Genomic DNA, 115,343 nt, shown 5'->3' on the forward strand with positions numbered 1-115,343 from the left:
GCTGTGGTAAAAAAGTGCCAGATCACCTTCTTTCATCGCCATCATGTTGTTGCGTGCTTCGTAACTGCGCACACCATCCCACATGGATTTTCCTTCCTCAACGAAGTGGTCCCAGGAATATTTGAAAGGTTCAGATTTTATAAGCCAGTAGTTCATTTTTTTGTAGTTGAGAATGGAAAGTTGATAGCGGCCGCCGCGCGGTTGAAAGTTGTTGCAAAAGCACAATTATGGAGAGTTGAAAATTTATGGTAAGGCAGAATATTTAAATTGCCGGAATCCACATTTTCAACCGCGCGGCGGCCGCTTTCCACTTTCAACTTTCAACTAAAATAAATCAAGGGAATTTCGGGTATTTACTGAAATCAGGTTCGCGTTTTTCAAGGAAAGACTTTTGTCCTTCTTTTGCTTCTTCGCTCAGATAATACAAGAGTGTAGCGTTTCCGGCAAGCTCCTGGATTCCGGCCTGTCCGTCAAGCTCCGCGTTGAATGAGCTTTTCAGCATACGAATTGACAACGGACTTTTTTGCTGGATTTTTTTACACCATGCAACTGTTGTTGTTTCAAGATCTTCCAAAGGAACAACTTTGTTCACCAATCCCATTTGTAATGCTTCCTGCGCGTCGTACTGGTCGCAAAGGAACCAGATTTCACGTGCTTTTTTCTGACCAACCACACGTGCAAGATAGGAAGCACCGAAACCGCCGTCGAAACTTCCAACTTTTGGGCCGGTTTGTCCGAAACGTGCATTGTCAGCCGCTATGGACAGATCGCAAATAACATGCAAAACGTGGCCGCCGCCGATAGCCCAGCCTGCCACCATCGCAATGACCGCCTTAGGGATAGAGCGGATCATTCTTTGCAGGTCAAGGACGTTCAGACGCGGAACGTGATCTTCGCCAATGTAGCCGCCGTGGCCGCGAACGGACTGGTCCCCGCCTGAGCAGAATGCTTTGCCGCCTTCGCCTGTCAAGATGATCACGTCGATACGTGTATCCTCACGGCAAATGTGCATCGCATCGATCATTTCGGTGACAGTTTGCGGTGTGAAAGCGTTATGTTTATGCGGGCGGTTGATACTGATTTTTGCAATTCCTTCGTGCAGCGTAAAAAGAATTTCTTCGTATTCTTTAATGGTTTCCCATTTTATTGAACTTGACATATAAGCAATCTATGAATGAGTGAATATAAATGTACGGCTCTGGGACCGCAACATTTGAATTAATTGGCGAAATTACGGATTGTTTATCTTTCCGTCAAAAACAAAATGATAACTTTCGGTGCTGAAAAATCACCGAAACGGGCAGATTTGAATTATTTTAAAGGATAATGGAAATAACGGTGCAGACTAACAGTCATTTGCTGTTTGTTTTATGATTAATTTGATTGAAAAATGATTTGGAATACCAATGCCATTTTAATAAAAACACAGGCCGCTCCCGATCATCCTTATTTTTTCGGGGCGTATAACTTTATGCTTTCATGGCTAAACGGACAAACGGAATTCACGCTCCACACTTCCGGATCAACGGGAACGCCCAAAGCTATTCTTATCACCAGGGCCCAGCTCAGCAGCAGTGCTTTCATGACGGGGACTGCGCTGGATTTGCCGGCTGGAACAAAAGCGCTTGTTTGCCTGAATATTGACTACATCGCCGGTGTGATGATGCTGGTAAGAGGTATGGAACTGGGGTGGGAGCTGAGCATCATAGCACCGGTATCCAACCCATTGATTGATATGGATTGGGATGTTTCCTTTGATTTTGTTTCAATGGTTCCTATGCAACTGGCCGCTTGTTTGTCTGACGAAAAAACGAAAAGCCATGTGAATAACCTGGGTAAAATTCTGCTTGGAGGTGCACCCGTAGGTGTCAGTTTGCAAAAACAGATCGATGAGCTGAATGTGCCGGTCTACCAGAGTTATGGGATGACTGAAACCGTTTCTCATGTCGCGCTTAAAAAACTCAATTTTCCTGTGAAAGAAGATGATTATGTTGTGCTCCCGGGTGTTGCATTTGGGGTGGATGAACGTGGCTGCCTTTTTTTGAATGGAACGGTAACCTACAGCGAAAAAATCCAGACCAACGACCTTGTCGACATTACCTCCGATACGACTTTTAACTGGCTTGGCAGGGTTGATAACGTCATTAATTCGGGTGGTGTAAAAATTGTGCTGGATAAAGTCGATGAGGTAGTTGCCGAGGTTTTTTATGAGCTGCGGTATGACAGCGATTTTTTTTCATGGTATGAAACGGACGAAAAATTAGGGCAAAAACTGATTCTGATCGTGCGGGAAACCGATCATCCTGTTTCCGTAACTGTTATTCTGGACGAAATAAGAAAACGGATTTCGGCCTATGAAACACCAAAACATGTTTACTTTGCAGCTGAATTTATAAAAACACCGACTGATAAAATTGACAAGCGGAAAACAGCTTCATTGGTTTTGGAAAATTAATCGTCAAAACTTTGAACTATGAAACCCACATATTGTTAGTCTCTTACCAATACCAGACTTATTATTTTTATGGATAAAAATCTTCAGATACCCGGTTTATACATCATTCGCTTTCAGACCGCACCGGTTGTTCCAGCGCCTTATGCCAACTTTCAGACGATCAAATTACACGTGCGTTCAGAGGATGATCTGACCGTTGATTTTTCTATTAAATATACGGATCGTGAAGATCTGGAGGAAGAGGAAATCCTGGAAGAAGGTTTTACTGCGGATGATGATTTTACCTGGAAAGGCACTATGCCGGTAAACTGGCTTAATGAATTTAATGCAATTTACGGTTCTTCAAAAATAATTCGTCAGCGGGAAGAAAAGGAATTTGAAGATTTTATTGAGATAGAAATTGAGGAAAACGATAAACGGGTAACGGTTTATCCTGTTGACAAAGAGCGCTGGGTTTATTTCCTTCAGGAATTTATGCAGGCGATTTTGGAAACTGCCGGGCGTGAACTTCCATTTGAATTGACCTATCTGGATTATGATGCGGAACCCCAAAGTGAAGTTGCCCTTAAAGCATCTTTTGCCACCAAAATCTTTACAATGAGCGAAAATAACGGTCCGTTGAAAAAACTGGACTGGGGATTTTTGCAAAAGGTCATGGACACGGTTTACCGCGCAGAATTCATCTACGACAATGCTGCCGACAAGAAACCAACCAAAAAAGGTAAATATCTTTACATCGGTGATCAGTCATGGTATCAGCTTGGTGTTGCCGTTGTGGAAACCACAGCAAAAAGCAAAGATCTCCCAATGATCGAGTCTTTGTTCTCTAAATTAGTAAGGTAATCCGCCGAAAGGTTTGTTGCGGGTTATCTCATTTTGAAGCTCATCAACCAGTTGTCCGATCCGATCCATCGATGGAGAAGGATTGGGCAACTGAAGGCTTATAAAAGCCTTTACTTCCCAAACTTCCAGGACATCGTGCAAGGCCGCTTCCAGATTCGGAATGCCTGAGATATCGGAACTTAACAGCACCACACCCTTGGTTTTGACCTGATTGAAAGCCTTTCGGTAAAGAAATCCCTGGTTTTTCAAGACAAACAGGTAATGAGCACTGTCTTTTATTTCGTACCAGTTTCTAATGAAGCTGCCAACCAGCAATGCACCCGGATATTCAAAATCGGTTCCACTTTCAAAGGCCCGGTAATAACCCGACGGTAAATTGGGTAGCTGAAAAGAAGGTAAATGCGTCAGAAATGCAGGATTCTGATAATTGGCAATGTACTCGATCCACTGATTTTTCGCTACCCACTGAATGGTTGGGTAGTGCTGCGGCCTTTCTTCCCGGTGCGCGGGAGCAATTTCCTGTCCAATACCATACTGGTTATTAAAAACCGGCATCCGATGATCGACAACAGCGGGTTGCGGTGTCAGGATCGGGGCATGGTTTTGGTGTGGATGTTGCATGGATTGTGTTGGCTGGTATTCGTTTCCGTTCACAGGCTTTAACGTCACTTGCCTGGAAACCATGCGTATCGATGGCTCTGGCTGCTGATAATGATCCATAACCTTGGATAACGGCTGCGGTTCAGCATAAGTCGGCATGCGTGCAGGAGTTGTGGAAGATCCCGAGTGAGATACGGTCATGGGGCGCGGCCCGTTCATGGGTAAAGACAACTCCGGGGTTTCACGAATTCTCCGCAGATCATTTTTTAGCAAATTGTCTACGGTGATGCCAAATGCCGCCGCCATATTCTTAAGATTGGTAAGATTGGGGTTGGCACGTGCTTCTTCGTAGGCGCCCAAAAGAGACCTCTTGATAGCAATTTTTCGCGCAAATTGCTCTTGTGTAAGGCCATTTAGCCTCCTGAGATATTTTATATTGTTGCTGACGATGCTCATGAAATAACCTTTGCGAGAAAGTTACAAAGAAATGACAAAATTTTTAGCAAAATTTGATTTGAGCACATTGAAATAAGAAGTTTTTTGAGAAATAAGAAGATATTTTGGCGCTTTTCTGTCACCCTTTCAGGGTTGAAATTACAGCGTTGGCATGGTCTGCTATAATACTGTCATCCTTTCAGGATTATAAAAAGGGAATCATTTTACGAAATTTCAACCCTGAAAGGGTGACAGTATTATAGAAAATGAACCATGATCCGCGATTCTAACCCTGAAAGGGTGACAGAATTGTATCCACGAAATTTTCATATCTTATCAAAAAACAAAAATGCGGGAAATCAAAATATACATTTCAATTTCCCGCACTATATTTTATAATCCCGTTGATACCTAACCGGATACTATTACTTGTAAATCTCTTTCCTCGCTGCTTTCAACGTATTGGTCAACAAGCCACAAATCGTCATCAGACCAACACCGCCTGGAACTGGCGTTATGAAGCTGCTTTTCGGCGCAACGTCTGCAAAATTTACGTCACCTTTGATCGCAAATCCACTTTTCTTGGTGGCGTCTTCAACGCGTGTGATACCTACGTCTATCACCACCGCACCTTCTTTTATGTAATCAGCTGTCACAAATTCCGGGCGACCTAATGCCACAATCAGAATATCCGCGGTCTGGCAGATTTCTTTCAGGTTTTTGGTTTTGCTGTGCGTAATCGTTACGGTGCAGTTTCCAGGATATTCGTTACGCTGCATTAAAATGCTCATCGGTAAACCTACGATCTGACTGCGGCCAATGACTACACAATTTTTTCCAGCTGTTTCAATACCAGCACGGATCAGCATTTCAAGAATACCAAAAGGCGTTGCGGAAATGTAGGCTGGAAGCCCTTTGCACATTCTGCCTACGTTGATCGGGTGAAAACCGTCCACATCCTTTGAAGGATCAACAGCTTCCATCACCGTATTTTCGGAAATATGTTTTGGTAAAGGCAGCTGCACAATGAATCCGTCCACATCAGGATTCTTATTCAATGAATCAACGGCCGCCAAAAGTTCTGCTTCGGTGGTTTCTGCACCGAAACGTAACAGGGTAGAAGTAAAACCAATTTCTTCGCAGCTGCGAATTTTGGACGCTACATAGGTTTCACTCGCGCCGTCCTGTCCTACCAGAATCGCCGCTAAATGTGGTTTTTTACCACCCGTTGAAACCCAGTTTTCAACTTCTAGTTTTATCTCTGACTTAATTTGGGCTGAAATCGCCTTTCCGTCAAGTAGTTGCATTTTATATTAAAGTATAATGGTAAACGTAAAGAGGATGATGGTCAGGTAATTACCTGTTCTCATACATCATTCGTGATTCTTAACTCATTTTTTAACTTTTCCATTCCAACCGACGCTTTTTCCTGAATAAAAGTCATGTTTTTTCGGAAAGTGATGTCCGGTTTTACCGGATCTATGATGTAAATTGGCTTATAAGCATTTACATAATGAACAAGGCCCGCTGCCGGATACACGGCCAGAGAGGTGCCTACGACAACAAAAATATCGGCTTGGGCCGTGATGTCCATGGCTACATCCATCATCGGAACCGCTTCGCCAAACCATACAATATGCGGACGAAGTTGGCTTCCCAATTCGCATAAATCTCCTTTTTTTAATTCCCAGGACGGTATATCGTATACCAGTTCCGGGTTTTTAGTGCTTTCCGACTTGAAAAGCTCACCATGCAAATGGACAACGTTTGTAGAGCCGGCTATTTCGTGCAGATTGTCCACGTTTTGCGTGATAATCTGCACGTCGTAATGTTTTTCGAGTTCAACCAAAGCATAATGCGCCGGGTTGGGTTTTACTGAAAGCGCCTGTTTTCTCCTTTCATTATAAAAATTCAGAACAAGATCCGGATTTTTACGCCAGGCCTCAGGCGTCGCCACATCTTCAATCCGATGATTTTCCCACAAACCACCGCTGTCACGGAAGGTACTGATTCCGCTTTCAGCGCTAATTCCTGCACCGGAAAGAACAACGAGCTTTTTCATAGTTTTTAGCTGTTGGCAATTAGCTTTGGATAATTTAGATGCTTTTAACTCTTAGTCGTTTTTTTAGCAGCTGTTTTTTTTGCAGCAGGCTTCTTGGCTGCTGGCTTTTTAATTGCCGGAGCTTTTTCAGCCGCGACTGCTTTTGGTGCTGCTTTTTTAAATCCACCTCTTCCTGCCGGTTTATCCGGCGTGTCGGCTGCGATTTGTAAAATTGCCGCGTAAGTCAGGTCAGCTGGTTCGGTTCCTTTTGGTATTTTTAAGTTACGTTTTTCGAACGCTACATAAGGTCCGTATCTTCCGTTAAGTACTTTAACGTCAGGATTTTCTGAGAACTCCTTGATCGTTTTGTTGCTGTCGGACAAGCGTTTTGCCTCGATGATCTCAACCAGACGATCTTCGGTAACGGCCATCGGATCATCTGTTTTGGCAAGAGAGTAATACTTGCCGCCGTGTTTCACATAAGGGCCAAATTTACCGACACTTACGATCATATCTGAATCCTCAAAAAGGCCAACGGTACGTGGCAATTTAAACAATTCGAATGCTTCATCGAGCGTGATGTTTTCCATCAGCTGGCCTTTTTTCAGGCTGGCAAATTTCGGTTTGTCTTCGTCTTCCGCATCACCGATCTGCACGTAAGGGCCATATTTCCCAATACGAACCGTTACTTTCTTTCCCGTCGCAGGGTCCTCGCCCAATTCACGGGAAGTCAGGCTGCGGTCGATTGCTTCCTCCTCTGCTTCACCCACTTTTTTGTGGAAAGGCGTGTAAAAATCAGTGATCATTTTTTGCCATGGAAGTTGTCCTTCGGCAATGTGGTCAAAGTCTTTTTCAACACTCGCGGTAAACGAATAGTCAATAATATCTTCAAAGTGATTTACCAGGAAGTCATTCACGACCATACCCGTGCTTGTCGGGAAAAGTTTTGACTTTTCCGTACCATACGTTTCTTTAAGCACTACGCTTTTGATCTCGTCTTTGGCAAGCGTCATTTCTTTATAAGCACGCTCAATCCCTTCGCGATCTTCCTTGATAACGTATTCTCTTCTTATAATCGTAGAAATCGTCGGCGCATAGGTAGATGGACGACCGATCCCCATTTCTTCCAGTTTCTTTACAAGGCTCGCTTCCGTATAACGGGGTGGGTTACGGGTAAAGCGCTCCGTTGCTTTCATATCGGCAAGGTTCAGAATCTGGCTGATGTTTAACGGAGGAAGCATACCTTTTTGCTCTTCATCCTCTTCATCACTCGATTCAAGGTAAACCTTTAAGAATCCTTCGAATTTAATCACTTCACCTTGTGCCACCAGTTCTTCCGGTGTTGTGGAAATGCCGATGGTTGCGGTGGTTCTTTCAAGCTGGGCATCCGCCATTTGAGAGGCGATGGCACGTTTCCAGATCAGCTCATACAAGCGCTGCTCATTTCTGTCGCCGCTTCCCTGTAAAGTTGAAAAGTCAGTTGGGCGAATAGCTTCGTGCGCTTCCTGGGCTGATTCATTTTTGGTTTTGAAAACCCTTTTGTTGTAAAACTCGGGGCCATATTCTTTGGTAATCTGTAATCTTGCTTTTTCCAGCGCTTCTTCCGACAAATTGGTCGAATCGGTACGCATGTAGGATATTTTACCAGCTTCATATAACCTTTGTGCGACAGTCATGGTCTGAAGCACTGAAAAGCTAAGTTTGCGGGAAGCTTCCTGTTGTAAAGTAGAAGTTGTAAAAGGTGGTGCAGGAGATTTTTTTGCAGGTTTTACTTCAAGATTTTTTATTGAAAAGGTAGCTTTAATACATTTTTCCAGGAATGTAAGTGCATCCGTTTCCTCAGCAAAGTTTTTCGGCAGCTCTGCGTTTAAAACTTTTCCGTTTCCTAAATCAAAACGGGCAGTAACTTTGAAACTTCCTTTTGTTTTGAAAGCATCAATTTCACGCTCACGTTCTACTACAATACGTACAGCCACGGATTGCACACGTCCTGCGGAAAGGTTTGATTTTCCGATGCGTATTTTCTTCCAGAGAATTGGCGAAAGTTCATAACCTACCAAACGATCCAATATACGACGGGCCTGCTGCGCGTTCACCAGATCTACATCGATGACACGCGGTGTGGCAATCGCATTCTGCAAGGCGGATTTGGTAATTTCACGAAAGACAATCCTTTTGGTGTCGTCAGGCAAACCCAATGCCTCTTTGAGGTGCCACGATATGGCTTCCCCTTCGCGGTCGGAGTCAGTTGCGAGCCATACTTCGGCATCCTTCGCTAATTTCTTTAACTCATTAATGACTTTCACCTTGTCACCTGAGACTTCGTAAGACGGCTGAAAACCATTGTCTATATCGACACCCATATCATGTTCGGGAAGGTCACGTACATGCCCAAAACTGGATTTAACGATAAAGTCTGTCCCTAAATAATTTTCTATGGTTTTGGCCTTCGCCGGTGACTCTACGATCACCAGATTTTTTGACATAATTTTGGAATTAAGATACTAGGTGGCTCTTTGGAGCTCAAATATAGGGCAGAAAGAAGCAAAAAATCAAAGCTATAGGCAAAAGGAGTGTGAGAAACTTCTTTTGGGCTTCACAAAAAACGTGCCATTTTACCGATTTTATGTCCGTAAATAAGCCGTGAAAAGAACAAAAGCGGAGGTTTGCCGGTTATACTTAGGTAGCCTTAGTTCATAATCATTGTAAATAAATGCAAAAAAAGAACCTGTCAAGGCTACGTTGTAAGTAATTTTGTACTTTTATGCGTTTTATTGATAACAGATAATTAGAATCGTTGAATTACTATGGCTTTTGACTTAGACATGATTAAGGGTGCTTATGCCCGCATGCAAGAAAGAGTGAAAGCTGCTCGTAAAATAGAAGGGCGGCTGTTGACTTTAGCAGAAAAAATGTTGTATTCTCACGTATGGGAAGGAACACCTTCTCAGGTTTATGAGAGCGATAAATCTTATTTTGCTCTGGTCTGTGTTACGCGTCAGGATACGAGAGCTCATAGGACATTATTATAATTTTTACAGACTGGTATAGTAAAAGGGGCAGTACTAAGGCTGTTTTATAAATCTGCCTTTAACATTGAAAAGATTTCAAAAAAGAATTCCAATATGACTATTTATAAGGAGTATATCAAAGAGATTGAAGAAAGAAAAAACCAGGGGCTTAATCCGAAGCCAATTGATGGTGCTGAATTGCTAAGCGAAATTATTGCGCAAATTAAGGATTCAGAAAATGAATATCGGGAAGACTCTCTTAACTTTTTTATTTACAACACTTTACCCGGAACCACAAGTGCTGCTGGTGCGAAAGCCAGGTTTTTAAAAGAAATCATTCTGGGAGAATCCGTAGTAGCAGAAATATCACCTGCTTTTGCGTTTGAGTTATTATCGCACATGAAGGGTGGTCCTTCCATTGAGGTATTGCTTGATCTTGCCCTTGGCGAGGATGCAAATATTGCCAAAGAAGCTGCAAAGGTTCTTAAAACACAGGTTTTCCTCTATGATGCGGATGTAGACCGTCTTAAGGTGGCCTACAAAAACGATAATCAAATCGCCAGAGAAATTCTTGAAAGCTACGCGCAGGCTGAGTTCTTTACAAAATTGCCAGAGGTAGCTGAAGAAATTAAGATTGTTACGTTTATCGCCGGTGAAGGTGATATTTCTACGGATTTGCTTTCTCCGGGTAACCAGGCGCATTCCAGATCAGACCGTGAGCTTCACGGGTTATGTATGATCACGCCTAAGGCGCAGCAGGAAATCAAAGCATTGCAAGCTGAACATCCTGATAAGAGCGTGATGCTGATTGCTGAAAAAGGTACTATGGGCGTGGGTTCATCAAGGATGTCAGGTGTGAACAACGTGGCGCTTTGGACCGGAAAACAAGCAAGTCCTTATATTCCATTTGTTAATATCGCTCCGATTGTTGGAGGTACAAACGGTATTTCTCCTATTTTCCTTACCACAGTTGACGTTACCGGCGGTATTGGTATCGATCTTAAAAACTGGGTTAAAAAGGTTGATGCGGATGGTCAGATTATCCGCAATGAAAGTGGTGATCCTATTTTGGAGGAAGTGTACTCTGTTGAAACGGGCACTGTTCTTACGATCAATACGAAGACGAAGAAACTTTATAATGGCGATCAGGAACTGATTGACATTTCGAAGGCATTCACGCCTCAGAAAGTAGAATTTATTAAGGCTGGTGGATCCTATGCGATTGTATTCGGTAAAAAGATCCAGACCGTTGCAGCGAAGATTTTGGGCATCGATATCCCCGCTGTATTTGCGCCGTCCAAGGAGATTTCTCACAAGGGGCAAGGTCTTACAGCAGTAGAAAAAATATTTAACAAAAACGCCGTTGGCACAACGCCGGGCAAAGTATTACACGCCGGTTCGGATGTTCGTGTAGAGGTTAATATCGTAGGTTCACAAGATACCACGGGTCTGATGACTTCTCAGGAATTGGAGTCAATGGCTGCAACAGTGATTTCACCAATTGTGGACGGTGCCTACCAATCGGGTTGTCACACGGCTTCTGTATGGGATAAAAAAGCGCAGGCTAACATTCCTAAGCTGATGAAGTTCATGAATGATTTCGGTCTGATCACGGCCCGTGACCCGAAGGGCGAATATCACGCCATGACAGATGTGATTCACAAAGTGCTTAACGATATCGTTGTGGATGAGTGGGCGATCATTATTGGAGGTGACTCGCACACAAGAATGTCTAAGGGTGTTGCTTTTGGTGCTGACTCAGGAACCGTTGCGCTTGCATTGGCTACGGGTGAGGCGTCCATGCCAATTCCGGAATCGGTGAAGGTAACCTTCAAAGGAGATATGAAGGATCACATGGATTTCCGTGATGTGGTTCATGCTACGCAGGCGCAGATGCTTCAGAAGTTTGGCGGAGAGAACGTATTCCAGGGCAGAATCATCGAGGTTCATCTTGGAACACTTCCTGCGGATCAGGCATTCACGTTTACAGACTGGACGGCGGAGATGAAGGCAAAAGCTTCCATCTGTATTTCTGAAGATGATACCCTGATCGAATCACTGGAGATTGCAAAAGGCAGAATCCAGATCATGATTGATAAGGGCATGGACAATAGCAAACAGGTTCTTCAGGGGTTGATCAATAAAGCGGATAAGAGAATCGCAGAGATTAGATCAGGTGAGAAACCAGGTCTTATTCCGGATGCGAATGCAAAATATTACGCTGAGGTGGTGATTGATCTTGATATAATCGTAGAGCCAATGATCGCAGATCCTGATGTCAACAATAAGGATGTTTCCAAGCGTTATACGCACGATACGATTCGACCAATCTCTTACTATGGAGAAGATAAAAAAGTAGATCTTGGTTTTGTCGGTTCCTGCATGGTCCACAAGGGAGATTTGAAAATTGTTTCTCAGATGCTTAAAAACCTAGAGGAACAACAAGGTAAAGTTGAGTTCCACGCTCCGCTGGTAGTGGCAGCGCCTACATATAACATCATCGAGGAGCTTAAAAATGAAGGCGACTGGGATGTATTGCAGAAGTACTCTGGTTTCGAATTTGACGATAATGCACCGAAAGGCGCGGCACGTACTGAATACGAAAATATGATGTATCTGGAACGTCCTGGCTGTAACCTTTGCATGGGTAACCAGGAAAAAGCAGCGAAAGGGGATACTGTTATGGCAACTTCGACGCGTCTTTTCCAGGGAAGAGTTGTTGAAGATTCAGAACGCAAAAAAGGAGAATCGTTACTTGCTTCGACACCAGTCGTTGTGCTGTCGGCAATCCTTGGACGCATTCCAAATATAGCAGAATATAAAGCTGCGGTGGTTGGGATTGACCTAACGAAGTTTGCACCTCCAGTTAAGCAGTTAAGCAGATAAAATCTGTTTAGCATGTTCGCCCGCCTGGTCACTCGGCGGCGAACATGCTAAACGGAAATACACGAAATAGTCGCTGGTGGTTCGGTTTTTGATAGGTGTGAATGTGTAGACATTAATATTAATTACTATGGCTTTTGACTTAGAGATGATCAAGGGTGTTTACGCCCGCATGCAGGAAAGAGTGGAAGCTGCCCGTAAAATAGAGGGGCGGCCATTGACTTTAGCAGAAAAGATATTGTACGCTCACTTGTGGGAGGGAACACCTTCTCAGGTTTATGAGCGAGGTAAATCTTACGTAGATTTTGCTCCTGACCGGGTTGCGATGCAGGATGCTACTGCGCAGATGGCCCTTTTGCAATTTATGCAGGCCGGGAGGCCACAGGTTGCCGTTCCGTCTACAGTGCATTGTGATCACCTTATTCAGGCAGAAGTGGGTGCTGTTGCGGATTTACAGACTGCAAAAGATAAAAATAAGGAAGTTTATGATTTCCTGGCTTCGGTATCCAATAAATATGGTATCGGATTCTGGAAACCAGGCGCAGGTATTATTCACCAGGTTGTTTTGGAAAACTACGCGTTTCCAGGCGGTATGATGATCGGTACCGACTCACACACACCGAATGCAGGTGGTTTGGGTATGGTAGCGATCGGTGTTGGTGGTGCGGATGCCAGTGATGTGATGTCAGGATTGGCGTGGGAGCTTAAAATGCCCAAGCTGATCGGTGTTAAACTGACAGGTAAACTGAGCGGATGGACGGCTGCGAAAGACGTTATTCTTTGGGTTGCAGGCCAGCTGACTGTAAAAGGTGGAACGGGCTGCATCGTTGAATATTTCGGTGAAGGCGCTGAAAGTCTTTCCTGTACGGGTAAAGGTACGATCTGTAACATGGGTGCTGAAATCGGAGCTACGACTTCTATTTTCGCTTATGATGCGAAAATGGCTGATTACCTTCGTTCAACTGAGCGTGCTGATGTAGCGGATGCTGCAAATGCTGTGGCTGGTTACCTGCGCGCCGATGACGAAGTGTATGCAAATCCTGCTGCTTACTATGATCAGTTGATTGAACTTGATCTTTCAACACTTGAACCACACGTGAACGGCCCGTTTACGCCGGATCTGGCCTGGCCTCTTTCTAAATTTGCTAAGGCGGTGAAAGAAAACGGATGGCCGGAAGTGCTTTCCGTTGGTTTGATCGGTTCCTGTACCAACTCTTCGTATGAAGATATCAGCCACGCGGCTTCGCTGGCACAACAGGCTGTGGACAAAAAACTGGTTGTAACTTCTGAATATACGATCACACCAGGTTCTGAGCAAGTTCGCTATACCGTGGATCGTGATGGTTTTCTTGATACTTTCGCGCAAATCGGCGGTGTGGTTTTGGCTAATGCTTGTGGACCTTGTATCGGTCAGTGGGCCCGTCATGGTGCTGAAAAAGGCGAGAAAAACTCAATCATCACTTCTTTCAACCGGAACTTCTCGAAACGTGCCGATGGTAACCCTAATACGCACTCATTCGTTGCTTCTCCTGAAATTGTAACGGCTTTGGCTATCGCTGGTCGCCTTACTTTTGACCCGCGTGTTGACAAACTGACCAATACAGACGGTGTTGAGGTAATGCTCGACGAACCGTCAGGACTCGAACTTCCGGCAAAAGGATTTGCTGTTGAGGATGCTGGCTATCAGGCGCCGGCAGAAGACGGAACGAAGGTACAGGTTATTGTCAGCCCGACCTCTGATCGTTTGCAATTGCTTGAACCATTCAAAGCGTGGGAAGGAACCGATCTTAATGGATTGAAACTTTTGATCAAAGCAAAAGGAAAATGTACGACCGACCATATTTCTATGGCTGGTCCATGGTTGAAATACCGTGGTCATCTCGACAACATTTCCAACAATATGCTGATTGGTGCGGTTAACTTCTACAATGAAAAAACCAACACCGTTAAAAATCAGTTGACAGGTGCGTACGGCGAAGTGCCTGCTGTTCAGCGCGACTACAAAGCCAATAACATCGGAACGATCGTTGTGGGTGATGAAAACTACGGTGAAGGCTCTTCACGTGAGCACGCCGCGATGGAGCCTCGTTTCCTCGGTGCGCGCGCTATCCTTGTTAAATCATTTGCACGTATCCACGAAACAAACCTTAAAAAGCAGGGTATGCTGGCATTGACTTTTGCCAATCCTGCTGATTATGACAAGATTCAGGAAGACGATACGATTGACATCAAAGGATTGGAAACATTCGCTCCGGGTGTTCAATTGGCAATCGTATTGCATCACGCAGATGGTACAACGGAGGAATTCCCGGTTAATCATACGTACAATGAGCAGCAAATCGAATGGTTCAAAGAAGGTTCTGCTTTGAATATAATCCGGAAATCAGTAGCCTCATAATCGGGCCGACTGATATAGATTAAAAACAGAAAAACTTCCGGAAACGGGAGTTTTTCTGTTTTATAAACAAATTAAAAAGTTGCAAATTATTGAATCGTATCGTTTTTGACAGGAACATGCAAATCGATTTTGACAATTTCGCCAATCCCTTTTTTATTCAGATTGTACTCGTTTCTGTTGATTTCAAACGTGCCCTTGAAAACACCATTATGGGCCGCACGTTCAAATGAGAACGGAAATGTGATCTCCTTTGTAATTCCTTTTATCGTCAGTGGGCCGGAAACGACGAAGCCACTATCCGATTTACTAATGGTTGAAGAAGAGAAATGAATGTGGGGATAATGTGCTGCATCAAAAAAATCCTCCGCCAGCGCATGTTTGTTTTTCAGTCCGATCCCGGTATTGATGGTATTGACCTCGACTGCTACGTTAAAGCTGGACTGAACGAGGTTGGCTTCTTCAAAGTGAATAGTCCCTTTCAGGCCTTTGAAGCTACCTTTAGCACCTTTGGTTTTAAAGGTAATGGAATAGATCTCGTCAACAATTTGCCAGTCAGTTAAGCGCATCGCTGCGTAAGCAGACAGTGTCAGGGAGATTATAATAAAGAGTAATGATAACTTTTTCATAGTCGCGATTTGGAACTGCAAAATTGATTGCCCGGATCTGAAAAAATAGCATAATTGCTTAACTGTTATTAATCGGTCGGAAAGGACTTTTGTGAAAGGGTGAAATGTAACGGTAATGAACTTTTTAGCCGTTTTTATAATTAAGTGAAATACCTTCCCTTTGATAAATTATTAACTAGTTTTATAGAGTGATTGGTCAGTCAAAATGAAAGTGAACCAGGAAAGTGGCCTTTCGGAATTACTTCAATGAAAAAACGAATTTTAAAAATGTTATTAACGATATGTATTTTAGCAGCCATACTGGTTGGCGCTGTTTATGTCTTTTTGCAAGAAGACCAGTTCGGTAAAGTGCCATCCGGTGCGCGATTGGAAAGGATACAGAAGTCTTCAAATTATAACAACGGACAATTTCAGAACCAGAGTTTTACACCGGACCTGGCAGAAGGCGTCAGCTATTACACGGTTTTGAAAGAATTTATTTTTGACAAAAGCAAAAGAATAAAACCGGAAACGGTCCTGCCATCGGTAAAAACAGATCTTTTAAACCTGAGTCCAGACGAAGATATCCTGGTATGGTTTGGTCATTCTTCCTATTTCATGCAGATTGACGGAAAGAAAATGCTGGTTGATCCCGTGTTTAGCGGAGCCGCATCACCTGTTAAATTTACCACGTCAAGTTTCGCTGGCAGTGATGTTTACGCCGTGGAGGATTTTCCTGAAATCGATTATCTTTTTATTTCACATGATCACTGGGATCACCTGGATTACGAGACGATTCTGAAACTTAAATCAAAAGTGAAGAAGGTAATAACAGGCTTGGGGACGGGCGCGCATTTTGAAGCCTGGGGATATGATCTTTCCAAAGTTGAAGAAAGAGACTGGAATGAGGCGGTGGATTTGGGGGATGGATTTACGGTGAATATCACGCCGGGACGACATTTTTCGGGAAGAGGTTTTTCCAGAAACCGCGCTATGTGGGTTTCTTTTGTTTTACAAACACCCACGAAGAAATTGTTCCTGGGAGGAGATTCCGGTTATGATACGCATTTCAAAGCCATAGGGGATAAGTTTGGCCCCTTTGATCTCGCACTCCTGGAATGCGGACAGTATAACAAGAACTGGAAGTATATCCACATGATGCCGGAAGAAGTTGGACAGGCGGCAGAAGATCTGAGAGCAACAAAACTGATGCCGGTTCACTGGGCGAAATTTGCGCTGGCACAACATGATTGGGACGATTCGATTATTCGTGTTGCCAAAGCAGCAAAACTGAAAAATATGCCGCTGGTTACGCCGATGATTGGAGAAACGGTGAACCTGAATGAAAGCAAATCGTTTCCTGCCTGGTGGGAAAATGTGAAGTAAACAGACTGATAATTTCTTGTAAGGCCGGTGTATTAATTTGCGCTGGTCTTTTTTGTTGCCGGGTTTTGTAAGTGATTTATAATGAAGGGGACAGAAGGCTGTAACAAATCAATTTCTCATACGATTGAAGATTATCTCTACATGAATCCCAATTGGTTAAGTAGGTGATACCTGTTTGACTTTTGCATTTAGCCCCAAATGGCAATATAAATTTAGCAAGATTATTTTATCTTAAATGCTATTTTTAAATGTTTGTTTAAATTATCTATTTAAACTATTTGGAAGTGTAAATTTTAATCAACACCTTTGAATCGTAATTACAAAGAAACAGTTAAAAAAAGGAGTAAAAGTGAAGTGCATAAGCAATAAGTCCAGTGAAGAGAGAATTAAGGAAGCTGCGAGAAAAGTTTTCTTAAAAAAGGGTTTCGACGGAACCACTTCGAGGGATATTGCAGAGGAGGCCGACATGAATATCGCCCTCACCAATTATTATTTCCGAAGTAAAGAAAAGCTTTTTTTGGAGATTTTTAAAGATCTGCTGACTTTGTACTTTCAAAATACGCTGGATATCTTCAATAAGGATATCGATTTCAAATCGAAGATTTTTGAAGCGATTGACCATACATATGCCATGGTGAGTGAGGAGCCGGATCTTTGCAATTTTATCATGAACGAGGTTCATAGAGCACCTGAACGCCTCATTCCTGATCTTAATTTCCTGCGGCAGGTAAAGCATACCCAATTGGGCCAACAGCTCGAAGAGGAAATAAAAAAGGGCAATATCCGTCCAATCGGTATCGAGAATGTTATTCCGATGCTCTGTGGTTATATCCAGTTTATTTTCATGGGTAAAAATATGCATATGAAAATTTTCGAGGTGGATGAGGAGCAATTCAAGCAATACGCGCTGGACCATAAGGAAAGAATCAAGGAAATGATCCTTTGTTATCTATATATCTGATTAAATTTTTTTACCCTCGGTTTAAACAAACATTTAAAATAAATATTTTATTTAACTGATACCCTAAGATGAAATTTTCATTTCACTATGCATGGCTGTTTGTCTTGCTGATGACGACGCGTGTGCATGCCCAGCAATATAATCTCGAACAGCTGGTAGATTTAGCCATGAAGAATAATTACAGTATCCAGTCGTCCATGCTGGATGAAGCCAAGACGAGTGCGAAGATTGAGGAGGTGAAATCCAATCTTTTGCCTTCGTTAAATGTGACGGGTGACTATAAGCGGTACTTCAAAATTCCCGGCCAGGTAGTTCCTGCCAGCGCATTTGGCGGTCCTGAGGGTTCGTATAGCACCCTTGCTTTCGGGCTTCCGTATAACCTTTCCACTTCGGCGCAGGTTACGCAGGCACTCTTCAATCCATCGGTGAAATATGCCCTGAAAGCCGCAGATCTGAACCGGGACCTGACTTCTCTGACAACGGTGAAAACCAGGGAAGATATCGCATACAATGTCACCGATGCTTATTACAATCTTGTAACGGTGGTTCAGCAGATGGCCTTTCTGGACAGCAACCTTATTTCGACCGACCGCCTTTATAAGGTCACTGACCTGCTTTATCAAAACCAGTTAGCCCAGCGTGTTGATAAAGACAGGATTCTGATCAATAAAACAACGACAGAAACTCAGCTGAAAACTTTGAAGAATTCGTATTCACAGCTGGTGAATTTACTGAAATATTATACAGGTATTCCGCAATCTGACTCGTTACGTATAGATATACAGGTTAAGAATGTACTGCTTCCTTCCCAGGCGGAAAAAAGTGGTGTGCGCAGAACGGATATCACACTGCTGGAACGCCAGAAAGACCTGAATGTGTTGCAGGACAAAAACCTGAAATCGGGCTATCTGCCGACGGTGAATGCTTATGGTGTAGCCAATTTGACTTATTTCGGAAAGGGCGGAGATAATTCAGTTTTCAAGCAGGTGCCCGGATATTGGGCCGGACTGCAGCTTAACTGGAATGTTTTCGATGGTCTGGCGAGAAAGGCGCAGCGTACACAAAACCGGATTGATAACGACAAGCTGACGGTTCAGTTGAAGCAACTCGAACAGTCTATCGAAATGGAAGAAATAAATGCCAGAAACAAGTTCAGCGTTGAGCAGCAGAACATCAACGCCAAGAATGACCAGGTTGCGCTGGCAAGTCGCGTTTACAAACAAATTCAACTTCAATTCAAAGAGGGAGTGGTTTCGCTTTCGGATGTGATCCAGTCGGAACAAACACTGCTGGACGCGCAAAGCAATTACCTGACTTCCCTCGTACAGCTTCTTCAGGCCGAACTCGAATGGAAAAAAGCAACGGGATCTCTTTTGAAACAATAAGTCAAAAATTAAAACTACTAACCTTCAACATTAAAACATATGAAACGGCTGTTAACATTTGTCGCCATCATTGCAGTGCTGGGCCTTACTGCTGCCAAGCTTTTAAGTAACAAGGAAGCTACGGAAGCCAAGGTTTATCAGCCGGATCCGAACCTGAAAGTAGGGGTAAGGACAACCGTTGCAGAACTTAGGAATATGTCGCAGGAAACAAAATTCCTGGGTTCGTTTACCCCGAACAGGAAGATTGAAATCCGTCCACTTGCCGGCGGAGAAATTATACGCCTGAACATACAGGAAGGACAGCACATCAGCGCCGGACAGCTACTTGCCAAATTGGATGACGACCAGCTTCGTTTCCAGGTGGAGGCGTTGCAGGTAACGTTGGAGGGGTATCAGAATGACCTGAAACGTTATGAGGTTTTGGTAAAAGGAGACGCGGTTCCGGCGATTAACATCGAGCGGACGCAGCTGAGCATTCGCGGTACGCAGGCGCAAATCAAGCAATTGAACAAACAGATTGCCAATACCAGTATTATCGCGCCGTTTTCAGGCATTGTAACTTCTAAACTGGTTGAAAAGGGATCGGTTGTTTCGATCGGGACGCCGATGGCGGAAATTACGGATATTGCTTCTTTGAAGCTGCTTGTGAATGTGCCTGAAAAGGCGATTAATCAGTTCCGTTTGGGGCAGTCGATATCGGTTCTGACAGAGGTTTATCCGGATGCCAAATTTCAGGGAAAAGTATCGATGATTGGAGCGCAAGGTGATGATTTACATAATTATCCGGTAGAAATTACGGTTCAAAACACAGCAAATAATCCTTTGAAAGCGGGGATGTACGGCTCGATAGCCAATTCGCATGAATTGAAAGGTGAGTCACTGGCAGTTCCCCGTCAGGCGATTCTGGGATCGGCCAAGGATCCTCAGTTGTATGTGGTTGAAAATGGTAAGGCTGTTCTGAAAAATGTAGCGATAGGCGTTGCAACCAATGACTTTTATGAAATTACCAAAGGGCTTAAAGCGGGCGATCAGGTGGTGACAAGTGGTCAGATCAACCTGCAAAACGGAACGCTTGTAACGGCTCAGTAAACCTTATTCCTAAAAGAATTTATCATGAAATTTATAGAATCCATCATCAAACGTCCGTCGATGATTATCGTGCTTTTCGCGATTCTCTCCATAGGCGGTATATTTTCCTATCGGCTGCTGAGTTATGAATTGTTACCGGAATTTTCGGTACCCATTGTAACAATTACAACGCTTTATCCGGGTGCGGCGCCCTCGGAGGTTGAATCAGAAATCAGTAAAAAAATTGAGGACGCCGTTTCAGGACTGGATAATATCGATGACGTTACTTCGAAATCATACGAAAGTGCATCGCTGGTTATTGTCCAGTTAAAACCCGGAACGGATATTGATAAAGCGCTGGAAGATGCACAGCGGGATATCAACAACATGGTCAGTGATTTGCCTGATGATGCGGAAACGCCCTCACTGTCAAAAATATCGCCAAGTGACCAGCCGATTATGCAGCTCCTGGCTACCTCGTCATTGCCGAATGAAGTGTTTTATCAGCAGGTTGAGGATAAATATTTACCGGTTATCCAGCAGATTGCCGGTGTGGCCGAGATCAGCATGGTAGGAGGGGACCAGCGTGAGATTCGTGTGAATGTGAATGATGATAAATTGAAATATTACGGGTTGTCCCTTTTGCAGGTGACGCAGGCTATCAACCAGGCGAACCTTGATTTTCCAACGGGAAAAGTGAAAAGTGCTTCGGAAAATATGACGCTTCGTCTGGCTGGGAAATTCAGCTCGCTTGACGATATCAGAAATCTGGTTATCTCAACATCAAAAGGAGGAAGTCAGGTACGCGTTGGTGATGTGGCTGACATTACGGACGGCCTGGGTGAAAGAGAAAGTATCAGTCGGTATAACGGACAGAATGGTATCGGGCTTTTTATCAAAAAACAGTCGGATGCCAATGCGGTTGAGATCAGTCGTCTGGTTCAGCTGAAATTGTCGGAAATTGAAAAGGCCAATGCAAAGGATAAGGTACATTTCGCGATTGCTTACGACAGCAGTATTTTTACACTGGAATCTGTTGAAGCAGTAACTCACGATTTGATACTGGCCGTCGTATTAGTGGCGGCGGTAATGCTCTTGTTCCTGCACAGTTTCAGGAACGCATTTATCGTCATGGTTTCGGTTCCGGCTTCTCTGGTTTCAGCGTTTTTGTTCATGTACGTGATGGGTTATTCGCTTAACCTGATGACATTGCTAGCGCTTTCGCTCGTGATCGGTATTCTCGTGGATGACTCGATTGTGGTGTTGGAAAATATCCAGCGACATCTTGAAATGGGTAAGGACCGCTGGCAGGCAACGATTGACGGGGTGACTGAAATCGGATTTGCAGCCCTTGCCATTACGCTGGTGATTGTGGTGGTTTTTGTTCCAATCACGATGGTAAATTCGGTGATTGCAGATTTGCTGCGCCAGTTTTCGTTAACGGTTGCTTTCGCGACGATGATTAGTCTTTTGGTGAGTTTTACCTTAACGCCCTGGATGACGTCCAATATGGCGCGTATCGAACACCTGGATCCAAAAAATCCTTTTCAGCGGTTTTTGCTTTGGTTTGAAAAACAACTTACTGCACTTACTACCTGGTATCACGGAAGTCTGGAATGGGTTTTGACGCACAAATTAATGTTCACAGGTGGGCTAATCGCGTTGTTTGTCGTGACAGGCTGGGTAATGGGCCTGGGCATTATTGGTCAGGAGTTCGTGGCGCAGGGTGATCAGGGTAAATTTTTATTGACGATGAAACTGGATAAAAGTGCATCGTTGCAGCAAAATAACCTGACAGCCAGAAGCATCGAAGAATACCTTCGGAAAAAGCCGGACGTGACCACCATTTTTGCAAATGTTGGGGGGGCGAGTACGGGTATGAACAGTTCGGGACAGGGAGAAACAAACCGCACCGAGTTAACCGTTGAACTTAAACCATTAACCGAACGCAGTGGTTTGGTACCTACCGAAACGTATATGCTGAACGTGCGTAAGGAACTTGAAAGGAAATTTGCCGGTATCGAATTCAGCTCGGCTATTGTGGGGATGGTAAATTCAGGATCTGCGCCTATAGAAATATTTTTGGCAGGAAACGACCTGAAAGAAATTCTGGCGTCAGCTGATGATCTGGCGAACCGCTTGAAAAAAACACCGGGTGCGAACGACGTGAACGTGTCGGTAGAATCGGGAAATCCCGAGGTGCGTGTGGACATTGATCGTGAAAAAATGGCCAGACTTGGTCTGACGATTCAGACAGTCGGAGCGACAATGCAGAATGCTTTTGCGGGAAATGACGACTCTAAATTCCGTGATGGCGGGGAGGATTATGAGATCCGGATCATGCTGGATGCCTTTGACCGGAAAGATCCTGACGATGTGAAACACATCACATTTTTCAGCCCATCGGCCAATCGTCCGGTGCGTCTGGAAGAATTTGCTGATGTGACTTTAAGCACGGGGCCATCGGTGCTGGAACGAAAAAATCGTCGTTCTTCTGTCACAGTAACGGCTAACACGCTGGGTATAGGTTCAGGAACGCTGGTTGCCAATATTCAGGCTGATCTGGCAAAAAACCCGCTTCCGGCCGGTGTGACTATCACCTGGGGAGGTGATGCAAAAAACCAGAGTGAAGGTTTCGGCTCACTTGGGCTGGCGATGCTGGCGGGGCTGATCCTGGTTTATTTCATCATGGTCTTGCTTTACGACAGCTTTGTCTACCCGTTCGTGGTATTGTTTTCAATCCCCGTTGCGGTGATCGGCGCATTGCTTGCACTGGCCTTGTCGTCTTCAAATATCGGGATTTTTGCACTTTTAGGAATGCTGATGCTGATTGGTCTGGTCGTTAAAAATGCGATCCTGATCGTCGATTTTGCAAACCAGCAGAAAACATTGGGCGTGCCTTTCAGACAGGCAATTCTGCACGCAGGTGAGGAGCGTCTACGTCCGATTTTAATGACCACCATCGCGATGGTAATCGGTATGGTTCCGATTGCGACCGCGTCGGGTGCCGGAGCGGAATGGAAAAACTCACTCGCCTGGGTATTGATCGGCGGATTAACAAGTTCGATGATCCTGACAATTTATCTCGTTCCGATGGCCTATTATCTGGCCGACCGGCTTGGTGAAAAATGGACATCGTTCCGTTCGAAATCCAAATCTGAAACTTCGGTTGCCACATTGGCACAATAACATTTAAATGGATTATTACGATGAAAAAGCAACTTCTTGAACTACTGAGCAGAACGACAGGATTACCGGCGTCTTCCATTTCCGCGGAATCTCATTTAATGAAAGACCTCGGATTTGACAGTCTGGATACGATTGATCTCGTGCTGCAAATGGAAGATCACTTTCATGTCGCTATTCCGGATGAAGACTATGATAAACTTCAGACCGTTCAGCAGATAGAAAATTATTTGTCGGCGAAACAGCTGGCCTCTGCGTGAAAATAAGGAGGATCGCTAACTGAGATACATGGACATTCGAATAAATAAAGGCAATGAGAGTAATTATTGTAGGCGGAGGATTTGCAGGCATTAACCTTGCGCTGTCATTGGCTCATAACATCAAATTTCAGGTTACCCTTGTCGACAAAAATAGTTATAACTTTTTTCCGCCATTTCTCTATCAGGTAGCGTCCTCATTTTTTGAACCGTCACAAATCAGCAACCCTTTCCTGGAATTATTTTCAGGAAAGGAAAACCTGACTTTTCATAAGGGGAAGCTGGAAAGGGTTATTTCTGCTGAAAACAAAATCATTTTGTCGGACGGGTCGCTGGAATATGATTATCTGGTATTGGCCACCGGAACGGAAGCCAATTTCTTTGGAATAAAGAATATCGAAAACCATGCACTTCCCATAAAGACAATGGAAGACGCCATGGCTTTGCGCAGCCGTTTGATGCAGCAGACAGAAAAAGTGTTAAAATCGAAAGCATCAGAGGAAGTAAAAAAGGCACTTACTTTTGTTATTGCGGGCGGCGGTTCGACGGGCGTTGAGGTAGCCGGAATGCTGGCAAATATTAAAAAGGATGTTTTAAAATATTCTTATTCCGGCTTGCAAGGAACGGCATGTGAAATTTATCTGGTACAGAAAGATCCTGTTTTACTGCCCCTTATGCCGGAAATATCGCGGTTGGACGCATATCGGTATCTCCATGATCTGGGCGTAAAAATTCTGCTGAATACCCATGTGAAAGATTTTGTCAACGACGAAGTTTTGCTTTCGTCCGGAGCAGTGATCCACACAGAAAACCTTGTCTGGACTGCCGGAACTCAGGGAAGGATGCTAAAAGGGCTTCCAGGAAATATTTACGGAACGGATAACAGGATCCTGGTTGACGGATACAACAAAGTAGTTGGCACGTACAATATTTTTGCTATTGGAGATATGTGTTTGGAAACGGATGCCCCCGGATATCCTGATGGACATCCGCAGGTAGCGCAGGTAGCCATTCAGCAGGGCGAAAATCTGGCGAAAAACTTTCAGCTGATGGCAGAGCACCGGGAGCTGGAAAAGTTCGTTTACAAGGATCCTGGTTTTTCTATAATAACAGGGAAAATGAGTGCCGTAATGGGCTGGAATAGGTTTAATATTCATCTGGCGGGAAAGCTGGCCTGGTTCATGAACATGATTGTCCATTGGCGTCCGATGACACGCCATACCAACCGCTATAAAATGTTCTACTACGGCGTTAGGTCGTATTTATTTAAAAGCCAATTTTTTAGGAGGATGTAATAAAAAGAATTTTGAATGCTATGAAAAAAATAGATCTGTTTCTGCAAACAATACTCTACAAAACCATCGAGGACCTGTCAGATGCCTCGGTTCATTATCTCATTTACGCCAGGTATTTTTTCTACGACATTCAAATGAAAGAATACCGGCCGGTACATTTTAATAAGAATTCGATCAAACGCATCGAATTGCTTGCAGACGGACTTAAATGCAAAATGATGCTGGACGGACAAGATAACGACGATATTTTTTCGATTATTATTCCTTTTCATTTGATACGAAAGGTGTCCCGCTTTTATCAGTCGGGGATAAAACAGGAAGAAACCCTGTTCTGTAACCAGTATATTTAGCAGGATTAAAAACGTACGCCGTTGTCCAGCAAATCCTGCAAGGCAACTTTTTCATGCCTGAGTAATGGCTCTAGAATTTCTGGGTCAACCCTTTCACTGGACGCAAGTGAAAAGAAAAATCCTTGAAACGGCGCATAAACGGCTTCAAAAATAACTTTTGCCCGCTCATAGTGATAGTCCGAGGTTATGATCGTCATGGCCTCCGGATTGTATTCTTCAATAACCCATTTGGATAACGTTGCATCTTCGACGGAATGACGCGATTCTACCAACGCCAAAATATCCTCTTCCGGAATACCCGCTGCAATAAGCCTTTGTTTTAAATGATAGGCGTGCGGTTTGTCGCTTGTATTGAAGTGTGTACCAAATCCTCCGGTCAGTATGATTTTGACCTTTTCTTTGGCATAAACAGACAAGCAGGTTTTCAAACGGCTTTCGGCCATCGCACTCAATGTCCCGTCGGCGGCGTTGGGTGACCCCAATACTAAAATCAGTTTCATGATCTTTTTTGTACAAAAGTACTTGAGGGAGATAAGCTCCTCATTAATGACCGATTTTTGGTGTTTTTATAAAATTCATTTTTGATTTATTTTTATTGTTTTCGAAAAATAGAATTAGATAGTTTTTATTCTATGAAAATCGAAATCAAACGATATGGATTTGTATTTAATTTTTATGTTCACATTTAAATAGTACAACTTCTGATTACCCTTTTTTTGTATATCGCTGGGTATGTGTCTACTAGTTATTGTGTCTTTTGTACACTATTATCAAAAAAACATATTTCCCAAAAGGTTCCGCAAACGTTCCCGGCAACGTGTGCATAAAAAAAATCAAATAAAGATTTGTATTCTACCAAGTGCCTAAATAGACTTGATCATGGGTTTTAGGTTGATTTACTATTGAAAATCGCAGTAAATATTGGTATTATTATATTTAATTGGTGTGATCATATGATGAAAAATGGTTTACTTATTTTACTTCTTCTTAGCCTTACGCTGAGTGGAATGGCACAGACCCGCCAGTTAAAAGGTGAGGTCAGGGATGGTATTACGAAAGATAAGCTGCCGGGCGTTTCGATTCTGGTGAGAGGTACACGCACCGGGACCACAAGCGATGCGGAAGGTAAGTTCACACTGGACATTCCGGCGACGGGAAGTTCGGTGGTGATCAGCTATGTTGGTTTTATCAACCAAACTGTTGAAGTAGGGAAGCGTACTTTTTTGGAAGTAACGTTGGAACCGGACGTAAAGTCGCTCGACGACGTCGTGGTGATCGGATATGGAGAACAAAAAAGATCTCACCTGACGGGGGCCGTGGCGACGGTTAAGATCAATCAGATCGATGAATTACCGGTAGGGGATATTTCCTCTGCACTGGCCGGAAAACTGCCGGGTGTATCGGTAAACGGAGGAACGGCCCGTCCGGGAACACCTGCGTCTATTGTGATACGTAATCCGACGAAAGCGTCAAAAGACGGCGGGAGCAACTCGCCACTGTTTATTATTGACGATGTGATCAGGACGGAAGCCGATTTTCAGCTTCTGGATGCCTCTGAAATAGAAAACCTGTCTATTTTGAAAGATGGTGCTGCGGCCGTTTATGGCGCGCGGGCAGCTTTGGGTGTTGTAGTGGTGCGAACCAAAAGAGGAAAGGCCGGTAAACCGCAGGTTAATTATACCACGACTTTCGGCAGCTCGGAGGCAACCTATAAGCCCAAAGTGATGAATGGCGTGCAGCTGGCGACTTATCTTAATGACTACAATAAGACCAAAGGTCTTGCACCGACGGATCCTGAATATTATTCAGCCGATGAGCTTGAACATTTTAAGAACAACAATTACAACTGGTTTGATATGGCCTGGAAGCCGTCTATGAACACCCGCCATGCTTTGAATATCAGCGGAGGAACGGAAAAGGCGACGTTTTTTGCCGGTGCTACTTATTTCTATCAAAACGGAAATGTCGACAACATCAATTACAAAAAATGGAATTTCCGCGCAAGTGCCGACGTGAAGGTGACCAACAATATCAAGATCGGACTTGGTGTAAGCGGTAACCTTTCTGATAACAAATTATTTTATCTGAAACAGGGAGGTGAAAACGTTGAAAAGGACGTAACCAATCTTTTAAATACGCCGCAGTTTATTCCGCCTTACGTTAATGGTTTGCCGGTTTTGTTGCCGGGTGGTTCCGGAGCAACGGGTTTCCACTTTTTTGAAGCACAGAAACTGAACAACTATACCCGTGCGAGAAACACGGTGCTGAACATCAACGCTTATCTGGAATATAACGTGCCGTTTGTTCCGGGGTTAAAAGTGAGAACGGTTTACAATAAAAACCTGGGCAACGACTGGGGGAAACAGTTTGGGACGTATTACAAGACCTACGGGTTTTCAATGCTGGGCAACAACAAACATATTTATGGAGGCACGCCAAATACGGCAACCCGGCTTAATAATGGTGACAGGTTAAGGTTCAATCCGGGTTATTCCGATGGCTATCAGATGAACGTCAACCTGAGTTATGCAAGGGAGTTTGGCAAACATTCGGTGAGTGCGCTTGCGTTGGTAGAGCAATCCGAAATTTACACGGAAAGCATTGCGACCATGAAAGAAGGTATTTTTGAAGGTGGAAACGATTATCTGATGTCGGCCCTGGGCGCCAAGGATATCGGTCCTAACCTGGCCAATGAGAGCGGAATTTTATCGTATGTCGGCAGGCTGAATTATAGTTACGGTGAAAAATATCTGTTTGAAGTTTCTTTCCGCCGTGATGCTTCTACCAAATTTGCCCCTGAATACCGTTGGGGGACGTTCCCGCAGCTTTCGGCTGGTTGGGTGATTACGGAAGAGAATTTCTTCAAACAAAAAGTGGCTTTCGTTAACTTCATGAAACTGCGGGCTTCCATCGGATTTTTGGGCGGCGACCGTACCGCAAGCTGGCAGTGGATGCAGCGTTATACGCCACAGGCATCCAACGGCGCGGTGTTTGGAGGGAACAGTGACAGAACGGTGGGGATCAAACTGGAAAAACTGCCTAACTATTTCGGTCGCTGGGATGATGTTACCAAGAAAAATATCGGTTTGGACGCGTCGTTCCTGAATAACAAATTGTCAACAACAATTGATGTTTACCACGACCACGGATACAATCTTTTAACGACACTTTCGTCGTCGGTTCCGCTGACAATCGGGTCGGTGATGCCTTCGGAAAACTATGAAACGGTAAATTCTTTCGGATTGGAGTTTTCAACGGGCTGGAATGACAAAATCGGCAAGGATATAAACTACAACGTAAATGCTTTTCTGGCATGGAATGATAACAAAAATGTGTTGGTAGATGTAGCAGCGACCAACGTAGGCTCATGGCTGGATCCGACGGGAAGATCAACCGACCGCGGCGTGCAGGGATATCAGTATCTGGGTATGTTCAGATCTCAGGACGATGTAAACAAATTCCTTGAAACAAACGCGAATTATACGATTTTCGGTCAGGCTCCAAAACCGGGTATGCTTTATTACAAAGATATTCGTGGCCCAAGACAAACGGATGGCACTTATGCTGCGCCCGACGGAAAAATCACGGAAGATGATCTGGACTGGCTGACGAACAAGGAAAGTAATCATTATACTTTCGGTTTGTCGTTTGGAATTGGCTATAAAGGTTTCAAACTGGATGTAGTTACGGCTGGTTCTTTCGGCGGACAGGCAACGATCGAAGGCGATGCAAGAAAAAGAGCAGGCAAGGATGTGTCGCGGCCGGCATTTTGGGCAGACCATTACACCCCGGAAAACACAACAGCCGCTTATCCTGATCCCTTTTATGAAGACACCTATTCGGTCGTTTCATCTTTCTGGTTCAGAAATTCATTCTCGTTCAGAATGCGCAGCCTTAACTTGTCGTACGCACTGGGACAAAATGTGGCCAAACGTTTGGGCGTGACTTCTCTGAAAATCATCGGTGTAGCCATGAACCCTGTTAATTTTTATAACCCATACAATTATAAAGATGCAGCCGGCGCCTACAACGTGTATCCGGTGATGAGAACCTGGTCGCTTGGACTAAACCTTACACTTTAAAATTCAGCAATAATGAAAACAAGATATATCATAGCCATACTGTCAGCCATAACCCTTTCCGGTTGTGAAAAGGTATTGGATAAAACGGACCTTTCCGCCTTCAATGAAGATCAGGTATTTAACGACTCACTTTTGGCAAGAGGTTATGTTGACTACGTTTATGATCAGAACCTGCCTGTGTGGCCCACCGGTGATTTTCTTAAATGTACCGATGAAATCTCCGGAGAAACAAGATTTTTTGAGGGAACCGTGCAGGTGAATACCGTCGCTGATTTCGGAACGTCGGTCAACGCGACCAATAACTATGGCAAGATCCGTTCGATCAACCAGTTTTTATTGAAAATGCCTAACAGCGTTTTGAGCGAAGGATATAAAAAGGAGTTGCAGGCGCAGATTACTTTTTTCCGTGCTTACCGCTATTTTGACCTGGTGCAATTGTACGGAGGTGTCCCTATCGTGCTGGAACCGCTTGAAGGCGTGGGGCAAGCAGCGAAGGATGAAGCCGCTATTCCCCGCAGCAGTACTTCCGCCAGCATTCAGCAGATTGTGAAAGATCTGGATTACAGCATTGCCAATTTGCCGGGAAAATGGTCAAACAGCAACGACTGGGGAAGAATTACAAGCGGGGCCGCCGCAGGATTTAAAGGAAGAATCCTTTTAAACTGGGCCAGTCCGCAGTTTAATCCAAACGATTTGCCGGATCGTTGGCAGTCGGCTTACGATGCCAACAAAAAAGCAATAGACATGCTTACCGCCAACGGATTTAAGCTTCATACCAGCTTTAAGGATTTATGGTTTACAGAAGCGAACAATCCCGAGGCGGTTTGGGTAACCTGTTACAACAATAAAGTAGGTGATCAGATTAATAAAAACCAGACCTGGGATAACAATACAAGGCCGTCATATCTGGGTACCGGAAGTGGCTCAAACCAGCCAACCTGGGAACTAACGCAGGCCTTTCCGATGAAAAACGGTAAGGATATTACCGAACAGGGGGCGGGGTATGATGCCAAATTGTTTTACAAAAACCGTGATCCTCGCTTTGACAATACCATCGCATTTAACGGTACAACCTGGCCTATCAACGGAAACACGGGTTATCGTTTGTGGACCTACATGGTCGACAATAAAACCGTGGAGCAAAAAGCAACGGCGACCGGTTTCTATTGCCGCAAGGCGATTGATCCTAATCTGGCGACAGGGGCTGTGGCAAACAGCGGAACAGACTGGATTGAAATGCGTTATGCCGAAGTGATGTTGAATTTTGCGGAATCTGCCTGTGGAGTTAACAAGCTGGACGAGGCTTACAAACAACTGACCGAAATCAGAAAACGGGCCGGTATTGATGCGGGTGCAAACGGACTTTATGGCTTGAAGGCCGATATGACCAGGTCAGAAATGTTTGAAGCGATCCTGCACGAAAGGCAGATTGAGCTTGCCTTTGAAGGAAAACGTTTCTGGGATTTGCGCCGCTGGAAACTGTTTGAATCAAAACTGAACGGGAAAAGAAGAAATGGTGTAACGATTAACCTTAAAACATCAGCCATTTCTGCGGCAGCGTTTGCAGCACAGCGCGATGGTATGAACCTGGACTCGGTCTATAAAAATTACCTTGAAATTGTTCCGAAACAACTCGACACAAAATATGCGATCAAATGGCTTCCTGAATATTATTTCTTTGCCATTCCGTCAACTGCCCTGACCAATAACCCAAGATTGGAGCAAAATATCGGCTGGCCTTCAGGCACTTTTGATCCTTTGAAATAAATTAGCATACTCAATCAGATTTTTCATTATGAAAGCTAAACACGTTTCCTTTTTTTCGTTACTAGTACCGGTTTTTCTGGGGGCACAGGCCATGGCGCAGTATCCGAAAATACCCGCCGCGGCTCAAAAAACCAGTGATTCCTTACTGGCTGAGGCAAACAAACGATCGGATATTGCATGGCAGAAAGCCTGGCCGGTGATTGAACAGGAAGCAAAAAACGGCAAACCTTATATACCCTGGGCAGCCCGTCCCATTGACCTGCCACAGTCCGATATTCCTGCTTTTCCGGGAGCGCAGGGAGGCGGCGCTTTCAGTTTTGGAGGTCGTGGAGGTAAAGTTTATGTTGTGACGAGCCTGGCCGACAGTGGACCGGGTACGCTTCGTGATGCCTGTGAAAAAGGTGGCGCGCGTATTATAGTTTTCAATGTGGCAGGTATTATCCGTATCAAAACACCTTTGATTATCCGTGCGCCATACATTACGATTGCCGGACAAACGGCACCGGGCGATGGAGTTTGTGTAGCCGGAGAAACAGTTTGGATCAATACGCATGACGTTGTAATACGCCATATGCGTTTCCGCCGGGGCGAAACTTTTGTTGGCCGCAGGGATGATTCCATAGGCGGTAACCCAATCGGAAATATCATGATTGACCATGTTTCGGCAAGCTGGGGACTGGATGAAAATATGTCGATGTATCGTCACATGTACAATGACAGCACGGGTATTGCCGAACAAAAATTGCCGACGGTAAACATCACCATCCAGAATTCGATTTTTTCTGAAACGCTGGATACCTGGAACCACTCGTTCGGCAGTACGCTTGGTGGTGAGAATTGTACTTTTATGAGAAATTTATGGGCCAATAACGCCGGAAGAAATCCTTCGATTGGCTGGTTTGGCGTTTTCAATTTCGCGAATAATGTTGTGTTTAACTGGGTTCACCGTTCCATTGACGGCGGGGATTACCGCGCGATGTACAACATCATCAATAATTATTTCAAACCGGGACCGCAGACACCAAAAAATGCACCGATCGGACATCGTATCTTGAAACCGGAATCGGGAAGAAGCAAACTGGATCACCTGGTTTTCGGCCGCGCTTATGTAAACGGGAATGTCATGGAAGGTTATGACAAGATCACACAGGACAACTGGGATGGCGGTGTGCAGGTGGAAGAGCAGGCCTCGACTGGGAAATACCGTGACCATATCAAATGGAACAAACCACTTCCTATGCCAGAATTCCCGATCATGAGTGCGAAAGAATCTTTTGACTATGTGCTCGCAAATGCGGGTGCAACGTTGCCAAAACGTGATCCTGTGGACACCCGCGTGACCACACAGGTACGTACAGGAAAGATCAATCCGATTGAAGGTGTAAAATTACCAACGACACAATTCGAGCATCGCCGTTTACCGATTGATTCTTACAAAAATGGTATTATCACGGATGTATCGCAGGTTGGGGGATATCCGGAATATAAGGGGACACCTTACAAGGATTCAGATAACGATGGCATGCCGGACGATTGGGAAATTAAATATGCCTTAAATCCGAAGGACCCGTCTGACGCGCAGAAGGATATGAGCGGAGACGGTTATTCAAACATCGAGAAATTTATCAACGGTATTGATCCTAAAAAGAAAACGGACTGGAAAAATCCAAAGAATAATTTTGATACGCTGGCTTCGTCCAAAACGGATTCCGGCAGAAAATAGGTTTCCATGATCCGTCCGTCGGTGGAAAAAACGTCGGAAAGGCCCGGACTTCCTTCGGATGGCTTTTTTGCCATCCGAAGGATAGAAAAAGATCGATTATTAAAGTTACAATGAATGCCCTTGAGAAAAATAAATTACACTTCAACAGCTAACATGTTAAATACAACCCTGTTTTTACTTGGGTTGTATTTGCTTGTTTCTGCACCGGTTATTGCACAAAAAAAGGTAAAGCCACCGTCACCGGTTTCCCTTGGAAAAGACGACGGGCTGGTTTATGTACCGGATTCTCTGGGGAACCGGATTTTGGATTTTTCTCACAGCGGTTATATGGGCGGAAACGCTCCTGTACCCGATGTTGCCGTTAAAGTTTTGGTTCCGGCAAAACCGGGTGACGCAACTTTACGAATTCAATCCGCGCTTGATTATGTAGCAGCTTTGCCATTGGGGCCCGATAACATCCGCGGAACGGTGTTGCTCGAAAAGGGTAGCCATGTTATTAACGGAAGTCTGCTGATCAAAAATTCGGGTGTAGTATTAAGAGGAAGTGGTGCAATGCCGGGCGGAACCGTACTGTTGGGTGATGGAAAAACAAGAGAAACCATTGTCAGAATACTGGGAAAACCCGATCGGAAAACAGAACAAGAAATCAGGATCACTGATGCGTATGTGCCGGTCAATGCCACCGTTTTTACCATAGAAAACCCTGGATCCTTGAAAAAAGGGGACCGTGTCCGTATAAAACGCCCCTCAACCAAAGCGTGGATACAAACCCTGAAAATGGAAGAATTCGGGGGAGAAACGGGTTGGCTGGGTTGGAAACCGGGACAGCGGGATGTTATTTGGGATAGAACCATTATATTGGTTTCGGGTAACCGTGTCACACTGGATGCGCCCATCACGACGGCGTTGGATCAAAAATTCGGAGGTGGGACCATTGCTTTATACGAATGGACTGGACGTATCAGCCAGGTTGGTGTTGAAAATCTGAGTATTGAATCTGCCTTTGATCCGTCGAACCCAAAGGATGAAGACCATCGCTGGATGGGCATCACCTGGGAAAATGCCGAAAATGGCTGGGTGCGTCAGGTGAATTTTAAAAATCTGGCCGGTTCGGCCGTAGCGGTCTATGAAACAGCGTCAAAAGTTACAGTCGAGGATTGTAAATCATTAAATCCTGTATCGGAAATCGGCGGACAGCGCCGTTACACTTTTTTTACGCAGGGCCAGCAGACACTGTTCCAGCGGTGTTATGCAGAAAATGGATATCATGATTTCTCGACGGGCTTCTGTGCAGCCGGGCCGAATGCTTTTGTGCAATGCGAGTCGCACATGCCGTTCAGTTTTAGCGGCGCCATTGACAGCTGGGCTTCCGGAGTTCTTTTTGATGTCGTCAATGTGGATGGCAATGCCTTGCGTTTTAGTAATCGCGGGCAGGATGGCCAGGGAGCGGGATGGACTGCTGCCAACAGTGTGTTTTGGCAATGTTCTGCTTCAAGCGTTGATAATTTTAATCCGCCGACGGCAACGAATTACGCCTTTGGGATATGGGCGCAATTCGCAGGCGATGGTTATTGGGAAAACGTTAACGAACATATCCAGCCGCGCAGTTTGTATTACGCGCAGTTGTCTGAAAGACTGGGGAGTGACGTTTTACAAAGGGCATTTATCCTGCCAGAAAAAACAGAAGCTTCCAGTAGTCCGACGATCGCTCAGGCCGCAGCATTGTCTGCCGGATCGAACGAGCCGGCACCCCAGCTTTCTGCCTGGATTGATGCTGCCAGTCAGCGAAATCCGTTGGCAATAACCATTACATCCGTAAAAACCATTGATGAAATTGGGATTAAGCGTCTGGTTCCTGTGAAATCGCAACCGGTGTTAACCCTAAAAAATGGCTGGCTTGTCCGGGGTGACAAAGTGATTACAGGGGGCCGTCAGGAAGTGCCGTGGTGGAGAGGGAGTACCAAATCCCATGACGTTGCCGCAGCCAAACCTCACATCACCCGTTTTGTTCCGGGCAGATATGGGAATGGACTGACGGATGATCTGGAAGAAATGACCGACTCGCTGGTTGCCAATAATGTAACGACAATCGATCATAACTATGGATTATGGTATGATCGCCGGAGGGACGACCATGAACGGATCCGTCGTTTCGATGGGGAAGTTTGGGCGCCTTTTTACGAACAGCCTTTTGCAAGAAGCGGCAGGGAAAATGCATGGGACAATCTTAGTAAATACGATTTGACGAAGTATAATGTTTTCTACTGGGGCCGTTTGCAAAAATTTGCCGATCTGGCGGACCGGAAAGGCCTGATACTTTATCACCAGAATTATTTTCAGCATAATATTCTTGAAGCGGGCGCGCATTATGCCGATTCTCCGTGGAGGTCTGCCAACAATATTAATAACACGGGTTTCCCCGAGCCTCCGCCCTATGCGGGAGACAAACGGATTTTTATGGCAGATCAGTTTTATGATATCAGCCAGCCGGTTCGTAGGGCATTGCATACGGCTTACATCCGGAAATGTCTGGACAATTTTGCTGAAAATAGTAGTGTCATTCAGTTCATCAGTGCCGAGTATACGGGACCGCTGCATTTCGTGAAATTCTGGCTCGATGTAATTGCGGAATGGGAAAAGGAAAAGGGTAAAAACACGCTGGTCGCTTTGAGCACGACCAAGGATGTGCAGGATGCAATTTTATTAGACCCTGCCTATGCGGCAATCGTGGATATGATTGATATTCGTTATTGGCATAAAAAAGAAGACGGGACATTTTACGCGCCTGAAGGTGGCAAAAATCTTGCACCAAGGCAGCACGCCAGAATTCAGAAAACGGGTAAGGTTTCATTTGAATCTGTCTACAAAGCGGTGCTGGAATACCGCAGCAAGTATCCCGGTAAGGCCGTTTTGTATTCTGCCATGGGTCATGATGCTCATGCCTGGGCTGTTTTTATGGCAGGCGGTTCGCTCAGCGCAATGTCCGGAATTTTAGATACAAAACTGTTGTCGGAGGCCTCAGTCATGAAGCCACTGACCGGATCGAATGAGCCTTATGCGTTGTTGGATCCGGATGGAGGAATGATCGTCTACCGGGAGGTTGGAAAAACCGACTCGCTGGATTTGAGCGCTTTGAAAGGACAGTATATCCTGCGAAAAATCGATGTGAAAACCGGAAAAATATCGGGCCGGGAAGAAAAAGTAAAAGGCGGGCAGTACCTACCGGTAAAACTGACGGAGGGTACCCCGGTTGTTTTATGGCTATCGAAAAAATGATCCTGAAAATGAAAATACAGCTATATCTTTTGGCCGGTTTCTTGTTTACGGTTTGTTCCTGTTCAAAACACAGCGTGGGACCTGCTGTGCTCAAAACAGAAAATTACCGTCACCATGTTGAACATTTTAACCGCATGGAAGGTGAAAACAAGGTTAATGCCATTTCCAATGCGCAGTCGTGGGACTGGATGAAAGCCAATATTCCGTTGTTTGATTGTCCCCAGGACAACTTCCAGGAGATTTATTATTATCGTTGGTGGACTTTTCGTAAACACATTCACCAAACGCCGCAAGGGTTTATTATCACCGAGTTTTTGGTTGACCGGAATTATGCCGACAAATACAACATGATCAGTTGTGCACTCGGGCATCACATTTATGAAGGGCGTTGGCTGCACGACCAGCGTTATCTGAATGACTACGTCCATACCTGGTATCGGGGGAATGAAGGAACGAGAATGAAAAAATTACTCACTTTCAGTAGCTGGACGGCGGATGCACTATTGAACCGGTATAAGGTCAATAATGATCAGGCATTTTTACTGGATATGCTGCCTGATCTGGAATCGGAGTACAAGGCCTGGGAAAAAGACCGGCGAACGGAAACCGGGTTGTTCTGGCAAAGTGATGTAAAAGACGGAATGGAGGAGTCGCTGAGCGGAGGACGCAGGGAGCAGAATGCACGCCCAACGATCAACAGTTATATGTTCGGAAATGCAAAAGCGATTGCATCGATTGGTTTGATGAAAGGCGATGAAAAGTTATCCGCCTTGTACCAATCCAAAGCCGATACGCTGGCAGATCTGATAAGAAATAAGCTCTGGAACAACGAAAGCGAGTTTTTTGAAACGGTAAAAAAGAGAGGAGCGGGGGCTTTTGCGGGCGTTCGTGAAGCGATCGGTTTTACTCCCTGGTATTTTAATTTACCGGACGAAAAGTACGATGCTGCCTGGAAACAGGTGTCGGATCCGCAAGGGTTTCTGGCGCCTTTTGGACTTACCACGGCGGAGCGCCGCCATCCTGAATTTCGTACGCACGGATGTTGCAAATGTGAATGGGATGGCGCTGTGTGGCCGTTTGCCAGCGCTCAAACGCTGACCGGTATGGCAAACCGGATGAACGACGATAAGCAAAAGACTTTGGCTGATACAACCTATTTCAAACTGATGGAATTGTATGTAGAGTCGCAGTACTATCGGGGGAAACCTTACGTAGGTGAATATCTTGACGAAACGACGGGTTATTGGCTCAAGGGTGATCAGGAACGCAGCCGGTATTACAATCATTCGACTTTTAATGACCTTGTTATTTCCGGATTGGTCGGTTTGCGGCCAAGGACGGATCGTGTGATTGAGGTTAATCCTTTGATCCCTCAGGAAAAGTGGGACTGGTTTTGTCTGGACAATGTTTTGTATCACGGAAAAATCCTGACCATTCTTTGGGATAAAAACGGAGATCATTACAAGAAAGGAAAAGGATTGCAGGTTTTAGTGAATGGCAAAAAAGCAGGCTCGTCGGATAACATCGGGCGGATTCTGATCAGGGAATGGTAGCGCCCGTCCGACGGCTTTTTCGCCGTCGGACGGGTAAAAACAAAATGAAATATAAAATGAAAAAACTTAAACTGACATTTCTGATTGGGGGACTGTTTTACCTGATCAGCGTCGCGGTAAAATCGCAAACCTGGAAGGATGGTATTGTGAAGGATGAGTTTATTTTTGAAAAAGCACCTTTTCCCGAAAGTCATGCCGCGACAATTGCCGAAACACCCGGCGGACTGGTTACCGCATGGTTTGGCGGTACCAAAGAGCGGAATCCGGATGTTGGAATCTGGATAAGCCGGTTGGTGAATGAGCAATGGACAAAACCGGTTGAAGTGGCCAATGGAATTGTAAGTGATACCCTCAGATACGCTTGCTGGAATCCTGTTCTGTATCAGGTGCCCAAAGGAGACCTCCTGCTGTTCTACAAGGTTGGACCGAATGTGGCGGGATGGAAAGGATTTATGATAAGCTCAAAAGATCAGGGTAAAAGCTGGTCCAAACCCAAAGCATTACCGTACGGGTTTATTGGCCCTGTCAAAAACAAGCCTGTTTTATTCGCAAACGGCGAATTATGGTGCCCGTCCAGTACCGAAGGAAATGGCTGGAAAGTGCATTTTGAAGTAACATCGGATTTTGGTAAGACATGGCGGAAAGTCGGGCCGATCAATGACGGAAAAACGATCAATGCGATACAACCAAGCATACTAACGCACAAAAATGGCGATTTGCAGATTTTGTGCCGGAGCAGAAATCGCTCGATTGTGGAGTCCTGGTCAAAAGATCAGGGGAAAACCTGGTCGGAAATGCAATTGACCAATATGCCCAATAACAACGCAGGGACGGATGCGGTTACGTTAAAAGACGGTCGCCAGTTACTGGCTTATAACCATGTCAAAACGCCGGAGCAAGAAAAGAAAGGGTCGAGGACACCGCTCAATGTGGCAATTTCAAAGGATGGAAAAAACTGGGAAGCTGCTTTAATTCTGGAAGATTCTAAGGTAAGTCAGTATTCCTACCCCTCGGTGATTCAGTCGGCCGACGGCATGGTTCACATTGTTTACACCTGGCGGCGCGAACGGATTAAGTATGTTAAAATTGACCCGGTGAAATTGAAGACAAAACCGGTTGTGGATGAAAAATGGCCTGGGTTATTGTAATTTGATTTGTATTTATTAAAAAATGAGAAGGCGAGGTGTTAAACAATAGTATGGTTAGCATGACGATGTTTTGTTGTTATGGATTGCGAAAATGAATATCCAAGACTCATTAAGTCTCCTCATTTTCTAATTCAACCGGGTCTGGAACCTAATAGGAGGCTCCTACGGAGCCAGGATATGCGATGTTTTGCCGAGATTTCTATAAACAGGAGGCTCCCATTGGAGCCGGGATACACAATGTAATGTCGAGATTTCTTTAAACAGAAGACTGCTTTTAGAGCGGGGATATAAAACGTAGTATCAGGCTTTCCAAAACCGAGAGAATTTTCATCGGAGTGGGGAGGTAAGTGCAAGGCTGAGATTTTCTATAAACAAGACGTTCACCGGAGTCGTTGATAAATAAAATGTATTGCCAGGATTTTATAAACCGGTGCTGTGCCGAAGAATGCCGCTTCACAAAATATCCAGAAAATAAACGCCTCATCGAGGCCTCCTATTTCTAGTCAAATGCCGGCTTCGGGAACAATCCGGCTCCGTAGGAGCCTCCTGTCTGGTGATAAGAAAGGGTTTCGGGGAAGATTTACAAATTGAAATATATGTTGATAATCAAAATATTATTAAAAAAGCGGATACCTGAATGATATTTTCAAAAAACTATAAATTAACCCGGATGTTTTTCGCGATACCGCTATTATTCCTGCTGATTTTGAACGGAAAAAGTCAGGGTGTAAAAAAGGAGGAACGATATAAAATTGCCGTGATCGACCTGATGATCCTAAAACGTCAAAAGATCAGCGCACTGCCGTTGGCAAAAGAAATTGGTGCGGACGGTCTGGAAATCGATATGGGTGGGTTGGGTAACCGTGAGACTTTCGATAACAAACTGGCAGACCCTGAAATCCGAAAACAATATCAGGAAAAAGCCAAAGCGCTGAACCTCAAATTTTGCTCACTGGCCATGACGGGTTTTTATGCCCAATCTTTTGCCAAAAGGGAAGGTGTAGATAAAATGGTTGGGGATTGCATCGAGACCATGAAACAAATGGATATCAAGGTCGCATTTCTGCCGCTGGGTGTTCAGGGCGACCTTGTTAAAAATCCTGAATTACGTCCGTTGATTGTTGAAAGGCTGAAAAAGATCGCACCGGTGGCTGAAAGGGCAGGAGTGGTCATCGGCATTGAGACGGCATTAGACGCGACCGAAGAGGTGAAGTTGTTAAAAGAAATTGGTTCGAAGTCCGTTCAGATTTATTTCAACTTTTCGAATCCTCTGGAAGCCGGGAGGGATGTAAACAAGGAATTGAAGATCTTAGGCAAAAACCGGATTTGCCAGATTCATTGTACGGATAAGGATGGAGTCTGGTTGGAAAACAATACCCGTCTGGATATGAAAAAAGTGAAAAATACCCTGGATAAAATGGGCTGGAAAGGCTGGCTGGTGGTAGAGCGCTCACGTGATGCCACCAAACCACAGGACGTAAAAGGAAATTTTGGGGCAAATACGGCCTATTTAAAATCGATATTTCAATCCACTAAATAAAACAAATTATGAGAAAGATCTTAACTTGTATCATGTTGACTTTTTTAACCAGCACCACGTTGAAAGCTCAGGACCATACAGATCAAGAGACCGTTTATACCAAAAACTTAACCGAACGGGCCGGGAAAATCCTCAATCCGATTCAGTTGACAGATTCTGCACAATACAAAAAAGTTCGGGGCGTGATTGTGGCACAATATCGAAATCTCAGCGCGGTTCATGAAGAGAAGAAAACAAAGCTATTGGTTGAAAAGGAAAAAAATGAAAGCGATAAGTCAATCAGGGATGCAAATCTGAAAGCCATTGACGAAGCGACAAATGCCAGGTTATCGGCTTTACATAGAGATTACATCAAAGAGCTCTCAGCCAGTCTGACGAAAGAGCAGGTAGATCTGGTGAAAAACGGTATGACCTATGACGTGCTGAACGTCACCTATAAAGCATATCAGGACATGATTCCTTCGCTCAAAACAAAGGAAAAAGAACAGATATTAACCTGGCTGACCGAAGCGCGGGAGCTCGCCATGGACGCCGGTACCTCCGATGGAAAACATCAGATTTTTGGAAAATACAAAGGACGCATCAACAATTACCTGTCCGCGGCGGGTTATGATCTTCAAAGAGAACGCAAAGCGTGGGAAGAAAGGCTGAAAACTGCGAAATCGAACGGGCGTTAGAATTTTATCTGCGGTGATTTGGGTTTTCTTTGCAATGTTGTCAAATGAAATCGCCTGATCGGATTGCGAAGTCAGTGCCACCGGTTATCCGCCTCGTATGTTCCAATAAACTGGTTCGCTGGACGGGATTGGCAGGGTAAAAACCTGATTGTACCGTCTGAGGCATAGGATGCAGCCGAAAATAAAAAAAACAGCCTGGGGGACCGGGGCCAATTCCGCTGATTAGGGTAAAAGCGATTTAATTTTCAACAAAAAATAATTCCCTGAACCATATACATTTAATAATCTGTCAATGTTATTTAACAATTCAAATTTTTTGCGCCTGAGTAATTTTGCAGCGATTTTTCTGCTGATTTCATCGCTTTCTTACAGTCAGCAAAATCTCAAACTTTGGTATAAACAGCCGTCCAGGCAGTGGGAAGACGCTCTGCCCGTTGGCAATGGAAAACTGGCTGCCATGGTTTATGGCGGTGTTAGCCAGGAGCAGATCCAGTTTAATGAAGAAACGCTTTGGACGGGTGAGCCGAGGAGCTATGCCCACAAAGGTGCCAGTAAATATCTGGGAGAGATCCGTACGCTCTTAAACGACGGAAAACAAAAGGAAGCCGACGAGTTGGCCACTAAGGAATTTATGGGGAATCCGATGCGTCAAATGGCTTATCAGGCATTTGGCGATCTGCTGATTGATTTTCCGGGGCATGAAAAATTTACAGACTATAAGCGGGAGCTTGATTTAAAGGAAGGCATAGCGCGGGTAAGTTATAAAACCGAAGGTGTAGCATTTAAACGGGAAGTTTTTGCCAGTTTTCCGGCAAAAGCCGTTTATGTGAAACTGAGCAGTGATAAGTCCGGGACGCTTAATTTTGATTTGAGCATGAATTCTATTCATGCGAGCAAAAAAATGAGCAGTAATGGAAACGAACTGACTTTACATGTGAAAGTGGACAAGGGCGTGCTGGAAGGTGTGGCCAAAGTGAAAGTGATCACGGATGGCAAGGTCAGCCAGGTAGGTGGTAAAATCTCCGTTCAGAACGCAACGACCGCCACACTGGTGCTTTCTGCGGCCACGAATTATATTGATTATAAAACGATCACCGGTAAACCGGCAGAAAAAACAGCGGTGGTTTTGAAAAATGCTCCGGGTTATGAGCAGGCAAAAAGGGACCATATCGCGGATTATCAAAAACTATATTCCAGATTTAACCTCGATTTGCCGTCAAAAAATAATTCGGAACTACCTACCGATGAGCGGCTTTTGAAATTTAAGGATACACCCGACGATCCTGCTTTTCTTGCTCTTTACGTGCAGTATGCGCGCTATTTGCTCATTACAAGCAGCCGTCCGGGTACACATCCGGCAAATTTGCAGGGGAAATGGAACGACAAGCTGAACCCCGCCTGGGATAGTAAATACACCGTTAATATCAATACAGAAATGAATTATTGGCCGGTGGAAATGACAAATCTTAGTGAGTTGCATCAACCGCTTTTTAGTATGATTAAGGACCTGTCGGAAACAGGCAAAGAGGTCGCGCGGGAGCATTACAATGCGGAAGGATGGCTTGTGCACCACAATACGGACATCTGGCGGGGTGCTGCGCCAATCAATGCAGCGAATCACGGAATCTGGGTTACGGGCGGGGCCTGGTTAAGTCTGCATTTGTGGGAGCATTACCGTTTTACGCAGGATAAAGAATTTTTAGAAAAAACAGCTTATCCGTTGATGAAAGGCGCCGCGGAGTTTTTTGTTAACTTTTTGGTAAAGGATCCTAAAAGTGGCTTTCTGATCAGCTCGCCTTCAAATTCTCCTGAAAATGGTGGTCTGGTTGCCGGGCCGACGATGGACCATCAGATTATCCGCGGTTTATTCCGTGCCTGTATCGCCACGTCCGAAATTTTAAAAACAGATCAGGCTTTTGCTGCAAAATTGAAAACGATCATTCCGCAAATGGCTCCAAATCAGATTGGAAAAGCCGGACAATTGCAGGAGTGGATGACCGACATAGATGATACGACAAGCCATCACCGCCATGTTTCGCATCTTTGGGGTGTGTATCCCGGAGAAGAAATTACGCCCGGTGCTACACCTGACTTATTAAAAGCCGCCAAAAAATCGCTGGAATTTCGCGGTGATGATGGCACGGGATGGAGCCTGGCCTGGAAAATCAATTACTGGGCGCGTTTTCTGGACGGGGAACATGCTTACACGATGATCCGTAAATTGTTTAACCCCATTATGGATGCATCCGTAAAAAAAGGCGGCGGCGGTTCTTATCCCAATCTCTTTGACGCACATCCGCCATTCCAGATTGACGGGAATTTTGGCGGAGCTGCCGGTATTTTGGAGTGTCTTGTACAAAGTCATCTGGATGAAGTGAATTTACTGCCGGCACTTCCATCCGCCTTACCCGACGGGAAAATATCGGGTTTGATTGCGCGGGGCGCGTTCGAGCTGAGCTTGGACTGGAAAAACGGTAAATTACAGTCCGTGAAAATTCTTTCCAAAGCCGGAAATAAATGCACGGTACGTTACGGGGAGAAAACCCTGACCTTCTCTACCGTGAAAGGAAAAACCTATCATTTGAATGCAGACCTGAAATTGTTGTAATATTTAATGTGAATTTTATCTTTTCTTTCGATTGTTTTTCTTTACTTTGTTTTGATAAGATAAAATTCACATTTATTGCCATTTTTTCTGATTTACTCAATGATGAGAGGGTCTTTTGTTTTAGCTATCGATCAGGGTACAAGCAGTACCAAAACGCTTTTATTCGACGAGAAGGGTATCGCAGTCGCGCGGGGAAGCGAGCCGCTGAAGACGGTTTATCTGGATGGCGGCTTAGTCGAGCAGAATCCTGACGATATTTATGAAAACGTCCTGATTTCGGTTGGTAAATGTCTTGACGATTTTAAGCTTAAAGGCGGGCTTATTGCAGACATCAAAACCTGCGGGATTACCAACCAGCGGGAAACATTTGTGCTTTGGGATGAAAATGGCAATCCGCTTCATGATGCAGTGGTTTGGCAATGCAAACGCTCTACTGCAATATGTGACCGGCTGAGAAATCACGGCCTGGAAAGCATGGTTAGGGAAAGGACTGGTTTGCTGGCAGATCCTTACTTCTCTGGAAGCAAGGTTATGTGGCTTAGTGAGAACAAAAATGAAATAAGAAAGAAAATTCTTGCCGGTCAGGCTTACTTCGGGACTGTTGATACCTGGCTGCTATATAAACTGACGGGCGGTAAATCTTATCTGACAGATCATACCAACGCCTCACGTACGCTATTTTTTAATCTAAAAACGCTGGACTGGGATCAGGAACTGATGGGTAAGTTTGGGTTGTCGGGTCTTAATTTACCTCAAATTCAGCCATCATCCAGCTATTTCGGCGAAACTTCTTTTGACGGATTGGTTGAAAAACCATTAGCCATTACAGCGATGATTGGCGATTCGCATGCCGCTGCTTTTGGTGAAGGTTGTTTCTCTTCCGGTATTGCCAAAGCGACGATGGGGACCGGATCTTCAATTCTGATGAACATCGGAACTGAGTCAAAAACCTCTGGTCACGGGATGGTTACCACCATTGGATGGAGCAGTGAAACCCATGTTGAATATGCCCTGGAAGGGGTTGTCGTGACTTGCGGAGCGACAATGGAGTGGATGAAAAAAAGACTCAATCTCTTTCAGGATATTTCCGAAACTGAGGGGATGGCTCAGGCCGTGCCGGACAGCAACGGCGTATATGTTATACCGGCTTTTAGTGGTTTAGGGGCGCCGCATTGGGATATGAACAGGAAAGCTTCGATTGTTGGCCTGACTTTTGATTGTGATAAAAACCACGTGGTGAGAGCCGCATTGGAATCGATTCCTTATCAAATCAAGGATGTGATAAGCGCGATGGAGTCGGATACGGGTGTTTTGCTGGAAGGTCTGATGATAGACGGAGGGTTGACTTCGAACCGTTTTGTCGTTCAGTTGTTGGCTGATTTGCTGGGAATACCTGTGGTGAATTTAGGTTTACCTGAAATTTCCGGATTAGGTGCTGCCTATCTGGCCGGTTTACAGACTGGAATTTTTGAAAATATTGATCATCTGAAAAAGTTGAACAGGGATAAGATCATTGTTGTTCAGTCGGATCAGAATAACGATAAAGTGAAAAAAGGATATCAGGGATGGCAGGATGCAATTGCCGCTAAACTTTAATTTTAATGAAACTAGTCCATTTGTTTTTGATACTTTTTGTATCCGTTTTATCCCCTTGTCTGGCAACTGAGCCTGAAAAAGTCGAATGTTGGGATCGGTTTGAGGTAACTTTGACGGGCCCCCAGACGGGTAATCCCTTTGATGACGTTAAGTTGTCGGCCGAATTTGTAAGCGGGAATGAGAAGGTTGCAGTCACTGGTTTTTATGATGGCAACGGGAAGTATAAAATCCGGTTTATGCCTCAAAAAACAGGTGTATGGAGATATAAAACAATCAGTAATTCGAAAAACCTGAATGCGAAAACCGGTGAATTCATCTGTGTAGCAGCGACCGGGAAAAATCGCGGCCCCGTAAAAGTTGCTGATACATATCATTTTAAGTATGCGGATGGAAAACGTTACTATCCTTTTGGTACTACGCTTTACGCCTGGACGCATCAACCGCAGGCGTTGGAGGAAATAACTTTGAAAACGCTGGAAAAGGCTCCTTTTAACAAGGTTCGTATGTGTGTTTTTCCAAAATATTATTCCAATGTTGAGAATGAACCTGAGTTTTACCCTTTTGTTAAAAAAGACGAAACGAAGGATAAGAACGAAAAAACAAAATTTGTCTGGGATCTTTCCAGATTCGATCCGGTGTTTTTTCAGCATTTGGAGAAACGGATCGACGACCTGAAAGACCTTGGTATTGAGGCGGATATTATTATTTTTCATCCTTATGACAAAGGACATTGGGGTTTTGACAGTTTGGGGAAAGAAAATGATTTGAGGTATATCAAATATCTGACAGCCAGACTTTCATCGTTTAGGAATGTCTGGTGGTCGATGGCCAATGAGTTCGATTATATCAAAACCAAACCGCGTGATGTTTGGGATATCTACACGAAAGCGGTGGTCGGTGCTGATCCTTATAAGCATCTGTGTTCGATTCACAATGGCAGTGTTTATTATGACAACTGGAAACCGGAGTTCACGCATGTCAGTATTCAAAACGGTTCTACGGTAGAGGATTTTGGGCGGGCCACTTTGCTTCGCGATGTATTCTTTCGGCCTATGATTTACGATGAGGTCTGTTATGAAGGGGATCTGCCGCAGCGCTGGGGCCATTTGAGTGGGAAAGAAATGACGGACGCGTTTTGGCAGGGTGCTATTGCTGGGACTTATGTGACCCACGGAGAAACGTATAAGAATGATGGTGATACCATTTTTTGGGCGAAAGGCGGACGGTTAATCGGCAGCAGTCCACAGCGCATAGGCTTTTTGCGAAACATTCTGGAAGAAGCGCCAGGGCCCTGGGAGCTTGCCGATCCTTGGAAAGATCATAAGACCGCAACAGCCGGCAAGGGTTATTATCTGGTTTATTTCGGTAAAGAAATGCAGTCGGAGTGGGAATTTAGTCTCCCAAAAAAAGGAGGTCCCGCTGCGAACAAGAAGTTCAGAGTAGAGGTGATCGATACCTGGGATATGACGGTTACGAGGTTGCCTGACACTTTCGAAATTGCTGAGCCTGCGGAGTACAGAATTTATGATAAAAGCAGAAAGAAAATCAGATTGCCGATGAAACCTTATCTTGCTTTGCGTATTGTTGAGGAGTGAGGCAAGCGGACTATTGTAGGTTATAAACGCGAAAGTATATTTATACTGATTTGCAATCAATGCAAACTAAAAAAGCCAGACAATGTCTGGCTTTTTTAGTTATTTAATTTTTATCTGTTTGTTTTTTGAATTTTATATTTCTAATATTTTCTATTTTGATCATTATTTTAACTTTTTAAGTTATTTAGTTACTTTTTAATGAAAATAATTTGATAATAGAAAAAATGAAACTAAATTTCGAAAAAATAAGAATATAATCGAAAGTAATACAACATTCTTCTCCTTGTTATGAAACCCGATTACTTATGAAACAGTATCTATGTATGCTATTGATATTATTTTGGGTCATGCCGGATGTGCAGGCGCAATTCAGGATAATAAAGGGAAATGTTACAGGCGCAAATGACAACCAGCCGCTGCCAGGTGTGAGTGTCGTGATTAAAGGAACCCAGAAAGGGACGATCACCAATGCAGAAGGGATTTACCAGCTGGAAGTATCGGATGCGAATACAGTTTTGGTTTTTAGTTATGTAGGTTATCAGCCTCAGGAAATAGCCGCTGGAAATAAAACAGATGTTTCGGTGAGCCTTGCATTTGAAAATAAATCACTGGATGAAGTTGTGGTAGTAGGTTACGGAACGCAATCGCAGCGCAATGTGACTGGCGCGGTACAAACCGTAAAAGTTGCCGAGCTGGCCGATGTGCCGGTGCCACAGCTTTCTCAGAAATTACAGGGGCGTTTGGCGGGTGTACAAATCCTGCAAACGACTGGTCGTCCGGGTGGCGGAATGTCGGTTCGGATACGTGGACAGGCGTCTGTATCTGCTGGAAATCAGCCACTTTATGTCGTGGATGGATTTCCGATTACCGGTGATATCAGTACTTTGAACCCCGACGAAATAGAAAGTATCAGTGTGTTGAAAGACGCAGCGTCCACTTCTTTATATGGGTCACGTGCCAGTAACGGTGTGGTTATGATCACGACAAAACGCGCAAAAAACGGCGAAACAAGAATCGCTTTGAATGCTTATTATGGTGTTCAGCAATTGCCGTCACGGGGAATTCCTGATATGATGGATGCTTCTGAATTTGCTCAGTTTATGAAAGACCTGAATGAAGAAAATAAGAGAACCGTTCCAATTGAGTATCAAAATCCGGCCCAGTATGGCAAGGGGACGGATTGGTACAAACTCATTACACGCACTGCGCCGATCCAGAATTACAGTGTTTCGATCGGGACGGGAGGAGAGAAATTTACAACAAACGCAGTGCTGGGGTATTTTCAGCAGGACGGCGTGATCATCAATACGAAATTTAAAAGATTTTCAGTTCGTCTGAACAGTTATTACAGGTTTAATAAGAAGGTACGTATAGGTATTAACGTTGCTCCGTCTGTCTCCATCTTTACAGGCCGGCCAACCGATGGCGGACCCTTTTCTTCTACAAGTGGTTTGATCACCAGTGCGCTTCTTTCGTCTCCGATTGCTCCTGCCGTTAACCCGGACGGCAGTTTACCGGTTACCGCTGTGTCGCCGGGTATGCTCCAGACGCCCAATTGGTATCGCGTTGCCAGGGAAGCGGATGCGACCGACAACAACACGCGTGTGCTTTCAACGGCTTTTCTGGAATACATTCCCGTTGCCGGTTTGACGTTAAAGACCTCACTGAATGCAGAATATGGACAGGTACGCTTTAATAACTTTGTGCCGTCCACTTCCGGAAATGTGAATGTGGCGATGTCAAGAGCATCTGGGGATCTGACACAGACAAACACGCAATTCCTGACCTGGCTTTCTGAAAACATAGCGACCTATGAAAAGGATTTTGCCGATCATCATCTGGACGTAACGGCTGGTTTTACGGCGCAGAAATTTCGTAGCGATATGAACAATGTTTTAGCGACCAATTTTCCAAATGACAAGGTAAGAACGCTGAGCGCGGCTACGGCTTTCACGCCAACGAGTGAAATTCAGGAATGGAGTTTATTGTCTTATCTGGCCAGGGTTAACTATAATTTTAAAGGAAAATACCTGCTTTCTGCCTCCATCCGGCGTGATGGTTCGTCCCGGTTTGGCAAGGATAACAAGTGGGGGAGTTTTCCCTCGGTATCGGCGGGCTGGGTTATTTCGGATGAAAGTTTTATGGCCAATGTCAGGCCGGTTTCGCTGCTTAAAATGCGTTCAAGTTATGGGGTGACCGGGAACAACAACATCGGAAATTACACCTATTATGCCAATGTCGGAGCGACTGGAAGCAATGGTACGAATAACTATGTTTTTGATGGGAAGCTGGCCGCTGGGAATAACGTTACCACTTTGTCAAACAGTACATTGGGTTGGGAAATTACGCATCAGTTTGACTTTGGTGTTGATCTTGGTTTGTTCAATAACCGCCTTTCTTTTGCCTATGATTATTATACCAAAAAAACAGATGGACTCTTGTTTAACGTGCAGGTACCGACTTATACGGGTTTTTCCAATTTTCAAACCAATATCGGAACCTTCAAATTTTGGGGGCATGAGGTTACAATTAGCAGCAAAAATCTGAATAAAGGCCTGAAATGGAATACCGACTTCAATATTTCATTTCTTAAAAACCGGGTTGAAAAGCTTGGAACGGCCAACGCATTTCTGGGGGGAGGTACAAACAGGAATATTACGATGGTCGGACAGCCTATTGGCATGTTGTGGGGATATGTTAATAATGGTGTTTACATGAACCAGGAGGATTACAATAATTCTCCAAAATTCCAGACTTCAAACGTTGGTACGGTCAAAATGAAGGATGTCAATAACGACGGTGTGATTACGGTGGACGACCGCGCAATCATTGGAAATCCTAATCCTGATTTCATTTTCGGTATCAGCAACAATTTTGTCTACCGTAATTTTGACCTGAATATTGTCGCTGCGGGATCTGTTGGAAATGACATTATGAACACCGCTCTTGAATATACAAACAACCTGGACGGTGTTTTTAATGTCGCGAAATCCGTTGCAGGCCGGTGGAGGTCGGAGCAGGATCCAGGAGATGGAATTCATCCGAGAACACTGGCAGGCACAACCGGACTTTTCAGGAATTCCAATTCATTGTGGGTGACCAGCGGAAGTTACCTGACGATAAAAAACATTGCTTTTGGTTATACTTTTCCAGTCAACACGATCAAAAATGTTAAAAGTCTGAGGCTTTATGCAAGCATCCAGCAGGCCTTTGTTTTTACCAGATACAAAGGCTCAAATCCGGAAGTGAACAGCGGAGGGGAAAATCCGCTGTCACAAGGTCTTGATGTAGGCGCATATCCCGTTCCCCGCACATTTACATTTGGTTTTAATGTCGGATTTTAATGAGAACGGATGTTCCGGTTTCCTTTACGATTGCCCTAATTGATATGCAGGTGTTTTAAAATATACTGATATGAAACTGAAAATGATGTTCACCGTTTTTCTGCTTGGCTCCCTGGGGGCATGCAAGAACTACATCGATATAGCTCCCCAGAATTTTATAAGTTCTGATAATTTTTTCAAAACAGAGGCCGATTTTGTACAGGCTGTAAATGCGTCCTATTCTGCGCTGCGAATCGTTTACAACGAAGCCTATATCATGGGCGAAATGCGGTCCGATAATGCGCATTATATTTTCAATAGCTCAAACCGGGGAAATCTCGTTCGTGAAGAAATAGCTGATTTTATCGACAATCCCACTGCCGCTCCGGTGGCAACCAAGTGGGCGGGAAATTATAAAATTATTGCTTATGCCAATGAGGTGATCAGCCGGATTGATGCAGCGACATTATCAGAAACCGTGAAGAAAAACCTGAAAGGCCAGGTCCTTTTCTTACGTGCCCTGGCTTATTTCGACCTGGTACAATATTTTAGCGATGTGCCGTTGGTGGTGGCGCCGATATCGGGGACCGCAGATGAAATCCTAAACGTAGCTTCAACATTACCACGTACCGCAAAGGCTGAGGTGTATGCGCAGATTGTAAAAGATGCGCAGGAAGCTGCAACTTTATTGCCGTCGAAAACCGATCAGGAAAAGGGCCGAGCGACTTCCGGAGCTGCCAAAACTTTGCTGGGAAATGTATATGTGGTGTTAAAACAATGGCCACAGGCCGAAACAGTGCTGACGGAGGTTGTTAATTCCTCTCAATATTCGCTGCTGCCTGACTATGCGGCTGTTTTTAATCCTGCCAATAAAAACCATGCGGAGTCGGTGTTTGAAGTGCAGTATTTACAGGGGAATTTGGGGCTGCAAAGCGCTTTTACGTACACATTTATGCCCAATCTGACGAATATCAATCCGCTGGTTGGTTTTCAGTTTAACAATCAGAGTATTGGCGGATGGAATATTCCTTCGGATGATCTCATAAAAAGTTATGAGACAGGAGATAAAAGAAAGGCGGCTTCGGTATTGGACGGTTATACCAGCGGCGGGACTTTTGTGCAGCAGCCTTTTATCAAAAAATACTTTAATCTGCCTTTGCCAACTCCGAATGGATCTTCGCCCAATGCCAATGACAATTGGCCGGTGTATCGCTATTCTGAGGTTTTGTTATTATTGGCCGAGGCTTTAAATGAGCAGGGTAAGGCAGGTGCGCTGACTTATCTGAACCAGGTTCGCGACCGTGCATTTGGCGCTGGTGTTTCTCAAATCAAAGAAACAAATCAGGCGGCGTTAAAAACGGTTATTGCAAAAGAGAGAAGGATTGAACTGGCATTTGAAAATAAAAGGTGGCTGGATCTGGTTCGCAATGGACAGGCGATTGCCGTGATGTCGGCCTACGGTTCCGCGTTAAAAGCCAGTGGGAAATACCCCAATTTGATTCCGCAGACTTACAATGTTACGGAAAACCGGCTGCTTTTCCCTTTGCCATTCAATGAGATTCAGGTGAATCCGAAATTGAAGCAAAATCCGGGATATTAAGAATTAAGAATTAAAAATAGTATCTGGGATGAAAAATATTACGTTGGGACTTGTCCATACTTCGGCTACACTGGTGCCGATATTTCAGCAGTTATGCAATGAGTTTTTGCCGGGTGTTAATACCTTCAACATCGTGGACGACAGTCTGATCAAGGATGTGATTGCCCGGGGAGAAATGACGGCCAATACGGCCAAAAGGGTGGTGGATCACATAACATCAGCCGAGTCGGCAGGCGCTGATTATATCCTCGTCACCTGCTCTTCGATCGGCAGGGCTGTGGAAACGGCCGATTTACTGACTTCGGTCCCGGTTATCCGTGTGGATCAGGCCATGGCTGATCTGGCAGTTACGACAGGAAAGCGCATTGGTGTGGTGGCCACGTTGCCTACTACTCTGGAACCGACAAGCGATCTGGTCCGACGGAGAGCCAGGCACGCCGGCAAGGAAATTGAACTGACGAGCAAATTGTGTGAAGGTGCTTTTGAAGCTTTGATGAGCGGTAATGCGGCCCTGCACGATGAAATGGTTGGCACTGCGTTGAAGGAATTGTCTCTGAAAGTCGATGTGATTCTTCTGGCTCAGGCTTCCATGGCTCGGGTAGTGGACACCTTAAGCGAGGAAGATAAACGCGTACCGATCATCGCCAGCCCGCCGCACGCGATCCAACATCTTGCTTCGTTACTGAAAAACAATTGATATGGTTGTATTTAGAAAGTTCTGTCTCGGGGTAAGTGTTTTGTGTGTGTTGTCACTCGTTGGTGCGCTTTTGGCCGGTTGGCCGCCGGTTGTCAGTGCGTCGGTGGTAATACTTGCCATTGCTTTTGCGATTGGGATCGGAGCAATTCCGATGCTGAGTGGGTACCAATACACGGCCTGGATCATTGCGGCTGTCGTCGCTGGTATGTGTTATCCCGGTGCATTTTTGCATTGGGGTGATTTTGATTTGCGGAATAAGTGGCTGATACTAATCGTGGTGCAGCTGGTTATGTTTGGTATGGGGATCCAGATGAGCCTTCGTGATTTTTCTGAGCTCGCAACCTCCGGTAAGGGCGTTTTGATTGGTTTATGCAGCCACTTTACGATCATGCCCATTGTCGGGTTTTTACTGACGAAAATTTTCCATTTTGAGCCCGAAATCGCCGCAGGAATCATTTTGCTTGGCTCCTGTTCAAGTGGACTGGCTTCCAATGTGATGGTCTACATCGCCAGGGCGAATCTGGTTTTATCCGTGGCTGTAACCGCGATGACTACACTTGCAGCACCGTTTCTTACGCCTTTTTTGATGAAAATGTTGGCTGGGACGCTGATTCATATCCGCTTTCTGGATATGATGATGGAGATTATCAAAATTGTGATTGTGCCCATCGGAGCGGCTTTAATTCATGATTATCTCAAAACGGGCTCGGCCACTGGAAAGCGGAATTTGTATCTGATTGCCTCGGTATGTCTGGTTTTTCTGGCCAGTTTACCGCTGGGAATTTGGAGTATTTTTAAAGTGAATTTTTCGGAACCTTTGTTGCAATCGATAGAGGTATTGTCATTTTTCGCCGGTGCTGTTTTGGTTGGTTTGGTTTATCATTTGCTGACAAAAGTTGTGGTAAACCTGGACCGGTATATGCCATACATTTCGATGTTCGGGATTGTTTATTTCACCACGGTTACCACAGCGGCCGGGAGAGACAACCTGATGCAGGTTGGTTTTTTACTGTTTTTTGTTTCGGTTATTCACAATTCAGCCGGTTACTTTTTCGGGTACTGGTTAAGTCGCTTGCTGGGGTTGGATAAGCCTTCTGCACGTACCATGGCTTTTGAAGTCGGGCTGCAAAATGGAGGTATGGCTTCGGGGTTGGCTGGTACGATGGGCAAACTCGGAACCGTGGGACTTGCTGCTGCCGTTTTTAGCCCCTGGATGAATATTTCCGGCTCAATTCTGGCAAACTACTGGCGGAGGAGAGAAGAAAAAATTCAGGCTGGCAAAAAAGTGGTGGAAGGAGAGAAGGTTTATGGGGAGTAGCGAGGATATTAGGTGTTGTGGATAGCGAAAGAGGTCGTTTTCGCTACTTCGTGACATACTTTAGGTCTTTTTGTGCACGATAGACGATAATGCGGTCGGCAAATTTTTGAGGTACCAGATCGATCTTGGCTTTTAGTATGACTAGAAGATTTCCAGAAGTCCATGGACGTCGGACTGGTAAAATTGTAATATCTCCTTTTGTTTGTTTAAAATAATTTCAGAAATAAATTGGGTATAAGAATTGCCGGTTCTGAGAAGAATTACTTTTGGAGGGAACCCATTAAGATTAACAAGGTCCTGAAAATCTTCATCAAATGTGACAATTGTAAAGTCGTACTTTTGTGCATAACGCCAGATTTGACGATCGGATGCGGGTTTATGTAATCCAGTCTGGCTTACATGAAGGCAGTTGGGGATTATCTCAGATAGCTTTTTAACAATTCGGTACGAGATATTCTCATCAAACAAAAACTTCATGCCGAAGTAATTAAGATTCGGGTATTTTCCTCTCTATTAGCTGCAAATGATAGCGCAGCCAAAATATCATCTTTTGTTAAGTCAGGAAAATCTTCAATAATTTGTTCATAACTCATCTCACTGGCAAGCCAGCCCAATATATCCCATACGGTTATCCGTGTCCCATTTATGCATGGTTTCCCAAATCGTATTTCCGGATTAATTGTAATTCTGTTTTGCCAGTTTTTCATAGCTTGGGGATTGATTTATCAAATATACGAAATTTCAATTGTAGATTTTAGAAGGGGTTGAGCCGTATGTTTGTTATTGCGGATTCAAGACTTCTCAAAAATATCAATATCTTCACCACCCGAAAAGCAAGATAATAAACCGAAACTCCGGCTTGAAACGATAAACGGTTATTCGCCGACTGTTGTGTTAAATTATATATGAAAACCTGTTTTTGTGGATCCGATCAGCCGTACTCGCGGTGTTGCGGTCCGGTTATTAAAGGAACTGTCAAAGCCACTTCTGCTGAAAAGCTGATGCGTTCGCGTTATAGTGCCTATGTTATGGCGGCTGTGGATTATCTGGTTGATACCACGCATCATTCAAAAAGGGCAGGGCTTGATAAAAAGGATATTGAAAACTGGGCAAAAACCAATAGTTGGCAAAAACTCGAAATCGTCAATGCTTCGACTTTTTCGGTGGAATTCAAGGCTTATTTCAGGGATCGGTCTGGGAAAAAGCAGGTGCATCATGAAAAATCAGCCTTTGTTTTTGAAAATGATAGCTGGTACTATGTAGATGGCGTTTTTAATGAAGATATTTGAATTGAAATTCATTAAAACAACGGATAATGTTTAAACAATTTGCGATTGCCAGGTTTATGGTCGGGTTCATTACGTTTGTATTGACCTATATGGTGGCAACATTGTCGTACGATAATTTCTCTAAGTTTCTGATTGCTGGTATGTTCCTGTTGTCTCTTTATGTTATGAGGGAGGCCCAGAAAGGCAGAGAGGAAGAGCTGGCGAAGAAGGATAAGGAATGGCAGGAGAAAATTAATGAAGTGCAGGAACAGCTGGATCAAAAAGAAGCGGAGTGCGAATTTCTGATCCAGGCGATCATGAAAGCAAGCGAAACAAAGGAGTAACTTGGTTATAATACTCCGCGTAAAACCACGCCGAAATAACCCTCGCCACCAACCTGCCCGCCTTTGAAAACAACTTCAAGGCCATCAACGGGTGATCCGGGAGCGAAAGCGCGGCATAAAGGCGCGCCGGGAGAAATGGGTGTAATCATTTCCACAGCTTCAATACCAATCGTTCTGGCGACAATACTCGATGTGTCGCCACCGGCAATAACAAGTCTTTTTACGGAAGCCTGCGCGGCAGCTGAACGGGCAATTTTCCCAAGCGCAGTGCCATACAGTCTGGAAGTAAGCGACTGTATTTCAGATTTATTAAGTCCTTTTTTTGTCAGAATATCATTCGTTTTTGGAAAACGCGGATCATTTGTGCCCTTGCTCGTATGGACGATCACGCTTTTGCCTTCATTAAGTAATTGGCAGGTGAGCTGAATTTCATTTTCGAGTGTGTAATCCGTTTCGAGTTTTGCAACTGATTCAGTATCAAGATAGACTTCTTCAAAGCCACGTGATAAAGCCCAGGTTATCTGGCTGGAAGTGACGGGGGAGCAGCTTCCTGAAACCACGAGAAGGGGAGCAGCTCTGCCAGCAGTTGGCCAGGAAACAGGAGGTTTGATCAATTCACTTTTGATCCAGAAGTCGCCCAGTGCCAGTTCGATACCGGAAGAGCCTGCCGAAAAATGAGGAGAAGTTTCATCGCCGTAGGCATCGATAAGTTCACCAATTTTTGCCATTTGATTTGGGTAAATGGCATCAAACAAGACAATTTCGGCACCGTTTGTTATCGCTGTTTTTAAAAAATGTTTTGTTTCGGAAATTTCCCGTTCAATCTGAAGAATATCAATCAGACCGCTTTGTTTATGGGTTTGTTTGCCCAGATGAAGACGAATGTCGCTTTCATCCGAAGGAGTGACCGGATGTTTGCTCATGCTGGGGTGCCGGTCGAGACGGTGAATTTCACCCTGGCTGCCGATACCCATGCGCGCAAAAAGATTTCCAAAGGCGCTGTAACGGCCCAAACCAGGGGCGGCTACCACCAGCGAGACAAAACGCGGCTGGAATATTTCGGAGCCAATATCAATCGCGCGACCGATACTGCCCACCGTGGGCGAAGAGTCAAATGTGGAACAAACCTTGTAGTGTACATGTCGCGCCCCGGATTCTTTCAGGGCGGTGAATGCCGGTCGTAATTCCTTCTCCATTTCCTCCGGATTCATGGCGCGCGACATGCCAGCGATGCCTATCGCCTGTATATTTTTATACCGCGACAATTGCTCCAATGTCGGCGGCTCAATAAAAAGCGCAGTTTTAATCCCTGCCTTGCTTAATGTTTCAAGTACATCCGTAGATCCTGTAAAATCATCGCCGTAGTAGGCAATTAACAACTGATTGTCCTGTGGCATGATCTACTTTTGAAAACTGTTTTGACCAAATTTCTCCACAGACTTATAGAATTCGGGATATTGCAGCGTTGCTTCATCTAGTGTGAGGCCGTTTACGGCGCCCTCCCAGGCTTGCTGCAATGCGATGACACCACCTGACGGCCCATCCGGATGCGCCATGATACCGCCTCCCGCCATGTAAAGCAAATCTGTCGTTTTGGTTCTTTGGTAAGTTTCGAAAGTCTGTCCGCCCCATTGGCCGGACGATACCACGGGCAGCACGGAAAATCCACCCAGCAGGGGTTTCAGGCAGGCTTCAATGGATCTGACCACGGAGTCGTCAGATTCCCAGAACTTGTTTTGTATGCCGTTCACGTGCAGTTGATCAACGCCTGCAAGCCTCCATAATTTCTGATAAGCCGAAAACTCGATCCCTAATAACGGATGACGGTTCAGCATGCCCCAGCCGTTTCTGTGTCCGTGGATGGCAAGTTTTCCCTGATCACAGATTTTCTTCGAGGCCGATAAGCCAACGCTGTTCAGGCTTATCATGACGGATGTTCCTCCGGCGGAAACCACTTTGTCATACTTTCGTAACATTTCATCGGTCTCGTCGCTGATGTTGAAAGCATACATGACCTTTTTGCCCGTTTTTTCAGCGTGGTTGTTTATGACTTCCATCACAGCATCGACCCGTTTGGAAAAGGGTGAGTTGGCGGTTGATGACATCAGTTCGTCATCTTTGATGAAATCAATTCCTGCTTCGGCCAGCTGGCGTACAATCTGTGCTGTTTCATCCGGTGATAACCCGATGCTCGGTTTTATAATCGTACCTATTAAAGGCCTGCCGTTTTCTACGCGGGTAAGTTGTCTGCATCCTTCGATACCGAATCGCGGACCGAGAAAATGTTTTCCGTAAGATTCCGGGAAATGAATATCCATCAGTTTTAGTCCGGTAAACTGTGTAATCTCGTACAAATTCCCCTGCAAAGTTGAAACGAGTGTAGGTAGATTATAACCGAAATTTTCCACAGACCAGGAAACTTCAATATTGGCCCGATGATATTGATTGTTTTTCGAAAAAGCGCCGGGGATGGCTGGCTCCGAAACCGTTTCCAGGTATTGAACCGATTCTACGCGTGCAGCAAAACGTTCCTTTAATTCTTTCGTTTCGCCGGGAACAGAAACAAAGGTGCCTGACGATTGCTCGCCCGCCAATACAGCGGTCGCGATTTCAATGTCGTAAGGTGTTTCGATATAATATTTTGCGATAATTCTTTCCATTATTATTTATATAGCGTATTAATGTTTATGAATGTACTATGTTTTGATATGGTATTTAATGAAGTTTATTGTAATTATTTCATGATAATTATTCTTAATAGCCAGAATTCTGACAATTTTTTATCAAAATAAGTCATAAAAATTGCGAAAATATTTGTTCTGTGTAAAAATGTTCCTAATTTTCGTAAAAAATAGAATAAAAAAGAAAATAAAAGAAAATAAATATACATAATTCTAACCCGCATCGCTGTTTATGAAACAATTTTTCAGTATCATCTTTGCACTGCTGCTGATATCGGCGGTTCATGCACAAACACCGGCCATAAAAGGGAAGGTGACCGGCGCCAATGATAACGAAGCACTTCCGGGTGTGAGCGTTGTAATAAAAGGTACGCAGCGTGGTACGACGACAAACGCTGATGGTGCTTTTCAAATTGAAGTGCCTGACGCTTCGACCGTTCTCGTTTTTAGCTTCGTTGGATATAAATCCGTAGAAGAGGCCGTTGGAAGCCGTACTGAAATTGCAGTTAAACTTGCTCCGGAGAATAAGTCGCTGGAAGAAGTGGTGGTAGTGGGTTATGGTACACAGAGTAAGCGGGCGGTTACCGGATCGGTGATTTCCGTCAACTATGACAAATTCAAAGACCGGTCGTTTAGTAACGTGACACAGTCCCTTGCCGGAAGTATGCCGGGGGTTAATATTTCTCAGTCTCAGGGCGCGCCAGGCTCTTCGCCGGTTATCAAAATCAGAGGTGTAAGTTCGATTACAGCAGGAACAAATCCATTGATCGTTGTCGATGGTGTGCCTTTGGAAAACTTCAATTTAAACCTGATCAATCCGCAGGATATCGAATCTGTGGAGGTTTTGAAGGATGCTTCGTCGGCTGCTATTTATGGTTCCCGCGGATCCAGCGGAGTTATACTGATAACAACAAAAATGGGTAAACCTGGTAAGACCAATATCAGTGCCAATGTGGAGTATGGAACGCAGAAAGTGATCCGTCGTGTGAAAATGATGGATGCGCAGCAATACATTTCTACCTACATCGATGCAAAAAATAATGCCTGGCTTGCACAAGGCGGGAAAGCTAGTGACCCAAATAGTGTCCGTCCGACAACATTAAAAATACCGGAAGATTTTACGTCCAATCCGCAGCAATTCGGCAAAGGAACCGACTGGCAGGATGTGATGTTCCGCACGGCACCATCGGTTAATGCACAGCTGACGGTTTCGGGCGGGACTGAAAAAACACAATACATGTTCTCTGGTGCTTATCTGGACCAGACTGCTGTTTTGGACAGAAATTATTACAAACGTCTGTCAATCCGGTCGAATGTCAGAACACAGGTGAGTAAAAAATTGGTGATCGGACTGAATCTTGGTATAACGGCGATTTTTGACAGAACAGAAGGGACGAAAGGGAAAAGTGATGTCATCAGTCTTGGACTTCAGAGCGATCCGATTTTTCCGGTGTATAATGAAAACGGAAATCTTGGTTTCAGAGATCCAAACTCGACCTGGTTCCGCTTTACTTCCTATGCGGATATGAACCTGTGGCATCCATACTCGTTGACAAGAGAAGTGGACAAAGGAAATAAGTCGTTCAACACATTGGGAACTGCTTTTCTGGAATACAACATTCTTGAAGACCTGAAATTCCGTACCAGTATCAGCGGAAATCTGTTCAATAACCGTAATAATTTCTATTGGAACGATAAACAGAAATATGGTTATTCGGCGGTACTGGCAGCGCAGGGAAATGCGGGCGATGCCTACATGCTGAACTGGCTGAGTGAAAATACACTGACTTACGACAAAAAAATCGGAGATCATTCTTTCACCGGTCTTTTGGGCTACACGATTCAGAAACAACGTGATGAAACCATGTATGTGGCTGCCAATAACTTTCCAAACGATCTGGTTCACACGCTGAATGCGGGAACGGTTACGGCGGGAAACACAACGGCAAGTGAGTGGTCGCTGCTGTCTTATCTTGGACGTGTACAGTACAATTTTAAAAATAAATATTTCCTGACTGGTGCCATCCGTAGAGACGGGATGTCGAGGTTTGGGGAAGATAACAAATGGGGGTATTTTCCGTCAGTCTCAGGGGGATGGTTGATTTCTGATGAAGCATTTATGGCTGGCGTGCCAGCGGTAAACAACCTGAAATTGCGTGTGAGTTATGGTGTGACGGGAAATAACCAGATCCCTAATTACGGAGCGATAAGTCTTTTGGGAGCTGCCAACTATGTGACGGGAACAAATCTTTCGAACGGTTTGAAAGTGAGCGGGCTTGCAAACTCAGGATTGAAATGGGAGAAAACGAATCAGTTTAACGCAGGTATTGACCTTGGTCTTTTCAATAACCGCATCAATCTTTCGGCAGAGTTCTATAATTCAATCACACGTGACATGTTATTGTATGTGCCTGTGCCGGATATTACCGGATTCTCTTCCCAGCTTTCCAATATCGGGAAAATGCGTAACAGAGGGGTTGAGTTTAATATTTCAAGCAAAAATATTGTCGGTGATGTGAAAGGTGGCGGTTTTCAGTGGACAACGGATTTCAATATTTCAAGAAATCGCAATCAGGTTTTGCAGCTTGGTCCGGGTAATGCGCCGATCCAGTACGTGGATAACGTTGTGACGGTAAGGACGGAAGTGGGTCAGCCGGTATCCAATTTCTACGGATATAAATTTGACGGAGTCTTTAAAAACCAGGCAGAAATTGACGCTTATCCGCATCACGCCAGCACGACACCGGGTGATCCTAAAGTGAGAGACGTCAACGGGGATGGTAAAATCACGGATGCCGACAGAACGATTATCGGAAATTACCAGCCGGACTTCATAGCCGGTATCACCAACACGGTTTCTTACAAAGGGTTTGAATTTTCATTCATGTTTCAGGGATATTTTGGCGGCGAAATTGCCAATAACAACATCCGTTATTTGGGAACGTGGGACAACGGAAGAAATTTCTTTGCCAACACGTACGATTACTGGCGCTCGGAAAGCAATCCGGGAGACGGCAAACATTTCAAACCGAATGTAAATTACCTGGGCCTTCAAAAACAATTCTCTTCTTACTGGGTTGAAGACGCATCTTTTGTCAGACTTAGAAACGTAAGAATTTCTTATTCCGTGCCGTCCAAATGGATCAGCAAGCTTGCCATGACCAACGCAAGAGTTTATGTGAATGCGGAAAATGTGCATCTGTTCAGCAAATACACGGGTTACGATCCTGAAAATACGACGTACGGAACCACTTCTTACAGCAGCAGCATGGAAACTTCCGGTTCATACAGCAGTGGAAACGCACCGGTTCCGGGCGCTTTCCAGGGTGTTGACTACGGTTCATATCCATTGCCAAGAGTTATTACAGTAGGTATCAAAGCTGATTTTTGATTTGAACTTTTAACAGAATAATCAAAGGTGCAAGCCTTTTAACCGATAAAAATTATGAAAAAAATATCAGGATACCTGGCCATGATCTGTCTGCTGATGGCAAGCTGGGGGTGCGGAGATTCGTTTCTTGAACTCGCTCCGGTATCGAACCCGAATGCGGAGAATTTCTATAAAACAACTGCTGATTTTGACCTGGCTGCAAACGCTGCCTACAACACGCTTTATACGGTTTACAATCCCGAAGGGGCTGTTTCTTATGCGGGCGAACTGATGGGGGATAATGTAACGATTTATAATATTTCAGGAAACCAGGCGGATAAGTGGCAGTTTCGCGACTACTCGCTGGCCCCGGCCAATACGATGGTTTATCAGTTCTGGCAGGATTTTTACAAATCGTTGTACAGCATTAACATTATTCTTTCCAAAATTGAAGCATCCTCATTAAATGCAGATTACAAAGCAAAAATGCAGGGTGAAATGCTGTTTTTACGTTCGCTTTATTACTATCAAATGGTGCAGATTTGGGGTGATTTGCCTATTGTGACGGCACCGGTTTCGGCCGCAGAAAGTTATAATATTTTACGCTCACCGGCTGCCGATGTGTACGCGCAGATTGTAAAAGATCTTACCGATGCAAAAGCTAAACTTCCGCTGGCGGCATCTGCGGTGGCAGGGCGTGCTTCCAAAGGATCGGCGCAGACGCTACTGGGCAAAGTTTATCTTTCGATGGGAGACAAAACCAATGCTGCAAAGGAGTTGAAGGAGGTATATGACAGCAACCAGTATCAGTTGCTTCCGGCTTATACCTCGCTGTGGGACGCGAAAAACAAGAATACCAAAGAATCGATATTTGAAATTCAGTACCTGGGCGGTTCTGCTATCAATCCTTACAGTAATTATTATCTGGTTTTCTTTCCAAATTCCAATGCGCTCGGTTTTTACGGAGCAGGTATGAACCAGGTTGTGAACGATATCTGGGACGAGTATGAAAAAGGTGATGGCCGCAGAATAGCTTCCATTGACACGGGATACACGGATGCCAAAGGAAACTTTACGGCAGCAAAATTCCCGAAAAAATGGACGGATAAAACGGCACCGCTGATCAATCAATCCATTGCAGCCAACAATAACTTCATCGTGCTGCGTTATGCCGATTTGTTGCTGCTGTTGACGGAGGCTACCGGCGATGTTTCGTACATGAACCAGGTGCGCAAGAGAGTGAGTTTGCCTTTGTACGGCGAAAGCGCTTATCCGACCAAATATTCAACCGTTGAACTTGCCCTGGAACATGAAAGACGTGTGGAACTGGCTTTCGAATTTCACCGCTGGTTTGATTTGAAAAGAACAAACCGTGCCGTGACAGTATTGGCCGCAAAAGGTAAAAAAGTGACGCCTGAGAAACTGGTATTGCCAATTCCGAATATCGTTCGCGATCAGAACAGTAAGATTACACAAAACACAGGTTATTAAATTAATACGGATCCAGATGGTTAACCGCCAGAATTTCTGTTGGTTAACCATCTGATTTATCAAGAAAATAAATATTGTTGTTACACACCTGACATGATTTGGATTAATATTTTTTTCTTTTCGGTGCGTATTTATTTCGCTTCTTTTTCTTATCGGTGATAATTGGATGTAAGACCGATAGGGAAGCAGAAGGAATCGATTGGGGGCCAAAGTATTTTGTGACATTGCTGCCAGAGAATTAAGAATTTAGCGGTCTGCCGCTGCGGAATGAAAAATTAAGGATATGGGTTTTCGGATTTTTGATGTTTTTGCGGTGGGTCTGGTGTTGACTTTTGGAGAAATTCAGGGGCAGGATACCATCAGCTACACGGGCAGTAAGCTGGTGAATGTAGATTATCACCATGGGCAGTTAAGTCCCGCCATAGGTGTCCATAACATCCAGACCTTACGCGTTAATCGTGATAACAAGGAAACGGGTTTTGGCTGGACTTATAACCATGCGCCCATGCTTGCTTATTGGAATAATACATTTTACCTGAATTATCTGAGCAATCCGGTAGGGGAACACGTGCCACCCGGGCAAACGTTATTACAGACCTCCGCTGACGGCAACGCCTGGTCGAAACCACAGATCATTTTCCCCCCATATATAATTCCGGACGGAACTACAAAAAAGGATTATCCTGGTGTGGCAAAAGATTTACTGGCTGTGATGCATCAGCGTATGGGTTTTTTTGTTTCGGAAAATAATAAACTGCTGACACTGGGTTATTATGGAATTGCGCTGGATGCGAAGGATGACCCGAACGATGGAAATGGAATTGGCCGTGTGGTCCGTGAAATACATAAGGACGGAACTTTAGGGCCGATTTATTTTATCAGGCACAATGCTTCCTGGAAGCAAAAATCTGAATATCCTTTGTATAATACGAGTAAAGACAAAGGCTTTGTGGAGGCGTGCAATGAGTTGTTGTCAAACAGGCTGATGACCCAGCAATGGGTTGAAGAAGCGGATCGTAACGACGCAATTGTTTCGTTAAAAGGAGAATACAAGGCATTTAGTTATTATCATTTGCCGGATGGCAGGGTCGTGGGACTTTGGAAAAATGCTTTGACAAGTATCAGCAAAGACGATGGCAAAACCTGGCTTTATCCGCCAAAAAGAGCGCCCCGGTTTGTAAACAGCAACGCAAAAATATGGGGACAAAAGACGGCTGACGGCAAGTATGTTACGGTTTATAATCCCTCGGAGTTTCGGTGGCCGCTCGCCTTATCGGTAAGTGATGATGGTTTGCACTACAAAAATTTGCTGTTGGTAAACGGAGAAATTACGTCCATGCGCTACGGGGGGAACTACAAATCGTATGGTCCCCAATACGTGAGAGGCATTGAGGAAGGCAATGGGGTGCCGACCGATGGTAAGCTTTGGCTGACTTATAGCATGAATAAGGAAGATATCTGGGTGTCATCTGTTCCGCTTCCAATAACAGAAAGAGCAGATCAGCAAGCGAATGATGTTTTCGATAAAATGGTGTCCGGGAGAGAACTGGATTCGTGGAATATTTATAGTCCTGTCTGGTCGCCGGTTAAAGTTGCTAAATCAACAAACGGAGAAAAAGTACTCTCCCTCAGTGATTCCGATCTTTTTGATTATGCGAAGGCGGAACGTATTATTCCGGCAACAAAAAAACTTATCGCCGAATTTTCGGTAACACCACAGCAGGTCAAAAACGGTTTGCTGGATATTGAATTTCAGGACGCGAAAGGAACACCGGGCATTCGTCTTTCTTTTGACTCGACCGGGGTTTTCCGAACGAAGGCCGGATACAGGAATAAGACTTTGTTAAAGTATGAGGCCAATCAGGAATATAAAATAGCAGTAAAGCTAAACACAGAAACCCGGCTTTATACGGTTACCGTTAATGGAAAAAATACGGGCAATAACATTCTTTTTGCCCCGCTTGAAAGTGTGGAGCGAATTACTTTTAGGACAGGTGAGGTGCGCCGTTTTCCTAATGCCGACACACCAACCGACCAGATGTATGATTTGTTAAACACCGAGAAAAGGGCGGAAAAAGCAGAGTATCACATCAGATCATTAAAAACAAGCAGTTTTTGAGTTATCGATAAGGAGCACCGGCTTATGGTATCAAATGATTTCAAACTGGATTTTAGCAACAAGTGACTATGAATTATTATAAATCGAAAATGATACTGGCGGCTTTTGTTTGCGCTTTTTTTGCCAGTCAAGAGAGCAACGGACAAAGCCGGAGTTTGGTGAATACTTCCAAAAGTTCTTTCGCGAAACTTTCCGGAACGGATTTGGATGCGGTGCAATGGACGCAGGGTTTTTGGGCCGACCGGTTTAAAGTTTGTAAAGAAATGATGGTGCCTGACCTTTGGAAAACCTACACGGATCCGGAGCTGAGCCATTCATTCAGGAACTTTGAAATTGCTGCCGGTTTGGAAGAAGGAAAGTTTAAGGGCCCGTCTTTCCATGATGGGGATTTTTATAAAACTTTCGAAGCTGTGGCCAGTATGTATGCCGTAACAAAGGATAAAAAATTGGATGAGTTGATGGATCACGCGATCGCCGTGATTGCGAAAGCCCAGCGCGAAGATGGCTACATTTATACCAAAGCCATTATCGAGCAAAAGCAGAAGGGTGACAGCAAAATGTTTGAGGACCGGCTGAGTTTTGAAGCCTATAACTTTGGGCACTTGATGACGGCTGCCTGCGTGCATTACCGCGCGACAGGCAAAACGTCACTGCTGGATGTTGCCAAAAAATCTGCTGATTTTCTGATTGGTTTTTATAAAAATGCCTCCGATGAGCAGGCCCGAAATGCCATTTGTCCTTCGCATTACATGGGACTCTCCGAGCTTTACAGAACGACAAACGAGCAAAAATATCTGACACTTGTAAAGCATTTGATCGCGATAAAAGGCGCTACCGAAGGGACTGATGATAATCAGGACCGGATCCCGTTTTTGAAACAGACCAAGGTTATGGGGCATGCTGTGCGGGCAAATTATCTGTTTGCCGGTGTGGCTGACGTGTATGCAGAAACCGGTGATCCGGCGCTTCTGGCACAGCTGAATGTGATGTGGGATGATGTTACAGAGCGTAAAATGTATGTGACAGGGGGCTGTGGTTCTTTGTATGACGGAGTCTCGCCGGATGGAACTTCGTACAAAACCAACGATGTACAGAAAATCCATCAGGCTTATGGCCGGGATTTTCAGTTGCCGAATTTTACTGCGCACAATGAAACCTGCGCCAATATCGGTAACGTGCTTTGGAACTGGCGTATGCTGCAAATTACCGGCGAAGCAAAGTATGCGGATATTGTAGAGTTGGCTCTGTATAACAGCGTGTTATCTGGAATTAGTTTGAGCGGGAATAAGTTTTTGTATACCAATCCATTGAGTTATTCCGACGCTTTGCCATTCGCGCAGCGCTGGTCGAAGGATCGCCAGCATTACATCGGCCTTTCGAACTGCTGTCCACCGAATACCGTTCGGACCGTTTCCGAGGTAAGCCAATATGCTTATAGCGTATCGGATAAAGGACTGTATTTTAATTTATATGGCGGAAATAATCTGCATACCACGCTTAAAAATGGCTCTCACCTGAAACTGTCTCAAACGACCGATTATCCCTGGGATGGCAAGGTAAGTATCAAACTGGAAGAGGCTCCGAAGGAAGCATTTTCGGTATTTTTAAGAATACCGGGCTGGTGTAGCGATGCAAAAGTGTTGGTAAATGGCAAACCACAATCTATAAAGCTCACATCCGGAGCATATGCCGAGATTAACAGTATTTGGAAAGCAGGGGATAAAATTGAACTGCTCATGCCAATGCCGGTTCGTCTGATCGAGTCTAATCCATTGGTGGAAGAAACCCGGAATCAGGTGGCCGTAAAACGCGGTCCGGTCGTTTACTGCCTTGAATCGATGGATCTGCCAAAAGGGAAAACGATTTTTGATGTTGCCATTCATGCAAAGAATAACCTCAAACCATCCCGCATGACGATTGAAAACAGTCCTATCATCGGGTTGGAAGGCCAGGCTATTTTGGTGGATAATTCAAATTGGAGCAAAAAATTGTATCGTGAAGTATCCGTGGAAGCGTCAAAGACCATTCCGGTTAGATTGGTCCCGTATTATGCCTGGGGCAACCGCGGACATAATGATATGTCGGTTTGGCTGCCCCTGGTTAGATAAAACTCAGGCGTTGTCCAGTAAAAAGCCAGGATCGATATCCAGCTTTTTATAAACCGCTTTGAGAAAAGAAACATCCGGTTCACGTTTGCCGCTGAGAATTTGGGAAAGCTTCGGTTTTCCCAAACCAAGCATATCGGCCAATGCCGCCTGGGTAAGTTTGAGCTGGAAGCGTTTTAGCTCGACCATCTCAAGGATGGACTTTGGCATTGGAAGGGGATAGTGGGTGTCTTCAAATGCTTCCGCCGCCTCAGCCATATTTCTTAGTTTTTGAACTTCCACTGGTGAAAGATTACCTTCTCCCTTGTTCATCAGGGTAAGTATTTCTTTCATCGCATGATTATAGTCCGCTTCATGCTGGTAAATAATTTTATCGTTTTCCATAACTTAACTTTTAAACTTAATTATTGAAGCATCAATTTTATCGTATTCCGAATGATTGCCAAGAAATACGATGTAGACCGTACGGATATCAAAATGAATCACCGCTACCAGCCTGTAATTGTTGCCTTTGATATTAAAAACAAAACGGTCATTGCCAACGGCATCTACCGAGTTGAACGTTTTTTTGACATCCTGAAATTTAGACCATTCCACCGCTTTTGTTAATCTATACCATTGTAGCAAAGCGTCAGTCGCCCGCGGTTCGCTGGTTATAAATTCATTGATTATTGTCTTGGAAAGTATAACCATGGTGATAGTGTGTTGATGCATATAAAATTATGAAATTGTTTCTAAAAATAAAATTATGTTTCAAAAAATGAAATATTATGTTGAATTTTAAAATAAGTCGTTTATTCTTTATTTTACTTTTTTTCATAGCTTACGGCAAGAGCTCAATAGCCCAGCAAACCTTCCAGCCCAACTGGCCTTCTCTTGAAAAACATAACGAGGTGCCTGAATGGATACGCGATGCGAAATTCGGGATTTACTGTCATTGGGGTGTATATGCAGTACCGGCCTACAACAACGAACACTACATTCAGCACATGCACAACGACAGTCCTGACTATTCAAAGTTGGGGACCTACAAACGCCACCTTGCGCTTTACGGGCCGTTGGAGAAGTTTGATTACCACGATTTTATTCCCATGTTCAAAGGTGAAAAGTTTAATGCCGATGAATGGGCTGATCTGTTTGTAAAAGGCGGCGCGCGTTTTGCCGGGCCGGTGGCGGAGCATCACGACGGATTTGCCATGTGGGACAGCAAGTTAACGCCTTTCAATGCGAAAGCTATGGGGCCCAAACGTGATGTGGTTGGTGAACTGGAAAAATCCATTCGCGGACGCGGGATGAAATTTTTTACATCGCTGCATCACGAGCTGAATTATACCAACGTAAAAATGAAGCCGGGCTGGGCCGGAACTGATCCGAAATATGCCAAATTGTATGGGTCTACCATGAAGAAGGAGGAGTGGGATCAGATGTGGATGGATAAATGTAATGAGCTGATTGACAAATATCACCCCGACATTATTTACCATGATGCCTGGCTTGAACAGGTGCCAACGAAAAATATCCAGACCTATCTTGCCCATTATTTCAACGAGGCAGAGAAGAGAAAACAGGACGTCATTGTCACTTATAAAGGCGAAGACCTTCCTGCCGGGGTAGGAATGGAAGATCACGAAAATTCAAATCCTGATAAGATTATCGCAAAGCCCTGGCTGTGTGATTATTCGATCGGGACCGGGTTGTCGTATTCGTGGGGATATACCGAGGGAATGGAAATCCGTCCGGCGAAGGAGATCATTCACACGCTGATTGAGGTTGTCAGTAAAAACGGACAGATGCTGCTTAATCTTTCGCCAAAAGCCGATGGAACATTTCCTGATGATCAAAAAGAAGTAGTTTATAAGGTAGGCCGCTGGATGTGGTCTTTTGGGGAATCGCTTTATGAGACGCGTCCATTCATCGTTTTCGGAGAAACGACACAGTCCAATCATAGGGTTTATTATACGCAAAAAGGAAAAACGGTTTATGCTGTTTTTCTGGAATGGCCCGGTGACAATATCTCCCTGCATTTAAGAGAACTGACGAAGAAAAATCTCAACGGGAGTGTAAAATCTGTTAGCCTGCTTGGCTTGAAAAACCTCGTCAAATGTGAAAATCAGCTTACCGAAAGTGGTTTGAAGTTTACCATTCCTGCCAAAACCAGAATTCCATCCGATATCGCTTATGTATTTAAAATTGAAACGGAATAAATGGTTGCTGCTCGCTTTTTGGGTTTTAAGTCAAACCGTCTATGGACAGAATACTCCCAAAATAGCTAGATGGAAAGAGGCGGCCTTTGAATTCATTGGTGCGAATTTCGGAACATATAAAACGGCGGATCTTGGCCATGCTTTTACCGGGCAAAAAAACTGTATTGTGTGCGTTGCACCTGAACTGGGCGGAGGCCCATTGCTTCCCAATCCATACAAAAGTCAAAAAGTGGTGGGATATTATGCGCACACCGCTGGGAATAATTCCGGAGGGGAACAATGAATATACCATTGTTTATGTCGCCATTGATAAATCAAAGCGGTTCCATCCCATGGGCATGGTGAAAGTCAAGCTTAATACGGATGTGCTGGATACGCGGAGGAAGGAGTTGAAATAACCTCTTATTGTTAAAAATATAACTACGGAAATGGCAAAGTTCTTGTTGAGTACATTGTTGCTAATTTTGGGATTAACAACGTTAACGGTTGCGGAAAATGCTGCAACAATTACAATAGTCGTCCCCAAAATCAAAAATCCAAGAATGCTTTTCGGTGCGGAAAACCTCAGACAAGCCCTCGAAAAGGCAGGTTATCAATCCGTTATTAAAACAAATTCGGGAAAGTCTGATCTGGAAACGGTCATAACACTTGGCGTGTTTGATGATGTTGATTTGATTAAAAAGGCTGATGCACTGAAAATCGACCTGAATAAGAAAACCGGGAAGGAAGGTTTTAGTATTTTTTCGAAGGGTAAAAATATACTGATTTCGGGCGCTGATCCGTCGGGTGTTTTATATGGCTGTCTGGAAGTGGCCGGACAGGTAAAAAAACTTGGTAAGTTACCCGCGAGTTTGTCTGTAACGGATCAGCCTGAAATGGTTTTACGTGGAGCCTGCATTGGTATTCAGAAACCGTATTATCTCCCCGGTCGGACGGTTTACGAATATCCTTACACGCCTGAAAATTTCCCCTGGTTTTATGACAAAAACCTCTGGGTCAAATATCTGGATATGCTGGTGGAGAACCGGATGAATTCACTGTATTTATGGAATGGCCACCCGTTTGCTTCGCTGGTCAAGCTGAAAGATTATCCCTATGCACTGGAAGTGGATGAAGAAACTTTTCGAAAAAATGAGGAAATGTTTAGTTTTCTCACCACTGAGGCCGACAAGCGAGGGATCTGGGTTATTCAAATGTTTTACAACATCATTGTTTCAAAGCCCTTCGCGGAAAAACACAATATCAAAACACAGGATCGTAAGCGTCCGATCACCCCGCTGATTGCCGATTATACAAGAAAATCCATTGCGGCTTTTGTGGAAAAGTATCCAAACGTAGGATTGTTGATCACCCTGGGAGAAGCCATGGAAGGAGATGATACCGATGTGGAGTGGTTTACAAAAACAATTCTCCCGGGTGTGAAAGACGGCCTGACAGCTTTGGGTACGACCAACCAGCCGCCCGTTGTATTGCGTGGCCATGATACGAATCCGCAATTGGTTATGAAGGCTTCGTTACCGCTTTATAAAAATTTGTATACCATGAATAAGTACAACGGGGAAGCACTGACGACCTACCAACCCCGTGGTCCCTGGGCGCAAATGCACCGTGAGATGAGTGAGCTGGGATCAACGCATATCGATAATGTCCATATTCTGGCCAATCTGGAACCATTCCGTTATGGCTCGGCGGACTTTATCCAGAAAAGTGTTCAGGCGATGCATGACCTGCATGGAGCCAATGGGTTGCATTTATATCCGGAGGCTTCCTACTGGGACTGGCCGTATTCGGCCGATAACGTGAAACCGCGCCAGATGCAGATTGATCGGGATTGGGTTTGGTACAAAGCATGGGCAAGATATGCCTGGAACTGCCGACGGGACAGGCAGGATGAGATTAAATACTGGACTGAGCAACTGGGAAATGATTTTGACTGCGGCGATCATGGAAAAAATATTCTTGAAGCGTACGAGCAGGCCGGTGAAATCGCGCCAAAGCTTCTTCGTCGTTTTGGAATAACCAATGGCAACCGTCAAACCCTGACGCTGGGGATGACGATGAGCCAGCTTATCAATCCATACAAATACCGGGTGTGGCCCGAACTGTATAATTCAGACGGTCCGGAAGGTGAAAAACTGGTTGATTTTGTAGAGAAAGAGTGGAAGGGTGAAAAACATGTTGGTGAAACACCCGTGCAAATTATTGATGAAGTGGTAAAACATGGTCAGCTTTCCGTCGAGGCAATCGAGAAAGCCGCTCCTTATATCCGAACAAACAAAGCAGAATTTGATCGTGTCAAAAATGACATGTATTGCAATCAGGCGCTGGGTGATTTCTTTTCGGAGAAGGTAAAAGCTGCCGCTTTGGTATTGCGTTACAAATATTCAAAGGATGTTAATGACCTGGAAAAAGCGCTGCCACATCTTGAAAAAAGCGTGGCCTTTTATGAAAAACTGGCCGGGTTAACGAAGGATACTTATTTGTACGCCAATAGTATGCAAACGGCTCAAAGGCGCGTGCCGGTAGGAGGGGACGATGGCAGGAATAAAACATGGGTCGAGCTTCTACCGTTTTATCAGCAGGAACTTACCAGTTTCAGGAAAAACATCGCTTTGTTGAAAAGTGGAAAAGCCCTGGATGTTTCACCGGATTTGTCATTCAAACCCGCGGAGATAACCTTTTCAGACAAGACGTTATCCTTTTATCCGCTGGAAAAAGGCCAGAAAATATTTGCCGATCGTTCCACAACGATAAGCGAACTGCCCGATGCATTGAATGCGTTGAAGGGCATTCAGTTGAAATCGGAGAACCAGCAAAATAACCAGACCATTATTCAATTTAAAAACGAAAAACCGGTAAAGGTTTTGGTGGGTTACTTTCAAAGCAAGGAGAAAGGGTTTTTGGTGCCCCCAAATCTGGAAACGGATGCAAGCGCCAATGATTTCGGACAGGCTGAAGTACGGATAGCAAACGCAATAAAACTATCTGATTTACCGGAATTGAGTATCCATACCTATGCGTTCAAAGCGGGAGAAAACAAGCTGGTGCTCGGTAAAGGTAACGTGCTGATTCTAGGCTTTATAAGTGGTAGTCAGGAAGTTGATGGTTTAAGAAAGGGTAAATATGATCAAGAGATCGATCGGTTGTTTGAGGGACTTGACTGACGGTATGAATAATTGAATGCTGGTATGGGGAGTGGATGTGTAACATTCGGATGCTACGGGGTTAAACTACGGTTTTGAAGCCGATGTGAAAAGGTTAAGATTTGCTATGGACGTGAGCTTGAATTTCAATAAGACTAAGAGCGATTTTGAGAAAGAAGGGATGTGACAGGTTACAGTCCGGTGCTGGGAATTGAGATTAACCGGAATTTTAAGTTTCTCGACGCTGCGGACGAAAAAGTCTTTTTGTTTTATAAGTGTAAACTCTCCGTTAATCCTTCCGATTTGATCAAAAATTATGGCGGAACTCAGAGTAATTTGAGATTGGCGGTTGGTTTTGATGTTTCCCGTGCAAGAAAAAGAATGATTCGTAAATAGCTCCGTTGTGGAGATTCTTACAACTCCCGCAACCAAATATTTCTGAAACCAACCCGGCTGTTGTGTTCTTGCAATCTTAGCGGTAATTTGTCGGCATGGAATTCATATTTTGGGTATCCCTGGTATACCATGGGTCCTTTTATTTCGGCATGATTCAGGATCAATACGTTGTTGTGAAAAACGGTGAGGTAGGCCGGTGTTTTTAAGGTCTTGTCCGGGTTAAAAACGGGGGCATCAAAAACGATGTCAAAAGCCTGCCAGGTCTGGGGTTTTGACGAGGCGTTCACCAGGGGAATTTGCTGTTTGTAAATACTTCCCGCCTGTCCGTTGTAATAAATACGGGTTTCATAATTGTAGGACTCGTAAATCTGCAACTCGTACAAACCCATCAAAAACACCCCGCTATTACCCCGGTTGTTGCTTTTGTCTTCTTTGGGATTGGGTGTTTTCCACTCGATATGCAACTGAATACTCCCGAATTTTTCTTTCGTTTCAATGTCGGTCGTTTTTGGGACGATGGTGAGTTCGTTATCCGTGGCGCTCCATTTTACGGCTTCACCATTGGGGTGTTGCCATTTGACAAGATCATTTTTGTCCCGGTATAAAACAATCGCATCTGAGGGAGGTAAACCATACGTGGCAGGTGTGACAACCGGCGGTTTGACTGACCAGTCTTCCGTGGCAGAGGCGGGTGGAAGTGGCTGTTCGGTAGTCGATTGGGCGAAGGATAATGTACCAAAAAGAATAACTGACAATATCGTCTGAGCACCAATGGTTTTTAGCATGTTATAACAATTTAAAATCGGCTGATGTGCAAAGCAATGGAATATTGATTTCTCCTTACTTAACGCGTAGTATCCCTTTCATCACAAATGAATGGCCAGGAAAACTGCATAAAAATGGATATTCTCCGACTTTGGGAGCCGTGAAATAAATGGTCTGCGAAGTTTCCGGCTGAATCAGGCAGGTGTGAAAAAGCACGGCGTCAGTCTCTGGAATATAACCGGCGTTTGTGCCGTTTAGTCCCATATCCATGGCCAGTTTTCCAACTTCGTCACCTTTTCCCGGCGATGTAATGACCAGATTGTGCAGCATGTCGTCATTGTTGTTAAAGACCAGTTTTACTTTCGCACCGGGTTTCACTTCAATCAATTCTGAGTCAAATTTAAGTCCGGGTTTTGTGGCCATCGTAATGGTTATATCTGCACCGGTTTTCCAGTCAGCAGGTTGCTCGTGAACTGATTTTGATGGATTATCTCCGCAACCCGCAATGGTAGCGGCCATTTTTCCATGGTCCATGGCATGGTGTTCATGATTGCTGCCCTCAGGAAAAGAGTTGATGGTATAATAAGCCAGCGGATGCAAAACAGGTTCTCCTTCGGTCGAAGCCAGATTTTCAATTTTCAGTTCATGAATATACCCGACTCTTAACCCACTGACAGCGAGTTTAACCTTCAATCCATCCAGAGATATTTCCGCTTTTCTTACGAGGCAGTTGCCCGAATTGATAATCGGGCTCCCGTATTTTTTATGATAACTGTATGTAAAACCCGTCATTTTGTATTTGGAAACATCGGCGGCAACGGTTTTATCGACCGACTTGGTAAATTCAAGCTCAAAACCTTCCGTCGTAATACGCATGGCTTTTATTTCCATCGGTAATTTTTTATCCCATATAAGTCGTTGTAATCCATAAAGCTCTTTTCCGGTGGAAGCCCAGCCGCGACTTGTCATACCAACGAATAACGAATGATCACTTCCCCAGGCCATCCTCAGAATGCCGGACGAAAAACCTTCGCGGAAAGGAAAACAGGCGCCCTGGTACTGCCCGTTTACTTTTTCTAAAAAGGCCCTCATGATTTTGCTGTGTCCCTGATCTCCCACGAGTAATTGCCCCTGGAATGGCCCAAACTGATCTGAATTTATCGCTAAAATGGCAGAGGTTGAAATGCCCATCACGGTATGCGGAAACCAGACGGAGGGTAATTTGAAATTCGGTTTGCCCTGGGCGTAATCGTACATAAGGCCAACAGAATCGGGGAAGGAGGCGCGTTTGAGTTCAATGGGTGAGCCGGGTTCTGCCGACCATCGAAGTCCTGCGGGGTGTCCGGCAAAATCTCCCTGATTTAAATGGGTTATTCTGCCTGACCCTATCCAGTCGCCCTGGTTTTCGGCAAAGAAAATATCGCCGTCACTGTTTAATCCAAATGCAGCCGGTGAGCGCATCCCGGTAGCGAAAGGGGTCATTTTTCCATCTTCTGTGATTTTCAGCATCCAGCCACGCCATTTGGTGATGCTTTCGCCGCGACCAACCCACGAAAGATTTAAGGTTACTAACATATCGCCATTCGGCAAAATAAGCGGGCCGTAGGAGTATTCATGGTAATTCCCGGAGATTGGCCAGGAGTATACTGTGTGAAACGAATCAGCCAAACCGTCGTGATCCGTGTCGGTGATCCGGGTTAGTTCAGAGCGTTGCGTTGTGTAAAAAGCCCCTTTTTTGTAAGCCAGCCATAGTGGTTCATGAAGTCCGGATGCGAACAGTGAATACTTTGGTTGTTTGTTTTTCTTTTGATAGGGATCGTCAATAAGCCAGATTTCACCGCGCCGGGTAGCCACACCCAGTTTATCGTCGTCGGTGAATGCCAGACCGCCCACTTCAAGTTTGACGCTGTCAGGAATGCGGACAGAAGTGAGCTTATAGTAATTGTTTTCAGTAGAAGTAATGTCCGTTTGAGCCGAGCTATTTGCTGGTAAAAAGAAAAAGCATAATACTGCAATCCTGTAAAAATACAATGTTAGTTTCTCGGGTAAAATTGAGAAGTGACGTGAGGTTTTGTGCGCGGGAGAAGTCAGGACTGGGCGTGCCGGTTTCCAAAACTTGACTTCTCTATTTGCTCTCCTGCCTGCCTTTTCCAATATTTCAACAATTCTAAATTTAAACATCACCATATAATATCATACTTAATCGTAACAGGTTCTTTTCCGGGTCTAATAGTGGCGATAAGTTTATCTCCCTCTTTGTTGTGAATTATTTTTATCTCCAAGTTGCTGGCATTCAGATTTGTGAGATAATAATTTTTATCATCCACGGCATATCCGCCATCGCCAAGTTTTTCAATTACTTTTCCTTCTGCCAGCAGACCGTAGGTTGTTGCAGACGGATTGGAGATTTTTAATGCTCTCGTTAAACCGGTTTTACTTTCATTCGGGTAGGAGAAGTCTTCGATGGATGTATCGTTAATTGCGTAATAAAAAACGGGTAATCCGTCTTTATTTAACCGGTAACCACGATTTTGATAAACACCTTCCGGAGCCTGAACTGAGTCTGGCCAGCTTGTTTTTTCATGGTTCGATACCGATAAAAATGGCTTTCCTGGTAATTCCAGTTTTGCCCCCAGCGGAATTTCAAGCTGTTTTTCCCCGCGTTCCGTCCACATGTTGGAAACGTCAATAAATTTGCTGTGCCACGCCGCCGTGAGGTTGTATTTCTTCATATCGAAGGCATAGTTAAATCCCGTTGAAGAATCAATTCCCGGAATTCCGACTGCGGCGATGTATGGATTGACAGCTCCGTTTTGTAACATGAAACCTCTTTGTAAAGCAGGTTTTTTATTCAGTTTATATTCCAGCGGTTCAAATTGCTCGCCATGGCGCACCGAAGCAGCTGTGGTTAGTGACTGCCATGGAATCTGCGGCCCTTCATATTGCAACACGAGGCATTCGTCCGAATTGGAATAAACAATTTTAAATGGATACTTTCCTTTTTTTAAGGTCTGTTTTGCATAAAGGGCCTTTTCAAAATCCCGGGACCCGCGGTTGTTGATCAACAGACGGTTGTCGATAAACAGCCAGGCGCCACCACCCGCGGTTAATTTGAACAAATATTCTCCGTCCGTCGGAATTTCAGCCAGCCCCTCAAAAACCAGCTGGGATTTGCGGTCGCCAACCCGATGTGAAAGGGTGTCGGTAACGCCGGTACGCTTGGGTTTCAAAGATTGAAGTGTGTCGACTGTCTTGTGTAATCCGTTGTAAACCTTGAATTGGATCGCAGAAAGTTTGACAATCTCCTTTTTGTAAGTTTTATAACTGATATTTCGTATCGCGAACGGAGAATTTCCTCCCCGGATTAAAATGGCCCCCAGCGCTTTTTCGTCCTTCAACCTGCTGTTTTCTGACAGGGTTATTTCTGATGGAGTTTTAACCTGTTGCCCGTTGATAATAACCTCTTTCAGTCGCGCATTGCTTGTTTTTTTGCCATGGGCATCAAATTCGGGTGCTTTGAACCGGATGCTGACATGTTGCCACAATCCCGGTGCCTTGATGGCATTGTTGCCGTTTTTAAACCATTCATCTGTAATGGTAACCTGATATCTTTCCTGAAAAAGAATGCTGAAAGTGGCCGATTTTGACAATAAAAAATCCAGATTCAGGTCAATATCACCATGAGTGAGCTCCGTTTTTAGTGTTTTGTTTCCATTTGCTTTGGGCAGATAAACAAGAATTCCTTTTCCTGTTTTTATTTCCAGATCCTTTGCTTTTGTCCGGTCGCCGAAAACGTTGCCCGCAATTTTCCATTGCGCTGATATGTTTGCCTCAAACGCGCTTAAATCAAGCAAAATGAGGGGAGTGGGTTTTAGGGAAGAATTAGGCGTGATGTCCTGGCCCTTCGCATTTTCGGTAAACGAAAGAATAAGGATAATCAGATAACAGAGAAGTGAAGGTTTAAACCGCATCATAGGAAAGTAAACAGACTTCGGATAGATAGTAATAACAATACAATGATATTATTTAATTTTTAATTATTATTTTTTATTTTCTTTTATTTTCTAAAATTTGCTTTTGTTAATTAAAATTGATCTATTTGTATCGTTGAACGGAATATTTTTGATGTGACATACTTAGTTAATTGTTTTCCCTTTATTTTTAGGTAAAAAACAAAAAGACTACAAACCATATATAAAGATGCTCGCAAATCAACGAAGAGATAAAATACTGGAATTGTTAAAAGAAGATGGTTCGGCGAAAGTTATTGATCTGGCCAGATTGTTTAAAGTGACAGAAGTGACCATTCGCCAGGATCTGGATAAGCTGGAAAAGGATGGGCTGGTCATAAAGGAGCACGGCGGTGCATTTCTAAAGAATGTTGAAGATCAGGTCCGGAATTTTTCACTGGCAAATCAGGAGAATCTCGACAAGAAAGAACTGATTGCTATCAAGAGTCTCGAATTTATCGAAAACGGAGACACGATTATTCTGGACTCGGGGTCGACAACCACTGAAATTGCCAAGAAGCTGAGAGGCAGCAACCGCCACTTGACCGTGATTACCAATGCATTGAACATTGCTCTGCTGTTGGGAGCGGAAACGGGCATTGAGGTGATTATGACAGGGGGAGAATTCAAGCCGCCGACATTATCATTAACCGGACAAAAGGCTGCTGATTTTTTCAAAGGTCTGAATGTTCAGAAATTGTTCCTGGCAACGGCCGGGTTGTCGTTGAAATCCGGTCTGACGTATCCGAGTATCAGCGATCTGGTTGTTAAAAAGGCCATGATCGATGCGGCAGACACGACTTACCTCGTGGCGGATTCGACCAAAGTTGGAAAAAGTGCTTTTGCAAGTCTGGGTGCGTTATCGCTGATTGATTATATCATCACGGATGCCGGCGTTGAAGAAAAACATAAACAGCTTTTCAGTGATAATGAGATAGAACTGATTATCGCAGAATAGCAACATATTCAAAGTAACTATTGAACTAAGGCCGATAGTGTAGGCTTGAAGCCAATTGCTAAAACGACATGAGCGAAAAAGGGAGTTTAGGTGTAATTATTGGTAACCGCGATTTTTTTCCTGACAGACTGGTGGCAGATGCCCGGGTGGAAATTATCGAGTTGTTTAAGAAACTGAATATTAAGCCGATATTACTGGATACGAATGATACCAAACTGGGCGGTGTGGAATCGTTTCAGGATGCACAGAAATGTGCCGCGCTATTCCGTCAGCATCGGGATGAAATCATGGGCGTACTGGTTGTCCTGCCGAATTTTGGCGACGAAAGAGGTATTGCCGAAACGCTTAAACTGGCGGAATTAAACGTGCCGGTTTTGGTACAGGGTTATCCGGATGATCTGGATAAGCTGGATGTGGCCCGGCGTCGCGATTCGTGGTGTGGCAAGATCTCTGCCTGCAATAACCTCTATCAGTTTGGAATAAAATATACGCTGACGACAAAACACGTGGTACATCCGACGGATCCCGTTTTTATCGCGGACCTGTTGAATTTTGTTGGTGTTTGTCGCGTGACAAAGGGGCTTCGGAAAGTGCGGATCGGGGCAATCGGTGCGCGTCCGGGCGGATTTAACACGGTACGTTACAGTGAGAAAATTTTGCAGCGAAACGGCATTTCGGTGGTGACGGTAGACCTTTCTGAAATCTTGGGTCATGCAAATAAATTGACAAAACACGATGTCAGCGTGCAACAGCGGATTCAGAAAATCAGGGATTATGCGCCAACGGGTCGGACACCTGATGAGGCGTTAATCCAGATGGCAAAGCTCGATGTAGCATTAACTGATTTTGTTCAATTACATGCCCTGGATGCAACCGCAATACAATGCTGGACATCGGTGCAGCAGAATTATGGCTGCAATGTTTGTACGAGCATGAGTATTATGAGTGAAAATATGTTGCCAAGTGGCTGTGAAGTGGACGTGACCGGGACGCTGAGCATGTATGCGTTACAGCTTGCATCGGGCTCCCCAAGTGCCTTGGTTGACTGGAATAATAATTACGCCAACGACGATAATAAATGCGTACTTTTTCACTGCGGAAACTGGGCGAAGTCATTTTTGCCAGATATTGAAATCAGTACCGCACCCATATTGGGAACTTCGGTAGGAGAGGAAAATACCTATGGCGCGTTATCGGGACGTACCCCGGCATCACCCCTGACTTTCGGACGGATCAGTACAGATGACCCCAAGGGCATTATGAAGGCCTACATCGGCGAAGGCAGACTGACAGATGACGCGTTGAAAACTTTTGGTAACCGGGCCGTGGCAGAAATTCCTAATCTACAGGGTTTAATGCAGTACATATGCCGAAACGGATTCGAACACCATGTGGTGATGAACGCTTCAAAAACAGCCGGAGTATTGAAAGAAGCATTTGAAAATTATATGGGCTGGGAAGTTCAGTATTTCAACGAACCAGCCGAACAGCCAACAAAAAACGGATACGCCTCAACCCAGGAACTGACATCCCAATACTAAACGAAAAAAAACCAACGGGCAGACATATCTTAGCCCAGGGTACAACCCTGGGGAATGGTTATAGCGGGCGATACACGGGAAAAGGGCATCGCCATAATAACCCGAAAATTCAGACGGAATAAAATTCAACAAACGATGTCAGAACAGGAATTGGCACACAAATCGGTGGACTACCGGAAAAAAATTCTCAAATATATTTTCCAGGCCAATGCCGGACACACCGGGGGCAGTCTGTCGTGTATTGATATTTTGAATGTACTTTACAATCATGTGTTAAATGTTGATGCCGCCGATTTTGCCTCTCCCGATCGGGATCGTTACATTCAAAGCAAAGGACACACGGTGGAAGCTTTATATGTAGTACTCGCTTCCAAAGGCTTTTTTCCTGAATCTGACCTTGAAACATTATGCAGATATAAATCACATTACATCGGCCATCCGACCCGAAAAGTTCATGGGGTGGAACAAAATACCGGCGCTTTGGGGCACGGTTTATCCCTTAGCGTTGGCACAGCCATTGCCGGAAAACTGGATAAAAAAGACTACCGCGTTTTCACATTACTAGGCGACGGCGAACTGCCGGAAGGTTCCAACTGGGAGGCGGCACTTTCTGCCTCGCATTACAAACTGGACAACCTTTGTGCGATTCTGGATAAGAATAACTTACAGATCACAGGGGCCACGGCGGACGTTTGCAATACGGATCCTGTCGACAAAAAGTTTGAAGCTTTTGGCTGGGAAGTGCGTCATGTGGACGGGCATGATCTAAAACAATTGAAAGAAACCTTTGACGCTATCCCATTTGTGAAGGGGAAACCAAGCCTAGTGATCGCCCATACGGTGAAGGGAAAAGGCGTAAGTTATATGGAAAATCAGCTCAAATGGCACCACGGTGTTCCTACACAGCAGCAATATGCGGACGCGCTGGAAGAGCTTGATTTACTGGATGGAAATATTTAAAAAGACCTGTTGCCTAAGGTATAATGTCAACAATAAACCGTATTCAACGTGGACGCAACCATTGAGAACATAGTTGTAAGTAACAGAGCCAATCTGGAAGTTTTTTCAGGAACACTTCAGACATTAGCACAAAATGACCGCGATATCATCGTCGTGACGAGTGATTCCCGAGGATCGGGAAAACTGGTGCCTTTTGGTCAAAAATTTCCTGATCAAATCGTTGAAGTTGGTATTGCGGAGCAAAATCTGGTTGGTGTTGCGGCCGGGCTGGCTTCTGCCGGGAAAAAAGTATTCGCGGTTTCTCCGGCCTGTTTTCTTACAGCCCGCGCACTCGAGCAAATAAAAAACGACGTGGCTTATTCAAACAATGCCGTAAAACTGATCGGTATCAGTGCCGGTGTAAGCTATGGTGCGCTGGGTTCCACGCATCACAGTCTCCATGATTTTGCCGTGCTTCGGACGATAAATAATCTCATGATCATAGCGCCCGCCGACAATTTCGAAACAGAGCAAGCGATAAGACTGGCTGCCGAAACCGATCTTCCTGTTTATTTAAGGTTTGGAAAAAAAACAATGCCGCTGCTTTCCACGGAGGAAACAACTTTTGAATTCGGGAAAGGACGCACGATTAAGGAAGGTAAAGATCTGGTACTGATAGCGACCGGAGAAACGGTATGGCCTACTTTACAGGCCGCGGAAAAACTGGAACGGGAGTCGGGCATTGAAGCAACGGTGATTAGTATGCATACCATCAAACCCCTTGATTATGATCTGATCGGCCGTGTTGCTGCCAGTGGTAAGCCCATCATTACGGTTGAAGAACATAGCATTTATGGCGGTCTGGGTGAAGCCTGTGCGTCGTTTTTACTAGAAAACAATTATCGTAACAAGTTTAAAATAATCGGAGTGCCTGACGAATACACCGTTACGGGCTCACAGCAGGAAATCTTCGATCATTACGGGATTTCAGTGGAAGGAATAACTGCCGCCGCGCTGAAAATGGGTAAGGGTTAACGTAGAAACTTTCAGTCACATTATTTGTCAACACCGAATTCTGATACCATGAAATTAGTGAAGATTCTTATTGTATTTGCAGCAAATCTGATCTGCCTCTTTTGTCAGGCCCAGGAAATTGTTGCGAAGAAAAGGGTGCTGGTTTTGACAGACATTGAAAATGAACCCGATGATACACAGTCGCTGATCCGTTTTTTGACGTATTCCAATCAGTGGGATGTGGAAGGGCTGGTGGCTACTACTTCTGTTCATCAGAAAAATAAAATCGCGGTTAGCAAAATCAAGGAAATTGTAACGGCTTATGGAAAGGTCAGGCAGAATCTTTTGCTGCATGAAAAAGGATATCCCGAAACGGAGTATCTGCTGGGTATAACCAAGGCGAGTTATCCCGAGTTTGGCATGAACGCCGTGGGAAAAGGGAAGGATTCTGAAGGTTCGGACTGGATAATTTCGGTTGTTGATAAAAAGGATGAGCGTCCTGTCTGGATTCCTGTCTGGGGCGGAGCCAATTGCCTGGCGCAGGCGTTGTGGAAGGTGAGCATGACGCGTTCTTCGGAAGACCTTAAAAAATTCATTTCAAAAATCCGGGTTTACAGCATTTCTGATCAGGATGATACCGGCCCCTGGATCCGGAAAAGTTTTCCTGATTTGTTTTTTGTAGCAAGTCCGGGGTACCATGCCGCCGGTGCTTATCATTATGCGACCTGGTCGGGAATAAGCGGCGATAAATTTCATGGACGTTTTTCCGGAGGTGACTTTGAAATCGTCGATAACCCATGGCTGGACGAAAATGTGCGTAATCACGGGCCCCTGGGTGCGGAATATCCTTTTACCAAGTTTCTTATGGAAGGCGATACTCCCTCGTTTTTGGGTTTGATTAACAATGGAATAAATGACCCCGAAAAACCAAACTACGGTGGCTGGGGCGGACGGTACGAATACTATACACCACGCACGCAAAAATGGTTTTATGAAGCGGAAACCCGCCCGATCTGGACGGACGCCGTTGATGAAGTTTTAGGCAAGGATGGCAGTTATCATACCGGGAACAAACCGACGATCTGGCGCTGGCGCCCTGCTTTTCAAAATGATTTTGCAGCCCGGATGGACTGGACAATCAAAGGATACAAAGAAGCCAACCATCCGCCTGTTGCTGTTTTAAAACATAGTAATTTTTTGACGGCCAAAAGCGGCGAAAAAATCAATCTGAGCGGGGAGGGTTCGAAAGATCCTGACGGAAATACACTGTCCTATCAATGGATGCATTATGCCGAACCGGGCAGTTATCCCTACAAAGAACCTTTGGTAATCGCTGATCTGAACGCGATAAGTACCACGCTGGTTGCTCCGAAAGTCACAAAACCGGAAACGATTCATATTATTTTGTCAGTAACGGATAACGGAACACCGGCGCTGACCCGGTATCAGCGGGTTATTGTCACTGTTATTCCTGAATAGTTTGTTGATTTTTAGTTAGGTAACAACCAGGCATACCCACGAAAGCAATCATTAAATTTTTCTGAATGAGATTTACCTGCAAATATTGGATAGCGTTGAGCCTTGTCTTTTTCGGGTTTGCATTAATCCGTTGTAAAACAAGACAAAGCGCAGATGAGCCAAAGAAGATGGCCATTGTAGTATCAACACTGAATAATCCGTGGTTCGTTTTTCTGGCGGAAAGAGCTGCTGCCAAAGCGAAGGAACTCGATTATGAATCGAAAATTTTTGATTCCCAGAATAATACTTCCTTGGAAACGGACCATTTTGAAAATGCGATTTCATCCGGTTATGATGCGATCCTTTTTAATCCGACGGACGCTGATGGTTCTGTTGTCAATGTCAAAAATGCGACGGCAGCCGGCATTCCGGTCTTTTGTATGGACAGGGAAATTAATTCCAATGAGGCCGCGACTTCCCAGATATTATCCGATAGTTATTCGGGCTGTGTAACCATCGCGAAATATTTTGTAGAAACTTTAAATAAGAAGGGTAAATATGTTGAGTTGCTGGGTTTAGTGGGCGACAACAATACCTGGAACCGGTCGAAGGGCTTTCATAGTGTGGTGGACCACTATCCGGGACTAAAAATGGTGGCACAGCAAAGTGCTGATTTCGACCGGAATAAGGCAATGGAAGTGCTGGAGTCGATCTTACAGGCCAATCCGGATATCGACGCTGTCTTTTGTGGGAACGATGCCATGGCCATGGGCGCATATCAGGCGCTGGTAGCTTCCGGGAAGGCGGATAAAGTAAAAGTGTTCGGTTTTGACGGTGCAGAAGATGTGGTGAAATCCATTCAGGATGGTAAAATTAAGGCGACCGGTATGCAGTTTCCCGAGGTGATGGCGCAAACGGCTGCAACCATGGCTGATCAGTATTTCAAGGGAAAAAGAGATTTTCCAAAAAAGATGCCGGTGGCCGTGGAAATGGTTAAGAAAGACAACGTTGAAAACTACGCAGCTTACGGTAAAAAGTAATGAAAAAGATCATAAAATATACCGGCTCTGTTTTACTGGTGGCAGTGGTGGCGTACAATTCGGTTTATTTCAAAAAACTCGATGAGGTAAAAGCCGGTGCGACTTCCTTTGATGCTGCAAAATATGCAGAAAAATTTTGGACTGAAAAGTTGACGCCGCATGTAGCGAAGGCCATCGAAATCGGTCAGCTTTTAACACTGCTGCAAACGGATAAAAACAAGGCATTTGCGGATCATGCGCATGCATTGGGTATTGGCAATGTCAAATATTTCCTTGTAAAGGGCAGCGGGATCGTTAAGTCGGTCGAGGAAAATCAGGTTATGGTGAAGATAGAATCGGAGCGTGAAAAACCGGAGGTGGCTATTGCAACGGAATATGTTTTTGGCAACGCGGTTCGTGATGCGTCCGGCGAGATTGATATCAACGCTTTTACCAATTCCATGGATTTCAATAATGTGTCGGGTGAGCTGAATAAAATTATTCGTGAGAAAGTGATTCCGCCATTCCGTTCCAAAGTAAAAACAGGGGACAAGGTAACCTTCTCCGGTGCTATTGAACTCAATAAGGAACATTTGAGCACAAGGTCTATTGAAATTATTCCCATCGATTTGAAAATAGTAAACGAATAAACGGTCGTTCGGCATTCACCCATCCGCCATGTTAGTAGTAGACAAAATCACCAAAAGATTTCCTGGCGTACTAGCGCTTGAAGACGTAAGTCTGACCATTGAGGCCGGGAAAATTACTGCGCTTATCGGAGAAAACGGAGCGGGGAAATCTACCCTGATGAAAGTACTTTCGGGTATTTATCAGGATTATGACGGACAGGTTATTTTCAAAGGTCAGACCGTCCGGTTTTCGAGTCCAAAGGATGCGCAGGAGCAGGGTATCGCGATTATTCATCAGGAACTTAACCTGATTCCCTATCTGAGTATCATGGAGAACATTTTTCTGGGCAGGGAGCTGATCACGCAGTACGGAACGCTCGACAAACGAAAAATGAAAATGCGCACGCAGGAATTGCTGGATAAGCTGAAATTATCTGTAAAACCTGAGACCCTGGTGGCAAGTTTAAAAGTCGGACAGCAACAGGTTGTCGAGATTGCAAAGGCGTTGCTGACCGAATCCGAGGTGATCATCATGGATGAACCCACTTCTGCGATTACGGAAAGCGAAGTGGAAGTGCTTTTTGAAATCATCGATGATTTGAAAAAACAGAGTAAAGCGATTGTTTATGTTTCACACAAACTGGATGAATTATTCAGGATCGTCGACCATTATGTGGTGCTGCGCGACGGAAAATCCATTGAGTCGGGCAACATGAAAGGTATTACGCAGGACGTTCTGATCCAGAAAATGGTGGGACGGAGCATTCAGGTGATGCGGAAGGAGGCCTGTGAAAAGCGGGCGGATAATCTGCTCACTGTCAAACGCCTGTTTTTAAAACACCCCGTCAGGGCGAAGGAAGACCTTTTGAAAAATATCACTTTCTCGGTTCAAAAAGGAGAGATTGTCGGGATTTTCGGGTTAATGGGCGCGGGCAGAACGGAGTTGTTAGAGACCATTTTTGGCCTTCATCCCTTCGTTTCTAAAAGTGAAATACACATTGAAAATACGAGGATCATCATCAACTCGCCGTCAGATGCCATTAAAGCTGGACTGGCTTTGGTGCCGGAAGACCGTAAAAAGGATGGGCTGGTGCTAGGTATGGATGTTAAAACCAATATTTGCCTGACCACTTTGCCTGACCTCGAAGAACGTGGTTTTCTCAGTGAGCTTAAAGAGAGCCTGTTGTCAAAAAAATACATCAGCGAGCTTAAAATCAAAACTTCATCACCTTATCAGCAGGCTAAAAATCTGAGTGGGGGAAACCAGCAAAAAATTGTTTTGGCAAAATGGCTGGCTACCAAACCCAAACTGCTTTTGCTTGACGAGCCGACCAGAGGTATCGATATTCATGCCAAAAGTGAAATTTATAAACTGATCCTGAGTCTGGCAGATGCCGGGCTGGGCATCGTGATCGTTTCCTCGGAGCTTCCCGAAATTCTGGCTGTTTCGGACAGGATTCTGGTGATGGCCGAAGGGGCAATCACTGCGGAATTTTCGGCAAAAGAGGCCACCGAAGATTCGATCCTGAAAGCTGCAATCCCTAAATCCGTTTACGAAAATCAATTATGAATTTACAAACCTACCGGGCAAATCTGATTCGTTTCCAGTCGCTGATTGCATTGTTTATTCTGTGTCTGGCACTTAGCATTTTGTCTGATAAATTCCTTACCGTCTCCAACGCCTGGAACGTGATGCGGCAGATTTCGGTCAATATCTGCATTTCAACAGGTATGACACTGATCGTACTCACAGCCGGAATTGATCTTTCCGTAGGTTCGGTACTGGCACTCTGCGGCGCCATCACTGCTGGCCTGCTGCGAAACGGAATTGAAGTGCCATCCGGTAACTTATACATCGGTTTCACCCTTCTGGGAGCGGTCATTGCCGGGATTCTGACTGGTTCCTTCCTGGGCGCATTCAACGGTTGGGCGATTACCAAATTCAAGGTTCCGCCCTTCGTAGCAACGCTGGCCATGCTCACCATTGCGCGGGGACTTACCATGTTATGGACGCAGGGTTTCCCAATAAGCGGACTTGGAGATACCTTTTTATATTTCGGGACTGGCTGGTTGTTAGGGATTCCCGTGCCTGTCTGGATCTCAGGAATAATCGTTCTGATAGCCGTTTTGATCACCAACAAAACCCGGCTCGGAAGGTATATTTATGCCATCGGCGGTAACGAAAGTGCTTCGAAGTTATCGGGTATCAATGTCAACCGGGTTAAAATCATTGTTTACACCATCGCCGGTGCTCTTGCCGCGATCGGTGGGATCTTGGTCACTTCCCGTCTCGATTCTGCGCAGCCGAATGCGGGAACAAGTTATGAGCTCGATTCGATTGCGGCGGTTGTGATTGGCGGGACCTCTTTGTCCGGAGGCCGCGGCAGTATTTTGGGCACGGTCCAGGGCGCTATTATCATCGGTGTTTTAAATAACGGGCTTGTTTTACTGAATGTATCACCGTTCTGGCAGCAGGTTGTGAAAGGGTTTGTGATCTTACTGGCTGTGATTATTGATAAATCCAACTCGAAAAACGATTGATGAAATTTCAATATCTTTTGGTGTTTGTTGCCGTATTCGGACTGACCTCCTGTAACAAAGACAGTTATCTTTTTACGTCGTTTCGGGAGCCGGCCACAGACGGTCTGCACCTAGCTTGTAGCAAGGATGGCTACAAATGGACCGACCTGGGCGGCTCATTTCTCAAACCTGAAGTTGGGGGCAAACTCATGCGTGACCCGTCGATCGTGCGGGCGCCGGACGGTACTTATCATCTGGTTTGGACAACCAACTGGAAAGGTGACAAGGGGTTTGGTTATGCTCATTCGAGCGACCTGATTCATTGGTCAATGCAGGAATTTATTCCGGTTATGGAGCATGAGCCTGAGGTGGTAAACGTGTGGGCGCCTGAGCTTTTTTACGATGAAGAAAGTGAAGAGTTCGTGATTATCTGGGCTTCTACCATCCCTTTCCGCTTCGCCAAAGGCGAGGAAGATGAGAAGAACAATCACCGCATGTATTACACGACAACGAAGGATTTCAAGACTTTTTCGAAAGCGGCCTTATTTGCCGACCCAGGTTTCAGTATTATTGATGCCGTGATCGTGCGAAAGGAAAAAGGTAAATATGTGCTGGTTTTAAAGGATAATACCCGTCCGAACCGGAACATCAAGGTGGCTTTTAGCGATAAGGTTTTAGGTTCCTACACAAATGTTTCCGCTCCATTTACAGGGTATTTAACCGAGGGGCCAACGGTCGCAAAGGTTGGGAAAGACTGGCTGATCTATTTCGATCAGTACCGTGATAAAACATATGGAGCCGTAAAAACAACGGATTTTAAAGAGTTCGTAAATATATCGGATCAGGTTGTCGTTCCGAAGGATCATAAACATGGAACGATCACGAAAATTAACCGAAAGACTTTGAAATTGCTGAAATCAAGATAATTTTCTTTTAACCGCAACGTTAATCTGGCGTCCATTGCGAAAACCATTGTGCCCATTGCGGTTAAAAATTAATCTTCCCCGGCGAATTTTCGATAGAATTATTCTTCCTGATTCTGATAAAGGCGGCCGCTCTGAAGAAATTTCCGTGCGCAGAAAACGTTGAAATAGGCAAAGAACGGAGCCGCCAGTACATCCATCGAATAATGCACGTGTTGCACCAAAAGCAGAAGCCCGACGATTCCCGTGGAAAGTAAGACGATCAGCTTATCGTTTTTCTTTTCAAGACAAAGGAAAATCAAAAACAGGGTAGCCGTATGGCCTGAGTAAAACAGGTCCTTTGTAATGAAAACCTGGCCGTAAAAGTAATTGCTTAACGGATCTCGCAGCGGGATTAATCCCGGCGGTGCGTTCAGGGGAACCAGGGTAATGGTGATGATCCGGGTGAGACAAAGCGCAACGTAAGACCACAAGAACACGATAAACAACATCGGGTTGTTCAAAAAACGAATGGTCGCCAGCGCTACGCAGGACCAGATTAATATAAAAATCGCTTCGGAACAGTCCTTGGCAGGAAGAATGGATAGCAAAATATCATTCACATCAATGCCATCCCGGACTTCAATTGCCTGGAAAAACTGATTCAAAAAGCCGGAAATAACACAGAGGGCAATAAAGCCGGAGATCATGGAATTTTTATAAGGTTTTTTTTGCCATGTTTTTCTCCAAATACTGGAAATCATACTCAAATACTGGTGTCTATCTTATTTTGTTGGTGTCTCTTAAATGTCGTTAAGAATTACTTCTAACGACAGCAATTTTCTTTTATTCTGCATCCAGGGTAATAACCAAGGTAAAAGTATGTAATTTAAAGGAAAGCAGATCCGTCGATCCCTGCGATTCCCGATTATCTAATTATTTTATAATCCTTGCTGATGTATCTCGATAGCACTCATCAGTGACTTCCCAAAGTTGGTAACAAAATTTTCTCTTAAATCGTCGCTTAAAAGGTCGATCGACAAGTAAGGATTCAAGTCTTCCAGCTCTACGAACAGCAGATTGCCCTCGCGGGTTCTGCAAGCATCCACGCGCTGAATGCCGTGAGAAAGCGCATTCCAATCGATAAACCGGGTTGCAAAAGCAAGGTCCGCTGCGGTAGCGTTATACATTTCCAGGTTCCATCTTTTGCTTTTATCAGGCGCATAAAGCGCGTATTGAAATTCCTGATCGATAAAGTAAAACGAAACTTCATAAATGAAATCGACAAACGGCTGAACGATGCTTCCGGCCAAATCCAGCGTTGAAAGCTCCTGTTCGTTGACCACATGCATGCCTATCGAATCAGCGCCGTCTTTTAGTTTTACCATATACTTTTCAGTGGATGGCAGCAGGTGCAAATCCTCCGACCGTTCGATGGTGGGAATAACCGGAAAACCTTCGCGGCTCATTTCGATGAGATATCCCTTACCCCGCATATCCGCTTTCCCCTTCATGGAATTGAAGGAAAGAATATTTTTCGTATTGATTCTTTCTACAAAGGCATTGAAATAGGCCTGGTAGTTCATAACCGGCCCGCAGTTACGGAAAACGATCAGGTCGACGGATTTCTCAAATTTTTCGGAGTCACAAGGGTGGCAGATCAGAACCTCGAAATGTTCGCGCAGCCGGGAAGTCAGGTAAAGATCTTCCGCATAGTACTTTCTTCCTTTTGCCTCAAAACAAAGATCAGTAAGATATAAAATGGAGTATTTGCCAGTCGCCATTGTAACCACTTAAATATTAAAAAACTTGCGCAATATACTGGTTATGATTGAGGACTGAACAAAATTGCTGGTAAATGGCGCGATGAAAAGCAGCCATATTAGCAATAATATGATTTTTTTAATATGTTTAGTTTTGGAACACCGAATATTGGCCGGAATCTTCATTCCGTAGATTGTATGGTCATTGATCGATTGTGTCTTTTTATAATGAATCATTGATCTCATATGTCAAAAAAATATTTGGCAAAATTGTCATTTTTTATCGTTTTGTCTATCTTGACAAAATATCGGTACTTCAAATCCGGATAAAAATTTTGGTGTTTAAAATATTATTATTCTTCATCTTATAATTATAAAGATCAGCCGCTACGAATGAAAAGAAGAGACTTTATGCAAATGTCGGGCTTGGGGATTGGTGCTTTGATGATGCCTTCCGTACCTGTGCTTGGAAGCATTGTTTCCAGTGAACATTTGCTCGAACCTGGCGTGGATGTTGCCATTAAGAAAAAGTTTGCGGACATCGCCCTGAATGCTGCAAAAAGTAAAGGCGCCAGTTATACCGATGTACGGATTGGCCGTTATTTACAACAGTACGTTTTTACCCGTGAAAAGCAGGTGCAGAATATTGTTAACGCAGAATCTTACGGTGTCGGGATCCGGGTGATCGCTAACGGGACCTGGGGTTTCTCGGCAACGAGTGATGTAACACCTGAAGGAATTGCCAAATGTGCCGAAACGGCGGTAGCTATTGCCAAAGCCAACTCGAAGTTCCAGAAGGAGCCTGTTGCACTTGCACCGCAGAAAGGAGTGGGGGAAGTGACCTGGAAAACGCCTGTTAAAAAGAACGCGTTCGAAATTCCGACCAAGGAAAAAATTGATTTGCTGATGAAAGTCAATGCGAAGGCGATGGAAAACGGCGCGGGTTTTGTGACTTCCAATCTGTTTTTTATTAACGAACAAAAATATTTTGCCTCTACGGACGGATCCTACATCGATCAGGATATTCACAGGATATGGCCGACTTTCACGGTGACCGCAATTGACAAAGCGGCCGGGAAATTTAAAACCCGTGATGCGATAAGCTCACCGATGGGGATGGGTTATGAGTATCTGGACGGACTTGCTTCGGAGAAAATTGCCGGTCCGATCGGGCTTGTGGGATACCGTAATTCTTACGATATGGTGGAAGATGCCATTACTGCGGCCAAACAGGCAAAGGAAAAGTTAACAACTAAATCGGTTTTGCCAGGAAAATATGACCTGGTTCTGGATCCTAATCACCTGGGGCTGACAATCCACGAGTCGGTCGGACACCCGACAGAGCTGGACCGTGTCCTGGGTTATGAAGCCAATTATGCAGGAACCAGTTTTGCGACGCTGGATAAATGGGAATCTAAGAAATTCAACTACGGAAGCAAACTCGTTAACATCGTCGCCGACCGGGTACAGCCTCATACGCTGGGTGCCGTAGGTTTTGACGATGAAGGCGTACCGGCCAAGGAATGGAATATCATCAAGGACGGTATTTTGGTAAATTATCAGGCGATTCGTGATCAGGCAAAAATTATCGGTGAAAAAGAGTCACACGGATGCTGTTATGCCGATAACTGGGATTCGGTTCAGTTTCAGCGTATGCCTAACATTTCCCTGAAACCGGGCACCGAAAAACGCAGTGTACTGGATATGATCAAAGGGGTTGAAAAGGGAATTTATATCATCGGCAGAGGTTCGTATTCGATTGATCATCAGCGGTATAACTTCCAGTTTGGCGGGCAGGTTTTTTACGAGATCAAAAAAGGAGAGATTGTCGGCATGCTCGATGATGTTGCATATCAGTCCAATACCCAGGAATTCTGGAATTCGTGTTCACAGCTGTGTGACAAAGATGATTACCGTACTTTCGGTTCGTTTTTTGACGGGAAAGGCCAGCCTTCGCAGGTCAGCGCGGTTTCACACGGAAGTGCGACGACACGTTTTGACGGGGTTAACGTCATCAATACAGCCAGAAAAATCTGATCCTGATAGAATTTCATACCTGCTTAACTGATTGTTTTTCAATATTAAAAATCTTAAAATATGGCTGTCTTATCCAAAGAAGAAGCAAAACAGATCATCGATAAAGTACTGGCCTTTTCTAAGGCTGACGAAATGAGTGCAGGCATTTCCGGAAGCCGTACCGGGAATATCCGTTATGCGAGAAACTCGGTTTCTACAAGCGGCGAAACGACCAATCTTTCTTTGTCTGTAACATCGGTTTACGGAAAAAAATCGGGGACGGCAACTATCAACGAGTTTGACGATAAGTCGCTGGAGAAAACCGTGAGACGCGCCGAGGAAATAGCCCAGCTGGCACCGGAAAACCCGGAGTACGTAAGTATGTTAGGATCTCAGAAATATCTGGATATCAATTCTTTTGCTGAAAGTACAGCTGCCATTAACCCCGACTTCAGGGCTGAGGCTGCTTTTAAAAGTATTGATCCTTGCATAAAAAAGGGCTTGACGGCTGCGGGCTATTGGGAAGACAGCACCGGTTTTTCAGCCATAGGAAACAGCAAAGGACTTTTTGGTTACAACAAAGCAACTTCGGTTGATTTTTCGATCACCGTGAGAACCAACGACGGGTTAGGTTCGGGTTATGCGGCACGTGACTACAACGATGTTTCAAAACTGGATACCGCACTGGCAACAGAAGTAGCAATCCAGAAAGCACAGGCATCTTCCAAAGCAAGAGCCTTGGAGCCTGGAAAGTATACCGTGATTTTAGAACCGACTGCGGCTGTCGACTTATTGCAAAATATGATGGGCAGCATGGACGCACGCAATGCCGACGAGGGAAGAAGCTTCTTAGGTAAAAAGGGCGGCGGAACGCGTTTGGGAGAAAAACTTTTTGACGAACGTGTCAATATTTATTCTGATCCGCAAAATCTGGAAATTCCAGGTTCTCCTTTTGGCGGCGGCGGTGGCCGTTTTGGTGGTGGTGGAGGTGACGGCCGGGCTCAGGAAAAAGTGGTTTGGGTTGAAAACGGCGTTGTGAAAAATATGTATTATTCGCGCTACTGGGCTGAGAAAAAAGGGGTGAAGGCCATTCCGCCTCCGTCTGGTTTTATCTTCGCCGGAGGAACCGAATCTTTAGCGGATCTGATTAAAGGAACGGAAAAAGGAATTCTGGTAACGCGTTTGTGGTATATCCGCGCGGTAGATCCCCAGACATTGCTTTACACAGGCCTTACCCGTGACGGGACTTTCTACATCGAAAACGGTCAGATTAAATACCCGGTAAAGAATTTCCGGTTCAACGAAAGTCCGGTTATTATGCTGAACAATCTGGAAGCGGCTGGTAAGCCGGTGCGCGCCAGTGGTAACCTGGTGCCGCCTCTGAAAATTCGCGACTTCACGTTCACGAGTTTGTCGGACGCCGTTTAATCAGCGGGATGCAACATTCAGTTTATTTTTCAATCATTATCGAAACTAAAAAGGAGGGACTTTAACTTGAACCGACGCGATTTTATCCAGATAGCCGGACTTGGTACCGGAGCAATGATGTTACCCGGTTTTGCCAGCGGCAGAACTGTTTCTCCGGAAGCTTTGATGGAGTCGGGGCTTGACGTTGCCGTGAAAAAACGACTGGCCGATGCAGCACTGAATGCAGCAAAATCAAAAGGTGCGACTTATGCCGACGTGCGGATCGGACGGTACCTTAACCAATTCGTGATTACCCGGGAAGATAAAGTTCAGAATATCGTTAATACCGAATCTTACGGTGTGGGTATCCGGGTTATTGCCAATGGATGCTGGGGGTTTGCGGCGGTAGCTGATGCAAAAAGTGATGTGCAGATTGCCAAAGCGGCGGAAGATGCCGTTGCAATTGCGAAAGCAAATGCCAGACTGATGAAAGAACCGGTTGAGCTGGCTCCGCAAAAAGGGTTCGGGGAGGTAAGCTGGAAAGCGCCGATCAAGAAAAATGCGTTTGAAGTGCCTGTTAAGGAAAAAGTAGATCTGTTGCTGGGTGTGAACGCCGCCGCACTGAAAAACGGAGCGAATTATGTGAATTCGGTTCTTTTCATGGTGAATGAACAGAAATATTTTGCTTCGACCGACGGATCTTATATCGATCAGGACATTCACAGAATGTGGCCGAACTTTACCGTAACTGCCATTGATCCTGCATCGGGAAAATTCCAGACCAGGAATTCGCTGAGTGCGCCTATGGGCATGGGTTACGATTATTTACAAGTCAATCCGAAAGACAAAGTAACTGGCATTACAACCCGCTACAACATGGGTTATGATATGCTTGAAGATATAACGTCCGCAGCACAGCAGGCAAAAATGAAATTGGGTGCGAAATCCGTAGAACCGGGAAAGCATGATCTGGTTCTGGATCCATCACACCTTTGGCTGACCATCCACGAGTCGGTAGGACACCCGTTGGAGCTGGATCGCGTGTTGGGTTATGAAGCTAATTTTGCCGGTACTTCCTTTGCGACTTTGGACAAATGGCAATCGAAATCTTTCAAATATGGCAGTGATCAGGTTAACCTGATCGCAGATAAAACGCAGGTGGGATCTCTGGGAGCCGTGGGTTGGGATGACGAAGGGGTGAACACCAAGAAATGGGATCTGGTTAAAGACGGGATTCTGGTTAATTATCAGGCAATCCGCGATCAGGCGAAAATTATTGGTGAAAAAGAATCACACGGCTGCTGTTATGCGGATAGCTGGAGTTCGGTGCAGTTTCAGCGCATGGCCAATGTTTCACTGGCATCCGGTAAAACACCGCTTTCTGTTGAGGAAATGATTAAGGACGTTAAAAAGGGAATTTATATTATCGGCGACGGGTCGTTTTCAATCGATCAGCAGCGTTACAACTTCCAGTTTGGCGGTCAGTTGTTTTACGAAATCAAAGACGGAAAAATCGTGGGTATGCTGAAAGATGTTGCTTATCAGTCCAATACGCAGGAGTTCTGGAATTCATGCGTGAAGGTTTGTGACGACAGAGATTACCGTCTGGGTGGTTCTTTCTTCGACGGAAAAGGGCAGCCTTCGCAGTCGAGCGCGGTTTCTCATGGAAGTTCGACCGCGAGATTTAATGGAGTTAATGTGATCAATACAGCCAGAAAGATTTAAAAAACTGAAAATATGGCAGTGATATTAACCGAAGCCGAGGCGAAAGCGTTGCTGCAAAAGGTTTTGAAATATTCCAAAGCGGACGAATGCGAAATCAATTTGTCGGGAGGTAAACGTGGCAATTTGCGTTATGCTCGCAACGAAGTTTCTACCAGCGGGGCGCAGATCAACCAGAATCTGGTTGTTCAGTCTTCGTTTGGAAAGAAAGTAGGTGTTGCCACGACGAACGAATTTACCGAAGAAGCTTTTGAAAAGGTGGTAAGGCAGTCGGAAGAGCTAGCCCGCCTTGCCCCCGAAAACCCGGAATACATGGGCGTGCTTTCACCGCAGCAGTATAAGAAATCATCCGGTTTTTTTGACTCCACAGCGAATGTTACGCCGGATTTTCGTGCAGAAGCAGTTGCCAAGAGTCTTGCATTATCAAGAACGCAAAATCTGGCGGCAGCCGGTTTTTGGGAAGATCAGCACGGTTATTCTGCCATGCTGAACTCGAAGCAGCTTTTTGCCTATTATCCGAGCACAAATGTTAACTTTTCGTTGACGGTACGTACGCCTGACGGGACGGGTTCTGGGTATGTGGCACGTGGGTATAGCGATGTTTCTAAACTGGATATCGAGGCCGCTACAAAAATTGCGATTCAAAAATCAACAGGTTCCTTAGGAGCAAAAGCTTTGGAGCCTGGGAAATATACGGTTATTCTCGAACCTACTGCGGCTGCGGTTTTACTGGAAAATATTTTCTTTAATATGGATGCCCGCAGTGCCGACGAAGGGCGTTCGTTTCTGAGCAAGCAGGGCGGAAAGACAAAACTGGGAGAAAAGATCGTGGATGAACGGGTTACTATTTATTCCGATCCGACCCATCCGGATTTGCCGTCGGCGACGTGGGCAGAAGACGGTCAACCGATGGAAAAGGTTAACTGGATCGAAAAAGGTGTGGTGAAAAACATGGCTTACTCGCGTTACTGGGCTGAAAAGAAAGGTGCAAAAGCCATTCCGTTTCCGAATAACATGATCATGGCCGGTGGTACCGCTACGCTGGAAGAAATGATCGCGTCGACTAAACAGGGGATTCTGGTAACCAAACTATGGTATATCCGGGAAGTTGACCCGCAAACCTTGCTGCTGACAGGCCTGACGCGTGACGGTACTTTTTATATTGAAAACGGGAAAATCAAACACCCGGTAAAGAATTTCCGTTTCAACGAAAGTCCGGTGATCATGCTGAATAATCTTGAAACACTCGGAAAACCTGTGCGGGTGGTTAGTACGGAATCAGACCAGAATTATATGATTCCGCCGATGAAAATCCGTGAATTTACATTTTCGTCGCTTTCCGACGCTGTTTAAATAGTTGATTTACAGCGGGAGATTATATCCCGCTGTAAATCGTTTTACCTGACCTATGAAACCTTTTTTCTTCACCCGACTTCAGTATACCTCAGGCAACTGGGATACCGATCAGCGCATGCCTTCGAACCTGCTGCATTCGCTGGTGGAGTATACGACAATTCCCATTGATGCGAAGGAAAAAGTGGTGTTGCTGAGCAGTAATGACATTTTTAAAAGTCCGTTTTGCTATTTGAGCGGGCATAAGCTGGTAGAGTTTTCACAGCAGGAAAGGGATCATTTCAAAAGATATGTCCAAAACGGAGGGTTTGTTTTTGTTGACGACTGCAACCACGATATCGATGGTCTGTTTGCCAAATCTTTTGAACAGGAAATGTCCAGAACCTTTGGTCCGAAGGCGTTGCAGAAAATACCAAACAACCACCCGATTTATAACAGCTTTTTTCATTTTGAAGACGGTCCGCCAACCACGTCGTTTGAACTCAATGGCTGGGGTGATGATCTCGTGCATGATTATCTGAAAGCAATTACAATCAACGGACGGATCGGGGTGTTATACAGCAACAAGGATTATGGCTGCGAGTGGGATTATGATTTTAGAAATAAACGTTTTTTGGCCGTCGACAATACCAGGTTCGGGGTCAATATTGTGATGTATGCTTTAACCGCTTAACGATTGGAAACACAGGAACTAACCCATTATAAAGCCTTGGTGGCGAAGCTGCCACTTCTTAAAAAAGAAATTGGAAAAGTAATCGTAGGGCAGGAAGACGCGATCAATGAGATCTTGATTTCGCTTTTGGCCGGCGGTCATTGTTTGCTGGAAGGTGTACCCGGCCTGGCTAAAACCCTGATGGTAAAAACGATGTCGGAAGCTTTGCATATGAGTTTCAAACGCGTGCAGTTTACACCGGATCTGATGCCGGGAGATATTGTCGGGACGGAAATTCTGGAAGAGGATCATGATACAGGCAAGAAATTTTTCAAATTTAATCAGGGACCGATTTTCGCCAATGTCGTACTGGCCGATGAAATAAACCGGACGCCGCCCAAAACGCAGGCAGCCTTGCTGGAAGCGATGCAGGAGAAAAGTGTAACCTATGCCGGAACGAACTATGCACTACCAAACCCGTTTCTGATCATTGCCACGCAGAACCCGATCGAACAATCCGGAACCTATCCACTGCCGGAAGCGCAGCTCGACCGTTTTCTTTTATACATTAAACTGAGCTATCCGAGCGAACAGGAAGAGCTGGACGTACTGAAAAATACGACCGGCTTCAAGAGTACCGATATCAACCGGATTTTAAATGATATTGACATCATTCAGCTTCAAAAACTGACACGTCAGGTACATATCAGTGACGACCAGATCAGTTTTATCAATAAACTGGTTCGCGCAACGAGGCCGGATGGAAGTCCTTCTGACTATGTAAAACAATGGTGCGACTGGGGTGCCGGGCCGCGTGCGGGACAGGCGCTGGTACTTTGTGCCAAGGCGAGAGCCGTATTAAATGAACGCTTTTCGGTCATTCCGGAGGATATTCATACGCTGGCTTTTCCCATTTTACGCCACCGGATTTCTATGAATTTTCGCGCTGAGGCCGAGAATATCACCTCAGACCATGTCATCACAGAATTAATTAAAGGATTAAAATAGCTTTCGGCAATCTGCTATCAGCAGTCGGCTTGTTTCCGCCGCAGTCTGAAAGCCGATTGCCAAAAGCCGACCGCCGCCAAAAAAATGCTCTCAAAACGAACCGGACTTCTTGCCGCCGATCTGATTAAACTCGGAAACCTTCAACTGGTTGGAAAACTGGTGAGCGAGGAACTCATGCTTGGGGTGCATGCCAGTAAACGGTCGGGCATGGGGACGGAATTTGAACAATACCGTCATTATGAACCCGGCGATGATCCCAAGCGGATCGATTGGAAACTGTTCGCCAGAACGGACAAACATCTGGTTAAAGAATCGTCCGCGGAAAGTAACCGGCAGATCCGGTTTTTACTGGACCTTTCCGGATCAATGAATTATAGTGAAAAAGAGATAAGCCGTCTGGAATATGCAAAACTTCTGATCGCTTCGCTGGCCTATCTGGGTTATATTCAAAACGACCAGATGAGTTTGTATGGATTGCAAAACGGTAAGGTCGAAAGTATTGCAAGCGGCGCGTCTACTTCGGGCAAACAGGCCTTTAACAAGATCTTGTTTGGCTTGCAAAAAACCACGGCATCCGGAGAATGGAAGCAGGCAAACGACGCGAGCGGCCAGTTGCAATTCCCGGAATTTGCGACAAAGAGCAAAGAGCAGCTGGTGTTTGTTACAGATTTTCTTCAGGTAGGTGAGGAGTGGCTGACATTGGTAAAATCCATCGCCAGTCCACGGCGTGAAATTGTCATTTTTCAGCTCCTGGGTGACCAGGAAGTGGATTTTAATCTGACCGGTTTCTTCCGGTTCCGGGATCTGGAAACGGGAAAAGCAATCGAATTGCAGGCCGAAACGGTGCGGGATAAGTTTCGTGAATCTTCGAAAGCCTATTTTGCTATGCTGGAAGAAGAGCTGCGGATTCCTTATGTCAATCTGGTTCAGGCCAGGTTAAGTGATCCGCTGGGGATGGTTTTAAAAGAATTTTTAACGAGAAGAAAGGGCTGATGAATTTTTTACAACCCTTCATGTTTTGGGGAGCGCTGACGATCGCCATACCCATTTTTATCCACTTCTGGCACCAGAAAAGGGGGAAGGAACTGGACTGGGCTGCTATGCAATGGCTGATCGACAAAAGCCAGCAGCAAAGCCGTGGGCTGCGTCTCGACGACCTGCCGCTGCTCATCGTTCGTTGTCTCCTGGTTTTGCTTTTGACATTTTTAGTAAGTCAGCCTGTTTTAAAATGGCTGGAAAAAACAGACCAGTCGAGCCGGGTCCATTTGGTAGAGCCATCGGCCTATTTGATTGACAATTATCGTTTTGAACTGGAAACGGCGATAAAAAAGGGAGAAAAAGTTTTTTTGATCAATGGCAACGGAGACGAAATCAAAACCTTGTCGTCCATATCGGTTCAGAGAAATAGCGGAGCACTTCATTTGCAGGAGCTGATCAATAAGGTCAGCAAATCCGGCGTGACACTGGATTTATATCTGCTCAATGATCAGAAATGGATGGATCTGCCCAAAATTTACATACCGAATACCTACACGTTACACACCGCAATCGATTCATCTCAGCACTATCCACACAACTATTTTGATTTGGGTGGCGGTAAAAAATTAGCTTTAAATAAAGGAAAGTTGGTTATCCTGGAAGCGGGACAATCTCAAAACATTCCCCGGTTGGCGTCCAATCCCATTCACACCGGAGCTTTAAACGTGTTGGTTGATTACCAAAATCAGGCAGAACAGCAAACCGTTGAAGCAGCGCTCGGTGCTCTTTCCGCCGTTTACATGTTACCCATTGATATCGACAAGAAATCTGATAAGGATAACAGGTATGATCTGGTATTGACCGATCAAAAAGTTGATCAGATCAAACCTGATGTGCTTTATGTGTTGTCAGGAATGGGTGGGGAAGCGCTTGAAACAGGTAATGCCAATGTCGTTCAGATGCAGGATTCACTTCGGATCCAGACTTCCGAAATGGTACATTCAGGCCAGTTGCCGGAGTATCTGGGTGACTTATTGATCCGGCATTTTAATCTGAATGAAAAGCGTGGCGCGTTAAGTCAAAAACAGTTTAATTCCCTTTTTGTCAGGGCGAATCCGCCGGAAGAAAATGTGGACGGGAATATTCGGAAGTGGCTTTTGATGCTGTTTATAGGGCTGGTGATGCTGGAACGGTGGATGGCAATAAAGAAAACGATACAGAAAAGTTATGTTTGAGCTTAAAAGATTAATCGGTTCTGTAACCAGACAGCTCTACGCCAGCGCATTTATCCGGTGTGTTTTGCTGGCGGTTTCCGCTTTTCTGCTGGCTTTTGCACTGACCCAGTCGTCGGTTATGATTGCTATTTTGGCGGGAGTTATCGGTTTGGGTATCGGTATTTGGGTTACGAAGTTATACCAGAATAAAAAACCGCAGGCAATCAGTTTGATCCACCAGACGATCGGGGAGTCGGAATATAGCTTACATTTGCTGGAAAAGGAAGAGCTGAATATCGCCGAACAGCTGCAACTGGACCGCCTGAATCAGAATGTACAGACCACCCGTTTGCCTTTTGGAAAGATTTATGACGGACTGACTTTGTATGGAGCTTTGTTAATCGGTAGTCTGGCGGTGTATTTTGTTTATCCCAAACTTGATTTTTCGACAAAAGCGGACCGGATGACTTATCAGCAGACGCGGCAGGTCAAGAAAGCCAATGTTCTTGTTCCTCCCACATTTCAAACGGCTAATGTTCGTGTCGGTCCACCAGCTTACACGGGTTTGCCTGTGAAAGAAACCGCAGATTTGAATGTCAGCGCGATTGTTGGCTCTTCGTTGCAATGGAATATTACTTTTAGCCACCAGGACAATTTGTCGGTGCGTTTGGCGAACAGCCGTGGGGATGAACTGGTTTTTAAAAAATTCAATGGATCGTTCGAATATCGTGATCGGCTTACGGGTTCGGGACTTTATTCCATCAAAGCCTATTGGAAAGATTCACTGGTTTATCAGTCAGACTTTTATAAGCTCGAAGCGCAGCCGGATCTCGCGCCCAAAATAGAGCCTGATTCCAAAGAATTGTATCAGTATCACTTTTTAAAAGATAATAAAACGATACAGGTTTCTGCTAAGATAACGGATGATTTTAAGGTGAAACAGGCATTCATCGTCGCAACCCTCGCCCGCGGTTCCGGTGAAAACGTCAAGTTCAGGGAAATGAAATTTCCGCTTACACCGGCGAATTTCAAGGAGGCAAAATTTAATAAAGCGATCGATTTGAAGGCGTTGAATTTTACCCCTGGCGATGAGCTATATTATTACTGGGCCGCCATCGACAACAGGGAACCGGAAGCAAATTTTACCAAGTCAGACACCTATTTCATTGTTTATAAAGACACGGCGAAGGTTGAAGAATCGGAGCTGGCGACCATGTCTGTGAATACTGTGCCTGAATATTTTCGCAGTCAGCGCCAGATTATTATCGATACCGAAAAGCTGATTGCCAGGCGGAAAAAGATTAAAAAGGAGGAGTTTAACAGCATCTCCAACGAGATCGGATTTGATCAGAAAGTATTGCGTTTGCGTTACGGGCAGTTTTTGGGAGAGGAATTTGAGCAAAATATTGGTGGCGGCGGAGGAGATGCCCCACACGACGAGGGGCATGTTGAAAGCGGAAATGTCCTGGATAAATTCACCCATAAATCAGATTCCGAGGGCGAAGCGGCTGAAAACAGAAAGGCACAGCCGAAGCCGCATCATCACGACCATGGTGCTGAAAGCCACGCAGATGCCGGCTCAAAAGACGCGATTGCGGAACTGATGGAGCAATATGTACACGCGCATGACGATGCCGAGATTAATACCTTTCACGAGCAATCGACAAAAAGTTTGTTAAAAATGGCTTTGGAACAAATGTGGCAGTCGGAGCTGCATTTGCGCTTGTACGAACCCGAAAAGGCACTTCCGTTTGAGAACAAGGCACTGGAATTCCTGAAACAGGCGCAGCATAAGGCACGCGCATTCGTAAAAAAGAGCAGCTATGATCCGCCTCCGATCAAAGAAAAAGAGAAGCGGCTGTCTGGTGAACTGACGGATCTGAGTAAAAATTTCAGTGCGGAAAAGGTGATTGATAAAATCAGAACGGAACAGTTGGCGGCCGAGGTTTTGGGTTATCTTGAATATGAGAAATTAAGTGTTTCGCAGCGCGCTAAATTTCAGGTTGCCGGCACGCAATTGTCCAATCGGTTAATCAATAGCGGACCATTTAACGGCGGACTTCAAAACTGGTCGGTGCTGGGCGCATTACAAAAGCTGATTAGCGGGAAACTGATATCGGCAAAGGAAAAACAGCAGTTAAAAACGGAGCTTTACAAACGTTCGGGAGCTAATGTTCAAAGCGGGCGTTCCTATGCGAGTGAAAAGAAACTGGAAAATATTTTTTGGAAAAAACTTAAATAATACCGGCATGAGCAATCCGGAATAACCTATGGTTGCATTTGATTTCGACTGGTCAGATCCATTAAACCTGATGCTGATTTTATTTCTGATTCTTCTGGGCGGCTTGCAAACCTGGCTTTTGCGAAGCAGTTTTGAAGCAGATTCCCGCAGAGTCAAACCACGGTTAAAAATCGCTTTAAATCTTCTTCTTTGGCTGGTTATCGCGGGGTTTGTGCTGCAACCGGTGTTGAAGACCAATGTGCCGTCGGGAAATATTCTGGTGGCCGGTAAAGGCGTACCTTCGGCAGAAATCAGCAGAGTTAGCGATCGTTTGCATGTACGGGCTGTCTTTTCTGTGCGTAGTTTCAAGGTCAGGAATACCGACACGTTAACGTTGCTTGGGCAGGATTTTGAACCTTCTTTTTTCGCCAGACTGAGTCAGGTTTTGCCCCCATCGGCCCGGGTGAAATGGGTTCCGTATTTTGGAGATAACGAGATACAATCCATTTCCTGGAAAGGAGTTGTTCGCAAAGGTCAGTTGCAACGCGTCAGGGGTTTGATAACCTCCGGCAGTTCGCAATGGCTTAAACTCAAATTTGGAAACCAGACTTTGGACAGCACCAGACTGGAAAAAGGAATGGAATCATTTGTGCTGGGTTTTCCAGTGTTTACCGAAAGGAGGACAGCGGTGGATTTGGTTTTGGGGGATGAAGAAAAGGAGACTATTCAGTTTTTTGCACAGCCTTTACCGCCGTTGGTGTTTCAGTTCATTCTGAATAATCCTGATTTTGAAAGCAGAAATCTGGCAACCTGGCTTGCGAATCGGGGGCATGCGGTGGAGCTTTCGACCGATTTGTCGAAGAATATCCGTAGTAAATTAACCCTCAACAAAGCGGGAAGCCCGGATGTCATTATTACTGATCCAAAAAATGCTTCTGAACCGCAGGTAAAAAAGGCGTTGGCAAACGGGAAGAGCATTTTGTTTATAAACCTTACCAATCCACCCGCCGAAGTTGCCTCAATCAATGCGTCTCTTGGGACTAAATTGCAGGTTAAAAAGATATCCAATGAAGAAGTACTTCCTGTGGCAGGAGAACTTACGAAACTCCCGTTTGAATTCGGCAAATCGAACGCATATCTGACAATTCCCAAATTTCCTGTTGCGGTTGAAAAATCGACGGGCAAGGTTGCGGTTAGTCTTTTGAATGAAACTTTCCCGACCTTGCTTAACGGAGATAGCGTTGCTTACAGTACTATCTGGACGTCTGTGCTGGCGGAAATTCACCCTGCATATCAAACCAATATTGAGGTAAATGCGCCGGTTTACAAGGGAATTGAAACAACGTTCCGGTTTAATAATCTGGTTGACAACCCGAAGGAAGTGATGATTGGCGGGGATACTTTACACGTGCACTATTCAGCCATTAATGGCCTGACTGCGAGTGCCGGTTATATCCCTTCCGACACGGCATGGCTTTCCCTGTCTCAGGACAACGAAATTGCGGTTGCCGACAGCACGGATTTCAATGGCTATTACAAAAGCCAGCTTGTTGAAAATTTTGTAGGAAGAAGATTAAAACTACAAACGGAGCTGGGCGGGATGCAAAAATCAGCGGACTTACAGTCTCATGTGGTAAACGAAAGCAGAATTCCTGACTGGGTCTGGTTTCTTACCTTAATTTTCTGTTTCACTGCACTTTGGCTGGAACCAAAATTTGACTAAGACCAAATTATACTCTCGGGCATTACTTTCCCCGGATCGTTAAATCGCTGATGTTTCCATAAATGTCACCGGGTTATGCGTCATTTCTTTCCCTTTACACTATTTTTGCGGCCGTAAGAAGCGTTTTTTCTTATGGATAGCGGAGGTATAAATTTCGAATTGCAAACTTATGGATGAAAACGGACCTCAACTTAGAACCGTCAATGTGATACGTTATGTGACGCCGTTGCGTGAAGGGGGCTCACTGCCCGCCATCGCCGAGGCTGACGACGACTTTTTATATGTATTGAAATTCCGCGGTGCCGGTCAGGGTGTAAAAGCCCTGATTGCCGAATTGATAGGCGGAGAAATTGCCCGGGCACTTGGTATGCGTATTCCGGAAATTGTTTTTGCCAATCTCGATGAAATGTTTGGAATGACGGAGCCTGATGAGGAAATTCAGGATCTTTTAAAGGCCAGTACAGGCCTCAATCTTGCCATGCATTATCTGTCGGGAGCCATTACTTTTGACCCGCAGGTTACGACCATAGATGCGAAACTAGCCTCTGAGATTGTATGGCTGGACTGCCTTTTGACCAACGTTGACCGTACGGCCAGGAACACCAATATGCTTATCTGGCATAAGGAATTATGGCTGATCGATCATGGTGCCTCCCTGTATTTTCACCATTCCTGGACCAACTGGGAAGAGCAGGCAAAAAGGCCGTTTGCTCAGATCAAGGATCATGTTTTGTTGTCAAAAGCAACCGAGTTGGATGCGGTTGATACGGCATTCAAGGCGATTTTAACGGATGAGCTTATCCATTCCATTTGCTCGCTGATCCCGGACGACTGGCTTTTGCGGGATGCGCCGTTTGCGTCGCCAGAGGAACATCGTCAGGCTTACGCCAACTTTTTAATTTCAAGAATTTCAGTGTCAGAAGTATTTGTAACAGGAGCACAGCATGCAAGAACATCACTTATTTGAGTACGCCGTCATTCGCGTCGTACCCAGAGTCGAACGTGAAGAATTTTTAAATGTTGGCGTGATCCTTTATTGCCAGAAACAAGGGTTTTTACAGAGTAAATTTAATCTGGATCACGGTCGCCTTAAGGCATTTTCGGGCAGTGTTGATGTGTCTGAGCTGGAAGAATATCTTGCTGTGCTAAACCGGATCTGTATCGGTGGAACCAAATCGGGGCCTATCGGAAGTCTGCCTATTGCTTCGCGTTTTCGCTGGCTGACAGCAACCAGAAGTACGGTGGTACAGACATCAAAAGTTCATCCTGGTTTTTGTAAAAACGCGGGAGAGACACTTGAAAAATTATTCAGGGACCTGGTTCTTTGATCCCGGCATTATAATAACCTGCTTTCGTAGGTGAATTGGACTTATAAAAAGTGCTGCATCCACGTTTGGAATGCAGCACTTTTAGATCCGTTAAAAGGATTTTAACGCCTTGAAAATTTCTGAATAAGGTTGTTCTCCTTCAAAAGTTTTAACCAGCTTTCCTGTTTTGTCGTACATCACGATGTAAGGAAACGACCTGATCTGATAATATTTCTGAACCAGATAAGACGTTCCTTCTGTACCCAATTTGACGTTCGGATAAGAGGCCAGATTGTACGTTTTTTCAAACTGCTTCACCATTTCCATGGGCTGAAAAGTCACCATAATCAGCTGCTTGTTGCTAATTACCGTGTAGTTTTTAAGCAAAGCTTTGGTGAAATCCTGGCAATGGTCGCAATCCGGTGAAAAGTACATCAGTACCACAGGACCCGGCGTCAACTGCGAAAAATTGTAAGGTTTTCCGTTTGTGAGGGTCATCTGAAACGGAGCAATTTTTTTCATACCCGTTGCCGTTTGACTAAATGCAGCTGCGGAAAGAAGCACGAAGAGCAATAATGGAATTATTTTTTTAGACATCTGAATTGAAATTTTTAACAAGGCTGCAAGATAGGATTCTTTTTGAAGACAAGTTTAATCTTCGGCACTTAGAATTTTGAGAAATGATTTGAGGTCGACGATATTCAGTTTCGGAAACGGAAGGGCCTTGAAGACATCAAAATCGGTATCGTTGGTAATGAGGTAATCACAGCCAGCACTCAGAGCCTGGTCCGAAAACTTGTTGTCATCCGGATCATTTGAGATTATACTCCATTTGTAGGCTGGTTCTGTAAAAACAACGTTTGGGGCAAGAGCAAGTTGGTGGAGAATAAATTGGGAAGTTTGAGCCGAATAGGTGGCTGTCAGAATTTCGTCATATTCAAGCAATATTTCAGTACTCAGATACCATTCAAATTTTCCGGATCTGAAATCCTGGTAAAGTTGGTAGTAAGGGCTTTGGGGAGGTATCGAGGCTCGTAAGCAATTTGTGTCAATTACAACACCCATCATCCGATTTTGAACTTGTCGTCAGAAAGCATCTTGTCAAAGTCTTCATTGGAGTATTGCTTTTCTTTTAGCACCTGGTTACGCTCATTTTGAAGCCGGTTGTCAAAATAATCCATCAATATTTTGCGAACTTCAAGGGTTTCAACTTCACTCATGTTCTGGTCAAAAAGGCGCAACATGCTAATTTGCATATCATTAAGCTTTTCTGTGCCCCCTGCTTTTGGTTTTGAAGAGATCATGGCTTTTTATTTTTTGATAGTTAATAAACCTTAACAAAAATAACCAATTTCAGTATACAAAAGACACGCGCTCACGGAAGGATCAATCTTTTACATTCCCTTTACAATGTTTTACAACCCATTAACCAGGACGCTCGGGGTTATCTCTACTTTTGATTCCGGCTCTCAGGGCCGTCAATCATTCACTTTAAAACAATCAATCATGAAAAAAGTAACGCTTTCAGTATTCGGTCTTTTGCTATTGAGTTCCGGAATTTCATTCGGACAAAAAGCTTTTAGTAACTGTTCTGCCGCATTTTTGAATAACAAAATGGTGGTGGACGAATATAGCACCAAGGGGAAAAGCACGATAGGCGCTAATGCGACCGGCACTTTGACCGTTTGTACGACAGAACTTAGTCCGTCATCGGCTAAGGCTGTCGAAAAGATTGTTTTTAAAATTGCAATCAGAGACAAGGACACGAAAACCCTGCTGATGTTTTCTGACGAAGCTTTTAATCAGGTCAATATTCAGCAGGTCCTGAAAAAATGTGAAAAGGGCGACCATATCGTTTTAATGACGACGGACAATCAATACGCTCTGCCACACAACGAAATTCTGGTGATGTAAATAATGGTTTTCATTTTATGCAAAACAACATGAAAAATATATCGTTAAACCTATTGCTGACAATGCTTTTCACGCTGACGTTGGCTGTATCGGAAGCGCTCCCGGGAAGCACGGCCGACAGTTTTTACTATAATCCGTTAATGTTAAATGGAAAATCGATGAACATTGAAAAGTTTTCAGTGGTTGCGAAAGGAGTTTTGAATATGATTGGAGAAAATTCAGGATCAGGCCAGCGGGAGAAAATTCCCTTTTTCATTTATCTGACGAGAGCTGGTAAAATCGTTAATGCGAATGCCTGCAACCGTGCTTACCCGGTTATGTCCGTTGAAATCTCTGAGGTTTTAAAATCTGCAAAGGCGGGGGATCATTTGATCATAGATCCGGCGAATAAAAGTGAAAAGGCGGGCAGAAGAGTTTTGACAGTGAAAGGTTACCAGCCAGCGCCTCAGTTTAACTGGTTTTATGGTTTGATTAAAAATGATAAATGTTGAGATTGTTATCCCGGTCTGGTAAATTTGTGTATGACGAAGCCTCTGAAAAGTAAATGATGGAATCATTCGTGAAAATTCGTGTGTTGATAAGCGCCATCAAGATGAAAATGCTGGCTCTGGGTCTCCTGTGTGGGTTGTTCCTGTCCATCGATAAGGCTACTGGCAATAACGATTCGGTTCTTTTTTCTGAAAATGCAAATCTGGCGCTTCGTCGGACGGCACATCTGCTGCTGGCTGCCAACGGCGATTCAACTTCCCGTATCAAGCCGGTAAAACAATCGGATAATACATTTACTGTGCAGCTGGGAGCGCTTTTCGATTATGATAAGCTGCCGGATTTATTGCAGGAATCTTTGACGTTACACGGGATCAGCCGCGGATACAATGTGACGCTTATCAATTGCGAGAATGAGGCGCTTGAACTGGGCTATAGTTTTCTTGACTTAAAGCAGAACGGAAGTGTTCCTTGTGGTGGCCGCAAGAAAAATGCAGGATGTTATCTTTTGAAGGTACGTTTTGAGCCTGAGACCAAACTTGCTTCAAGTTCCAACTGGTGGCTTTTGACGTTTGGTAGTCTGCTGGCCGGACTGGGTTTTATTGTCTGGAAAAGAAAACGGAAAGACCATGTTTTAGAGGTCGCATTGGAATCTGGTGTTCAGGATAATGCTGAGAATATTTTTTCGAAAATAAGGTTTGGGAACTCAACTTTGGATATCGCAAACCTGAGTTTGATTTCGGGCAACAAAACACATAATCTGACTTATCGGGAAGGTAAGCTTTTGAATCTTTTTACTGACAATAAAAACCAGATATTGGAACGGGACTTTATACTGAAATCCGTTTGGGAAGACGAAGGAATAATCGTCGGACGGAGTGTGGATGTATTTGTTTCGAGATTGCGGAAAATGCTGGCCGGAGATTCCAATGTAAAAATCAGTGCTATACATGGCGTTGGTTACCGGTTGGAAGTTTCTGAATAAGGCTGATTCTAGCTTTGGGTAGTCAGGTTTTTCTCGTGAAAAGAAGTCAACTTTTTAAAAGTTGACTTCTTTGAATATGGCGGTTCCACATTCAGGTTTATAAATTCTGTTTTTTCAATTCTTCCACCGCGTGGTTTGCTGCTCGGGCCGTCATGGCCATGTACGTGATCGAAGGGTTTACGCAAGAGGATGAAACCATTGCGGCTCCGTCCGTTACGAAAACATTTTTACATTCATGCACCTGGTTAAATTTGTTCAGTACCGACGTTTTTGGGTCTTTTCCCATACGTGCCGTTCCCATATCGTGAATCCCCAGGCCCGGATGTGTATCCTGCCGATTGAAACCTGATACATTTTTGAAACCGGCCGCTTCCAGCATTTCCACTGCGGAATGCATCATGTCTTTTCGCATGGCGAGTTCGTTTTCGCCAAATGCAGCATCAAAAACGATCATCGGGATTCCCCATTTGTCTTTTTTGTCCTTATCGAGAAACATACGGTTGGAAGGATCCGGTAATATTTCACCAAAACCGCCAAAACCCATCGTCCAGCTTCCCGGACGTGTCATGTCTTCCTTAAAACTTGCTCCGAATCCACCCGTGGTAATACCCCGTTTCCAGTCACTTTTGCTGGCTCCGCCCTGATAGCCATAACCCCGAAGGAAATCTTTTTTATCTGTTCCCCAGTTTCTGAAACGCGGAATGTACAGCGCATTCGGCCTTTGTCCGAACACATAATCATTTTCAAACCCGTCAATGGTCGCGTTGGCACCTACGCCCAGGTGATGGTCCATGATATTGCGACCGACCTGGTCTGAGTCGTTGCCGAGGCCCGTTGAAAAACGGGCAGATTTTGAGTTTAACAACAAAGCTGCCGAATTCATCGAACCCGCATTCAGAAAGACAATTTTGGCAAAAAACTCTTCGACAGCCATTGTGTTCTGGTTGATCACACGCACACCTTTTGCCCTTTTTGTTCTTTCATCGTAAATGATTTCGCTGGCAATGGTATCATGCAAAACGGTCAGTTTTTGTGTTTTTCGGGCCGCTGGTATCGAGCCGGACAAAGAGCTGTAATACGCGCCATAAGGACAACCGCGGGCACATTTGCTCCGATACTGGCAAGAGGCACGACCAAGGTCCGTGTGCCATGGCTGCGGTTTGGTCAGGTTTGCAATCCGTCCGATTGTTACGGGACGGCTCAGTTTTTTCATCATTGTCTCCTTGAAATAAAGTTCAGGAGCGCTCATCGGCATAGCGGGCAGATAGTGTCCGTCCGGCAATACTTCCCAGCCTTCTTTTTGTCCGCTGATGCCTACAAATTTTTCGACATGCGTATACCAGGGTTCAAGGTCTTCATAACGGATCGGCCAGTCGATCGCGATGCCTTCCTTTGCGTTGGCTTCAAAATCTTTCTTGTTCATCCGGTACGACTGTCTTCCCCAGTGCATCGATTTTCCGCCGGTATGATAGGCTCTGATCCAGTCAAAAGGACGTTTTTCAATGTATGGATTTTTTTTGTCGTCTGTGAAAAACTCCCCGGTTTCCTCATTGGCCAGATTCCCGAAACGGCTGTTTGCCCAGTATTCTTCTGCCGATTGAATTGAAACTTTTCCCCTGTGTTCAAATTCCCAGGGCCCTTTCATGGCTGTGTCGTAATCTTCGATGTGTTTGACCTCCCGGCCTCGTTCGATCATTAAGACCTGTAAGCCTCGTTCGGTAAGTTCTTTGGCAGCTATCCCCCCGGTCATTCCAGAACCGATCACAATGGCATCGTAGGTGCGGGCTTTATCTGCTTTGATGTTTAAATTCATGGTGCTTGCAATCGGCTAGTATGCGAATGATTTTTGATTGGGTTTTTGCTTGATCATTTCCAGTTTTCCGGGAATTGGCACGTATTCGAAAGACGATTTTATTCCTTCTTCCGAAGTAAAATAACCAAGCATCGTAAGCTCTTTCATCAGTCGCCAATAAGGCAGGCCTTTGGCTTGCGCCGCCATTTGCTCGCGGTCCTCATTGTCGCCCATTTTCGTTTGTTGCACCTGATAGACCTTCATCTGTTCCACCGCATTGCGTTCCACCTCTTTGAGTATATCAGTTCTCAGGGCTTGATTCAGCGACAAAAACTGTTTTTGTTCGAGCTCTTTAATGCCTTCGACGAAACTGATATGTTCCGCTTGTTTGTAGCAATCCCGAAGCATCATGACAATAAAGGCCGGAACACCCGTATCCTTGGCACCGGGCGTGCTGGTTTTGGGAATGATCAGTTCGGCAACTTCGGCAACAATCAGTTTTTGATTTTCGGTTAAGGTAAAATCGGCAATCGAAGCTTTCGTGGCTGCATTGCTTTCCCAATGATTCATTGCGAGCAGGGTGGGGGCAGAAAACGTTCCTCCCATCATGAAAGCAACACTTTTTATGGCATCTCTTCTGTTCATTATTCTTTGAATTTATACGCCGATAATTGATTTTAATGTAGTTTTTTATCCGTCCGATGGCTGAAAAAGCCGTCGGACGGAGTCGCCGGTCAGAAAAAAAGTATCGAACTCCAAATCCCTCCGGCCTGTCGTTACTTAAAGAAATGAACAGCGCATAAATACTTTATGGATCAATGGTGAAATTTAGCAAGGAAAAGAAAATGGCTAATACATTGAAATCAGAAGGTTTGGGAAGTTACTTTTGTATTTATTTATAATACTTTTAAACTGCAAACACTCGTTTTTTGTTACCATTGCAACAAACGATTTATCATTTGACTTTTTAAGCATGACCTGGAAAACAGTAACCACAGAAGCAGACGTTCAAGACCTTCTTAATACAGATCAGTATTCGCTCATTTACAAGCATAGTCCCCGCTGCATGACCAGTCTGATGGCTTTCCGCAATATGAAATCTGGATCAGAATCCGATTACAGCATTCCCTTTCATATCGTAGACGTGATCCAGAATCGTGAGGTTTCAGGGCTTATTGCGAAAACTTTCGCCGTGAAGCACGAATCACCTCAGGTTTTAATCGTAAAAAACGGCGCCTGTGTTTTCGACATATCGCATGAAGACATCGTTTTAAGGGATATTGTTAAAAAAATTAATCACCTGAATGAGGCATAACCGTTCTTTCTTAGTCGTTTTTACAGATTAAACCAATTCATCCGCGCGTGAAAAGAATTCTTGTTGTTTGCCTTTTTCTAATTTCAGTCTGTCAGTTTAGTTTTGGACAGGATGGTTATCTGCCTCTTGACAATAAAAAAAACGCGTTCTATTCGGATGTGGGTTCCATGGATCAGACCAAAGATGGGCTGTTTGGCAATGCGCAGAAGTGGGTGGTGAGATCTTTCGGGAATTATGAAAATGCTGTGGATCACGAGGATCGTATAGGCGGAAAGCTGGTTGTTAAAACATACGCACCGATTTCCTCTCCCTCGTTTGAGTACCTTCGTTTTACGATGACGATTACGTGCAGCGATAATAAATACCTGGCCAGCATAACGGAACTGGAAGGAATTGCCAAAACGCAGACGGTAACCAAACTTGGCCAGCAACAAAATGATGCTATTCTTGAAAAATCGATGGTTGTAAAAACCGAAACCAACAGGAAGAAAAAGGTTATTGCGGAAAACCTGCTGAATGAGGCAAAAGCCGATAATGATCACGTCAATCAGGTTATGTTCAGCTTGCTTGCTTCGTTGAAACAGACGATGCTGTCGAAGGGAGAAAGTGAGTAGGGCACAGTGGAGGCTTCGTTTTAGCAGATTAACAACGAGCGAAGCAAACCAGCAAATAACGTCGGACCGGGAACAGATACTGTAATTAAAGCCTGGTTCCGTGGAATATACCGCTGCCTGAAAGAGGATACTTTTGAAAATTTGCTGATAAGAATGAGGGGTAGGTGACCTTGCTTGTATAAAATGTTTATTGGCTGATAGTCTGGTTCATAAGATTTATTTTCCTTATCATTACTAGTCGGATCAATTTATATATTAAACATTAGCCAACATGCAGCGTAGGAAATTTATTCAGTCTTCAATAGCGGTTACCGCAGGCACAGCAGCAGCCATTAGCCCTGCCAGAGCGGGAGATCAGTATGCACCACAAAAGGAAGTATATGAATGGCGTGAGTATGAAATGCGCTTCGGTTCCGATCAGTCGCAACTGGAAAATTATTTCAAAACGGCGCTTATTCCTGCGTTGAATAAATATGGCGTAAAAACAGTGGGTGTCTTTAAGGAATGGCGTCCGTCAGACCCTGCTAAATTCTATCTGCTGACTCCTTACGCTTCTCTTGATAGCTACCTTTCGGTCAATACAAAAGTAAAGGCAGACGCGGATTACATTAAAAATAGCGCGGCATACCATGGCATACCGGCTGACAAACCCATATACAACCGCTTTAATACGTGTTTGATTTCTGCTTTTGACGGTTTGCCTGCCATCGTGGTTCCGTCAGGCCAGCCGCGGATATTTGAACTGAGGACTTATGAAGGATACAGTGAAGATGCCGTGAGAAGGAAAATCAAAATGTTCCATGATGGAGAGTTTCCTATTTTTAACAGGGCGAAACTGAATCCCGTATTTGGTGGTGAAGTGATTGCCGGTGATACCCAGCCGCGCCTTACTTACATGATCACATGCAGCAGTATGGAAGAGCGCGACAAAGGATGGGCTGCCTTCATCGCCGACCCGGAATGGAAAAAATTAGTATCAGATAACCAGTATGCAAATACCATTTCTAAAATTAGAAACACCTTTTTGGTTCCCACACCCTATTCGCAGGTTTAACCTGGGTCAAAGCAACTATTTAATAAATAGGAAGTGACAATAATATGAAAAGAGCAACCCGCGCTGACCGGAGTTTGGTGATCAATTTACTGAGTGCTGCTTTTGATGAAAATAAAAGTGTCAATTACATTATTCCACAGGACAATTTCCGGCAGAAACGGATCAGGGTTTTGATGGACTATTCTTTTGAAACCTGTTTTTTGTCAGGGGATATTTATTTATCAGACGATGAAAAAGCCTGCGCGCTGATATCTTTTCCGGATCGAAAAAAAAACAGCTTTCGATCGATTTTGGCTGATGTAAAGCTGATTTTTAAAGGAACCGGTTTTGGGAATATCTCAAAAGTACTGCGAAGAGAAAAAGCGATATCCAGCCATTATCCTAATAGCCCGATCTGTTATCTGTGGTTTATCGGCGTTTTACCTGAACATCAAAATCAGGGCATTGGCAGAAGGCTTTTAAACGAGATAATGGAGGATGCCGAAAATCTGGGCAGGCCGATTTATCTGGAAACTTCGACAGAAAAGAACCTTCCCTGGTATCACAAAGCCGGTTTTACGATTTATCATCAAATGGATTTTGGCTATACTTTGAATCTGTTAAAGCGTGAATTTTTCTGAAATCATACGTTATTCTTCGCCCATCAACCTTTGCAGGTCCGAAAAAGCGAGCCGGTAATTAAGTTGTGCCGAAAGTAAATCAGCCTCCGCTTTGGCAAGAAGCGATTTGGTATTCAGCAGGTCTGCCTGAATGTTTAACCCGGAAGCCTGTTTATCTTGCTGGATTTTTAATTCTTCATTTCGGTAGGCCAATGCCTTCTCGGCCACGGCAATCAACGCCGTGGCTTGGCTTAACTTCCGGTGCACTTTGGCAACATCGTTGGTAACCTGATCCTGGGTATTGGCAATGTTTTCCCGGGCCTGTTGCAGCAGGAAATTTCTTTGCTTTATCACCTGTTTGTTGGCTACAAGGTCCTGCAAATTCCATTTGAACTGCGCACCCAGAAATGGATTATTTGTGGGATACAACAAATTTCCGCTTTGATAAGAGTAGCCGGCGATCAAACCGATGTCGGGACGGTTGCTTTGTTGCGCTGCTTTTATGGCCTGTTGTGTTTTCAGCTGTCCAAGATTGGCAATTTTCAAATCGATGTTATTGGCTGTGGCACTTGAGGTATAACTTTCAAGCGAACCCGCCGGAACGGCAATTTTTTCCACGTTTGCAAGGACAAATCCATCCGTTTTAATGCCGGTAAGCTGCTTTAAATCCGCAGTGTAATCT

91 protein-coding genes (2 of these 91 cut by a window edge) are annotated in these 115,343 nt (G+C 44.7%); 66 read left to right on the top strand and 25 right to left on the bottom strand.

Going from position 1 to position 115,343, the window contains the following annotated elements:
* Both RB622_RS11820 and menB read right to left on the bottom strand, forming a co-directional pair.
* Window positions 1-156 carry the 5' end (the start) of an EVE domain-containing protein gene (locus RB622_RS11820; RefSeq protein ID WP_308046755.1) on the bottom strand. 252 nt of this gene lie to the left of the window's left edge, so 156 of the gene's 408 nt are visible here — the first part of the coding sequence; the start codon lies at window positions 154-156; its stop codon lies off the left edge, out of view.
* A 178-nt stretch (window positions 157-334) separates the two neighbouring features.
* Window positions 335-1,159 carry a 1,4-dihydroxy-2-naphthoyl-CoA synthase gene (gene menB, locus RB622_RS11825; protein WP_308046756.1) on the bottom strand — a complete coding sequence of 275 codons (825 nt, stop codon included), beginning with the start codon at window positions 1,157-1,159 and terminating at the stop codon, window positions 335-337.
* 231 nt (window positions 1,160-1,390) lie between these two features.
* Here menB and RB622_RS11830 point away from each other — a divergent pair, with 231 nt between their 5' ends.
* Together RB622_RS11830 and RB622_RS11835 are read left to right on the top strand one after the other, a co-directional pair.
* A complete protein-coding gene (locus RB622_RS11830) occupies window positions 1,391-2,455 on the top strand; it encodes an AMP-binding protein (RefSeq protein ID WP_308046757.1) in 1,065 nt (354 codons plus the stop codon).
* A 69-nt stretch (window positions 2,456-2,524) separates the two neighbouring features.
* Window positions 2,525-3,298 (top strand): hypothetical protein, encoded by a 774-nt coding sequence (locus tag RB622_RS11835; RefSeq protein WP_308046758.1) that lies wholly within the window; start codon window positions 2,525-2,527, stop codon window positions 3,296-3,298.
* On the opposite strand, the gene RB622_RS11840 is transcribed toward RB622_RS11835, so the two are convergent.
* The 4 genes from RB622_RS11840 to topA all read right to left on the bottom strand — a co-directional run bounded on the left by RB622_RS11840 (window position 3,287) and on the right by topA (window position 8,860).
* Window positions 3,287-4,354, bottom strand: a complete 1,068-nt coding sequence (locus tag RB622_RS11840; RefSeq protein ID WP_308046759.1) for a helix-turn-helix transcriptional regulator — start codon at window positions 4,352-4,354, stop codon at window positions 3,287-3,289. The genes RB622_RS11835 and RB622_RS11840 overlap by 12 nt on opposite strands.
* Window positions 4,355-4,758: 404 nt before the next feature.
* The gene (locus RB622_RS11845) at window positions 4,759-5,640 is read right to left on the bottom strand and encodes a tetrahydrofolate dehydrogenase/cyclohydrolase catalytic domain-containing protein (RefSeq protein ID WP_308046760.1); all 882 of its coding nucleotides are present in this window, start codon (window positions 5,638-5,640) and stop codon (window positions 4,759-4,761) included.
* Between the two features lie 59 nt (window positions 5,641-5,699).
* Window positions 5,700-6,395, bottom strand: coding sequence for an NAD-dependent deacylase (locus tag RB622_RS11850; protein ID WP_308046761.1), 696 nt, complete (start codon window positions 6,393-6,395; stop codon window positions 5,700-5,702).
* Window positions 6,396-6,439: 44 nt separating this feature from the next.
* Window positions 6,440-8,860, bottom strand: coding sequence for a type I DNA topoisomerase (gene topA / locus RB622_RS11855; protein ID WP_308046762.1), 2,421 nt, complete (start codon window positions 8,858-8,860; stop codon window positions 6,440-6,442).
* 321 nt (window positions 8,861-9,181) lie between these two features.
* Between topA and RB622_RS11860 the strand changes: the two genes are divergently transcribed.
* The 3 genes from RB622_RS11860 (at window position 9,182) to RB622_RS11870 (ending at window position 14,666) form a co-directional block, all read left to right on the top strand.
* Window positions 9,182-9,406, top strand: coding sequence for a hypothetical protein (locus RB622_RS11860; RefSeq protein WP_308046763.1), 225 nt, complete (start codon window positions 9,182-9,184; stop codon window positions 9,404-9,406).
* A 93-nt stretch (window positions 9,407-9,499) separates the two neighbouring features.
* Window positions 9,500-12,271, top strand: a complete 2,772-nt coding sequence (locus tag RB622_RS11865; RefSeq protein WP_308046764.1) for a bifunctional aconitate hydratase 2/2-methylisocitrate dehydratase — start codon at window positions 9,500-9,502, stop codon at window positions 12,269-12,271.
* A 127-nt stretch (window positions 12,272-12,398) separates the two neighbouring features.
* Complete coding sequence (locus RB622_RS11870; RefSeq protein WP_308046765.1) at window positions 12,399-14,666, top strand: aconitate hydratase; 2,268 nt, start codon at window positions 12,399-12,401, stop codon at window positions 14,664-14,666.
* 86 nt (window positions 14,667-14,752) lie between these two features.
* Here the strand turns inward: RB622_RS11870 and RB622_RS11875 are convergent, their stop codons facing one another.
* Window positions 14,753-15,292, bottom strand: a complete 540-nt coding sequence (locus RB622_RS11875; protein WP_308046766.1) for a YceI family protein — start codon at window positions 15,290-15,292, stop codon at window positions 14,753-14,755.
* Between the two features lie 267 nt (window positions 15,293-15,559).
* Here RB622_RS11875 and RB622_RS11880 point away from each other — a divergent pair, with 267 nt between their 5' ends.
* From RB622_RS11880 to RB622_RS11915, 8 genes are all read left to right on the top strand, one after another.
* Complete coding sequence (locus RB622_RS11880) at window positions 15,560-16,657, top strand: MBL fold metallo-hydrolase (protein ID WP_308046767.1); 1,098 nt, start codon at window positions 15,560-15,562, stop codon at window positions 16,655-16,657.
* 349 nt (window positions 16,658-17,006) lie between these two features.
* Window positions 17,007-17,618, top strand: coding sequence for a TetR/AcrR family transcriptional regulator (locus RB622_RS11885; RefSeq protein ID WP_308046768.1), 612 nt, complete (start codon window positions 17,007-17,009; stop codon window positions 17,616-17,618).
* A gap of 68 nt (window positions 17,619-17,686) precedes the next feature.
* Window positions 17,687-19,003 carry a TolC family protein gene (locus tag RB622_RS11890; RefSeq protein WP_308046769.1) on the top strand — a complete coding sequence of 439 codons (1,317 nt, stop codon included), beginning with the start codon at window positions 17,687-17,689 and terminating at the stop codon, window positions 19,001-19,003.
* 39 nt (window positions 19,004-19,042) lie between these two features.
* Entirely contained in the window at window positions 19,043-20,092 is a 1,050-nt protein-coding gene (locus RB622_RS11895) for an efflux RND transporter periplasmic adaptor subunit (RefSeq protein WP_308046770.1), read from the top strand.
* A 24-nt stretch (window positions 20,093-20,116) separates the two neighbouring features.
* Entirely contained in the window at window positions 20,117-23,260 is a 3,144-nt protein-coding gene (locus RB622_RS11900) for an efflux RND transporter permease subunit (protein ID WP_308046771.1), read from the top strand.
* The gene (locus RB622_RS11905; protein WP_409021423.1) at window positions 23,257-23,517 is read left to right on the top strand and encodes an acyl carrier protein; all 261 of its coding nucleotides are present in this window, start codon (window positions 23,257-23,259) and stop codon (window positions 23,515-23,517) included. The genes RB622_RS11900 and RB622_RS11905 overlap by 4 nt, the downstream gene beginning before the upstream one ends.
* 53 nt (window positions 23,518-23,570) lie before the next feature.
* Complete coding sequence (locus RB622_RS11910) at window positions 23,571-24,809, top strand: NAD(P)/FAD-dependent oxidoreductase (protein ID WP_308046772.1); 1,239 nt, start codon at window positions 23,571-23,573, stop codon at window positions 24,807-24,809.
* Window positions 24,810-24,829: 20 nt separating this feature from the next.
* Complete coding sequence (locus RB622_RS11915; protein ID WP_308046773.1) at window positions 24,830-25,159, top strand: hypothetical protein; 330 nt, start codon at window positions 24,830-24,832, stop codon at window positions 25,157-25,159.
* A gap of 5 nt (window positions 25,160-25,164) precedes the next feature.
* Here the strand turns inward: RB622_RS11915 and RB622_RS11920 are convergent, their stop codons facing one another.
* Window positions 25,165-25,659, bottom strand: coding sequence for a YdcF family protein (locus tag RB622_RS11920; RefSeq protein WP_308046774.1), 495 nt, complete (start codon window positions 25,657-25,659; stop codon window positions 25,165-25,167).
* A gap of 453 nt (window positions 25,660-26,112) precedes the next feature.
* On the opposite strand from RB622_RS11920, the gene RB622_RS11925 reads away from it, so the two are divergent.
* The 15 genes from RB622_RS11925 to RB622_RS11995 all read left to right on the top strand — a co-directional run bounded on the left by RB622_RS11925 (window position 26,113) and on the right by RB622_RS11995 (window position 53,662).
* Window positions 26,113-29,241, top strand: coding sequence for a SusC/RagA family TonB-linked outer membrane protein (locus RB622_RS11925; RefSeq protein WP_308046775.1), 3,129 nt, complete (start codon window positions 26,113-26,115; stop codon window positions 29,239-29,241).
* A 12-nt stretch (window positions 29,242-29,253) separates the two neighbouring features.
* The gene (locus tag RB622_RS11930) at window positions 29,254-31,008 is read left to right on the top strand and encodes a RagB/SusD family nutrient uptake outer membrane protein (protein ID WP_308046776.1); all 1,755 of its coding nucleotides are present in this window, start codon (window positions 29,254-29,256) and stop codon (window positions 31,006-31,008) included.
* 28 nt (window positions 31,009-31,036) lie between these two features.
* Entirely contained in the window at window positions 31,037-32,731 is a 1,695-nt protein-coding gene (locus tag RB622_RS11935; protein ID WP_308046777.1) for a polysaccharide lyase, read from the top strand.
* 153 nt (window positions 32,732-32,884) lie between these two features.
* The gene (locus RB622_RS11940) at window positions 32,885-36,007 is read left to right on the top strand and encodes a DUF6298 domain-containing protein (RefSeq protein ID WP_308046778.1); all 3,123 of its coding nucleotides are present in this window, start codon (window positions 32,885-32,887) and stop codon (window positions 36,005-36,007) included.
* An 8-nt stretch (window positions 36,008-36,015) separates the two neighbouring features.
* Window positions 36,016-37,560 carry an MGH1-like glycoside hydrolase domain-containing protein gene (locus RB622_RS11945; protein WP_308046779.1) on the top strand — a complete coding sequence of 515 codons (1,545 nt, stop codon included), beginning with the start codon at window positions 36,016-36,018 and terminating at the stop codon, window positions 37,558-37,560.
* 56 nt (window positions 37,561-37,616) lie between these two features.
* Entirely contained in the window at window positions 37,617-38,708 is a 1,092-nt protein-coding gene (locus RB622_RS11950; RefSeq protein WP_308046780.1) for a sialidase family protein, read from the top strand.
* Between the two features lie 637 nt (window positions 38,709-39,345).
* Window positions 39,346-40,248, top strand: coding sequence for a sugar phosphate isomerase/epimerase family protein (locus RB622_RS11955; protein WP_308046781.1), 903 nt, complete (start codon window positions 39,346-39,348; stop codon window positions 40,246-40,248).
* A gap of 8 nt (window positions 40,249-40,256) precedes the next feature.
* Complete coding sequence (locus RB622_RS11960; RefSeq protein ID WP_308046782.1) at window positions 40,257-40,925, top strand: DUF3826 domain-containing protein; 669 nt, start codon at window positions 40,257-40,259, stop codon at window positions 40,923-40,925.
* A 292-nt stretch (window positions 40,926-41,217) separates the two neighbouring features.
* Complete coding sequence (locus RB622_RS11965) at window positions 41,218-43,533, top strand: glycoside hydrolase family 95 protein (protein ID WP_308046783.1); 2,316 nt, start codon at window positions 41,218-41,220, stop codon at window positions 43,531-43,533.
* Between the two features lie 99 nt (window positions 43,534-43,632).
* On the top strand, window positions 43,633-45,129 hold the full coding sequence (locus RB622_RS11970; RefSeq protein ID WP_308046784.1) for a glycerol kinase GlpK: 1,497 nt from the start codon (window positions 43,633-43,635) through the stop codon (window positions 45,127-45,129).
* Window positions 45,130-45,134: 5 nt separating this feature from the next.
* Entirely contained in the window at window positions 45,135-46,724 is a 1,590-nt protein-coding gene (locus RB622_RS11975) for a DUF5060 domain-containing protein (RefSeq protein WP_308046785.1), read from the top strand.
* A 305-nt stretch (window positions 46,725-47,029) separates the two neighbouring features.
* Window positions 47,030-50,068 (top strand): TonB-dependent receptor, encoded by a 3,039-nt coding sequence (locus RB622_RS11980; RefSeq protein ID WP_308046786.1) that lies wholly within the window; start codon window positions 47,030-47,032, stop codon window positions 50,066-50,068.
* A 70-nt stretch (window positions 50,069-50,138) separates the two neighbouring features.
* Window positions 50,139-51,647, top strand: coding sequence for a RagB/SusD family nutrient uptake outer membrane protein (locus RB622_RS11985; protein WP_308046787.1), 1,509 nt, complete (start codon window positions 50,139-50,141; stop codon window positions 51,645-51,647).
* Between the two features lie 28 nt (window positions 51,648-51,675).
* Complete coding sequence (locus tag RB622_RS11990; RefSeq protein WP_308046788.1) at window positions 51,676-52,344, top strand: aspartate/glutamate racemase family protein; 669 nt, start codon at window positions 51,676-51,678, stop codon at window positions 52,342-52,344.
* Between the two features lies 1 nt (window position 52,345).
* On the top strand, window positions 52,346-53,662 hold the full coding sequence (locus RB622_RS11995; RefSeq protein WP_308046789.1) for a bile acid:sodium symporter family protein: 1,317 nt from the start codon (window positions 52,346-52,348) through the stop codon (window positions 53,660-53,662).
* 141 nt (window positions 53,663-53,803) lie between these two features.
* Here the strand turns inward: RB622_RS11995 and RB622_RS12000 are convergent, their stop codons facing one another.
* Together RB622_RS12000 and RB622_RS12005 are read right to left on the bottom strand one after the other, a co-directional pair.
* A complete protein-coding gene (locus RB622_RS12000) occupies window positions 53,804-54,139 on the bottom strand; it encodes a DUF5615 family PIN-like protein (protein WP_308046790.1) in 336 nt (111 codons plus the stop codon).
* Window positions 54,136-54,369, bottom strand: coding sequence for a DUF433 domain-containing protein (locus RB622_RS12005; protein ID WP_308046791.1), 234 nt, complete (start codon window positions 54,367-54,369; stop codon window positions 54,136-54,138). The genes RB622_RS12000 and RB622_RS12005 overlap by 4 nt, the downstream gene beginning before the upstream one ends.
* Window positions 54,370-54,567: 198 nt before the next feature.
* Here RB622_RS12005 and RB622_RS12010 point away from each other — a divergent pair, with 198 nt between their 5' ends.
* Entirely contained in the window at window positions 54,568-54,951 is a 384-nt protein-coding gene (locus RB622_RS12010) for a YchJ family metal-binding protein (RefSeq protein ID WP_308046792.1), read from the top strand.
* Between the two features lie 26 nt (window positions 54,952-54,977).
* Window positions 54,978-55,274 (top strand): hypothetical protein, encoded by a 297-nt coding sequence (locus RB622_RS12015; RefSeq protein WP_308046793.1) that lies wholly within the window; start codon window positions 54,978-54,980, stop codon window positions 55,272-55,274.
* A gap of 5 nt (window positions 55,275-55,279) precedes the next feature.
* Here RB622_RS12015 and RB622_RS12020 read toward each other — a convergent pair whose 3' ends face one another.
* Both RB622_RS12020 and RB622_RS12025 read right to left on the bottom strand, forming a co-directional pair.
* Window positions 55,280-56,671: a four-carbon acid sugar kinase family protein gene (locus RB622_RS12020; RefSeq protein ID WP_308046794.1), complete on the bottom strand. Its 1,392-nt coding sequence runs from the start codon at window positions 56,669-56,671 to the stop codon at window positions 55,280-55,282.
* Between the two features lie 3 nt (window positions 56,672-56,674).
* Window positions 56,675-57,934: a ribulose-bisphosphate carboxylase large subunit family protein gene (locus RB622_RS12025; protein WP_308046795.1), complete on the bottom strand. Its 1,260-nt coding sequence runs from the start codon at window positions 57,932-57,934 to the stop codon at window positions 56,675-56,677.
* A gap of 253 nt (window positions 57,935-58,187) precedes the next feature.
* On the opposite strand from RB622_RS12025, the gene RB622_RS12030 reads away from it, so the two are divergent.
* From RB622_RS12030 to RB622_RS12045, 4 genes are all read left to right on the top strand, one after another.
* The gene (locus RB622_RS12030; protein ID WP_308046796.1) at window positions 58,188-61,346 is read left to right on the top strand and encodes a TonB-dependent receptor; all 3,159 of its coding nucleotides are present in this window, start codon (window positions 58,188-58,190) and stop codon (window positions 61,344-61,346) included.
* Window positions 61,347-61,400: 54 nt separating this feature from the next.
* Window positions 61,401-62,816 (top strand): RagB/SusD family nutrient uptake outer membrane protein, encoded by a 1,416-nt coding sequence (locus RB622_RS12035; RefSeq protein ID WP_308046797.1) that lies wholly within the window; start codon window positions 61,401-61,403, stop codon window positions 62,814-62,816.
* 283 nt (window positions 62,817-63,099) lie between these two features.
* Window positions 63,100-64,935, top strand: coding sequence for an exo-alpha-sialidase (locus tag RB622_RS12040; RefSeq protein ID WP_308046798.1), 1,836 nt, complete (start codon window positions 63,100-63,102; stop codon window positions 64,933-64,935).
* Window positions 64,936-65,003: 68 nt separating this feature from the next.
* Window positions 65,004-67,043, top strand: a complete 2,040-nt coding sequence (locus RB622_RS12045) for a glycoside hydrolase family 127 protein (RefSeq protein WP_308046799.1) — start codon at window positions 65,004-65,006, stop codon at window positions 67,041-67,043.
* Between the two features lie 3 nt (window positions 67,044-67,046).
* Here RB622_RS12045 and RB622_RS12050 read toward each other — a convergent pair whose 3' ends face one another.
* Window positions 67,047-67,424, bottom strand: a complete 378-nt coding sequence (locus RB622_RS12050; RefSeq protein WP_308046800.1) for a helix-turn-helix domain-containing protein — start codon at window positions 67,422-67,424, stop codon at window positions 67,047-67,049.
* A gap of 3 nt (window positions 67,425-67,427) precedes the next feature.
* Window positions 67,428-67,733, bottom strand: a complete 306-nt coding sequence (locus RB622_RS12055) for a type II toxin-antitoxin system HigB family toxin (protein ID WP_308046801.1) — start codon at window positions 67,731-67,733, stop codon at window positions 67,428-67,430.
* Between the two features lie 77 nt (window positions 67,734-67,810).
* Here RB622_RS12055 and RB622_RS12060 point away from each other — a divergent pair, with 77 nt between their 5' ends.
* The 3 genes from RB622_RS12060 (at window position 67,811) to RB622_RS12070 (ending at window position 72,408) form a co-directional block, all read left to right on the top strand.
* Entirely contained in the window at window positions 67,811-69,244 is a 1,434-nt protein-coding gene (locus tag RB622_RS12060; RefSeq protein ID WP_308046802.1) for an alpha-L-fucosidase, read from the top strand.
* A 137-nt stretch (window positions 69,245-69,381) separates the two neighbouring features.
* Window positions 69,382-69,642, top strand: coding sequence for a hypothetical protein (locus RB622_RS12065; RefSeq protein WP_308046803.1), 261 nt, complete (start codon window positions 69,382-69,384; stop codon window positions 69,640-69,642).
* Window positions 69,643-69,672: 30 nt separating this feature from the next.
* On the top strand, window positions 69,673-72,408 hold the full coding sequence (locus RB622_RS12070) for a hypothetical protein (protein WP_308046804.1): 2,736 nt from the start codon (window positions 69,673-69,675) through the stop codon (window positions 72,406-72,408).
* 392 nt (window positions 72,409-72,800) lie between these two features.
* Here RB622_RS12070 and RB622_RS12075 read toward each other — a convergent pair whose 3' ends face one another.
* From RB622_RS12075 to RB622_RS12085, 3 genes are read right to left on the bottom strand one after another with little or no spacing between them, the layout of a single operon-like run.
* A complete protein-coding gene (locus tag RB622_RS12075) occupies window positions 72,801-73,568 on the bottom strand; it encodes a DUF1080 domain-containing protein (RefSeq protein WP_308046805.1) in 768 nt (255 codons plus the stop codon).
* Between the two features lie 55 nt (window positions 73,569-73,623).
* Window positions 73,624-75,729, bottom strand: a complete 2,106-nt coding sequence (locus RB622_RS12080; protein WP_308046806.1) for a plastocyanin/azurin family copper-binding protein — start codon at window positions 75,727-75,729, stop codon at window positions 73,624-73,626.
* Window positions 75,729-77,522 (bottom strand): PA14 domain-containing protein, encoded by a 1,794-nt coding sequence (locus tag RB622_RS12085; protein ID WP_308046807.1) that lies wholly within the window; start codon window positions 77,520-77,522, stop codon window positions 75,729-75,731. Before RB622_RS12085 ends, RB622_RS12080 begins: the two co-directional genes overlap by 1 nt.
* Window positions 77,523-77,748: 226 nt before the next feature.
* Here RB622_RS12085 and RB622_RS12090 point away from each other — a divergent pair, with 226 nt between their 5' ends.
* The 10 genes from RB622_RS12090 to RB622_RS12135 all read left to right on the top strand — a co-directional run bounded on the left by RB622_RS12090 (window position 77,749) and on the right by RB622_RS12135 (window position 88,562).
* Entirely contained in the window at window positions 77,749-78,516 is a 768-nt protein-coding gene (locus RB622_RS12090; protein ID WP_308046808.1) for a DeoR/GlpR family DNA-binding transcription regulator, read from the top strand.
* 68 nt (window positions 78,517-78,584) lie between these two features.
* Entirely contained in the window at window positions 78,585-80,057 is a 1,473-nt protein-coding gene (locus RB622_RS12095) for an L-fucose/L-arabinose isomerase family protein (RefSeq protein ID WP_308046809.1), read from the top strand.
* Between the two features lie 135 nt (window positions 80,058-80,192).
* Entirely contained in the window at window positions 80,193-81,017 is an 825-nt protein-coding gene (locus RB622_RS12100; RefSeq protein ID WP_308046810.1) for a transketolase, read from the top strand.
* 48 nt (window positions 81,018-81,065) lie between these two features.
* On the top strand, window positions 81,066-82,031 hold the full coding sequence (locus RB622_RS12105; RefSeq protein ID WP_308046811.1) for a transketolase C-terminal domain-containing protein: 966 nt from the start codon (window positions 81,066-81,068) through the stop codon (window positions 82,029-82,031).
* A gap of 48 nt (window positions 82,032-82,079) precedes the next feature.
* Complete coding sequence (locus tag RB622_RS12110; RefSeq protein ID WP_308046812.1) at window positions 82,080-83,489, top strand: nucleoside hydrolase-like domain-containing protein; 1,410 nt, start codon at window positions 82,080-82,082, stop codon at window positions 83,487-83,489.
* A gap of 65 nt (window positions 83,490-83,554) precedes the next feature.
* Window positions 83,555-84,508: a D-ribose ABC transporter substrate-binding protein gene (locus RB622_RS12115; protein WP_308046813.1), complete on the top strand. Its 954-nt coding sequence runs from the start codon at window positions 83,555-83,557 to the stop codon at window positions 84,506-84,508.
* Window positions 84,508-85,137: a DUF2291 domain-containing protein gene (locus RB622_RS12120; protein WP_308046814.1), complete on the top strand. Its 630-nt coding sequence runs from the start codon at window positions 84,508-84,510 to the stop codon at window positions 85,135-85,137. Before RB622_RS12115 ends, RB622_RS12120 begins: the two co-directional genes overlap by 1 nt.
* 28 nt (window positions 85,138-85,165) lie before the next feature.
* Complete coding sequence (locus RB622_RS12125) at window positions 85,166-86,686, top strand: sugar ABC transporter ATP-binding protein (protein ID WP_308046815.1); 1,521 nt, start codon at window positions 85,166-85,168, stop codon at window positions 86,684-86,686.
* Window positions 86,683-87,657 (top strand): ABC transporter permease subunit, encoded by a 975-nt coding sequence (locus RB622_RS12130; RefSeq protein WP_308046816.1) that lies wholly within the window; start codon window positions 86,683-86,685, stop codon window positions 87,655-87,657. Before RB622_RS12125 ends, RB622_RS12130 begins: the two co-directional genes overlap by 4 nt.
* Entirely contained in the window at window positions 87,657-88,562 is a 906-nt protein-coding gene (locus RB622_RS12135; protein ID WP_308046817.1) for a glycoside hydrolase family 43 protein, read from the top strand. Before RB622_RS12130 ends, RB622_RS12135 begins: the two co-directional genes overlap by 1 nt.
* A 98-nt stretch (window positions 88,563-88,660) precedes the next feature.
* Here the strand turns inward: RB622_RS12135 and RB622_RS12140 are convergent, their stop codons facing one another.
* Window positions 88,661-89,248, bottom strand: a complete 588-nt coding sequence (locus RB622_RS12140) for a phosphatase PAP2-related protein (protein WP_308046818.1) — start codon at window positions 89,246-89,248, stop codon at window positions 88,661-88,663.
* 231 nt (window positions 89,249-89,479) lie between these two features.
* Complete coding sequence (locus tag RB622_RS12145) at window positions 89,480-90,322, bottom strand: hypothetical protein (RefSeq protein WP_308046819.1); 843 nt, start codon at window positions 90,320-90,322, stop codon at window positions 89,480-89,482.
* A 372-nt stretch (window positions 90,323-90,694) separates the two neighbouring features.
* Between RB622_RS12145 and RB622_RS12150 the strand changes: the two genes are divergently transcribed.
* The 12 genes from RB622_RS12150 (at window position 90,695) to RB622_RS12205 (ending at window position 105,923) form a co-directional block, all read left to right on the top strand.
* Window positions 90,695-92,338 (top strand): TldD/PmbA family protein, encoded by a 1,644-nt coding sequence (locus RB622_RS12150; RefSeq protein WP_308046820.1) that lies wholly within the window; start codon window positions 90,695-90,697, stop codon window positions 92,336-92,338.
* Between the two features lie 60 nt (window positions 92,339-92,398).
* Complete coding sequence (locus RB622_RS12155; protein WP_308046821.1) at window positions 92,399-93,745, top strand: TldD/PmbA family protein; 1,347 nt, start codon at window positions 92,399-92,401, stop codon at window positions 93,743-93,745.
* Between the two features lie 66 nt (window positions 93,746-93,811).
* The gene (locus RB622_RS12160) at window positions 93,812-95,449 is read left to right on the top strand and encodes a TldD/PmbA family protein (protein ID WP_308046822.1); all 1,638 of its coding nucleotides are present in this window, start codon (window positions 93,812-93,814) and stop codon (window positions 95,447-95,449) included.
* 12 nt (window positions 95,450-95,461) lie between these two features.
* Window positions 95,462-96,799 (top strand): TldD/PmbA family protein, encoded by a 1,338-nt coding sequence (locus RB622_RS12165; RefSeq protein ID WP_308046823.1) that lies wholly within the window; start codon window positions 95,462-95,464, stop codon window positions 96,797-96,799.
* 55 nt (window positions 96,800-96,854) lie between these two features.
* Complete coding sequence (locus tag RB622_RS12170; RefSeq protein ID WP_308046824.1) at window positions 96,855-97,472, top strand: DUF4159 domain-containing protein; 618 nt, start codon at window positions 96,855-96,857, stop codon at window positions 97,470-97,472.
* A 3-nt stretch (window positions 97,473-97,475) separates the two neighbouring features.
* Window positions 97,476-98,459 (top strand): MoxR family ATPase, encoded by a 984-nt coding sequence (locus tag RB622_RS12175; RefSeq protein ID WP_308046825.1) that lies wholly within the window; start codon window positions 97,476-97,478, stop codon window positions 98,457-98,459.
* 84 nt (window positions 98,460-98,543) lie between these two features.
* Window positions 98,544-99,452, top strand: coding sequence for a DUF58 domain-containing protein (locus RB622_RS12180; protein ID WP_308046826.1), 909 nt, complete (start codon window positions 98,544-98,546; stop codon window positions 99,450-99,452).
* Window positions 99,452-100,672 (top strand): BatA domain-containing protein, encoded by a 1,221-nt coding sequence (locus RB622_RS12185; protein WP_308046827.1) that lies wholly within the window; start codon window positions 99,452-99,454, stop codon window positions 100,670-100,672. The genes RB622_RS12180 and RB622_RS12185 overlap by 1 nt, the downstream gene beginning before the upstream one ends.
* Entirely contained in the window at window positions 100,665-102,893 is a 2,229-nt protein-coding gene (locus RB622_RS12190; RefSeq protein ID WP_308046828.1) for a SoxR reducing system RseC family protein, read from the top strand. The genes RB622_RS12185 and RB622_RS12190 overlap by 8 nt, the downstream gene beginning before the upstream one ends.
* Before the next feature lie 28 nt (window positions 102,894-102,921).
* Window positions 102,922-104,595 (top strand): hypothetical protein, encoded by a 1,674-nt coding sequence (locus tag RB622_RS12195; RefSeq protein ID WP_308046829.1) that lies wholly within the window; start codon window positions 102,922-102,924, stop codon window positions 104,593-104,595.
* A gap of 169 nt (window positions 104,596-104,764) precedes the next feature.
* A complete protein-coding gene (locus RB622_RS12200; RefSeq protein ID WP_308046830.1) occupies window positions 104,765-105,562 on the top strand; it encodes a HipA family kinase in 798 nt (265 codons plus the stop codon).
* Window positions 105,540-105,923 carry a DUF3037 domain-containing protein gene (locus RB622_RS12205; RefSeq protein ID WP_308046831.1) on the top strand — a complete coding sequence of 128 codons (384 nt, stop codon included), beginning with the start codon at window positions 105,540-105,542 and terminating at the stop codon, window positions 105,921-105,923. Before RB622_RS12200 ends, RB622_RS12205 begins: the two co-directional genes overlap by 23 nt.
* A gap of 90 nt (window positions 105,924-106,013) precedes the next feature.
* Here the strand turns inward: RB622_RS12205 and RB622_RS12210 are convergent, their stop codons facing one another.
* From RB622_RS12210 to RB622_RS12220, 3 genes are read right to left on the bottom strand one after another with little or no spacing between them, the layout of a single operon-like run.
* The gene (locus RB622_RS12210; RefSeq protein ID WP_308046832.1) at window positions 106,014-106,499 is read right to left on the bottom strand and encodes a thioredoxin fold domain-containing protein; all 486 of its coding nucleotides are present in this window, start codon (window positions 106,497-106,499) and stop codon (window positions 106,014-106,016) included.
* 54 nt (window positions 106,500-106,553) lie between these two features.
* A complete protein-coding gene (locus tag RB622_RS12215; RefSeq protein ID WP_308046833.1) occupies window positions 106,554-106,970 on the bottom strand; it encodes a putative toxin-antitoxin system toxin component, PIN family in 417 nt (138 codons plus the stop codon).
* Window positions 106,967-107,206, bottom strand: a complete 240-nt coding sequence (locus RB622_RS12220) for a hypothetical protein (protein WP_308046834.1) — start codon at window positions 107,204-107,206, stop codon at window positions 106,967-106,969. The genes RB622_RS12215 and RB622_RS12220 overlap by 4 nt, the downstream gene beginning before the upstream one ends.
* 202 nt (window positions 107,207-107,408) lie before the next feature.
* Between RB622_RS12220 and RB622_RS12225 the strand changes: the two genes are divergently transcribed.
* Genes RB622_RS12225 through RB622_RS12235 form a run of 3 tightly spaced genes read left to right on the top strand, consistent with a single transcriptional unit; the run spans window position 107,409 to window position 109,287 of the window.
* Window positions 107,409-107,816, top strand: coding sequence for a hypothetical protein (locus RB622_RS12225; RefSeq protein WP_308046835.1), 408 nt, complete (start codon window positions 107,409-107,411; stop codon window positions 107,814-107,816).
* Between the two features lie 29 nt (window positions 107,817-107,845).
* Window positions 107,846-108,307, top strand: a complete 462-nt coding sequence (locus RB622_RS12230; RefSeq protein ID WP_308046836.1) for a hypothetical protein — start codon at window positions 107,846-107,848, stop codon at window positions 108,305-108,307.
* A gap of 53 nt (window positions 108,308-108,360) precedes the next feature.
* A complete protein-coding gene (locus RB622_RS12235; RefSeq protein WP_308046837.1) occupies window positions 108,361-109,287 on the top strand; it encodes a winged helix-turn-helix domain-containing protein in 927 nt (308 codons plus the stop codon).
* A 97-nt stretch (window positions 109,288-109,384) separates the two neighbouring features.
* Here RB622_RS12235 and RB622_RS12240 read toward each other — a convergent pair whose 3' ends face one another.
* On the bottom strand, window positions 109,385-111,100 hold the full coding sequence (locus tag RB622_RS12240) for a GMC family oxidoreductase (protein ID WP_308046838.1): 1,716 nt from the start codon (window positions 111,098-111,100) through the stop codon (window positions 109,385-109,387).
* A 15-nt stretch (window positions 111,101-111,115) separates the two neighbouring features.
* Window positions 111,116-111,724 carry a gluconate 2-dehydrogenase subunit 3 family protein gene (locus RB622_RS12245; RefSeq protein ID WP_308046839.1) on the bottom strand — a complete coding sequence of 203 codons (609 nt, stop codon included), beginning with the start codon at window positions 111,722-111,724 and terminating at the stop codon, window positions 111,116-111,118.
* Between the two features lie 328 nt (window positions 111,725-112,052).
* Between RB622_RS12245 and ytxJ the strand changes: the two genes are divergently transcribed.
* The 4 genes from ytxJ to RB622_RS12265 all read left to right on the top strand — a co-directional run bounded on the left by ytxJ (window position 112,053) and on the right by RB622_RS12265 (window position 114,682).
* On the top strand, window positions 112,053-112,394 hold the full coding sequence (gene ytxJ, locus RB622_RS12250) for a bacillithiol system redox-active protein YtxJ (protein WP_308046840.1): 342 nt from the start codon (window positions 112,053-112,055) through the stop codon (window positions 112,392-112,394).
* 47 nt (window positions 112,395-112,441) lie between these two features.
* The gene (locus RB622_RS12255; RefSeq protein WP_308046841.1) at window positions 112,442-113,008 is read left to right on the top strand and encodes a DUF4468 domain-containing protein; all 567 of its coding nucleotides are present in this window, start codon (window positions 112,442-112,444) and stop codon (window positions 113,006-113,008) included.
* A gap of 271 nt (window positions 113,009-113,279) precedes the next feature.
* On the top strand, window positions 113,280-114,062 hold the full coding sequence (locus tag RB622_RS12260; RefSeq protein ID WP_308046842.1) for an NIPSNAP family protein: 783 nt from the start codon (window positions 113,280-113,282) through the stop codon (window positions 114,060-114,062).
* Window positions 114,063-114,106: 44 nt separating this feature from the next.
* Window positions 114,107-114,682, top strand: coding sequence for a GNAT family N-acetyltransferase (locus RB622_RS12265; protein WP_308046843.1), 576 nt, complete (start codon window positions 114,107-114,109; stop codon window positions 114,680-114,682).
* A gap of 9 nt (window positions 114,683-114,691) precedes the next feature.
* Here RB622_RS12265 and RB622_RS12270 read toward each other — a convergent pair whose 3' ends face one another.
* Window positions 114,692-115,343, bottom strand: the 3' end of a protein-coding gene (locus RB622_RS12270) for a TolC family protein (protein ID WP_308046844.1). Its footprint extends 698 nt past the window's final position; only the last 652 of its 1,350 coding nucleotides appear in the window; its start codon lies off the right edge, out of view; the stop codon is at window positions 114,692-114,694.

The organism is Dyadobacter sp. LHD-138 (assembly GCF_030929615.1).
In the GTDB taxonomy this organism is placed as follows: Bacteria; Bacteroidota; Bacteroidia; order Cytophagales; family Spirosomataceae; genus Dyadobacter.

Coding starts and splice junctions, on each gene's coding strand:
- RB622_RS11960 (WP_308046782.1), top strand. CDS start 40,257: ATGAGAAAGATCTTAACTTGTATCATGTTGACTTTTTTAACCAGCACC.
- RB622_RS12215 (WP_308046833.1), bottom strand. CDS start 106,970: ATGATGGGTGTTGTAATTGACACAAATTGCTTACGAGCCTCGATACCT.
- RB622_RS12035 (WP_308046797.1), top strand. CDS start 61,401: ATGAAAAAAATATCAGGATACCTGGCCATGATCTGTCTGCTGATGGCA.
- RB622_RS11980 (WP_308046786.1), top strand. CDS start 47,030: ATGAAACAGTATCTATGTATGCTATTGATATTATTTTGGGTCATGCCG.
- RB622_RS11835 (WP_308046758.1), top strand. CDS start 2,525: ATGGATAAAAATCTTCAGATACCCGGTTTATACATCATTCGCTTTCAG.
- RB622_RS12140 (WP_308046818.1), bottom strand. CDS start 89,248: ATGATCTCCGGCTTTATTGCCCTCTGTGTTATTTCCGGCTTTTTGAAT.
- RB622_RS12000 (WP_308046790.1), bottom strand. CDS start 54,139: ATGAAGTTTTTGTTTGATGAGAATATCTCGTACCGAATTGTTAAAAAG.
- RB622_RS12195 (WP_308046829.1), top strand. CDS start 102,922: ATGGTTGCATTTGATTTCGACTGGTCAGATCCATTAAACCTGATGCTG.
- RB622_RS12150 (WP_308046820.1), top strand. CDS start 90,695: ATGAAAAGAAGAGACTTTATGCAAATGTCGGGCTTGGGGATTGGTGCT.
- RB622_RS12135 (WP_308046817.1), top strand. CDS start 87,657: ATGAAATTTCAATATCTTTTGGTGTTTGTTGCCGTATTCGGACTGACC.
- RB622_RS12070 (WP_308046804.1), top strand. CDS start 69,673: ATGGCAAAGTTCTTGTTGAGTACATTGTTGCTAATTTTGGGATTAACA.
- RB622_RS12200 (WP_308046830.1), top strand. CDS start 104,765: ATGGATGAAAACGGACCTCAACTTAGAACCGTCAATGTGATACGTTAT.
- topA (WP_308046762.1), bottom strand. CDS start 8,860: ATGTCAAAAAATCTGGTGATCGTAGAGTCACCGGCGAAGGCCAAAACC.
- RB622_RS11895 (WP_308046770.1), top strand. CDS start 19,043: ATGAAACGGCTGTTAACATTTGTCGCCATCATTGCAGTGCTGGGCCTT.
- RB622_RS11850 (WP_308046761.1), bottom strand. CDS start 6,395: ATGAAAAAGCTCGTTGTTCTTTCCGGTGCAGGAATTAGCGCTGAAAGC.
- RB622_RS12025 (WP_308046795.1), bottom strand. CDS start 57,934: ATGGAAAGAATTATCGCAAAATATTATATCGAAACACCTTACGACATT.
- menB (WP_308046756.1), bottom strand. CDS start 1,159: ATGTCAAGTTCAATAAAATGGGAAACCATTAAAGAATACGAAGAAATT.
- RB622_RS12045 (WP_308046799.1), top strand. CDS start 65,004: ATGAATTATTATAAATCGAAAATGATACTGGCGGCTTTTGTTTGCGCT.
- RB622_RS11970 (WP_308046784.1), top strand. CDS start 43,633: ATGATGAGAGGGTCTTTTGTTTTAGCTATCGATCAGGGTACAAGCAGT.
- RB622_RS11915 (WP_308046773.1), top strand. CDS start 24,830: ATGAAAAAAATAGATCTGTTTCTGCAAACAATACTCTACAAAACCATC.
- RB622_RS12180 (WP_308046826.1), top strand. CDS start 98,544: ATGCTCTCAAAACGAACCGGACTTCTTGCCGCCGATCTGATTAAACTC.
- RB622_RS12170 (WP_308046824.1), top strand. CDS start 96,855: ATGAAACCTTTTTTCTTCACCCGACTTCAGTATACCTCAGGCAACTGG.
- RB622_RS12065 (WP_308046803.1), top strand. CDS start 69,382: ATGCTTTTACCGGGCAAAAAAACTGTATTGTGTGCGTTGCACCTGAAC.
- RB622_RS11870 (WP_308046765.1), top strand. CDS start 12,399: ATGGCTTTTGACTTAGAGATGATCAAGGGTGTTTACGCCCGCATGCAG.
- RB622_RS12075 (WP_308046805.1), bottom strand. CDS start 73,568: ATGCTAAAAACCATTGGTGCTCAGACGATATTGTCAGTTATTCTTTTT.
- RB622_RS12245 (WP_308046839.1), bottom strand. CDS start 111,724: ATGAACAGAAGAGATGCCATAAAAAGTGTTGCTTTCATGATGGGAGGA.
- RB622_RS11830 (WP_308046757.1), top strand. CDS start 1,391: ATGATTTGGAATACCAATGCCATTTTAATAAAAACACAGGCCGCTCCC.
- RB622_RS12050 (WP_308046800.1), bottom strand. CDS start 67,424: ATGGAAAACGATAAAATTATTTACCAGCATGAAGCGGACTATAATCAT.
- RB622_RS12020 (WP_308046794.1), bottom strand. CDS start 56,671: ATGCCACAGGACAATCAGTTGTTAATTGCCTACTACGGCGATGATTTT.
- RB622_RS11920 (WP_308046774.1), bottom strand. CDS start 25,659: ATGAAACTGATTTTAGTATTGGGGTCACCCAACGCCGCCGACGGGACA.
- RB622_RS12120 (WP_308046814.1), top strand. CDS start 84,508: ATGAAAAAGATCATAAAATATACCGGCTCTGTTTTACTGGTGGCAGTG.
- RB622_RS11930 (WP_308046776.1), top strand. CDS start 29,254: ATGAAAACAAGATATATCATAGCCATACTGTCAGCCATAACCCTTTCC.
- RB622_RS11875 (WP_308046766.1), bottom strand. CDS start 15,292: ATGAAAAAGTTATCATTACTCTTTATTATAATCTCCCTGACACTGTCT.
- RB622_RS11840 (WP_308046759.1), bottom strand. CDS start 4,354: ATGAGCATCGTCAGCAACAATATAAAATATCTCAGGAGGCTAAATGGC.
- RB622_RS11935 (WP_308046777.1), top strand. CDS start 31,037: ATGAAAGCTAAACACGTTTCCTTTTTTTCGTTACTAGTACCGGTTTTT.
- RB622_RS12060 (WP_308046802.1), top strand. CDS start 67,811: ATGTTGAATTTTAAAATAAGTCGTTTATTCTTTATTTTACTTTTTTTC.
- RB622_RS12230 (WP_308046836.1), top strand. CDS start 107,846: ATGAAAAATATATCGTTAAACCTATTGCTGACAATGCTTTTCACGCTG.
- RB622_RS12190 (WP_308046828.1), top strand. CDS start 100,665: ATGTTTGAGCTTAAAAGATTAATCGGTTCTGTAACCAGACAGCTCTAC.
- RB622_RS12240 (WP_308046838.1), bottom strand. CDS start 111,100: ATGAATTTAAACATCAAAGCAGATAAAGCCCGCACCTACGATGCCATT.
- RB622_RS12225 (WP_308046835.1), top strand. CDS start 107,409: ATGAAAAAAGTAACGCTTTCAGTATTCGGTCTTTTGCTATTGAGTTCC.
- RB622_RS12005 (WP_308046791.1), bottom strand. CDS start 54,369: ATGAAAAACTGGCAAAACAGAATTACAATTAATCCGGAAATACGATTT.
- RB622_RS11955 (WP_308046781.1), top strand. CDS start 39,346: ATGATATTTTCAAAAAACTATAAATTAACCCGGATGTTTTTCGCGATA.
- RB622_RS11910 (WP_308046772.1), top strand. CDS start 23,571: ATGAGAGTAATTATTGTAGGCGGAGGATTTGCAGGCATTAACCTTGCG.
- RB622_RS12040 (WP_308046798.1), top strand. CDS start 63,100: ATGGGTTTTCGGATTTTTGATGTTTTTGCGGTGGGTCTGGTGTTGACT.
- RB622_RS11860 (WP_308046763.1), top strand. CDS start 9,182: ATGGCTTTTGACTTAGACATGATTAAGGGTGCTTATGCCCGCATGCAA.
- RB622_RS11945 (WP_308046779.1), top strand. CDS start 36,016: ATGAAAATACAGCTATATCTTTTGGCCGGTTTCTTGTTTACGGTTTGT.
- RB622_RS11940 (WP_308046778.1), top strand. CDS start 32,885: ATGTTAAATACAACCCTGTTTTTACTTGGGTTGTATTTGCTTGTTTCT.
- RB622_RS11995 (WP_308046789.1), top strand. CDS start 52,346: ATGGTTGTATTTAGAAAGTTCTGTCTCGGGGTAAGTGTTTTGTGTGTG.
- RB622_RS12115 (WP_308046813.1), top strand. CDS start 83,555: ATGAGATTTACCTGCAAATATTGGATAGCGTTGAGCCTTGTCTTTTTC.
- RB622_RS12205 (WP_308046831.1), top strand. CDS start 105,540: ATGCAAGAACATCACTTATTTGAGTACGCCGTCATTCGCGTCGTACCC.
- RB622_RS11985 (WP_308046787.1), top strand. CDS start 50,139: ATGAAACTGAAAATGATGTTCACCGTTTTTCTGCTTGGCTCCCTGGGG.
- RB622_RS11880 (WP_308046767.1), top strand. CDS start 15,560: ATGTTATTAACGATATGTATTTTAGCAGCCATACTGGTTGGCGCTGTT.
- RB622_RS12085 (WP_308046807.1), bottom strand. CDS start 77,522: ATGATGCGGTTTAAACCTTCACTTCTCTGTTATCTGATTATCCTTATT.
- RB622_RS12125 (WP_308046815.1), top strand. CDS start 85,166: ATGTTAGTAGTAGACAAAATCACCAAAAGATTTCCTGGCGTACTAGCG.
- ytxJ (WP_308046840.1), top strand. CDS start 112,053: ATGACCTGGAAAACAGTAACCACAGAAGCAGACGTTCAAGACCTTCTT.
- RB622_RS12165 (WP_308046823.1), top strand. CDS start 95,462: ATGGCAGTGATATTAACCGAAGCCGAGGCGAAAGCGTTGCTGCAAAAG.
- RB622_RS11950 (WP_308046780.1), top strand. CDS start 37,617: ATGAAAAAACTTAAACTGACATTTCTGATTGGGGGACTGTTTTACCTG.
- RB622_RS11925 (WP_308046775.1), top strand. CDS start 26,113: ATGATGAAAAATGGTTTACTTATTTTACTTCTTCTTAGCCTTACGCTG.
- RB622_RS12100 (WP_308046810.1), top strand. CDS start 80,193: ATGTCAGAACAGGAATTGGCACACAAATCGGTGGACTACCGGAAAAAA.
- RB622_RS12235 (WP_308046837.1), top strand. CDS start 108,361: ATGATGGAATCATTCGTGAAAATTCGTGTGTTGATAAGCGCCATCAAG.
- RB622_RS11900 (WP_308046771.1), top strand. CDS start 20,117: ATGAAATTTATAGAATCCATCATCAAACGTCCGTCGATGATTATCGTG.
- RB622_RS11990 (WP_308046788.1), top strand. CDS start 51,676: ATGAAAAATATTACGTTGGGACTTGTCCATACTTCGGCTACACTGGTG.
- RB622_RS11845 (WP_308046760.1), bottom strand. CDS start 5,640: ATGCAACTACTTGACGGAAAGGCGATTTCAGCCCAAATTAAGTCAGAG.
- RB622_RS12145 (WP_308046819.1), bottom strand. CDS start 90,322: ATGGCGACTGGCAAATACTCCATTTTATATCTTACTGATCTTTGTTTT.
- RB622_RS12095 (WP_308046809.1), top strand. CDS start 78,585: ATGAGCGAAAAAGGGAGTTTAGGTGTAATTATTGGTAACCGCGATTTT.
- RB622_RS12185 (WP_308046827.1), top strand. CDS start 99,452: ATGAATTTTTTACAACCCTTCATGTTTTGGGGAGCGCTGACGATCGCC.
- RB622_RS11865 (WP_308046764.1), top strand. CDS start 9,500: ATGACTATTTATAAGGAGTATATCAAAGAGATTGAAGAAAGAAAAAAC.
- RB622_RS12130 (WP_308046816.1), top strand. CDS start 86,683: ATGAATTTACAAACCTACCGGGCAAATCTGATTCGTTTCCAGTCGCTG.
- RB622_RS12155 (WP_308046821.1), top strand. CDS start 92,399: ATGGCTGTCTTATCCAAAGAAGAAGCAAAACAGATCATCGATAAAGTA.
- RB622_RS12220 (WP_308046834.1), bottom strand. CDS start 107,206: ATGATCTCTTCAAAACCAAAAGCAGGGGGCACAGAAAAGCTTAATGAT.
- RB622_RS12110 (WP_308046812.1), top strand. CDS start 82,080: ATGAAATTAGTGAAGATTCTTATTGTATTTGCAGCAAATCTGATCTGC.
- RB622_RS11965 (WP_308046783.1), top strand. CDS start 41,218: ATGTTATTTAACAATTCAAATTTTTTGCGCCTGAGTAATTTTGCAGCG.
- RB622_RS12080 (WP_308046806.1), bottom strand. CDS start 75,729: ATGTTTAAATTTAGAATTGTTGAAATATTGGAAAAGGCAGGCAGGAGA.
- RB622_RS11975 (WP_308046785.1), top strand. CDS start 45,135: ATGAAACTAGTCCATTTGTTTTTGATACTTTTTGTATCCGTTTTATCC.
- RB622_RS11890 (WP_308046769.1), top strand. CDS start 17,687: ATGAAATTTTCATTTCACTATGCATGGCTGTTTGTCTTGCTGATGACG.
- RB622_RS12210 (WP_308046832.1), bottom strand. CDS start 106,499: ATGTCTAAAAAAATAATTCCATTATTGCTCTTCGTGCTTCTTTCCGCA.
- RB622_RS12265 (WP_308046843.1), top strand. CDS start 114,107: ATGAAAAGAGCAACCCGCGCTGACCGGAGTTTGGTGATCAATTTACTG.
- RB622_RS12055 (WP_308046801.1), bottom strand. CDS start 67,733: ATGGTTATACTTTCCAAGACAATAATCAATGAATTTATAACCAGCGAA.
- RB622_RS12010 (WP_308046792.1), top strand. CDS start 54,568: ATGAAAACCTGTTTTTGTGGATCCGATCAGCCGTACTCGCGGTGTTGC.
- RB622_RS12260 (WP_308046842.1), top strand. CDS start 113,280: ATGCAGCGTAGGAAATTTATTCAGTCTTCAATAGCGGTTACCGCAGGC.
- RB622_RS12030 (WP_308046796.1), top strand. CDS start 58,188: ATGAAACAATTTTTCAGTATCATCTTTGCACTGCTGCTGATATCGGCG.
- RB622_RS12090 (WP_308046808.1), top strand. CDS start 77,749: ATGCTCGCAAATCAACGAAGAGATAAAATACTGGAATTGTTAAAAGAA.
- RB622_RS12015 (WP_308046793.1), top strand. CDS start 54,978: ATGTTTAAACAATTTGCGATTGCCAGGTTTATGGTCGGGTTCATTACG.